This window comes from Vibrio navarrensis, assembly GCF_000764325.1.
GTDB classification, from domain to species: Bacteria; Pseudomonadota; Gammaproteobacteria; order Enterobacterales; family Vibrionaceae; genus Vibrio; species Vibrio navarrensis.
The window spans coordinates 1-115,343 of the sequence record NZ_JMCG01000001.1 but is presented as its reverse complement, the minus strand read 5'-3'; the positions used below and the strand labels follow the sequence as shown (position 1 = coordinate 115,343).

Below are 115,343 nucleotides of genomic sequence, written 5' to 3'. Positions count from 1 at the left end.
CTTGGATTGTCTGTATTGCCAGAGGGAAGGCGCTGAGCACAACGTCAACTCTCGGCCTCTGGGCATAGTGGAAAGCATTGCTATAGTTATTCTGGTTAGACCAGTGAAACTAGTTTGGATCGCAGATTGGCTAATTTCAATACATTTTTTAAACAAGTGTTTAACATTGTGCGGTGGAGCAGATCTTATGCGGCGAGCAAAATGCGTACATGCTACACTCGGCCCCTTTATCCCCAGTATTGACGACCATGAACGAGCAACCTTATTTGATCCCTGCTGCACCAGTGCGTTTTGAAGAAGAAATCAAAAAGAGCCTCTTTATTACCTATTTGACGCATGCGCCAAATGTTGAAGCGGCCAAGGCGTTTATCGAGCAGATCAAACAGCAGCATGCCGATGCGCGTCACAATTGCTGGGCGTTTGCCGCAGGTCGAGCGGAAGACTCGATGTTGTGGGGATTTAGTGATGATGGTGAGCCTTCGGGAACGGCAGGGAAACCGATATTGGCTCAGCTATCAGGCTCTGGCGTGGGGGAGATCTGCGCTGTGGTGACACGCTACTATGGCGGGATTCGTCTTGGAACCGGAGGGTTAGTCAAAGCGTATGGAGGCGGCGTGCAACAAGCACTCAAGCAGCTTCAAACTATTGAGAAAAAAATAACCACAAAACTCAGACTAGAGTTAGACTACGCCTTCATGCCAATCGCACAATCTCTCCTGCAGCAGTTTGCGGCAGTGGAAGTGCAAGCGCAGTACAGCGAACAGGTCGTGCTTGTCGTTGAGCTTGAAGTGAGACACGTGCGTGACTTTACTCAAATGGTCATTAATAAAAGCGGCGCGAGAGCCGTGGTCACGCCGTTAAACGGGAAGTAAACATAACAATCAGGAAGTCGTCGACTTTAAAGTTCAATCGTCCATGCAATTTCGTTCCATTATCCGTATCGTCGGGCTGCTGCTCGCCCTGTTTAGTGTCACCATGTTAGCGCCAGCGCTGGTCGCGTTGCTGTATCGAGATGGTGCAGGTGTCCCTTTTGTCACGACGTTCTTTGTGCTGCTATTTTGCGGCGCGCTGTGCTGGTTTCCCAACCGCAAGCATAAACATGAGCTCAAAGCGCGAGACGGCTTCCTTATTGTGGTCCTCTTCTGGACGGTTTTGGGTAGCGCCGGCTCATTGCCGTTTTTGATTGCTGACAACCCAAACGTGTCAGTGACCGATGCATTTTTTGAATCCTTTTCTGCGTTGACGACCACTGGAGCAACGGTGATTGTCGGGCTTGATGAATTACCCAAAGCGATCTTGTTCTATCGGCAGTTTCTACAGTGGTTTGGTGGTATGGGGATCATCGTATTAGCGGTTGCTATTCTTCCTGTACTCGGCATCGGCGGTATGCAGCTTTATCGGGCAGAAATTCCCGGTCCGGTAAAAGACAGCAAAATAACCCCCCGTATTGCCGAAACAGCCAAAGCGCTATGGTATATCTACCTTAGCCTGACCATTGCATGCGCTGGCGCCTTTTGGTTGGCGGGCATGACGGTGTTTGATGCGATCTGCCATAGTTTTTCAACTATCGCTATCGGTGGATTCTCAACCCATGACGCGAGCATGGGATATTTTGACAGTTATGCGATAAACCTGATTACCGTGGTTTTTCTGCTGATCTCGGCTTGCAACTTCTCCCTGCACTTTGCGGCATTCGCCTCAGGCGGGGTACATCCGAGATACTACTGGAAAGATCCTGAGTTCCGCGCCTTCATCTTTATTCAGGTGCTGCTGTTTGTGGTGTGCTTTTTATTGCTGCTTAGCCACCACTCTTACCGTTCATTTTATGATGCGTTTGACCAAGCGCTGTTTCAGACCGTCTCGATATCCACCACGGCAGGATTTACTACCACCGGATTTTCTGAATGGCCGCTGTTTCTGCCTGTCCTATTACTGTTCTCTTCTTTTATTGGTGGCTGTGCGGGTTCAACTGGCGGCGGAATGAAAGTGATCCGCATCTTGCTGTTGACCCTACAAGGTGCGCGTGAGTTGAAGCGTCTCGTTCACCCACGTGCGGTGTACACCATCAAAGTGGGTGGTAATGCGCTACCACAACGTGTGGTTGACGCGGTGTGGGGATTTTTCTCCGCCTATGCACTGGTCTTTGTCGTTTGTATGCTGGCGCTCATCGCCACGGGGATGGACGAACTCAGTGCATTTTCCGCGGTAGCCGCTACGCTCAACAACCTCGGCCCGGGGCTTGGGGAAGTCTCAGTGCACTTTGCTGATGTCAATGATAGAGCCAAGTGGGTATTGGTGGTGTCGATGCTGTTTGGCCGATTAGAAATCTTCACGTTACTAATACTGTTAACACCGACTTTTTGGCGTAGTTAGGGGAAATGATGAAAAAAGCGCTATTTCTTTACTCTTCCCGTGAAGGGCAAACTAAAAAAATCCTTCTTTATCTAGATAAACAGTTGCAAGGTTATCAGTGCGACGTGGTCAATTTACATGACGCGGATGAAATACGTTTTGCAGAGTATGACAAAGTGCTGATCGGTGCGTCGATTCGCTATGGCCATCTGAATAAGAAGCTCTATCAGTTCATTGAACGCCATATTGAATCACTACAGCAGTGCAAAGGCGCTTTCTTCTGCGTCAACTTAACGGCGAGAAAAGAAGAGCAAGGGAAAGACACGCCAGAAGGGAGTGTGTACATCAAAACCTTTCTCAGCAAGTCAGCATGGGAGCCGACGTTAATTGGTGTTTTTGCTGGGGCGCTTTACTATCCTCGTTACAACTGGTTTGACCGCAACATGATTAAACTCATTATGACGTTAACCGGAGGAGAAACCGACACCAGCAAAGAAGTTGAGTACACCAATTGGCAAAAAGTGGCAGCTTTTGCTGAGAAGTTTGCTCAGTTGTAGAAATAAAGTGCATTTTTAAGGCTTTTTGTTGTTATTTTGCTCGAATGGCAAAAAAAGCAAAATAAAGTGCAAAAATGGCTTGCCAATGTGATCGCAATCTCTATAATGCCACCTCGCTGACACGGCAAGGCTCCATAAGGAACCAAGACAAATCAGCAAGGCGTTTTAGCCAGGTGGTTCACCTGAAAAAAGTTTTGAAAAAAAGTGGTTGACACAGAAACTTAACTCGCTAAAATGGCCGCCTCTTCCACGGTGACTCAGTCACTGAAGTAGGAAGAGAGCTCTTTAACAATATAAACCTATCAATCTGTGTGGGCACTCGTTGATGATAATCGCAAAAGATTTATCAATGAACTGAGTGACCAAAACGAATCGCAAGATTCGGCACAGTCAATTTATTCAGTATTCATTGAGCCGAAGCGCAAGCTTCAAAAAACTTTTAATTGAAGAGTTTGATCATGGCTCAGATTGAACGCTGGCGGCAGGCCTAACACATGCAAGTCGAGCGGCAGCACAGAGAAACTTGTTTCTCGGGTGGCGAGCGGCGGACGGGTGAGTAATGCCTGGGAAATTGCCCTGATGTGGGGGATAACCATTGGAAACGATGGCTAATACCGCATGATGCCTACGGGCCAAAGAGGGGGACCTTCGGGCCTCTCGCGTCAGGATATGCCCAGGTGGGATTAGCTAGTTGGTGAGGTAAGGGCTCACCAAGGCGACGATCCCTAGCTGGTCTGAGAGGATGATCAGCCACACTGGAACTGAGACACGGTCCAGACTCCTACGGGAGGCAGCAGTGGGGAATATTGCACAATGGGCGCAAGCCTGATGCAGCCATGCCGCGTGTGTGAAGAAGGCCTTCGGGTTGTAAAGCACTTTCAGTTGTGAGGAAGGTGGTGTTGTGAATAGCAGCATCATTTGACGTTAGCAACAGAAGAAGCACCGGCTAACTCCGTGCCAGCAGCCGCGGTAATACGGAGGGTGCGAGCGTTAATCGGAATTACTGGGCGTAAAGCGCATGCAGGTGGTTTGTTAAGTCAGATGTGAAAGCCCCGGGCTCAACCTGGGAATTGCATTTGAAACTGGCAAACTAGAGTACTGTAGAGGGGGGTAGAATTTCAGGTGTAGCGGTGAAATGCGTAGAGATCTGAAGGAATACCGGTGGCGAAGGCGGCCCCCTGGACAGATACTGACACTCAGATGCGAAAGCGTGGGGAGCAAACAGGATTAGATACCCTGGTAGTCCACGCCGTAAACGATGTCTACTTGGAGGTTGTGGCCTTGAGCCGTGGCTTTCGGAGCTAACGCGTTAAGTAGACCGCCTGGGGAGTACGGTCGCAAGATTAAAACTCAAATGAATTGACGGGGGCCCGCACAAGCGGTGGAGCATGTGGTTTAATTCGATGCAACGCGAAGAACCTTACCTACTCTTGACATCCAGAGAATCTAGCGGAGACGCTGGAGTGCCTTCGGGAGCTCTGAGACAGGTGCTGCATGGCTGTCGTCAGCTCGTGTTGTGAAATGTTGGGTTAAGTCCCGCAACGAGCGCAACCCTTATCCTTGTTTGCCAGCACGTAATGGTGGGAACTCCAGGGAGACTGCCGGTGATAAACCGGAGGAAGGTGGGGACGACGTCAAGTCATCATGGCCCTTACGAGTAGGGCTACACACGTGCTACAATGGCGCATACAGAGGGCGGCCAACTTGCGAAAGTGAGCGAATCCCAAAAAGTGCGTCGTAGTCCGGATTGGAGTCTGCAACTCGACTCCATGAAGTCGGAATCGCTAGTAATCGTGGATCAGAATGCCACGGTGAATACGTTCCCGGGCCTTGTACACACCGCCCGTCACACCATGGGAGTGGGCTGCACCAGAAGTGGTTAGTTTAACCCCTTTTCTTTCGAGATTAGGGGAGGACGATCACCACGGTGTGGTTCATGACTGGGGTGAAGTCGTAACAAGGTAGCGCTAGGGGAACCTGGCGCTGGATCACCTCCTTATACGATGATTATTGCGATGAGTGTTCACACAGATTGATACGGTTTAGATTAGAGCATTTAGTGGGTCTGTAGCTCAGGTGGTTAGAGCGTACGCCTGATAAGCGTAAGGTCGGTGGTTCGAGTCCACTCAGACCCACCACTATTGATGGGGCTATAGCTCAGCTGGGAGAGCGCCTGCCTTGCACGCAGGAGGTCAGCAGTTCGATCCTGCTTAGCTCCACCATCTTTAAGCGCATTCAATGAGTGCTTTTAAACATGGTTTCTTTCTTTCAATAGAAAGTTAAATCTTGCTCTTTAACAATTTGGAAAGCTGACAAAGTAATTTATCTTTATGGATAGATTACTTGTAAAGTTCTCAATGTTTGTCTTTAAGACAAACACCAACAAAACACATTCAAGTGTTCTTGGGAATGTCACTTATAGTGACAATTCAAAATTGAGTCCGGCAAATCAATGCTATCTCGCTCATTCAAATAATGAGATAGCGAACTTTGGTTGTTTAAACAGAAGACCCTTTGGGGTTGTATGGTTAAGTGACTAAGCGTACACGGTGGATGCCTTGGCAGTCAGAGGCGATGAAGGACGTACTAACTTGCGATAAGCGGTGATGAGGCAGTAAGAGCCACTTGAGTCACCGATTTCCGAATGGGGAAACCCACTTACATAAGTAAGTATCGCTGCATGAATACATAGTGCAGCGAAGCGAACCGGGAGAACTGAAACATCTAAGTACCCCGAGGAAAAGAAATCAACCGAGATTCCGAAAGTAGCGGCGAGCGAAATTGGATTAGCCCTTAAGCTTTATATGCGTTAGACGAATGGTCTGGAAAGGCCAACGATACCGGGTGATAGTCCCGTAGTCATAGGCGCATGTTCAGTGAAATCGAGTAGGGCGGGACACGTGTTATCCTGTCTGAATATGGGGGGACCATCCTCCAAGGCTAAATACTCCTGACTGACCGATAGTGAACCAGTACCGTGAGGGAAAGGCGAAAAGAACCCCTGTGAGGGGAGTGAAATAGAACCTGAAACCGTGTACGTACAAGCAGTAGGAGCAGGCTTTGTCCTGTGACTGCGTACCTTTTGTATAATGGGTCAGCGACTTAATGTTAGTAGCAAGGTTAACCGCATAGGGGAGCCGTAGGGAAACCGAGTCTTAACTGGGCGTATAGTTGCTAGCATTAGACCCGAAACCGAGTGATCTAGCCATGGGCAGGTTGAAGGTTGAGTAACATCAACTGGAGGACCGAACCGACTAATGTTGAAAAATTAGCGGATGACTTGTGGCTAGGGGTGAAAGGCCAATCAAACTCGGAGATAGCTGGTTCTCCCCGAAAGCTATTTAGGTAGCGCCTCGGACGAATACTACTGGGGGTAGAGCACTGTTAAGGCTAGGGGGTCATCCCGACTTACCAACCCTTTGCAAACTCCGAATACCAGTAAGTACTATCCGGGAGACACACGGCGGGTGCTAACGTCCGTCGTGGAGAGGGAAACAACCCAGACCGCCAGCTAAGGTCCCAAATTACAGCTAAGTGGGAAACGATGTGGGAAGGCTTAGACAGCTAGGATGTTGGCTTAGAAGCAGCCATCATTTAAAGAAAGCGTAATAGCTCACTAGTCGAGTCGGCCTGCGCGGAAGATGTAACGGGGCTAAGTTGTAAACCGAAGCTGCGGCAATGTTCTTGGAACATTGGGTAGGGGAGCGTTCTGTAAGCCGTTGAAGGTGTGTTGTAAAGCATGCTGGAGGTATCAGAAGTGCGAATGCTGACATGAGTAACGACAAGGGGGGTGAAAAACCTCCCCGCCGGAAGACCAAGGGTTCCTGTCCAACGTTAATCGGGGCAGGGTGAGTCGACCCCTAAGGCGAGGCCGAAAGGCGTAGTCGATGGGAAACGGGTTAATATTCCCGTACTCGATCAAATTGCGATGGGGGGACGGAGAAGGCTAGGTGGGCCTGGCGACGGTTGTCCAGGTTCAAGTGCGTAGGCTGAGTGTTTAGGTAAATCCGGACACTCGATAGGCTGAGACACGACGTCGAGCTACTACGGTAGTGAAGTCATTGATGCCATGCTTCCAGGAAAAGCCTCTAAGCTTCAGATTTGATGGAATCGTACCCCAAACCGACACAGGTGGTCGGGTAGAGAATACCAAGGCGCTTGAGAGAACTCGGGTGAAGGAACTAGGCAAAATGGTACCGTAACTTCGGGAGAAGGTACGCTCTTGATGGTGAAGTCCCTCGCGGATGGAGCTGACGAGAGTCGCAGATACCAGGTGGCTGCAACTGTTTATTAAAAACACAGCACTGTGCAAAATCGCAAGATGACGTATACGGTGTGACGCCTGCCCGGTGCCGGAAGGTTAATTGATGGGGTTAGCGTAAGCGAAGCTCTTGATCGAAGCCCCGGTAAACGGCGGCCGTAACTATAACGGTCCTAAGGTAGCGAAATTCCTTGTCGGGTAAGTTCCGACCTGCACGAATGGCGTAATGATGGCCACGCTGTCTCCACCCGAGACTCAGTGAAATTGAAATCGCTGTGAAGATGCAGTGTACCCGCGGCTAGACGGAAAGACCCCGTGAACCTTTACTACAGCTTGGCACTGAACATTGAACCTACATGTGTAGGATAGGTGGGAGGCTTTGAAGACGTGACGCCAGTTGCGTTGGAGCCGTCCTTGAAATACCACCCTTGTATGTTTGATGTTCTAACGTTGGCCCCTCATCGGGGTCGCGGACAGTGCCTGGTGGGTAGTTTGACTGGGGCGGTCTCCTCCCAAAGAGTAACGGAGGAGCACGAAGGTGGGCTAATCACGGTTGGACATCGTGAGGTTAGTGCAATGGCATAAGCCCGCTTAACTGCGAGAATGACGGTTCGAGCAGGTGCGAAAGCAGGTCATAGTGATCCGGTGGTTCTGAATGGAAGGGCCATCGCTCAACGGATAAAAGGTACTCCGGGGATAACAGGCTGATACCGCCCAAGAGTTCATATCGACGGCGGTGTTTGGCACCTCGATGTCGGCTCATCACATCCTGGGGCTGAAGTCGGTCCCAAGGGTATGGCTGTTCGCCATTTAAAGTGGTACGCGAGCTGGGTTTAGAACGTCGTGAGACAGTTCGGTCCCTATCTGCCGTGGGCGTTGGAAGATTGAAGGGGGCTGCTCCTAGTACGAGAGGACCGGAGTGGACGAACCTCTGGTGTTCGGGTTGTGTCGCCAGACGCATTGCCCGGTAGCTAAGTTCGGAATCGATAACCGCTGAAAGCATCTAAGCGGGAAGCGAGCCCTGAGATGAGTCTTCCCTGACAGTTTAACTGTCCTAAAGGGTTGTTCGAGACTAGAACGTTGATAGGCAGGGTGTGTAAGCGCTGTGAGGCGTTGAGCTAACCTGTACTAATTGCCCGTGAGGCTTAACCATACAACACCCAAAGGGTTTTGATGGACTCAAAACAAGAACAAAAACTTGATTGTGTTAAGAAGAACGTAAACAGCTTTCCAGATTATTGAAAGATAAGGCCCTAGGTTCTAAGAACTGTCTTTCAAACAGAATTTGCTTGGCGACCATAGCGTTTTGGACCCACCTGACTCCATCCCGAACTCAGAAGTGAAACGAAACAGCGTCGATGGTAGTGTGGGGTTTCCCCATGTGAGAGTAGAACATCGCCAGGCTTTAATATCGTTTTCAGATATCCATTTAAAGTGAATAGTCTGAATACAAAGCTAAACATCCAGCATCGTAAGTATAAGACTCGATTTTTAGTGACAATTTGTGGAGAGATGGCTGAGTGGTTGAAAGCACCGGTCTTGAAAACCGGCGTACGTTAATAGCGTACCTAGGGTTCAAATCCCTATCTCTCCGCCACCATTCGAAAAGCCTGCAAAGAAATTTGCAGGCTTTTTTCATGTTAATCTGGATAATTAACTGGTCAGATTAATCCAGTCTCTTGTGCACATTTTGCTAACCCTATCTGCACTGTCCAAGAATCGATTCCAAGCCTTGCACACTTTCTCCACGATATCCTCATAATCGGTAAAACTCTTATTGGCAAGATAGTGTTGTCTGAGCCAGCTCCACACTTGTTCTAACGGGTTTAGCTCTGGTGAATAGGGCGGGAGCTTGATGATACTGACATTGCTAAACTGTTCTGCAATGTCATTGGTATGCCAACTCGTCCCATCCATAATGATGACGGCATGACGTCCTTTCTCTGTGACCAAATGCTCGATCATGATGTCTTTATTAACCCAAGGAACGACTATCACCTTCCAGTGCCTCTCGCTGGGCAGACAGAATCAAATAATAGGTGTACTCGAATTGCTGCTGATTTACGGCTCTCGGCCTTGTGCCCTGTTCAGCCTGTAGACGAGTCGTTGATTCTGCTGAGTGAATATCGTTTTGTCTTGAAGCCAGACATCAATGGCCTCAAGACTCATGCCGAGAAGCAAGGTTGATTTATACCAATCTAAGTAAAAATATGATCTAATTGATGTCATTCAACGATAAAACTTATTCGCTATGGACAGTCTCAATAATATCGACTTTAAAAAGCTCGCAAGCCAGCAGAAATCTATTCAGATGAAAATGAGACTGCTGGCCCTCGCTCATTTCAAAGATGGACACTCTCGCACCCAAATCGCCAAGTTTCTTATGGTGAGCCGAACCAGTGTTAATAAGTGGGTTCACACTTTTCTTGAAGAAGGATTAGAAGGGCTGAAGGAAAAGCCAAGAACGGGACGACCACCCTTCTTAACTTCTGAGCAAAGAGAGCAATTGAGCCAATACATAAAAGATAAAGCCAATGATACACAAGGCGGACGACTGACTGGGGCCGACATCCACGCTTATATCGTGAAAGAATTTGGCCAGCACTACCACCCTGATTCTATCTATTACCTGCTCGACCACATGGGCTTTTCATGGATAACTTCCCGCTCAAAACACCCCAAGCAATCTCAAGAAGTCCAAGACGATTTTAAAAAAATTCAAAATTGAAACGATCCTGAAGATCCCAGGACATATCGCTCTAGAGCATGTGGATGTCTGGTTTCAAGATGAAGCCAGATTTGGGCAACAAAACACGACAACACGGTTATGGGCAGAGAAAGGAACACGCCCCAGAGCCGTGAAGCAACAACAATTTGAATATGCGTATCTGTTTGGCTCTGTCTGTCCCGCGAGAGGGATTGGCGAAGCGATGGTCGTTCCTTGGGTGAATAAAGAGATCATGATCGAGCATTTAAAGCAAATATCGGCAATCACTGAAAAAGGGCGTCATGCCGTCATCATTATGGATGGGGCGAGTTGGCATACCAATGACATTGCAGAACCGTTTAGCAATGTCAGTATCATCAAGCTCCCGCCCTATTCACCAGAGCTCAACCCGATAGAACAAGTGTGGAGCTGGCTCAGACAACACTATCTTGCCAATCAGAGTTTTACCGATTATGAGGATATCGTGGAGAAAGTGTGCAAGGCTTGGAATCGATTCTTGGACAGTACAGATAGGGTTAGCAAAATGTGCATAAGAGAGTGGATTGACCTGACCAGTTAATTTTCCAGATTGGTATTAGATAGCGAAAAGTGACTCCTGTAACCTTTTCTTTTTACATCGCATCAAACAAGATATCGCTGGAAACGGAAGTTTTAAACTCGCTATTTTGACTGTGGTGGTTACAATATCGTCGTTTTAAGATTGTGAGGTCGTTATGGGACAGTTGGCTATATTGGGGTTTATCGCTTTAGGAGGGGCTTTTGGTGCCTGCTCTCGTTATCTGGTGTCTGAGCTCTGTGTTTTATTACTTGGGCGCGGTTTTCCTTATGGAACCTTGAGCGTAAACGTTGTCGGGTCATTTGTCATGGGGCTTTTGATCGCGGCATTCGAAAGTGAACTACTCGCTACTGAACCTTGGCGGCAAGTTATTGGTTTAGGCTTTCTTGGTGCCCTGACGACCTTTTCAACCTTCTCCATGGACAACGTGCTACTGATGCAGCAAGGTGCTTTTCTTAAGATGGGGCTGAATATTCTGCTCAATGTGACGCTAAGTATTGGCGCTGCATGGCTTGGATTTCAGCTCTTAAAGCAGTGATGTTCAAATCTAATTTTCCAACAAATTTTTTACAGGTCGGCTTGGTTTAACCAAGTCGATTGCTTATAATCGCTTCACTTGTCGGAGTGCCATAAGGCTGAGACCGTTTATTCGGGATCCGTTGAACCTGATCAGGTTAAGACCTGCGAAGGGAACAAGAGAAGATTTTAGTAGCTAAATTCTACTAGTGTCTTATCAAAGTTCGAATTTTGCGCGCAGAGCCATCTGCAATTTGTGTAAGTTCGATCCCTCTTGTCGCATTTTTCCGCCAAGCATTTTCATCCGTCACCTTTTTATCTTGCATAACAAGAAAGGAAAAATGCTATGTCGAATCGCAAGCAAGCGAGACTGGAAGCCAAACAGTTCATTGATACTCTTTCAGTACAAGCGTACCCCAATTCCAACAAAATTTATGTCGAAGGTTCTCGGCCTGATATTCGAGTGCCAATGCGTGAAATATCGCTGGCGGATAGCCTCATCGGTGGTTCAAAAGATGCTCCTATTTTGGCGCCCAATGAGCCGATTAGAGTCTACGATACGTCTGGCGTTTATACAGATCCACAGCACACTATTGACCTCTATAGCGGCTTGCCCAAGCTAAGAGAGGGCTGGATTGCCGAACGTGGTGACACTGAAGTTCTCGATGAAGTGAGCTCGGCCTACACCAAACAGCGTTTAGACGATGAGACGTTAGACGAGTTACGTTACGGCAATTTACCGCGTATTCGTCGCGCTAAAACGGGGCATTGTGTTACGCAATTGCATTACGCACGTAATGGCATTATCACGCCCGAGATGGAATTTATTGCGCTGCGTGAAAATATGGGCAGGGCACAGTATCGTGATGAGGTATTAACTCAGCAGCATCCTGGGCAAAGTTTTGGTGCCAATCTACCCAAGGAAATTAGCGCAGAATTTGTCCGCCGAGAAGTGGCAGAAGGACGTGCGATTATCCCTTCCAATATCAATCACCCTGAATCTGAGCCAATGATCATTGGTCGTAACTTCTTGGTCAAAGTGAACGCTAACATTGGCAACTCTTCAGTCACGTCTTCAATTGAAGAAGAAGTGGAAAAGCTGGTTTGGGCTACGCGCTGGGGTGGCGATACTGTCATGGATCTCTCAACAGGGCGTAACATTCACGAAACTCGCGAGTGGATCCTGCGTAATAGCCCAGTGCCAATTGGTACAGTTCCTATGTACCAAGCTTTAGAGAAGGTAAATGGTATTGCGGAAAACCTTAACTGGGAAGTGATGCGAGATACACTGATTGAACAGGCAGAGCAGGGCGTTGACTACTTCACTATCCATGCAGGCCTACTGCTACGTTATATTCCGATGACGGCGAAGCGTGTGACCGGCATTGTCTCTCGTGGAGGATCCATCATTGCCAAATGGTGTCTGGCACACCATCAAGAGAGTTTTTTGTATACCCATTTCCGGGAAATCTGCGAGATTTGTGCGAAATATGATGTGGCGCTTTCTTTGGGTGATGGGCTACGTCCCGGCTCCGTTGCGGATGCGAACGATGAAGCGCAGTTTGCAGAGCTAAGAACGCTGGGAGAACTAACTAAAATTGCTTGGGAATACGACGTTCAGGTGATTATCGAAGGCCCCGGGCATGTGCCGATGCACATGATAAAAGAGAACATGGACGAACAGCTTAAGCATTGCCATGAAGCGCCATTTTACACCCTTGGCCCGTTAACCACGGATATTGCCCCCGGTTATGACCACATCACTTCTGGGATTGGCGCGGCGATGATAGGTTGGTATGGCTGCGCGATGCTTTGTTATGTAACGCCAAAAGAACATCTTGGGCTGCCCAATAAGGAAGATGTGAAAACAGGGCTAATTACCTACAAACTGGCCGCGCATGCGGCAGACTTAGCCAAAGGACATCCGGGAGCTCAAGTGCGTGACAACGCATTATCAAAAGCCCGTTTTGAGTTCCGTTGGCAAGACCAATTCAATCTGTCGCTCGATCCGGATACCGCCCGAGCTTATCACGATGAAACGCTACCACAAGAATCGGGCAAGGTTGCCCATTTCTGCTCTATGTGTGGCCCCAAATTCTGCTCGATGAAAATCTCTCAAGAAGTCCGTGAGTACGCCAAGGACCTACAAACGGCGGATGGCGATGCGATTGAAATTAAGCTGATTGACGATCCGCTGGAAGGAATGCGACAAAAATCGGCAGAGTTTAAAGCTTCTGGCTCTGAGCTCTATCACCCTGCTGCTATGGCCAGTGTGGAGGAGTAAGCATGAAACTGCTGATCCCATCCGATATCATCGAAGTGACCGGAGATATTCAGCAGTGTTTGCTTTTGGCAGAACAGCAAGGCTTTGCCATTGAGCATATCGAGTTGGGTGTTAGCCCAACTCGGACATTGCAACTGATTTCTAACCAAGACCATTTCGCTGTTGCCACTGATCTGTTGGATAGAGACCAAATTCAAACCACAGAGTATGACTGCTGTTTGTGCTATTTGTCGGCAGCGTCAATAGAATCTCTGACGATGGATTCGCGTAAAGTCTTTATTCATCTCACTGACTCCAATGGCGATAAGTACGATGTTTGGACGAATCCTCTCAATCACCAACGTCAAGCCTTGAGGATCGCTGAAAGTATCCTACTTTCCCGAGCAGCTAGGTGTCGTCATTTAGCGTGGTTTATCACCTTATCCGCACTGGGTTTTCCACTAGAAGATAGCCTCACTTTAGCAAGAGCGATGTTGAATGTTTCACGTGAAACATGGGCATTTGAGTACTCCGCTTTTCCAACACCCGTCCTAGAACACAAGGATTTTGATATTCGCCTTGAATGGCAGCTGGCCAATTTGAACAAGGGTTTTCCCAAGCTGGAGCCACATAGCCTTGGATTGTATCCGGTAGTGGACAGTGTTGAATGGATAGAAAAGCTTTTACCACTGGGGATAAAAACCATACAGCTGAGAATAAAACAACCAGAACGAGTCGATTTAGAAGCGCAGATCATTCGTGCGATTGAGCTGGGACGTGAGTATAACGCACAGGTATTTATTAATGACTATTGGCAGCTTGCTATCAAACATGGCGCCTTTGGTGTGCACTTAGGCCAAGAGGATTTGCAAGCATCAAATCTTACCCAGTTGGCAGGATCCGGGATTGCTCTTGGGCTTTCAACACATGGTTATTACGAATTACTGCGTATCGTGCAACTCACGCCAAGCTATATCGCGCTCGGTCATATTTTTCCGACCACCACGAAACAGATGCCGTCTCAGCCACAAGGTCTAACTCGTTTAGCGCTCTATCAGAAACTGATAGACACCATTCCTTATGGTGAGCAAAAGGGAATACCTACCGTTGCTATTGGTGGTATTGATCTTGGCAATGCAAGCCAAGTTTGGCAAACCGGTGTTTCATCGCTCGCTGTGGTTAGGGCAATCACGCAAGCCAATGATGTCCAAACGGCGATTAGTGACTTTAAACAGGTCATGGTAAGCAATTCGGAACAGCGCAGTTGTGCTACCTCCTTACATTATGATCATCTGCATAAGGAGTGTCGTCATGTTGAGCAATGATCTATTCCTTCGCTATCAACGGCAAGTTGCATTAGAGGAAGTCGGCGAATCTGGACAGCTGCGCCTTAGCGAAGCTTCGGTTTTGCTAATTGGATGCGGTGGTCTGGGGAGTGCGGCTGCACTCTACCTCGCAGGCGCTGGGGTTGGTCGTTTGGTTCTCGTGGATGATGATACTGTTGAGGTGAGTAACTTACAGCGCCAAGTGGCTTATCGCAGTGGTGATGTTGCCAGCGGTAAATCGGATGCTTTGCGCAACCAGCTCAATCAGCTTAATCCCGAGGTTCATATTCGAGCACTGAATCAACGTATCAGCGCTACACAATTGAGTATGGAAGTGATGATGGCCGATGTTGTGTTGGACTGTACCGACAATTTCCCCAGTCGCCAAGCCATTAACCTTGCTTGTTTACAGCAGCGTAAGCCGCTGATATCGGCTGCGGCGATTGGCTGGCTTGGGCAGTTTAGCGTGTTTGACTACACAGCTGGCGATAGCGCGACCGCCTGTTATCACTGCCTCTATCCTTTTGATGACGCCGAGCAGAGTCAGCGTTGTAGTGATCTTGGTGTGATGGGGCCTGTGGTCGGTATTCTTGGCAACTACCAAGCATTGGCAGCAATTCAAAAGCTCGCAACTGGGCGTTTTCATCTAGCGCGCAATCAACTGCATTTGTTTGATGGATTAAACATGACATGGCAGACAATGAATGCCGTTCGCGACGCTCACTGTGCTCATTGTAGCAATATGGCTTAAAGGGGAAGAGTAATGGAATCGATAGCGATTGTGTTTAACGGTCTGCCGCAGAAAATCGCAACTGGTAAGACACTGCAACAGATGATAGATGAGTTCTCTTTGCCAAGTCATGGCAGTGTGTTTGCGGTCAATAACCAAGTCGTACCGCGAAGTGAATGGCAAACGCGAGTGTTGTATGAGGGAGATAGTATCTCGCTGTTTCAAGCGATTGCAGGAGGGTAACGCTATGTTGAAGATCGCAGATAAAGAATTTAGCTCAAGATTATTTACTGGAACGGGGAAATTTGCCAATAGCCAGTTAATGGCCAAAGCGCTAACCGCTAGCGGCTCTCAGCTTGCAACCATGGCACTGAAAAGGGTGGACATTACGGACCGCCATGACGACATTCTTTCTCCCTTGGTGGCCGCGGGTATTCATTTGTTGCCCAATACCTCCGGGGCGAAGAACGCACAAGATGCAATATTTGCGGCTCATCTGGCTCGGGAGGCGCTCGGTACTCACTGGTTGAAACTGGAAATTCACCCCGACCCTAAGTACTTGATGCCCGATCCGATTGAGACATTGCTGGCAGCGGAACAACTGGTAAAAGATGGCTTTATCGTGTTGCCGTATTGTCATGCCGATCCGGTTCTTTGCAAGCGACTCGAAGAGGTTGGGTGCGCCGCAGTGATGCCTTTGGGCGCGCCAATCGGTTCAAACAAAGGACTGGTTTCGGCAGATTTCTTACAAATCATCATCGACCAAGCCAAGGTTCCTGTGGTAGTGGATGCCGGGATTGGTGCTCCTTCACACGCGGCTCGCGCGATGGAGTTGGGTGCTGATGCCGTTCTTGTTAACACGGCGATTGCCACAGCGAGTGATCCTGTCGCGATGGCCCGTGCCTTTAGGTTAGCCGTGGAAGCGGGCCGCGCGGCTTACGACGCTGGCTTAGCCGGACAAGTTTCGCATGCCATAGCTTCAAGTCCACTGACTTCATTCTTGGATTGTTGAGGAAACATACATGAGTTTTGTTGAGTGTTTTAATCAGCTAAATTGGGATGATGTGGCGTTGTCTATTCGGGCAAAAACGGCAAAAGAGGTGGAGCGGGCACTGAGTAAAGAAAAGTTGGATCTCGAAGACTTCAAGGCTCTGATATCACCCGTTGCCGAAAGCTATTTGGAAGCGATGGCGCAACGTTCTTATGCTCTTACGAGAAAGCGGTTTGGTAATACGGTCTCACTCTATATCCCACTCTACCTCTCAAACCTGTGTGCCAATGCGTGCACCTACTGTGGTTTTTCGATGGAAAACCGCATTAAGCGTCGCACGCTTAATCAAGGTGAAATTGCCGCAGAAATTGCAGCAATCAAGCGGATGAATTTTGATAGTGTGCTGCTCGTGACTGGTGAGCATGAGACAAAAGTCGGTATGAATTACTTTCGTCAAGTTGTGCCGATGATTAAGCAGCAGTTCAACTATTTGGCGATGGAAGTGCAACCTTTGCAGCAAGAGCAATACGAGGAACTGATTTTGCTCGGATTGGATGCTGTGATGGTTTACCAAGAAACGTATCATCCTTCGACCTATGCTCAGCATCATCTGCGCGGTAACAAAACCAATTTTGAATTTCGTTTGGAAACACCCGATCGCCTCGCGCGCGCTGGCATCGACAAAATTGGCATTGGCGCTTTGATTGGTTTGGAGGATTGGCGTACTGATTGTTTTTTTACTGCTGCGCATCTTGAGTATTTAGAACGCACCTACTGGCAGACGCGCTACTCCATCTCATTTCCTCGTCTTCGACCATGTGCCGGGGCATTACCACCGAAATCGGAGATGACAGATAAGCAATTGGTGCAACTGATTTGTGCCTACCGACTGTTTAACCCTGAGGTAGAGCTCTCTTTGTCCACCCGCGAGTCTGCCTTTTTTAGAGACAATGTCTTACCGCTCGGCATTACTTCAATGTCTGCCGCGTCTAAAACCCAACCTGGTGGCTATGCAATGACGGATGTCGAACTGGAGCAATTTGAGATCAGTGATGAGCGCAGTGCTGAGTCAGTAGCGGCGATGATTCGCAGCAAAGGCTTTGAACCTGTTTGGCGCGATTGGCATAGCGCATATTCAGGGCTACGCAGCTGAGCTTGGGAGACTCACTCGCATGGAAAGGCGAGTGTTTCACGTGAAACAAAAGGGTTGAGACAGCTGCCTCAACCCTTTTTTACTTGTGAACTAATTAGTAAATGCCTAATTCGACACACATTGGCAGTATGTAGGTTGGTGTCAATGGCGAACTAGGTGCTAATTGCGAACTAATGGCTGCGTTGCGGCTGACAGCCAAGCTTTCACATCGCTATCCACCAATGAACTGAGCGCGTGCCAAACTTTTTGATGATAATCGTTGAGCCAATTTAGCTCCGCGTCTGTCAGCATATCGACATTAATGTTCCGCTTGTCGATCGGGCAGCGAGTCAAGGATTCAAAAGCCAGCACAGGGAAATCCCCTTGCGTTGGCTGCTCGACCACCAACTCCAGATTCTCAATACGGATACCAAATGCATCAGCACGGTAATAGCCCGGTTCATTAGAAAGCACCATGCCAGCCACCAGTGGGACATCAATCTGTCGCTTGGAGATGCTGGCTGGGCCTTCATGCACGCTGAGGAAATGGCCAACACCATGACCGGTGCCGTGATCATAGTCGAAGCCTTCTGCCCAAAGATGCTGACGGGCTAACGTATCGATTTGATAACCACGTGTGCCTTTAGGGAAGCGTGCGCTGGCCACACCGATGTGACCTTTCAGCGCCAAAGTGAACTGTTTGATCATCTCTGCGCTTGGATTACCGATAGCAATCGTACGTGTGATGTCGGTGGTGCCATCCAGATATTGGCCGCCTGAGTCAACCAGATACAGAGTATCCATTTGCAACTGTCCTGGCTTGGGCTGGTTTTCATGATTGTAGTGGCACATGGCAGCATTGCTGCCCGCCGCTGAAATCGTGTCAAAGCTGAGGTCTTTCAGGGTCGGATCTTCGCGGCGAATCGCTTCCAACTTGTCGGCCAGTGTTGCTTCATCATGCAGGTGGCCCGCAGCGACTTCTGCGTCCAGCCAACAAAGAAACATAGACATCGCCACACCATCACGAACATGACACGCTTTCATGCCTGCAATCTCAACGGCGTTTTTCGCCGCTTTTGGCATCAAGCAAGGATCGGCAGCACTGATGACCTCTGCGCCCGCATTTTGCAGCACCAACTTGAACCAAGCGTTGCTGGTTGCCGGATCGACCAGCACTTTTTTCCCGCTCAACGCTTGTAGGCGATCCGCGAGTTGCTCTGGGTGATAGACAGTGACACCTTGGCCAACATGTGCGGCAAACTCGCTGGGTAAGCGAGCCGGATCGAGAAAGTACTCGACGCTGCCGTCGTGATGCAAAATTGCGTGTGAAAGCAAAACAGGCAGACGAGAGACATCAAGCCCGCGCACATTGAGTAACCAGCAAATGGAATCGAGCGCGGTAATCACCGCACTGTCAGCACCGCTTTGGTTGACCAGTTGCGCTATCTCTTCGCGCTTACTGGCACAAGACTGGCCGACCGCTTCGGCTGGCATCAATCTGACGTCAGAAACGATAGGGGCAGGGCGATCGTGCCAAAGTTGATCGATAGGGTTTTCTTCCAATATCTTCAGCTGCAACACATCCGCCAATTTGCTTTGCGCGTTGCTAAGCCAAGTAGCATTGTGCATGCGAGGATTGATTGCTACCGATGCCCCACGCGGCAAGTTTGCTTTTAGCCAATCGAGCGCCGGCTCTTCAATCAGGTGGCGATATTCAAAGAGCTCAGCAGGGACTTGTTTGGTCACTTGCACTGTGTAGCGACCATCAACAAATATCGCTGCTTTTTCTTGTGTGATCACGGCTGCGCCGGCAGAGCCGGTGAACCCGGTCAACCAATGTAAGCGTTCGTTGTGCGCAGGGACGTATTCGCCCAGATATTCATCTTCGTGCGGAACGAGTAGGGCGTCGATGTTGTGTTGCACTAACCATTGACGAATGGCGGCAACACGCTCGTGAGTAGCATTATGCATCTGTTGTCTTTTCCTTTTATTGTGGCTCCGTTTGCTCAGGTTGGGAGCAGCGCCTTACCTTCCGTGTAAGGACCACAGACCATCGATGAGCCCGGAGGACTATCGGCTGTTAAGCTACTCATTTTATCCCAAGCACGCAAATAAATGGCGAAATTTTTACCTAAGGTGCAGCGTCTTCTGCGTGATCATATTGCGCAGCCAGCTCAGTGCAGGGTCGTTTTCTCTATCACGATGCCAAAATAAGGTATACGCCATTGGGGGGAATTCGATCGGTAGCGGCAGCACTTGCAGATTAAGCTGTTTGGCTGCGAGATGGACGAAGTGGCTCGGCGCGGTGAAGACGAAATCGGTGTAAGAGCAGAGATTGGCTGCGCTATTGAAGTCAGGAACGGTGATGGCGATGTCACGCTCTCGGCCAATATCGGCCAAGCGGTAGTCGAGCAACCAACGCTCGTTGCCATCACAGCGCACTTGTACGTGACGCAGTGAAAGGTAGCTTTCAAGGCTCCAGCCTTGCTTAAGGGCGGGGTGATTTTTTCGCACCACACACATCTGATTGTCGCGATAAATCTCTTGTTCGCGAATATCCGCTGGCGGCAGCATGGTCAGTTTGGCGTCGTTGATGTCGATATCTTTGCCTGTGATACCGAGATCGAGTTCGCCGCGCTGAAGCATTTTGAAGGTCTGATCTGACCAAGAGTGGGTACTGATGGTGACATTCGGTGCTTGGTGAAAAATCGATGGCAGAAAATGGGGCAAGATCAGCGGGTATACGCTTTCCACCGCAGCGATGCGAAAACGATATTCACTGCTGTCAGGATGAAACTGCTCTGGCAAGGTGAGCATCTCTAACTGGTTGATCAGCAGTTCGAGCTTTGGACGCAGAAACAGCGCACGTGCTGTGGGGGTTAAACCGTGTGAGTGGCGCACAAACAGCGGATCGTCAAACTGCTCGCGCAGTTTGGCCAAGGATTTACTCACCGCCGATTGGCTTAAACAGAGCCGATGCGCGGCTCGGGTTACATTTAGCTCGTCAAACAGCACTTTAAGGCACACCAGCAGATTGAGATCCAAACGCGATAATTTCTCAATGTTCATTGTTGAGTTTCCAAGTGGGAATATCAACGATGAATATACATCATTTCTATTCATATCACGATGTGGATAAACTTCAGCAAAAGTTCTTATTCAATTTGGAGTGTTTTGTGTCTGTGCAGAGTCAAACTACCAAGATGCAGATGGCATTGTTGACCTTGTTGGTGCTGTTTAGCCCCTTGGCCATTGATATCTATCTGCCTGCTTTACCGCTTATTTCCAATGCCTTTTCCGTAGAGCATGCACTGGCGCAAGACACCATTACCTGGTTTTTGTTTGCTATGGGGGTCGGTCAGTTATTCGCTGGCCCGCTGGCAGATAAACTCGGACGGCGAACTGTTGCATTGGGAGGCATCACCATCTACGCGTTGAGCGCTTTATTGGCGTGGAGCGCGCAAAATATCGAGTGGATGTTGGTATCTCGTTTGCTACAAGGCTTAGGTGCGTGTGCGACATCGGTAGCAGCCTTTGCGACAGTTCGCGATATCTTTGGCCCGCAAAAAAGCGGCAAAATGATCAGCTACCTTAATGGGGCGATCTGTTTTATTCCGGCGCTTGCGCCCATTCTCGGCAGTTGGCTCACTCAGCAATTTGGCTGGCGTGCTAATTTCAGTTTTATGGCTGGCTTCGCGCTGGTGGTGGGCACCATGATGTTTTTCAATATGCGTGAAACCAACCCAGCGACGGAAAAACAAGCGGTGTTTAAATTGAGCCGTTACTGGGCGGTGCTGCGTACACCGTCTTTTGTTTTCCATGCCACCTTATGTTTGTTAGCGATGGCGGTGATCTTGGCTTACGTGACATCGGCGCCAGTGGTGTTGATGGAAGGCATGGGCCTGAGCATGAACCAATTTACTTTCTGGTTTGGCGTAAATGCCGTGATTAACATTGCCGCGTGTTTGCTGGCACCGAAATTTATGGATAAATGGGGCACGCACAACACCTTAGTTGTTGGCGTTATGACACTCGGTCTGGCTGGCTTCGTAATGGTGCTGCTGGCGAGCAGTGGTACCCCATTCGCCTTCATGTTGCCAATCTTCCTCTCTTCGGTCGGGTTTGCTTGGATTCTAGGCGCAGCGGCTGGCAAAGCGTTGGAGCCTTTTGGCGACAAGGCGGGAACCGCAGCCGCGCTATTGGGGTTGTTCCAAATGAGTGGCTCAGGATTTTTAGTCGGTACTATGCAGCGTTTTGAGTTGGAAGCGTCTAATATGATTGCGTTGCAAATGTGGTTGTTATTGCCTGCACTGTTTATTCTCTTTTCGAAAGTGGGTAAAAGTTGGCACACACAAACAGCAGCTGCTTGAACTAACGGGCAAAATTAGAGTTTTACTGCTATTCGAACCCGTGTATATTTGTCGTTCACATTTTCCCCGACACTTAACGGAATTTACAGGTAATGTCGTTAACCACTTATGAAATGGCTCGTATTCTTGAACAGATGGAAGAGTCTCCAGAGAAAATCATGTTCGGCAAATTACTTAATGAGCTGGGCAATCAAAGCGAAGAGCGAATTCGCAGTGCGGCGAAACAAGTTCCTCTGCCTGTTCTCAGAGATATCGTCTATCAGTTTCAAAAGGTTATCGAATCTCGTAAAGGAGAGCAGGTAGAAACGATGGCGAAAGAGCTCGCCAAACAAGGCATCTCGGCCGATGAGCTGCTCGCCTACCTGAACAACAAGTAGTTTTGATAAAAAATCCCCGCCAGTTTGTCGCGGGGATTTTTTTATTCACTGGTTATGTTTGTGAGTCAGCGTGCGCCGCACCAGTTGATCGCCAGAGAAGGGGCCAGCGCCCCAAATCATCAACATTAAAATCATCAATCCCCATAGCTGGTGGTCATAAAACCCTTGTTGCCATAGCAGTGGGTAAGAGATCACTGCCACTGCATTAAGAACAAACAGCCCGCTCGCTGCGACTCGGGTCAACAAGCCAACGGCAAGTAAGATGGGCAGCAGCAACTCGCCTGCAGTGACGAGATAAGCGGCCAGTTGCCAGTGAATCAGCGGTACCTGATATTCCCACTCAAAGAGATAAAGTGTGCTCTCCCAGTTGGTGATTTTGCTTAGACCAGAGCGGAAAAATACCCAAGCAACACCAAGGCGTAGCCCGAGTAACAAAAATGGCAGCAATACGAATTGCATCGCAGCGGTGGCAGTATCGTAGCGGGCAAGCAGGCCCGTTAGCTTTGAATTCATAACGTTTCTATTCTCTTTATGGCAGCGAAAAATGGCTAATGACGCCAAGTTCAACCAAGGCGTTTAACTCGGCCAGTAACTCGGCGTCTATGTCGGCTAACGCTTTTTGCTGCTCTAATTGCGTTAGCAGCGCAAATGCGGCGGGCGTTAGCGGCATGCACTGATAGGAGCGATCCGCAAATACCTGGATGACGCCAGCTTGCGCTTGCTCGATGTGCAAATCGTCAAAGCATTGCTCGCGAATTGCTTGGTGCAGAGAAAACAGCGCGTAATCGGCAGCAAAACAAGCGACACCAACGGCCAGATGAAAACGCACCTCGCCATGGCGAGCAGGATCAATCTGCGCCAGCGCGTCTAAAGGTTGTGTCTGCGCCGTTTTTTGTGCCTCTTGCCATTGCTGCTGGCAAAGGTCGATGGTCCATTCAAAACGGGCAAACTCCCGGCAGCAAGGAACCTGCTCAACCACCTGTGGAAATTGCGCTAAGGTTGTCTCGAATCCTTCACCATAACTCGACACATCGGCTTGACTTAAGGGCACGCGCAGTACATATTGCCGCACTATTTGAGCAAAGCAGGCTTCGCCGAGCAACAGACGGGTTTTCGGGTAGCTCAGTTCCAGTAACTCGCTTAAACCGATGACGAAGTTGTTGCGATAAATTTGTATCCGCTCATCGGCCGTGAATTGATCGCTGACGATGTCACATATCTCCCCTGATGCCTGATAGTGTAGAGCGCGGGCGAAACGGTGCTGTAAGTCGGCCAGTCTCATGATGCCTCCTTAGCAAGGCATGACTGAAAGAGCAGCTTGCTTGCTTTGTGCGCCTCGCCTAGCAGCACGTCGGGCGCGGGCAAATCGAGATCCCACTCAATTAAGGTGTGGCGTCGGCCATGCTTGGCAAGCCACGCTTGATAGAGTTGCCAGACTGCGGGCGACACGGGTTGGCTGTGGGTATCTATCCAGATTTCGCCTTGTGGTAGCGACTTGACGGTAAAGCCAGCCAAATGAATTTCGTCGACACAATCGGCCGGAAGTGCGGCGAGATATTCTTGGCAGTCGAACCCGTGGTTGTACGACGAAACATACACGTTATTGAGATCGAGCAGTAAACGACAGTCGGTACGGCGCTGCACTTCGGCGAGAAATTGCCACTCGCTGATGGTTGAGTGCTGATAGCGAACATAACTGGACGGATTCTCCACCAAGATGGCGCGCCCAAGGTACTCCTGCACCCTCAGCACATTGTGGCAAAACACCTCTAGTGCTTCTTCGGTGTAAGGTAGCGGCAGTAGATCATTGAAAAAGTGCCCGCTGTGTTCGCTCCAACTGAGATGGTCAGAAACGAAGCGCGGCTGTAAATCATCCACCAAGGCTTTCAAACGTTGCAGATGTATCGGATCGATGCCATCCACCGAACCGAGAGATAAACCGACCCCATGACAGCTCAGTTGATAATCGTTGGCCAGTTGGTTGAGTTTTTTCCGCTCTAGCGTGTGCGGGTGAAAGTAATTCTCGCTGTGTATCTCCAGCCAAGAAAGCGGCGGCCGCTGCTGGCAAAAGTAGTCAAGATGCGCCAGCCGCAAACCCACCCCAACATCGTCATGGTAAGTATTCGTCATTGTCTGCTCCATTTACATGTTGGGGAAAGAGGAGCTGGGGTTGAGCGCCGAGCTCCTTTCTAGTGAGGGGGGATTAAGAGGCTTTAGTGCTGCCGCCGGCAAGTTTGTCACACAGGCCTTTTGGTAATACGACAAACGCATCTTTTTGGTTATCTTGTTTTGCAGTGCCAGCACACGAGCTGGTTTTGGTCGCGCAGTCATTTTTGCCTGCTTTGGCCACGCCGTAGCATTTCTCTTTTTCCGCAGCCATCGCTGGCGCGGCGGTCAGAAGCGACCCTCCCATTGCGAGCAAACCAGTGACAACGGCAGTAACGGCGATATTTGAATTTTTCATGATGTGTTCCTTAGACTGATTATTGTAGTTAATGACACAAGCCTGACGTTTGCCATGACTTGCATGGTTAAAAGGACAGCGACGTGGTGAAAAAACTTTCAGGGAAAAATACAAATTTTTATGGAAACAGGAAAATAGATACTAACCATCTGAAAAATAGAGATAAGCGTTGGCTTGCTCAAATGTGAATTTTGTCTGAAATGGCAAACTGGTTAGGTTATAATCGACGTTTCTGTATAAATAACCAGTAGCTCTTATCATGATGGATCCTTCACTTTTACTCGATGGCCTGAACGACAAACAGCGTGAAGCCGTTGCCGCGCCACTTGAAAATCTACTCGTCCTCGCTGGTGCTGGCAGTGGCAAAACCCGCGTTCTGGTGCATCGCATCGCTTGGTTGATGTCGGTGGAGCAAGCGTCGCCGTTTTCGATCATGTCAGTCACCTTCACCAACAAAGCAGCGGCGGAAATGCGTGGCCGTATTGAAGAGTTGATGATGGGCAGCGCCTCGGGCATGTGGAACGGTACCTTTCACGGTATTTGTCACCGCATCTTGCGCGCCCACTATCTCGATGCCAAGTTGCCGGAAGATTTCCAGATCATCGATAGTGACGACCAGCAGCGTTTGCTCAAGCGACTGATCAAAGCGCAAAACTTAGATGAGAAGCAGTGGCCAGCGCGTCAGGTGGCTTGGTGGATCAACGGCAAGAAAGATGAAGGGCTACGTGCAGCGCACATCGATGCCTACCATGATCCGGTGACCAAAACCTATTTGCAGCTTTATGCGGCCTATCAGGAAGCGTGCGACCGAGCAGGTTTGGTCGACTTTGCGGAAATTTTGCTGCGCGCCCACGAGCTACTGCGTGAGAAAAAACACATTCGCGAACACTACCAAGCGCGCTTTAAGCACATTCTGGTCGACGAGTTTCAAGATACCAACAACATTCAATACGCTTGGCTGCGCATGATGGCCGGGCCTGAGTGCCATGTGATGATCGTGGGTGACGACGATCAATCTATCTACGGTTGGCGCGGGGCAAAAGTGGAGAATATTGAGAAATTCACGCTCGAATTCCCAAGTGTTAACACCATCCGCCTTGAGCAAAACTACCGTTCGACCAAAACCATTCTCGATGCGTCGAATGCACTCATCGCCAACAACACCGAACGATTGGGCAAAGAGCTGTGGACCGATGGCGTGCAAGGTGAACCCATCTCGATCTATTCCGCATACAACGAGCTGGACGAAGCGCGTTTTGCGGTGAGCAAAATCAAAGAGTGGCAAGACAAAGGCGGCGCGCTCAACGATGCGGCGATGCTTTATCGTAATAACGCCCAGTCGCGGGTGCTGGAAGAGGCGTTGATTCAAGCGGGTCTGCCATATCGCATTTACGGCGGCATGCGCTTCTTCGAACGCCAAGAGATCAAAGACGCTCTGAGCTACTTGCGTTTAATCGCCAATCGTAATGACGACGCAGCGTTTGAGCGGGTGGTCAACACCCCGACCCGCGGCTTGGGGGATAAAACGCTGGAAACGGTGCGCTTCGCGGCGCGTGATCGCGGTTGTACCCTGTGGGAAGCGAGTATCGGCCTGATTGAAGAGCGAGTGCTCACTGGTCGCGCTGCAACCGCTTTGGGGCGTTTCATCGAACTGATTAATGCCTTGGAAGACGACAGCTTTGAGATGCCGCTGCACGTGCAAACTGACCATGTGATCAAATCGTCGGGCCTGTACAGCATGTATGAGCAGGAAAAAGGCGAAAAATCCAAAGCGCGTATTGAGAACTTGGAAGAGTTGGTGACCGCGACGCGTCAGTTTGAAAAGCCGGAAGAGGCGGAAGAGATGAGTCTGCTGACCGCCTTTCTTACCCATGCAGCGCTGGAAGCGGGTGAAGGCCAAGCGGACGATTTTGAAGACGCGGTACAACTGATGACCCTGCACAGCGCCAAAGGATTGGAGTTCCCGCTGGTGTTTATGGTCGGGGTGGAAGAGGGCATGTTCCCCAGTCAAATGTCGGCTGAAGAAGCTGGGCGTTTGGAAGAAGAACGTCGTTTGTGCTACGTCGGTATGACGCGTGCAATGCAAAAACTCTACATCACCTACGCCGAAATGCGCCGCTTATACGGCCAAGATAAGTATCACAAACCGTCACGCTTTATTCGTGAGCTACCGGAAACTTGTTTGGACGAAGTGCGCATGAAAGCGCAAGTGAGCCGTCCGGCCAGCAGTGGCCGTTTTAGCCAAACGGCGGTGAAGGACAACTTCAACGAAACCGGATTCTCACTCGGCTCGCGCGTGCGTCATCCTAAGTTTGGCGAAGGCACCATCATCAACTTTGAAGGCAGTGGCGCGCAAGGCCGAGTGCAAGTTGCCTTTAATGGTGAAGGGATCAAGTGGTTAGTGACCGCTTACGCGAAACTGGAAAAAATGTGATTGCCCATCAACTGGCTTCAATGACAGACAAACGGCGCAGAACGCGCCGTTTTTTTATGAGTGAACTGGATAAAAATGGCAAGTAAAGAAAAACCCCGGGAGCGTATGCCCACCGGGGTTATAGTCTTACTTGCAGCAATCCAGCTACGAAAGTGCTCCCTGCATCAAATCCTTGATAGTATGCCGAATCCGTCAGCTTAGTCCTTACGTCGCCATCCTAGCGGTGTCCTTGACCTTATCCTGGTCGACCAACAATCCTCGTTGGTATCCATCACTTGTTCCCTGAGCGGTGTCCCTGACATCATCCTGATGTAAAGTCCTTCCTCTTCCAGAGGTGTCCATTGCCATCCTTAGTCGTAACCATCCTAGTTACGCTTGCGTCCGTTCAATGTCCAGTTCGCTGTCCGTGCCGATTGCTCATCCTGAGTAACCGTGTCTCCTTCCTGAAGACCACCGAATCCTTGGTGATTTCCTGTTCCGTGTCAGCATCCTTCCGACAGGGTCCATATTAGCGTGATTCACTCTGGCAACAAGGCGTGTTTTGGCGTTTTTATGGTTTTATTGATTGAATAAGAATTGTACAAACAATTAATTATCAATGATTTAGTGTGATTTTTATTACCTTGTCGCACGCAGCTTTCGACGTTGGCTTACTCACTTGTGAGAGATCGCTTACAAGTGAGCGAGCAAAACGCTATGCCAAACTGTGCGTTAACCAGCTTGAGACGCTGCGGTACAAGATCCCGCTGCCGATTAAGCAGAACAGCACGCCACAAATTCCATCGATATAGACGCTGGCTTGCTGCAAATGTTTTTGTACCCGCGCCCCCGAAAGAGCCCAAGCGAGACTGGTAAACCAAGCCAAAGACAGGCTGAACAAGATACCAATCGCCATCGCTTTGCCGCTAAGCGACATACTGCTGGGGATCAAGCTAGAGAGTAAGCTGACAAAAAACACCAGCGCTTTAGGATTGAGGATATTGGTGGCGAAGCCTTTGAGAAAAGCTTGTCGTTGGCTATTGAGTTGCAATGTTGCAGCGGCGCGCGTGGGTTCGCCGCTGCAAGCCGCTTTGTGGCTGAGCACCGCGCGCAGTGCGCCGATACCGAGATAGAGCAGATAGCTGCCGCCCAAGAGCTGTAACAGGGTATAAAGCAAAGGCTGCTGGTGGACCAGATAGCTAACCCCGGTCAGGCTCAGCAGCGAATGCAGCAAGATGCCAACCGACAGACCCAAAGCAATAAACAGCCCGGTTTGACGGCCGTAGCGGGAGGCGTTTTGCACCACCAAAGCGACATCCGGCCCTGGGCTCATCAAAGCGACAAAGTGCACACTGGCTAAGGTGAGTAATACGGTTAGTTCATTCATAAAAGATCTCAATCAATACATCGTGAGACGGATTGTCTCTGACGCGGTAGCAGCGCGCTTGTAAATTATCGACAGCCTAGCGAGAAATTTGCGCTGGAGTTACGCCATAGGTGTGTTTGAAAGCTTTAGTGAAGTGCGCTTGATCGTAATAGCCAATTTGATGAGCGACATCGGTGGCCGAGTGCCCGGCGTGCAGCAGTTTCATCGCCTGCTCCAAACGCAGGCGGCTAAACCACGCATAGGGAGTCATGCCCATTTGTGCCTTAAATTGGCGCTGGAATTGCGTCGGAGAGAGCTGACAAAGCGCGGCGAGTGTGTCTAAACGCACTGCTTGGTCAAGATGCGTCATCAAATACTCTTTTAAACTGCTCATCGATTTCTGGCCAAGCGGAACCACTTTTTGCCTGCTCAGCGATCCATAACGATCAAAAAGCGAGTTAAACCCTTCAAAAGGAAGGCAATCTTTGGTCAGCACACTGAGTTTTTCTTCACGCAGCAAGCTATGTAGGTTGCGTAATTGTAAAAAAATCACAGGATCGGAGATGATCAACTGATTAAAGCTGATAATTTGACCGCTTTGCTTAAGATCGGCGAGATCACTTAACAGATGTGGCTCGATCGCAAACACATTGACTTGATAGCCACTCTCTAGTTTGGCTTCCCCATCGTGCAGCTCATCCGGTGGCATGATCACGATTTGACCGTGACCGACGTGATGGTGAGAACCTTGATGCTGGAATTTCTGCTCGCCATGGGTAATCAGCCCGATATGAAAATCCAGATGGTAATGCCGCGAAAAGGCAAACTTCTGATATTTCGCATCGATCAGGCTCAGTTGCTCATGGTGAGTCGGAATGTAGTGGATCTGTTCCATCAGGTGAAAAAAAAGCTTGGTCAGTTTGTGACCAAGCTTATCGATGAAAGAGCGGATTGTCTTGTAAAAAACGATCACTGCGCGGTGGCGGCACGCCTAACGTTACGGTTGTTGCGCAGCCCATCAAAGCTAAAGAGCACTAACGCTCCCCAGATAAAGGCGAAGGTGATGGCTTTGTCGGAGGTAAATGCCTCGCCATAAATCAGTACGGCGAGCAAAAACATCAAACTTGGGCCAATGTATTGGAAAAAACCCAAAGTAGAGAGCTTGAGTCGCGTTGCCGCACCAGTAAAGCAGAGTAGGGGTAAGGTAGTGACTACGCCTGCCGCGACCAAGAGGATGTTCAGACTGGCTGGGTTGTCCAGCAGGTTTGATGTCGGGGTGGAGGCAATAAACAGCAAATAGATGGCCGCAGCTGGCAGCATGACTAAGGTTTCGATAAACAAACCCGTTTGCGCGTCAACGCTGACTTTTTTGCGCAGTAGGCCATACACGCCGAAACTCATGGCGAGCGCTATGGCGACGATAGGTACAGAGCCAAACATCACCAACTGCACCAGTACCCCGCAGGCAGCAAGCGCGACAGCGAACCACTGCAATTTGCGCAGCCGCTCACCGAGAAAAATCATCCCAAGCAAGACGTTGAAAAGCGGGTTGATGTAGTAGCCCAAGCTTGCGTCAAGCATGTGGTTGGCATTGACCGCCCAGATAAAAATCAACCAGTTGACCCCGACCAAAATAGCGGTTGAAACCAGATAGAGCATTTTGCTTTTATTGGTGATCACGGCGCTGACGGTACGCCAGTTGCGCCCAAAATGCAGTAAAGCGGCCAATAAGAAGAAAGACCAAACCACGCGGTGACTGAGGATCTCCAGCGCCGAAACGGATGAGATCGATTTGAAATAGATGGGGGCAATGCCCCACATGGTATAAGCGCCGATGGCCAGAAGCACCCCTTGGCGTGCGCGTTGTTGTTCTTCTACTGTCATTTCGCCTTCACTGTCGTTGTTTCAAAAGGATGGGCCAGTATACGAGCGGGCTAAGCAATCACCTAGTATTTTGCGGTTTTATTCACCATCAAACCCCTTTACAATGTGCCCTCATTAACGCTCCCGGCCTTGCGCTGGACGTGCACCTCTTTGCAAAACTAACTGAGTATATCCATGACTTCCACGCTGCTTGCTGACCCTGCCGAATTGCCTACGACGCCGCAAAGTGTCTTGCAAGCGGTGTTTGGCTATCAGACCTTCCGTGTCGGCCAGCAGCAGGTGATTGACGCCGCGCTCAACGGGCAAGATAGCCTCGTGATCATGCCGACTGGTGGTGGTAAATCGCTCTGTTACCAGATCCCAGCGTTGGTGCTGCCGGGCATCACTTTAGTGATTTCCCCGTTGATCTCGTTGATGAAAGACCAAGTGGATCAACTCAAAGCCAACGGCGTGGCGGCAGAGTGCGTTAACTCAACCATGGCGCGCGAGGATTTGCTCAGCGTGTATAACCGCATGCACGCTGGCGAGTTGAAGCTGGTGTATACCTCACCGGAACGGGTGCTGATGCGCGATTTTATGGAACGGCTGGAAAATTTGCCGTTGGCGATGATTGCGGTGGATGAGGCGCACTGTATTTCTCAGTGGGGACATGACTTTCGCCCGGAATACGCGGCGCTTGGTCAGTTAAAGCAACGCTTTGCCCAAGTGCCGTTTATGGCGCTCACCGCCACTGCAGATGACGCCACGCGCAGTGACATTCTTAGCCGTTTGCACCTTAAGCAACCGCACGTTTATCTGGGTAGCTTTGACCGCCCCAACATTCGCTACGATTTGGTCGAAAAACACAAACCCGTTTCGCAAGTGATCCGCTATTTGGCAACGCAAAAAGGCAACTGCGGCATTATCTACTGCGGCAGCCGTAAAAAAGTGGAGATGCTGACCGAAAAGCTGTGCAACAACCATATCCGTGCGGCGGGTTATCACGCCGGTATGGACGCCGATGAGCGTGCCTATGTCCAAGAAGCGTTTCAGCGTGATGATATTCAGATCGTCGTAGCCACGGTCGCCTTTGGTATGGGGATCAACAAGCCCAACGTGCGTTTTGTGGTCCATTTTGACATCCCGCGCAACATCGAATCCTACTACCAGGAGACCGGGCGCGCTGGGCGTGACGGCCTGCCAGCCGAAGCGATGATGCTCTACGATCCGGCCGACATTACTTGGCTGCGGCGTATGTTGGATGAAAAAGATGACGGGCCACAAAAGCAGGTGGAGAGCCACAAGCTGAATGCCATGAGTGCGTTTGCCGAAGCGCAGACATGCCGTCGTCAGGTGCTGCTTAACTACTTTGGTGAATATCGCGACAAGCCGTGCGGCAACTGCGACATTTGCCTTGATCCACCGAAACATTTTGATGCCACCGAAGAGGCGCGCAAAGCACTTTCCTGTGTGTACCGCGTTAACCAAAGCTTCGGTATGGGTTATGTGGTGGAAGTGCTGCGTGGGATGCAAAACATCCGCATTCGAGAAAATGGCCACGACAAAATCACCACCTATGGCCTTGGCCGCGATCACAGCCATGATTATTGGGTCAGTATTTTCCGTCAGTTGATCCACAAAGGGCTGCTGATGCAAAACATCACCCGCAACTCGACGCTACAACTGACGGAAGAAGCGCGTCCATTGCTACGCGGCGATGTTGCGCTTGAGTTGGCGGTGCCGCGTTTGGATACCACTGTGCGCAGCGCCAAAGCCGATAAGCTTTCCAACAAACATTACGATAAGAAACTGTTCGCCAAACTGCGCAAACTGCGTAAATCGATTGCCGATGAAGAAGGCCTGCCTCCTTATGTGGTGTTCAGTGATGCGACCTTGATCGATATGGCCGAGATATTGCCGACCTCGTATGGCGAAATGTTGGCGGTGAGTGGTGTGGGGCAGCGCAAGTTGGAAAAATACGCCGATCCGTTTTTAGATTTGATTCAGGAGCACATCACGAATTATGGTTGAGACGCACAAGGAATTTGGGTTGGCGGACTATCTGGCCGAAGAGGGGCGTTTGCTGATCACCACGCCGAGCTTTAATCTCGATACGTTTCCTCAACTGGGCGAACGTTTAGTCAAATTGCTTTCGGCTCAAGTATTGGAAACGCAGTGGGACGGTGACATCCATAGCTGGCTGATTGACTTTGAAGGGCGTCACTTGTTTCTTAAAGCTGAGCATTACAGTGAAGCGGTGTGGTTTGAATCCTTAAGTGTTGCAGAGAGTCGTGAGGAGATGGATTTTCTGGCGCAACTGTTTCGCCAACAATTTTAGCTGTATCTCCTTCATACACAGATAAAAGAAAAGGCTTATTTTTGAATAGGATGTTTCACATGAAACATCCTTTTTTATGGATGTCGGGAAATTTATCGCGCTTAAACGATTGCCTGTTTTTCGTGGCTTGTGTGAAAAACTGATTAAGGTATAATCGCCCGCCGCTGCATTAGCGGCCAGTTTCCTATTTTCTATAACATTGTTGGTAAGAATTGTGTCGGTTTTCTGATGCATTCGATTTGGGTTCCCTCGCCCCCAAACCAAACTAAAAAGGTATCGCATGAGTCACTTTACCCCTGCGCAGCAGCGCAACGCCCTTATCTATCTGGTTTTATTCCATTTAGTCATCATTGCTTCCAGTAACTATTTGGTGCAATTACCCTTTACCGTCTTTGGTTTACACACCACTTGGGGCGCTTTTACGTTCCCATTTATCTTCCTTGCAACCGATCTTACGGTACGTGTGTTTGGCGCAGCCTTGGCAAGAAGAATCATTTTCTTAGTGATGTTGCCTGCACTGGCGGTCTCTTACGTGCTTTCGGTGCTGTTTTTTGAGGGGCAGTTTCAAGGCTTTTCCCATCTGAGTGAGTTTAATCTGTTTGTCGCACGTATCGCTATCGCCAGCTTTATGGCTTACCTGCTGGGACAGATCATGGATGTGCATGTGTTTAACCGTCTGCGTCAAATGAAGCAGTGGTGGGTTGCGCCAACCTGTTCCACTTTGTTTGGTAACGCGCTCGATACAATCGCCTTTTTTGCCATCGCTTTTTACCAAAGCCCCGATCCGTTTATGGCGGAGCACTGGACGGAAATCGCGCTGGTGGATTACGGCTTTAAATTGGTGATCAGCTTGGGACTCTTTGTGCCCATGTATGGCGTGCTACTCAACTATTTGACCAAGAAACTCACGGCGGTGAATCCGCAATTTACTTTGGCGCAAAGCTCGCGCTAAGAGAAAGAGTCAAGTGCAAAGAAAAAGCCCAAGTGATAACAACTTGGGCTTTTTGCTGTTCAATGTCGATTCAAAGCGTTAGTTCGCTTCAATCACCATTGGCCAACCAATGTCGGTCTGGCGATTGGCTTCGGTTTCCAGTTCTGCTGCCGTCAGCGGGTTTTGCGCTAGCCAGCCAGCGCTGATTTGCAGCGTGAGTTTGTCGCTTTCGGCAATGAGCGTGATTTGAGGTTCCAGTTCAGGACGACGACGATGCGACAGCAACACCGCGAGGCGCAGCAAGCGCAGCACGCGTTTGGCGCTGTTACCGGACAGCGCATGCTGTTCGGGGAGTGACGTAAGCTGATCTCGATAGCGTCTCGCTAGTTCACCGATAAAGAATTTCTGCGCGCGAGTAAAGCCCGGTAAATCAAGGTGCTGCAGCAAGTAAGCGCTGTGTTCACCGCCTTTCTTGTAATCGATGGTCAAACCGATTTCGTGCAACTTCGCGGTGGTTTCTAGCAACACTTTGCCTTGAGGCTCGGCTATCCACTCCTCGCCGCCAGCTTGTTCTAGCAAGCGCAGTGCGAGAGACGCCACTTGTTGACCATATTGACTGTCGAGTTGATAGCGAGTTTGTATGCTGGCAATGGTGCGAGAGCGGATGTCGTCTTGACGGAGCTCTTCCATCATTTCGTAGGCGAGTCCTTCACGCAGCGCGCCGCCAGCCAGTGTCATGGCATCGATCTCCAGCAGTTCAAAAACCGCAATCAGAATCGATAAACCGCTAGGAAAGACTAACGCACGTTCTAAAGTGAGCCCTTCAATTTCCAGCTCTTCGAGATGGTCGGCGAGCATGGCTTGCTTTTGTAGACGCTTGAGCTTGGCGTGAGTAATCACTTCGTCCATGCCCTGCGCCAACATGATCTCTTGTAGCGCTTGGACAGTGCCGGACGCGCCGACACACACATCCCAGCCCAGCTCTTTGTATTGCGCAAGCACTGGTTTGAGGATTTGTTTTGCACCTTCAATGGCGTTGTCGAAGTTGCGCGCATTGAGCTGGCGGTCTTTAAAGAAGTTTTCCAACCACGTCACGCAACCCATACGCAGGCTGGTTAGCGCTTTGGCTTCAAAGCCTTCGCCAATAATCAGCTCGGTACTTGCGCCGCCGATGTCTACCACTAGGCGGCGACCACTGCCGCCAGAGGTGTGCGCGACGCCTTTGTAGATCGTCGCTGCTTCTTCTTCGCCGCTGATCACTTCAATCGGATGGCCGAGGATCTGGTTGGCCTTTTGTAGGAAGAGATCCACATTGGTTGCCGTTCGCAGGGTCGCGGTGCCGACAATACGAATATTCTCTGCCGGGATATCTTGCAGCCTTTCTGCAAACAGGCTCAGGCAGTCCCATCCACGCTGCATCGCTTCCATGCTAAGCGCATGGTGTTCATCTAGGCCCGCAGCAAGGCGAACTTTGCGCTTGATTTTGGCCATAGTCTGAACGCTGCCATCGATATGACGCACAACGAGCATATGAAAACTGTTCGACCCGAGGTCGATGGCGGCATAGAGCGGTGATGTTCCTGTCTGGCTCATAAACGGTTTAGGCTTCCCTTGGTTGGCGAGGTCCACGCGGACGGCGGTTGTTTGACTTTCTGTCTCCAGAACGTGCGCCGCTGGTGTTGGTTCGGCGCTGTTGTGAACGCGCTGATGGGGTACGAACGGGGGCCGGGAGATCTTTGATCAGTGCGTCGTGGTCGTACTCAGAAACCGGGATGGCGTGTTCGATGTACTCTTCAATCGCTGGCAGGTTAATCGCGTACTCTTCGCAAGCAAAGCTAATCGAATGACCACTTGCGCCAGCACGGCCTGTACGACCGATACGGTGAACATAGTCTTCGCAATCGTCAGGTAAGTCGTAGTTAAACACGTGCGTGACTTGTGGGATATGTAAGCCACGTGCCGCGACATCGGTGGCGACCAGAATGTCTACCGCGCCTTGAGTAAATTGCTCAAGAATTTTTTCGCGTTTCTTCTGAGGGACATCACCCGTCAGTAAGCCAACACGGTGGTTGTCGCCCGCCAGATGAGCCCAAATCGATTCACAGCGATGTTTGGTGTTGGCAAAGACGATCGCACGATCTGGCCATTCTTCTTCAATCAGCGTTTGTAGCAGGGCCATTTTGTCTTCATTGGAAGGATAGAACAGCTCTTCTTGAATGCGATGGCCGGTTTTTTGTGCAGGTTCCACCACCACATGTTCAGGATTGTGCATGTGCTCAAACGCCAGTTCCTGCACGCGGTAAGAGAGTGTTGCAGAAAACAGCATGTTCAAACGTTCTTGGGGTGCCGGCATACGGCGGAACAAGAAACGGATGTCTTTAATAAAGCCAAGATCGAACATGCGATCCGCTTCATCCAACACCACGGCTTGAATGTTGTTTAAGCCAAATACGCGCTGTTTGTAGAAGTCAATAATACGGCCTGTCGTGCCGATCAACACATCCACGCCGTCTTGCAGTTTGGCTAGTTGCTTATCGTAGCTTTCACCGCCGTAAGCTAAGGCTGCTTTGATGCCGGTGCTGGCGATCAAAGGTTCGGCATCGTTGTAAATCTGGATAGCCAGTTCACGCGTTGGCGCCATGATAATCGCACGCGGCTGGGTTGGCTGACGGCCTTCATGTGCTGGCGTAGTCAGTAGATGGTTAAAGGTAGCAGTAAGAAACGCGAGCGTTTTACCAGTCCCGGTTTGGGCCTGGCCTGCGATGTCTTGGCCGGAGAGCAGTACCGGCAGCGCCAAGGCTTGGATCGGGGTGCAAAACTCAAACCCTTTTTTGTCCAATCCTTCAATAACTTGCGGATGCAACCCGAAGTCGGCGAACTTTTGCTCTGTGATATGCGTCTTTTTCATCGCTATAGAATATCAGCTAAAGCTTGCATTAAGAAAGCAAATACATTCCAATAGACCATCAAATTACTGGTTATCACCCAACCAGTTTCAAAAAAACACATTGGAGTGGAAGATGAGTGATAAGATTTTGCAGCTGACTGATGAAGGTTTTGAAAACGACGTTCTTAAGGCTGCAGGCCCGGTACTGGTAGACTTTTGGGCAGAATGGTGTGGTCCTTGTAAGATGATTGCGCCGATTCTGGATGAAGTTGCTGAAGAGTATCAAGGCAAACTCACTATCGGTAAACTAAATATCGACCATAATGCAGGCACACCACCTAAATTTGGCATTCGCGGTATTCCAACCTTGCTGTTGTTCAAAGACGGCAGCGTGGCAGCGACAAAAGTGGGTGCGCTATCAAAAACTCAATTGAAAGAGTTTTTGGATGCAAACCTATAATCCATAAGTGGTTAGAAACGAAACCGTGCAGAATCTCAAATGCACGGTTTTGTTTTTTCAAACTCTGGACTAGGATTATTTTTAGTGCTAATTTATCGCACGTTAATTAAACAACTTTCTCTTCTTGGTCGATCCTGAGACCAAATCCATCTTAACTAGAAAATAGATCTTATTTTGACTAAACAAGAATCCACCACCATGAACCTTACCGAATTGAAAAACATCCCGGTATCCGACCTTGTTAAGCTTGGTGAAAGCTTAGGTCTGGAAAACCTGGCACGTTTACGTAAACAAGACATTATCTTCGCCATCCTAAAAGCTCACGCAAAAAGCGGCGAAGATATTTTTGGCGATGGGGTTCTGGAAATTCTGCAAGACGGCTTTGGTTTCCTACGTAGTGCAGACAGTTCGTACTTGGCGGGTCCGGATGATATTTATGTATCACCAAGCCAGATTCGTCGTTTTAACTTGCGCACGGGCGATTCGATCGCAGGCAAAATTCGTCCACCAAAAGATGGCGAACGTTACTTTGCACTGCTGAAAGTCAACACGGTTAACGATGATCGACCAGACAACGCACGTAATAAAATCCTGTTTGAAAACTTAACTCCTCTGCACGCCAATGAGCGTATGGTGATGGAGCGCGGTAATGGCTCGACAGAAGATATCACTGCGCGTGTATTAGATTTGGCATCGCCGATTGGTAAAGGCCAGCGTGGTTTGATCGTGGCTCCGCCAAAAGCGGGTAAAACCATGCTGCTGCAAAACATCGCACAGAGCATCACTTACAACCACCCAGAATGTGTGTTGATGGTGTTGCTGATTGATGAACGCCCAGAAGAAGTGACCGAAATGCAGCGCCTAGTAAAAGGCGAAGTGGTGGCTTCGACGTTTGATGAGCCAGCTTCTCGTCACGTACAAGTGGCTGAGATGGTCATCGAAAAAGCGAAACGCTTGGTTGAACACAAGAAAGATGTGGTGATTCTGCTGGATTCGATTACTCGTCTTGCGCGTGCATACAACACGGTTGTGCCTTCTTCGGGTAAAGTACTGACCGGTGGTGTGGATGCGAACGCGCTGCATCGTCCTAAGCGTTTCTTCGGTGCGGCACGTAATGTGGAAGAGGGCGGTAGCCTGACCATTATCGCGACTGCGCTCGTGGATACGGGTTCTAAGATGGACGAAGTGATCTACGAAGAGTTTAAAGGTACAGGTAACATGGAACTGCACCTAAACCGTAAGATTGCTGAGAAGCGTGTCTTCCCTGCGATTGATTTCAATCGCTCAGGTACTCGTCGTGAAGAGCTCCTAACCAAGACCGATGAACTGCAGAAAATGTGGATTCTGCGCAAGATTGTACATCCGATGGGCGAGACGGACGCGATGGAATTCTTGATCGACAAGTTGGCGATGACTAAAACCAACGACGAATTCTTTGACGCCATGCGTCGCCAGTAATGGATTGACCATAAAAACGCCACTGTCTTCAGTGGCGTTTTTGTTTGCAATTCCACCGAGAACTCTTCAGAATGGATGAAAATGTTATCGGGAGGTTAACATGCAACAAGGAATGTTGTCTTCGCTACTCCTGACCACGTCACTTCTTTTCGGTCCGGTACTTGTGTCTGCTCAGGAAATGCAGACAGCGACCGCACAGCAGTGGCTTCAGGACCAACAAGTTCACAGTAAAGTCGCTGAACTGCTTGAGTATGTCGCTCGAGATCAAGCCAATGAACTCAAGTTCGCATTGGAGCGTCTAGCTCTGCCCCAACAAGAAGTCGTGCGTTTTCTTTTACTCGATAAACTAGAGAAACAAGACGTTATTTTAACGCCCAGAATGGCGATTTTTGTTGAATCGCAAATCAAAATGATCCCGAGCTACCAAGTGGTTGAAAAAGGCGATGGTTATGAGTTTACCGTCCCGGCCTTCAATTATCCTGCGGTCGCTAATCGCTTATTGAAACGCTGGAAACAGGATCAAACCACGTTGGATTTCATTCTCGCCGCCGAACGCGGTGAATTGCAGTTGCAAACTTGGTTGGCGGGGTCGCAATCCTTAGTGCAAATGCGAGAAGCGTTGCTGATCCGAGAGCTAGATAGTTTATCCCCAGAGGCTTTAGACAGTTTGGTCAAGCAGTTGACCGCCACGCCGTTGACCACTTGGCTACCTCCTTCCTCAGTCGTGGTGCGCCTTGCTCAAGTCAGTGAAGAAGCTGAGATGTACAATCTTTTATGGCGCATGAAGGCGGACCATGTCAGTCAGAATGAGTTAGAGCGCCTCGCCTCAGTGGGCGACGACTTTTCTTGGCGGCAAATCATGTCTTCAACGCAGAATCCCAGCTTGAAAGCGCAGGCGATCACCTTACTCACCAAAGCCAACCCTTTAACTGCCGAAGTGAAACAGTTTCTGATTACCAGAATGGCTCTGCCGGACGACGCGCCTTTAGTGGCGAGAGAGCTAGCGAAACAAGGACACTCAAGTTGGCTGGAAGAGGTGATAGCAGGCAATAATCGCGTAAAGCGCGGGTTGATTTTACAGGCTTTGCAATAGCCAAGGCGAAAAGCGCAATAAAATCACCTCGCAGCGGAAAACGATTTGTTATACTGCGTCAAGTTTAATCACTTTACGCAAAAGGCCTATGAGTTTTAAGGATTTACGTGAATTTCTTGACCATCTTGAACGGCATGGTCAACTGAAACGCATTACTCACCCTGTCGACCCTGCCTATGAAATGACAGAAATCAGCGATCGCACGCTGCGTGCGGCGGGGCCTGCTTTGCTGTTTGAAAACCCGATTGGCTCAAACGTTCCCGTGCTCACTAATCTATTTGGTACGCCTGAGCGTGTCGCCATGGGCATGGGGCGAAGTGAGGTCAAAGAGCTACGTGAAGTTGGGAAATTGCTGGCTTACCTCAAAGAGCCTGAACCGCCACGCGGCTTTAAAGATGCACTGGATAAGATCCCACTGTTCAGGCAAGTACTCAATATGCCCGCCAAAAAGCTGCGTAAAGCGCCGTGCCAAGAGATAGTGTGGCAGGGCGATGAGGTTGACCTAGACAAGATCCCTGTCATGAGTTGCTGGGCTGAGGATGTTGCGCCCTTACTTACTTGGGGGCTCACTGTCACTCGAGGTCCATACAAAAAGCGGCAAAATCTGGGCATTTATCGACAGCAGAAAATCGCTAAGAACAAAATCATCATGCGCTGGCTTGCTCATCGTGGCGGTGCCTTGGATCTGCGTGATTGGATGGAGGCAAACCCAGGCCAACCATTTCCTGTGTCGGTAGCGTTTGGTGCTGATCCGGCGACCATTCTTGGCGCGGTGACGCCAGTGCCAGACACTCTATCAGAGTACGCTTTCGCGGGCCTATTGCGTGGCAGCAAAACCGAAGTAGTCCAATCGATCAGTAATGACTTGGAAGTGCCTGCCAGTGCTGAGATTGTGCTGGAAGGCTACATCGATCCGAATGAGTTTGCCGATGAAGGTCCGTACGGCGATCATACGGGCTACTACAACGAAAAAGAGCAGCATCACGTCTTTACTATTACGCACATCACCATGCGTCGCGATCCTATCTACCACAGCACTTACACTGGGCGTCCACCTGATGAGCCTGCCGTGCTCGGTGTGGCACTCAATGAAGTATTTGTGCCTATCCTACAAAAGCAGTTTCCAGAGATTGAAGATTTCTATCTACCGCCAGAAGGCTGCTCGTATCGTATGGCCGTGGTGACGATGAAAAAGCAGTACCCAGGGCATGCTAAGCGGGTGATGATGGGTGTGTGGTCTTTCCTGCGTCAGTTTATGTATACCAAGTTCGTGATAGTTTGCGACGAATCGGTTAACGCGCGCGATTGGAATGAGGTCGTCAAAGCGATGACTGAACATATGGAGCCTGTGCAAGATACCTTGATGATCGATAACACACCGATTGATTCACTCGACTTTGCATCGCCAGTGGTAGGGCTGGGTTCAAAGATGGGGCTGGATGCGACGATAAAGTGGCCGGCTGAGCTGGCAACGCGAACGCCAGTGCCGGAGCGAGAAAGCCACGCGATAGCTGAATGCGACTTATTGGCGCTGAAACAACAACACCCAGAAATCGTTGATCTCTATCTCCCTCCTAGTGCCAACCATCAATTTGTTATTGCGTCGATGAAAAAAGAGCGAGCTGGTCAGTCTCAAACGTTGCTGAAACATCTGTGGGATTTCTTTGCCCCCTATGCAGATATCAAGTTTATTATCTTGTGTGATGATGACGTTAATGTTCAAGATTGGCACGATATCATTTGGGCGGTAACCACACGTATGGATCCGTTGAGAGACACCGTGCAAGTTAAGTGCTCTGGCTCCTCGAAGTTGGGGCTGGATGCGACCAACAAATTTGCCCCAGAGGTTGTACGAGAGTGGGGCAGCCCGATTAAAAAAGATCCGCAACTTGTGGCTAAAATCGATGCGATTTGGCACGAGTTAGGTATTCTATGAGCCATCAAGTGCACCTTCTGCCAATGAATGTCACATTCATCGTGTTGCAAGGTGAAACGGTGTTGGAAGCGGCGCTCAACAATAATATTCGCTTCCCGCATCGTTGCCAAATCGGCGCTTGCGCAATGTGCATGTGCCGAAAACTCTCGGGTGAGGTGAGTTATCACCTCGAACCCATGCTAACCAATAAAGAGCAGCAGCAAGGTTGGATTTTTCCTTGCCAAGCCTACGCAGAAAGTAATTTAGTGCTTACTTTTGAAGAGTAAGCAAGAGGAACATCATGACCATTCAATGCAAAGTTAAGTCAATTAAGCCGTTGGCGAGTAATACCTATCAAATCCTGCTTCATCCTGAAACACCAGTGGCATTTAAGGCGGGGCAATATTTAATGGTGGTCATGGGCGAGAAAGATAAGCGTCCGTTCTCGATCGCAAGTAGTCCATGCCGTCATGAAGGTGAACTTGAACTTCATATTGGCGCGGCGGAACATAATGCTTATGCACTTGAAGTGGTCGAAGCGATGCAAAACGCGTTAGTAACAGGCTCGCAAATTGAAATTGACGCGCCACACGGAGACGCTTGGCTAAAAGAAGATAGCGAGCGTCCGCTTCTTCTGATTGCTGGTGGGACCGGCTTTAGTTATGTGCGTTCGATTTTAGACCATTGCATTGCACAAAAACGCCAAAGCGCTATCTACCTTTATTGGGGCGCGCGCGATGAGTCGCAATTGTACGCAAAAAGTGAGCTAAGCGATATTGCTGCAAAGTACCAGAACGTCCATTTTGTCCCTGTCATAGAAGATGTTGATGCTGACTGGCAAGGGAAAGTGGGTAATGTCCTCCAAGCGGTCAATAGCGATTTTGAATCCTTACAGGAATTTGATATTTACATTGCGGGTCGATTTGAAATGGCTGGAGCCGCAAGAGAGCAGTTTACTCAGCAGAAAAAAGCGGTCAGAGAGCGCATGTTTGCTGATGCTTATGCATTTATCTGATCGAATCTCGCCACAATTATAGAGTAATAGAGGGTTTTTTAGCCCTCTTTAGCGGGATTTGCTCAATAAAGCAGCTAACGGGCGTGTTTTGGAATTTATTTGCAAAAAAGAGTTGCACGCAGAAACGTTCCGCCTATAATGCGCATCCACTGACACGGTAGACGCCACAAGGCTTCAGCAGTGCAGTAAGAGGGTAAGGCTTCTAAAAAAAGAAATTTGAAAAAGTGTTTGACTCTTCAAATTAACTCGCTAGAATGCACCTCCGCTTTGAGAGAAAAGCTTCTCGAAAAGCAAGCTCTTTAACAATATAAACCTATCAATCTGTGTGGGCACTCGTTGATGATAATCGCAAAAGATTTATCAATGAACTGAGTGACCAAAACGAATCGCAAGATTCGGCACAGTCAATTTATTCAGTATTCATTGAGCCGAAGCGCAAGCTTCAAAAAACTTTTAATTGAAGAGTTTGATCATGGCTCAGATTGAACGCTGGCGGCAGGCCTAACACATGCAAGTCGAGCGGCAGCACAGAGAAACTTGTTTCTCGGGTGGCGAGCGGCGGACGGGTGAGTAATGCCTGGGAAATTGCCCTGATGTGGGGGATAACCATTGGAAACGATGGCTAATACCGCATGATGCCTACGGGCCAAAGAGGGGGACCTTCGGGCCTCTCGCGTCAGGATATGCCCAGGTGGGATTAGCTAGTTGGTGAGGTAAGGGCTCACCAAGGCGACGATCCCTAGCTGGTCTGAGAGGATGATCAGCCACACTGGAACTGAGACACGGTCCAGACTCCTACGGGAGGCAGCAGTGGGGAATATTGCACAATGGGCGCAAGCCTGATGCAGCCATGCCGCGTGTGTGAAGAAGGCCTTCGGGTTGTAAAGCACTTTCAGTTGTGAGGAAGGTGGTGTTGTGAATAGCAGCATCATTTGACGTTAGCAACAGAAGAAGCACCGGCTAACTCCGTGCCAGCAGCCGCGGTAATACGGAGGGTGCGAGCGTTAATCGGAATTACTGGGCGTAAAGCGCATGCAGGTGGTTTGTTAAGTCAGATGTGAAAGCCCCGGGCTCAACCTGGGAATTGCATTTGAAACTGGCAAACTAGAGTACTGTAGAGGGGGGTAGAATTTCAGGTGTAGCGGTGAAATGCGTAGAGATCTGAAGGAATACCGGTGGCGAAGGCGGCCCCCTGGACAGATACTGACACTCAGATGCGAAAGCGTGGGGAGCAAACAGGATTAGATACCCTGGTAGTCCACGCCGTAAACGATGTCTACTTGGAGGTTGTGGCCTTGAGCCGTGGCTTTCGGAGCTAACGCGTTAAGTAGACCGCCTGGGGAGTACGGTCGCAAGATTAAAACTCAAATGAATTGACGGGGGCCCGCACAAGCGGTGGAGCATGTGGTTTAATTCGATGCAACGCGAAGAACCTTACCTACTCTTGACATCCAGAGAAGCCAGCGGAGACGCAGGTGTGCCTTCGGGAGCTCTGAGACAGGTGCTGCATGGCTGTCGTCAGCTCGTGTTGTGAAATGTTGGGTTAAGTCCCGCAACGAGCGCAACCCTTATCCTTGTTTGCCAGCGAGTCATGTCGGGAACTCCAGGGAGACTGCCGGTGATAAACCGGAGGAAGGTGGGGACGACGTCAAGTCATCATGGCCCTTACGAGTAGGGCTACACACGTGCTACAATGGCGTATACAGAGGGCGGCCAACTTGCGAAAGTGAGCGAATCCCAAAAAGTGCGTCGTAGTCCGGATTGGAGTCTGCAACTCGACTCCATGAAGTCGGAATCGCTAGTAATCGTGGATCAGAATGCCACGGTGAATACGTTCCCGGGCCTTGTACACACCGCCCGTCACACCATGGGAGTGGGCTGCACCAGAAGTGGTTAGTTTAACCCCTTTTCTTTCGAGATTAGGGGAGGACGATCACCACGGTGTGGTTCATGACTGGGGTGAAGTCGTAACAAGGTAGCGCTAGGGGAACCTGGCGCTGGATCACCTCCTTATACGATGATTATTGCGATGAGTGTTCACACAGATTGATACGGTTTAGATTAGAGCATTTAGTGGGTCTGTAGCTCAGGTGGTTAGAGCGTACGCCTGATAAGCGTAAGGTCGGTGGTTCGAGTCCACTCAGACCCACCACTATTGATGGGGCTATAGCTCAGCTGGGAGAGCGCCTGCCTTGCACGCAGGAGGTCAGCAGTTCGATCCTGCTTAGCTCCACCATCTTTAAGCGCATTCAATGAGTGCTTTTAAACATGGTTTCTTTCTTTCAATAGAAAGTTAAATCTTGCTCTTTAACAATTTGGAAAGCTGACAAAGTAATTTATCTTTATGGATAGATTACTTGTAAAGTTCTCAATGTTTGTCTTGATGACAAACACCAACAAAACACATTCAAGTGTTCTTGGGAATGTCACTTATAGTGACAATTCAAAATTGAGTCCGGCAAATCAATGCTATCTCGCTCATTCAAATAATGAGATAGCGAACTTTGGTTGTTTAAACAGAAGACCCTTTGGGGTTGTATGGTTAAGTGACTAAGCGTACACGGTGGATGCCTTGGCAGTCAGAGGCGATGAAGGACGTACTAACTTGCGATAAGCGGTGATGAGGCAGTAAGAGCCACTTGAGTCACCGATTTCCGAATGGGGAAACCCACTTACATAAGTAAGTATCGCTGCATGAATACATAGTGCAGCGAAGCGAACCGGGAGAACTGAAACATCTAAGTACCCCGAGGAAAAGAAATCAACCGAGATTCCGAAAGTAGCGGCGAGCGAAATTGGATTAGCCCTTAAGCTTTACATGCGTTAGACGAATGGTCTGGAAAGGCCAACGATACCGGGTGATAGTCCCGTAGTCATAGGCGCATGTTCAGTGAAATCGAGTAGGGCGGGACACGTGTTATCCTGTCTGAATATGGGGGGACCATCCTCCAAGGCTAAATACTCCTGACTGACCGATAGTGAACCAGTACCGTGAGGGAAAGGCGAAAAGAACCCCTGTGAGGGGAGTGAAATAGAACCTGAAACCGTGTACGTACAAGCAGTAGGAGCAGGCTTTGTCCTGTGACTGCGTACCTTTTGTATAATGGGTCAGCGACTTAATGTTAGTAGCAAGGTTAACCGTATAGGGGAGCCGTAGGGAAACCGAGTCTTAACTGGGCGTATAGTTGCTAGCATTAGACCCGAAACCGAGTGATCTAGCCATGGGCAGGTTGAAGGTTGAGTAACATCAACTGGAGGACCGAACCGACTAATGTTGAAAAATTAGCGGATGACTTGTGGCTAGGGGTGAAAGGCCAATCAAACTCGGAGATAGCTGGTTCTCCCCGAAAGCTATTTAGGTAGCGCCTCGGACGAATACTACTGGGGGTAGAGCACTGTTAAGGCTAGGGGGTCATCCCGACTTACCAACCCTTTGCAAACTCCGAATACCAGTAAGTACTATCCGGGAGACACACGGCGGGTGCTAACGTCCGTCGTGGAGAGGGAAACAACCCAGACCGCCAGCTAAGGTCCCAAATTACAGCTAAGTGGGAAACGATGTGGGAAGGCTTAGACAGCTAGGATGTTGGCTTAGAAGCAGCCATCATTTAAAGAAAGCGTAATAGCTCACTAGTCGAGTCGGCCTGCGCGGAAGATGTAACGGGGCTAAGTTGTAAACCGAAGCTGCGGCAATGTTCTTGGAACATTGGGTAGGGGAGCGTTCTGTAAGCCGTTGAAGGTGTGTTGTAAAGCATGCTGGAGGTATCAGAAGTGCGAATGCTGACATGAGTAACGACAAGGGGGGTGAAAAACCTCCCCGCCGGAAGACCAAGGGTTCCTGTCCAACGTTAATCGGGGCAGGGTGAGTCGACCCCTAAGGCGAGGCCGAAAGGCGTAGTCGATGGGAAACGGGTTAATATTCCTGTACTCGATCAAATTGCGATGGGGGGACGGAGAAGGCTAGGTGGGCCTGGCGACGGTTGTCCAGGTTCAAGTGCGTAGGCTGAGTGTTTAGGTAAATCCGGACACTCGATAGGCTGAGACACGACGTCGAGCTACTACGGTAGTGAAGTCATTGATGCCATGCTTCCAGGAAAAGCCTCTAAGCTTCAGATTTGATGGAATCGTACCCCAAACCGACACAGGTGGTCGGGTAGAGAATACCAAGGCGCTTGAGAGAACTCGGGTGAAGGAACTAGGCAAAATGGTACCGTAACTTCGGGAGAAGGTACGCTCTTGATGGTGAAGTCCCTCGCGGATGGAGCTGACGAGAGTCGCAGATACCAGGTGGCTGCAACTGTTTATTAAAAACACAGCACTGTGCAAAATCGCAAGATGACGTATACGGTGTGACGCCTGCCCGGTGCCGGAAGGTTAATTGATGGGGTTAGCGTAAGCGAAGCTCTTGATCGAAGCCCCGGTAAACGGCGGCCGTAACTATAACGGTCCTAAGGTAGCGAAATTCCTTGTCGGGTAAGTTCCGACCTGCACGAATGGCGTAATGATGGCCACGCTGTCTCCACCCGAGACTCAGTGAAATTGAAATCGCTGTGAAGATGCAGTGTACCCGCGGCTAGACGGAAAGACCCCGTGAACCTTTACTACAGCTTGGCACTGAACATTGAACCTACATGTGTAGGATAGGTGGGAGGCTTTGAAGACGTGACGCCAGTTGCGTTGGAGCCGTCCTTGAAATACCACCCTTGTATGTTTGATGTTCTAACGTTGGCCCCTCATCGGGGTCGCGGACAGTGCCTGGTGGGTAGTTTGACTGGGGCGGTCTCCTCCCAAAGAGTAACGGAGGAGCACGAAGGTGGGCTAATCACGGTTGGACATCGTGAGGTTAGTGCAATGGCATAAGCCCGCTTAACTGCGAGAATGACGGTTCGAGCAGGTGCGAAAGCAGGTCATAGTGATCCGGTGGTTCTGAATGGAAGGGCCATCGCTCAACGGATAAAAGGTACTCCGGGGATAACAGGCTGATACCGCCCAAGAGTTCATATCGACGGCGGTGTTTGGCACCTCGATGTCGGCTCATCACATCCTGGGGCTGAAGTCGGTCCCAAGGGTATGGCTGTTCGCCATTTAAAGTGGTACGCGAGCTGGGTTTAGAACGTCGTGAGACAGTTCGGTCCCTATCTGCCGTGGGCGTTGGAAGATTGAAGGGGGCTGCTCCTAGTACGAGAGGACCGGAGTGGACGAACCTCTGGTGTTCGGGTTGTGTCGCCAGACGCATTGCCCGGTAGCTAAGTTCGGAATCGATAACCGCTGAAAGCATCTAAGCGGGAAGCGAGCCCTGAGATGAGTCTTCCCTGACAGTTTAACTGTCCTAAAGGGTTGTTCGAGACTAGAACGTTGATAGGCAGGGTGTGTAAGCGCTGTGAGGTGTTGAGCTAACCTGTACTAATTGCCCGTGAGGCTTAACCATACAACACCCAAAGGGTTTTGATGGACTCAAAACAAGAACAAAAACTTGAATGTGTTAAAAAGAACGTAAACAGCTTTCCAGATTATTCTCTAGAAATAGAGAGAAAGAATTTGCTTGGCGACCATAGCGTTTTGGACCCACCTGACTCCATCCCGAACTCAGAAGTGAAACGAAACAGCGCCGATGGTAGTGTGGGGTTTCCCCATGTGAGAGTAGGACATCGCCAGGCTTTAAATATCGTGTTAGGCATTGCCTGATACCAGACTTACAGTCTAACTGATGCGGAGCGGTAGTTCAGTCGGTTAGAATACCGGCCTGTCACGCCGGGGGTCGCGGGTTCGAGTCCCGTCCGCTCCGCCACTTATTAATAAGCCTCGCTGGAAACAGCGGGGCTTTTTCGTCTTTACCGTTTTTGTTCGTCTATCGGCGAATGAATCCAATCTGGAAAATTAACGGGTCAGCTCAATCCAATCTCATTTGTACATGGTTTTCACCCTACCAGCGCATTCCAAAAATCGATTCCATGCGTGACATATCTTCTCGACAATATCGTGGTGGTTAGTAAAAGGTTGCTTCGCTAAATAGCGTGGTCGCAGCCAACTCGATACTTGTTTAATTGGATTGAGCTATGGTGAATAGAGCAGCCGTTTTATGACACTGACGTTATTAAATGCATTGTCAATTCCTACCGTACTTTTCCGTATACCACCCAGTGCGATCCATAATAACGACTGTATAATACCAATCTGGAAAATTAACTGGTCAGGTCAATCCACTCTCTTATGCACATTTTGCTAACCCTATCTGTACTGTCCAAGAATCGATTCCAAGCCTTGCACACTTTCTCCACGATATCCTCATAATCGGTAAAACTCTGATTGGCAAGATAGTGTTGTCTGAGCCAGCTCCACACTTGTTCTATCGGGTTGAGCTCTGGTGAATAGGGCGGGAGCTTGATGATACTGACATTGCTAAACGGTTCTGCAATGTCATTGGTATGCCAACTCGCCCCATCCATAATGATGACGGCATGACGCCCTTTTTCAGTGATTGCCGATATTTGCTTTAAATGCTCGATCATGATCTCTTTATTCACCCAAGGAACGACCATCGCTTCGCCAATCCCTCTCGCGGGACAGACAGAGCCAAACAGATACGCATATTCAAATTGTTGTTGCTTCACGGCTCTGGGGCGTGTTCCTTTCTCTGCCCATAACCGTGTTGTCGTGTTTTGTTGCCCAAATCTGGCTTCATCTTGAAACCAGACATCCACATGCTCTAGAGCGATATATCCTGGGATCTTCAGGATCGTTTCAATTTTGAATTTTTTTAAAATCGTCTTGGACTTCTTGAGATTGCTTGGGGTGTTTTGAGCGGGAAGTTATCCATGAAAAGCCCATGTGGTCGAGCAGGTAATAGATAGAATCAGGGTGGTAGTGCTGGCCAAATTCTTTCACGATATAAGCGTGGATGTCGGCCCCAGTCAGTCGTCCGCCTTGTGTATCATTGGCTTTATCTTTTATGTATTGGCTCAATTGCTCTCTTTGCTCAGAAGTTAAGAAGGGTGGTCGTCCCGTTCTTGGCTTTTCCTTCAGCCCTTCTAATCCTTCTTCAAGAAAAGTGTGAACCCACTTATTAACACTGGTTCGGCTCACCATAAGAAACTTGGCGATTTGGGTGCGAGAGTGTCCATCTTTGAAATGAGCGAGGGCCAGCAGTCTCATTTTCATCTGAATAGATTTCTGCTGGCTTGCGAGCTTTTTAAAGTCGATATTATTGAGACTGTCCATAGCGAATAAGTTTTATCGTTGAATGACATCAATTAGATCATATTTTTACTTAGATTGGTATAATTTCTGATCCTTGGTTTTTCTTGAAGGCCTTCTAGTCTTTCCTCTAAAAAGATTCAAACCCATTTATTTACGCTAGTGCGACTCACTTTTAGAAATTAACCTGAACTCTGGATAAGAAACTGAGCTAACAGAGGAACTAATTGCTCGTTCCCCGATCTGATCATTCGACCAAAAGGAACAGATACCTCCAAGGAACGAGCATGGACAAATTAATTGAAACCTTCTGTGATGTCGATGATTTCTGTCAGTTGTTTATTGAGCAGTGGCAACAGCAACTCATCGAAATCGGTGAACTCAAGCGCCGTAGGGCATGTAAGCTATCTCCAGCTGAGATAATGACCATCCTTATTCACTTTCACCAATCCCACTATCGAGATTTCAAGAGCTACTATTTGCTCTATGTGTGCCGTAATCTGACCAAATACTTTCCAAACCTTTTAAGTTACACGAGATTCCTTGGTATGACGGCTAGCGTGGTCGTGCCAATGTGCAGTTATCTGACATCAAAGCTAGGTAAACCTACAGGTATCCAGTTTGTAGACTCGACCAAGATTGAGGTTTGCCACATCATTCGAGCCAAAAGAAATAAAGTGTTTGAAGGGGTTGCCTGCCATGGAAAGGGGACGATGGGCTGGTCTTTTGGCTTTAAACTTCATCTGATCATCAATCACCTAGGCGAGCTTGTCGCCCTCAAGTTGACTAAAGGCAATGAAGATGACAGAAAGCCAGTACCAGAGATGGCTGATGCAATCTGGGGGAAACTTTACGGTGATAAAGGCTATATCAGCAAAGCTTTAACAGGTGAGCTTCTGGATAAGGGCGTTGAACTCATTACCACTGTTCGTAAGAACATGAAGAAGAAATTTCTCTCTTTATGGGACCGAGCGTTACTGAAAAAACGCTTTATTATCGGGACAGTGAATGACCAGTTGAAGAACATTTCGTATATCGAGCATTCTCGCCATCGCAGTATGCATGGTTTTATCCTGAATCTGTTGGGAGGATTAATTGCTTACTGCTTGAGGGATAGAAAGCCCAGTCTAGATCTAACAGCTCAAGAGTTTGAGCTGTTAGAGAGTAATACCAATCTGGAAAATTAACTGGTCAGGTCAATCCACTCTCTTATGCACATTTTGCTAACCCTATCTGTACTGTCCAAGAATCGATTCCAAGCCTTGCACACTTTCTCCACGATATCCTCATAATCGGTAAAACTCTGATTGGCAAGATAGTGTTGTCTGAGCCAGCTCCACACTTGTTCTATCGGGTTGAGCTCTGGTGAATAGGGCGGGAGCTTGATGATACTGACATTGCTAAACGGTTCTGCAATGTCATTGGTATGCCAACTCGCCCCATCCATAATGATGACGGCATGACGCCCTTTTTCAGTGATTGCCGATATTTGCTTTAAATGCTCGATCATGATCTCTTTATTCACCCAAGGAACGACCATCGCTTCGCCAATCCCTCTCGCGGGACAGACAGAGCCAAACAGATACGCATATTCAAATTGTTGTTGCTTCACGGCTCTGGGGCGTGTTCCTTTCTCTGCCCATAACCGTGTTGTCGTGTTTTGTTGCCCAAATCTGGCTTCATCTTGAAACCAGACATCCACATGCTCTAGAGCGATATATCCTGGGATCTTCAGGATCGTTTCAATTTTGAATTTTTTTAAAATCGTCTTGGACTTCTTGAGATTGCTTGGGGTGTTTTGAGCGGGAAGTTATCCATGAAAAGCCCATGTGGTCGAGCAGGTAATAGATAGAATCAGGGTGGTAGTGCTGGCCAAATTCTTTCACGATATAAGCGTGGATGTCGGCCCCAGTCAGTCGTCCGCCTTGTGTATCATTGGCTTTATCTTTTATGTATTGGCTCAATTGCTCTCTTTGCTCAGAAGTTAAGAAGGGTGGTCGTCCCGTTCTTGGCTTTTCCTTCAGCCCTTCTAATCCTTCTTCAAGAAAAGTGTGAACCCACTTATTAACACTGGTTCGGCTCACCATAAGAAACTTGGCGATTTGGGTGCGAGAGTGTCCATCTTTGAAATGAGCGAGGGCCAGCAGTCTCATTTTCATCTGAATAGATTTCTGCTGGCTTGCGAGCTTTTTAAAGTCGATATTATTGAGACTGTCCATAGCGAATAAGTTTTATCGTTGAATGACATCAATTAGATCATATTTTTACTTAGATTGGTATAATTGCTTAGTTCTGGCTTAACCAGATCTCAGGTAAATTAGACAATTTGGCTAGGAGAGTCGTCCTCTTAAAATGAGCTAAGATTGCAGACCTTATTTTTATCTGAATGGATTGGTATAAGAGTTGTGGTTGCAAAATGACATAAAAAAACCGGCGATAACGCCGGTTTTTTCGTTTCAGTCGTTCACCCATTCTGCACAAGGGTAAGTGCTTTGCGTGAAACCTCATGAGCTGCTTTATTGAGATCTTGCTTTTCTAGGGCTTCTGCTAGGTAAGCGTAGTCAGAGACACTGGAGCGCACGTTAAGTGCTTGTTCAAAGTGTGTCTGTGCCAATGCCCATTTCTTTTCGCGTAAGTAGAGTTGGGCCAAAGCGCTGTGCGCTTCTGCGTTGCTATTGTCGCGCTTTGTCGCTTCCTCAAGCAGTACTATCACTGGGTGGCTATCGGAGAGGTTAAGTTCTGGCAATAGCGCATACAGTTTGCTAGAGGCCGTTTTTTTCAGTGCTTCTTTGATGACAGTCAGGGCCTCATGATCGGCTTTACGTGCGATCAACTGTTGTACAAAACAGGTGATGAGCGTTTCTTCTAGCTTAAGCTTTTTGCTCAGTCCATTCCAATAAGCGATGAGCCCTTCACTGCCTTTCTGCGTCGCAATATCAATGAGCTGGCCGCAATGAGCTTGCAAACTGACCCGTTCCATCTCTGGCTGGCTAATATGACCGGATTTCTGCAAGCTTGGCAGCAAATCGAGTAGAGGTTGCCACAGTTTCAGTTCTAGATAGGTGGTTTTCAGCAGATCCATGACAATCGGATTGTTAGGGTGGCTGCTTTTGAGCGATTGCAGTGTGTCAAACGCCTGGGTAAACTCGCCCTCACGAACCCACTGTTTTGCTCTGGTCAGTTCGACCGCCAAATGGGCGTTTTCTTGTTGGGCAGCAAGAGCAAGGTATTGATCACGCTTGGCTTTGTCTCCTTGGCCGTCAGCCGCTTCAGATGCAACTAAGTAGCACAATAGCGGCATATCGTGATGATTAGCCCAGCGTGTCACTTTTTTCTCAGCGCCTTTCCAATCCCCTTCCAGCAGCTTAATGATGCCTTCATTGGTGTAACGACGTGAGCGGCGCATTTTGCGCACACTAAACCAGTTCCAAGTGGTGAAGCTGGTATAAATCACTTTCTTGGCGAGGTATTCCAACGCGAACAATCCTGCCAGAGCTGCGACGATAAAGATAACCAAGGTCGTCACACTCATCTCTATGGTGCTGTTGGCTACCGAGATCAGCACATAACCTTGCTGGCCGGAAAATTGTGTACCAGCAAACAATCCTGCGCCAAGCACGACGAAAAGAAAAATCATGCGAATCATTGTTTATCCTCCGTGCTGGTTAGCGTGGTGACATCCCGGCGAAGGCGTTCACGAATCACATCCGCGAGTTGGTTTTGTGTTTCCAGTTTCATGGGATACGCCACTTGAACATTCTGCTGACTGAGTTGTTTTAGACTACGGTTAAACTCTTTTACGGCATTGTCGTCAAGGTTAAAGAAGGATTCAGACCAGCTTTCTGCGGTTGTTAGTGCGATGGTGTAAAGTTCATTTTGCTCGAGATAGACGGCTTTGATCGCCGTTTCCAGCTTGGCTTTGATGTTCTCTTTGAGATAAAAATGTTGCTCTGGTGAGAGCAGAGGAATCACATTGCCGTCGCGGGTACGGAAAGTAATGAAGTTTTCTGAGAAGTCTTTTAGCGAGGTGAGCAAGTTGTCTTGCCAGTTACTGATGTCCTCGGAGACCTCGGTTTTTTCTACCGCTTTGGCTTCTGGGAGAATAGCATTAGCCAGTGGCAACTGATCGACTTGTTGCTGCAAAGCGGTTAGACGCATTACTAAGCCATCACGATCAATGATTGGGATGGTTTTTAGTTTGGTAATGTCGCTTGCCATTGCTTTACGCAGTGGGACAAAGCTCGGGTCGTTGAGCGTGGCGATACGTTGATCAGCGCTTTCCATCAGATGAGTGGCGCTCGTTGCGTCGTGCTCAAGAAACAGCTTGCGTCCGGCCAGTTTGACCAAGTAATCCGCTTCCGCCAGCAGCCAGTCGTTTGGACGGCGTCCTTTCACATCCGCCATGGCCAGCTGTAGGCTCTCAATGCTCTTTTGCTGCTGCGCAAGTTCCACTTCCGCTTTGTGGAGTGTGCTGCTGGCTTGCTGCGCCGTGTCCGCTTTGACTTGGTTCATCTGCTGAGTCAAGGATGACTGAGTTTGTTGCAGCTGATTTTGCAGTGCGGCGATCTGCGCTTGGTAGTGGCTACTCTGCTGTTGCATTTGATAAGCGAGCCCGCCAGTACCAAGTAGGGCTATCACAATCGCGATGATGCTCAGTTTGCTGCCGCGCTTTTGCTCTGGCTGAGTGTTGCTGTGTGGCGCTTTCTCGGTGTCAGAGGAGGCAGGGCGGACATCGTTGGCGATCTCGGCAGAAGCAGACGTATCGTTATTAGGCGAAATGTCGTTGGAGGTTGGGGTAGACGTCATTTCTTCAGGCGTGGTTTGCTCGTTATTTTTTTTACTTGTCATGAGGTTATCCTGTTTTTACTTAGGCTGGAGAGCAGCCAGTAATTCCATGTTTGCAGCACTTCCAACGTTGGTCACTCTGGCGAAGCCTAAAGAGTGTGCAATGGCAGCAATGCGTTCGCTGGGTACCAATAAATGTTGTTGATGCAGCCATTGCTGTGCTTGGCTGTGCATCATGCGGTTGAGGTATTCCAACTGTTCAGAACTGGTGACGATGAGAGTATCGACTTTTTGCGCTTGCCAAGATGCCACACAGCTTAGCGGATCAAAGGGGATAAATTCTCTCTGGTACGTCTCACAATAATCAACATCGGCGTCAAGCGAGGCAAGAGACTCTCGGATGAGCTCTCTACCCCCGTTGCCGCGCAAAATCAACACACGCTTCCCTGCGATCCGGTTGAGCTCCGGAAGTTGGATTAAGTGCTCACTATCACTGACCGTCGGGTAGTTTACGTCTTGCCCCGTGACTTTGCTTAAATAGTGTGCGGTTTTTTGACCAACGGCAAGATATCGCGTGTTCTGCGGCCAGTTTGCTTGATGTTTTGCAAGCCATTGCTGGGCGAACTGCACCGCGTGTTGGCTGACGGCGATAACAATGTCGCTGTCGCGCAGTTGAGAAAGGAGTGTTTCGACGCTTGGATTGGCGACGATACGAATGAGAGGATGATGGAGTGTGGAGACTCCACCATCATTGAGCAAGGAGCAGAGCGCCAGCCCTTGTTCGGCTGGCCGCGTGACCAGAACCGTCATGTTACTCGTGATCTTGATAAAGACGAGCAAGAATGTCGTCGGCGCCTTGGCTGAGAAGTTGCTGCGCAAGTTGCACGCCCAGGGATTCGGCGTCGGTGCGCGGGCCGCGAATTTCGCCGCGCACAATGTGGGAGCCATCGGGTTCACCGACAAGAGCACGCAGCCAAATCTGATCGCCCTCAAGCAGCGCGTAGCTGCCAATCGGCACTTGGCAGCCGCCTTGTAGGGTCAGATTCATTGCTCGCTCACACTTGACGCGATCCGCTGTTTCGACGTGATTCAGCGGCGCTAGCAGTTCGAGCATTCTCTCGTCATCGGTGCGGCACTCAATGCCAACAGCGCCTTGACCTACCGCAGGGAGAGACTGTTCTGGCTCGATAAAGCTACGAATGCGCTCTTGCAGTTCGAGGCGTTTAAGACCTGCCGCGGCGAGGATAATTGCGTCATACTCGCCCGCGTCAAGTTTACTCAAGCGTGTGCCGACGTTGCCGCGTAGCTCTTTGATGACTAAATCTGGACGATACGCTTTGAGTTGGCACTGACGGCGTAGGCTGCAGGTGCCGACAACCGCGCCTTGTGGCAGTTGTTCAATGTTTTCATAATGGTTGGAGACAAACGCATCGCGTGGATCTTCGCGCTCACAGATGGTGACCAGCCCGAGCCCTGGTGGAAAATCGACAGGCACGTCCTTCATCGAATGCACCGCCAGATCCGCGCGCCCTTCCAGCATCGCCACTTCCAACTCTTTGACGAACAACCCCTTACCGCCGACTTTTGCCAAAGGCGTATCGAGAATCACATCACCTTTGGTGACCATGGTCACCAGTTCCACTTCAAGGCCGGGATGAGTCTGTTGCAGCGCTTCTTTGACATAGTAGGCCTGCCAAAGTGCAAGAGGACTTTTTCGGGTTGCGATGCGAATCGGTGTTGAGTGTGTCATGATCTTCCCAGTGTCATTGTCAATTTTGCCCCAATCCTACCATCCTCACTGCTAAAGTATTACTGTTAGTTCGTGTAACTGTTGGTATGGTTAACTAATTACACAAGCGTACTGAAATAGTGTGACTCAATTCTCATTTGACTGCGCCGCCAGTATTCGTAGTCAGCGTTACAAGCGACACTGAGGCGCCTTGAAAAGGGCGTGCGACAAAGGTTCGTGTTGGTTTGGGATTGACGGGTTACATCTTTACCAATACGCTTAGAAGTGTTAAATTGATCACGTTTTTCTGCCAGGATGGCATAAAAGTTATACAGACGTGTCTTGATACTGAAACCAAGGAACTCCCTTGCAGGCTTATACCGAAAAATTAATCCAGCGATTAGATACACTTAACCAGCAACGTATTGAACGTGCGCTGGCGCTTATGGATTTGCAAAGCCAGCGAGTCTTCCATCTCATTCCTGCTTTACTTCATTTCAATCATCCAGCGATTCCGGGCTATTTTGACGCCGATGTACCTTATGGGATCGACGGTCAGGAGTTCAACGACGTACAACAGCAGTTTATTGACGATACCGAACTCACCTTAGGTTGCCCTTTGCCAGTGGCGAAAAAAGCCAAAATTCTTGGCTTGTATACTATGGGAAGTACCTCGTCGATTGGGCAAAGCACCTCCAGCGATCTCGACATCTGGGTGTGTGTCTCAAGCCTCATGAGCCATGAAGAAAGGGAAAGTCTCACCAACAAGTGCCTACTCATCACCGATTGGGCGCAGATGCACGGGGTTGAGGCGAACTTTTTCTTGATGGATGAGCAGCGTTTTCGCTCCAACCGCTCAGAGCAGATGACAGGCGACAACTGCGGCTCTTCTCAGCACATGTTATTGCTCGACGAGTTCTATCGCTCGGCAGTGCGTATCGCCGGACGACGCTTGTTGTGGCAGATAGTGCCACCAGAAATGGAAGAGTGTTATGACGAGTACGTCGATCAGCTTTGCCGTGGTGGCTACATCAACTGCAACGAGTGGATCGACTTTGGTCAGTTAAGCTGCATTCCGGCAGAAGAGTATTTCGGCTCCAACTTATGGCAGTTGTACAAGAGTATCGACTCGCCATACAAATCGGTGCTGAAAGCGATCTTGCTGGAAGCCTACTCGTGGGAATACCCGCACACCCAGCTACTCAGCATTGATACCAAACGACGCTTTTTTGCCCATGAGCCGGATCTTTACGGCATGGATGCGTATTATTTGATGCTGGAGAAGGTGACGCGCTATCTGGAGCGCATCAAAGATACCACCCGTTTGGATCTGGTTCGGCGCTGTTTCTATCTGAAAACTCATGAAAAGCTTTCTCGTGATCCCGGCGTTGGCTCGGTCGCTTGGCGACGCGAAGCGCTGCGTCAACTGACGACCCAGTGGCAGTGGTCACCTGAGGTGATCGCCGAGCTCGATAATCGCCGAAACTGGAAAGTGGAACAGGTGAAAGTGGTGCACCACGCGCTGCTGGATGCCCTGATGCAAAGTTACCGTAATTTGATCCAGTTCGCGCGGCGTAACGACATTACCTCGGCCATTAGCCCACAAGATATCAGCATTTTAGCGCGTAAGCTGTACGCCGCCTTTGAAGTGTTGCCGGGCAAAGTGACCCTGCTCAATCCACAGATTTCGCCGGACTTACATGAAGCGGACCTCAGTTTTATTGAAGTGCGCGAAGGGCGGACCAATAAAGCCGGTTGGTATTTGTACAAGCAGCCTCTGGTGGCGCACCGCATTCTCGGTCAGCCGTATTTGGAGCACCACGAGTACTTGAGTAAATTGGTTGCGTGGGCGTTTTTTAATGGCCTGATCACCGAGTCGACGCGTTTGCATGCGGTGGTGCGAGATGCGCAGATCGACATCGATAAGTTCTATCAGATGGTCAGCGACTTGCGCAATACCTTCTCACTGCGCAAACGTCGACCTACCATGCAAGCGTTGGCCAGCCCATGTGAAATCAGCCAACTGGCGATGTTCATCAACTTTGAAAGTGACCCCACTGCCGAACTGTCGGGGCGCTCTTTAAAAGTGGACCTGAAAAACGCAGATATTTTCAGTTTTGGTACGCAGCAGCGCAGTTTGGTTGGCAGTGTTGATCTGGTTTACCGCAACTCTTGGCACGAAGTACGCACTCTGCATTTCAAAGGCGAAACCGCTATGCTGGATGCGCTGAAAACTGTGTTAGGGAAAATGCACCAAGATGCGATTCCGCCCGAGTCGGTGGATGTTTTCTGTTACAGCAAAAACATGCGTGGCGTGATGCGTAACATGGTGTACCAGCTGCTGGCTGAGTGTATTGATTTACGCTTAAAGCCAGTTGAGCAGGAAAAACGCCGCCGCTTCAAAGCGATTCGTTTAAGCGCGCAAACCTACGGGTTGTTCTTTGAGCGTCGTGGCGTGTCGGTACAAAAGTTGGAAAACTCGGTTGATTTTTACCGCAGCATCTCGACCAACAAGCTGAAAGGCTCACCTCTGCTGATGCTGGATCGCGAAGCGGACTACCAGCTGCCAGAAATCGTCGATGGATTTGCCAGCGAAGGCTTGATCCAGTTCTTCTTTGAAGATACCGATAAAGGCTTCAATATTTATGTGTTGGATGAGTCGAATCAGGTGGAAGTGTATCACCAGTTTAGCGGCTCAAAAGATGAGATGATCGCCAGCGTTAACAGCTTCTACACCTCGGTCAAAGACGACCAACAGGTCGCGTCCAAGTTCATTAACTTTAACTTGCCCCAGTACTATCAAATTGTGCACCCACAAGAAGAGGGGGCGCAATCTTACATCGTGCCTTATCGCAACGACGCCTGTACTCCGTCCAAAATGTCGAAAGTCGTCAATGTTTAAGCCGAGGCGATTTAATTGCTAATAGAGTTAGCGGCCAATAGAGAAAGAGCACCCACGTGGTGCTCTTTGACTTTTATTGTACCCAGTCGATCGTGTCGCCTGCGTGCTTCTCGCATTCTTGTTTGACCATCTGCGAGAACTCCATGCCAGTTTTAGAGCAAATCCACCTATCTTGCTGATATTTAAAGTGGAAACCGCCGGATTTTGATGCCAGCCAAATTTCCTGCATCGGCTCTTGGCGGTTAATGATGATCTGGCTGCGGTCGTCAAACTCCAACGTCATCACATTGCCGGTGGTTTCGAAATCGATGTCCGCGCCTGAATCATCAATCGCTTCTTCAATAAGTTGCAACTCGGCATCCACCAGTTGATGAAATTCAGTATTGTTCATCTTATCTATCCTATTGCTTTTCCTGAGTGTGGTGCGATTATAGGGGGCATTGAATCAATAATCACGATATGCAAAATGAAAAAATTACTTACTGTGTTGCTTACCCTCAGTGTGGCCTTGTTGGCTGGGTGTGGGCAGTCGGGCTCCCTCTATATTCCTGACGACACTCCGCCGAGTGAACAGTCGCAGTAGGCATGAAAACAGATAAAGCAGTCGACCATTAATAAGGGAAGCGAATTTTGGACTATTTCAATTATCAGGATGATGGCCAACTGTGGGCCGAAGGCGTTGCGCTGTCTCAACTGGCGCAGCAATATGGTACGCCGCTGTACGTCTATTCACGTGCTACATTAGAGCGCCACTGGAAAGCCTTTGATCAGTCTGTTGAAAACCATCCTCATCTGGTTTGCTACGCGGTAAAAGCCAACTCCAATCTTGGTGTGCTCAATGTGTTGGCGCGTCTTGGTTCCGGCTTTGATATCGTCTCTGGCGGTGAGCTGGAGCGTGTGATTGCCGCGGGTGGCGATCCACGTAAAGTGGTGTTTTCTGGTGTGGGTAAAACCGAAGCTGAGATGCGTCGCGCGCTGGAACTGAACATCAAATGTTTCAATGTGGAGTCCGAGCCTGAGCTGGAGCGCCTCAACAAGGTAGCCGGTGAGCTGGGCGTGAAAGCACCAATTTCACTGCGCATTAATCCTGATGTTGATGCTCAAACCCATCCTTATATTTCGACTGGCCTACGTGACAACAAATTTGGTATTGCGTTTGACCGCGCACCGGCGGTTTATCAGTTTGCGCAAAGCCTAGAGAACCTCAATGTGCAGGGGATTGATTGCCACATTGGCTCTCAGTTGACGGCACTCGCGCCGTTCATTGATGCCACGGATCGTCTTTTGGCGCTGATCGATTCCCTTAAAGAGCAAGGCATCACCATCCGTCATCTGGATGTCGGTGGTGGTTTAGGGGTCGTTTATCGTAATGAGCTGCCACCGCAGCCGTCAGAGTATGCGAAAGCGCTGCTGGGCCGTCTGGAAAACCATCAAGATCTCGAGCTGATTTTCGAGCCTGGTCGAGCCATTGCGGCGAATGCGGGTGTACTGCTGACCAAAGTGGAATTTCTCAAACATACCGAGCACAAAAACTTCGCCATCATTGATGCTGCGATGAACGACTTGATGCGCCCGGCGCTTTACCAAGCGTGGCAGGATATCGTGCCGGTGAAGCCACGCAGCGGCGAAGCGGTGACGTATGATCTGGTCGGGCCGATTTGTGAAACCGGTGATTTCCTCGGTAAAGACCGCTCACTGGTGCTGGCCGAAAATGACCTGCTTGCGGTGCGCAGCGCCGGTGCTTACGGCTTTGTGATGTCCTCGAACTACAATACTCGTGCTCGCGCCGCAGAAATCATGGTCGATGGCACGCAAAGTTTCCTCGTTCGTCAGCGTGAAGAGCTGCGTAGCCTGTGGGAACTTGAACACATTCTTCCGGAGTAACCAGCTTTTATGCATTTCCACTTTTCCAAAATGCACGGTTTGGGTAACGACTTTATGGTGGTCGATTGCATTACCCAAAACGTTTACTTCTCGCAAGAACTGATCCGCCGCTTGGCGGATCGTCACACAGGCGTTGGCTTCGACCAACTGCTGGTGGTCGAGGCGCCCTATGATCCCGAAACGGATTTCCACTACCGTATTTTTAATGCCGATGGTAGCGAAGTCGAGCAGTGTGGCAACGGTGCGCGTTGTTTCGCCCGTTTTGTGCGCATGAAAGGGCTGACCAACAAATACAGCATCAGTGTCAGCACCAAGAAAGGCAAAATGATTCTCGACGTGGAAGACGACGACCAGATCACCGTCAATATGGGTGTGCCGGAATTTGAACCGAGCAAAATTCCATTTCGCGCCAAGCAGAAAGAGAAAACCTACATCATGCGTGTTGGCGAGAAAACGCTGTTTTGCGGTGCTGTGAGCATGGGCAATCCGCATGTCGTGACTGTGGTGGATGATGTCGATACGGCGGAAGTGGAAACCTTAGGTCCGCTTTTGGAGTCGCACGAACGTTTTCCAGAGCGTGTTAACGCTGGCTTTATGCAGGTGGTCAATCGCAACCAGATCCGCCTACGCGTGTATGAGCGCGGCGCAGGGGAAACTCAAGCTTGCGGCAGCGGCGCGTGCGGTGCGGTTGCAGTGGGCATTGTGCAGGGTTTACTTGATGAGAGTGTGACGGTCAAATTGCCCGGCGGCGAGCTACACATTCAATGGCAAGGCCCTGGCAAGCCGTTGTACATGACCGGGCCTGCAACACACGTCTTTGACGGACAGCTCTTTTGCTGATGGAACGAGGGGAAATTTTTTGTCGTATATAGAAGCAGATACGCTGAGCGCAGAAGTGGTGGCCGAGTATCTGAAAGATCACCCAGATTTTTTTATGCAACGTCCTGAGCTGGTGGATCGCTTGTCGCTGCCGCATCCGGATTTGGGTGCCGTACCGCTAGTGCATCTACAACTGAATCGCCAACGTCAGCGCATTGAAGAGCTGGAAGAAGAGATCACTGGCCTGATGTCATTGGCGGCCAGCAACGATCGAACGTTTTACCAGTTTATGGATCTGCAAGGCACAATCTTAAAATGCACCGACTTCACACAAGTGATCAGTGCCATTGAGCAGAAAGCGCAACAACTTGGCTTGTGCGCTTATGTGCGCCTGTTTAGTCAATGTGATGCCAGCGCGCAGCTGAGCAAAGAGCACTATCAACGTTTTGCTACCACGCACCTTAACGGCAAAGAGGCCTACTTGGGCCGTTTGCGTAAAGTGGACCGCGAGGCGTTGTTTGGGGAGATGCACGTGCCAGAAATGGGTTCCTACGTGATTTTGCCTTTGGTGAAAAAGCAGACACTCGGCGTGCTGGCTTTCTCCAGTGAAGATGGTGGCCATTTCCAACCCGATATGGATACCTTGTTTTTACGCCATCTCTCTTTGGTGGTCGCCCACCTTGCGCAAACCCTGCTATGGCAAAGCTACGATGACGACAACGCCCAGCACTCCTCTGCCAAGTAGCCTGCAAAAGCCACTGGATCGCTTCTACGAATTTCTGCGCAGCGAGAAAGGGCTGAGTTTGCACACGCAGCGCAACTACAAACAGCAGTTGCAAACCATGGCGCAGCATCTGGCGGACATGAACGTTAAGGCGTGGAATGACGTCGATGCCAGTTGGGTGCGCCAGTTAGCGGGCAAAGGGATGCGTGAAGGCATGAAAGCCAGCAGTTTGGCCACGCGTCTCTCATCACTACGCAGTTTTTTTGATTTTCTCATTTTGCGCGGAGAAATCGTCGCCAATCCGGCTAAAGGGGTTTCCGCACCGAGGAAAAAGCGCCCGCTACCAAAAAATCTCGATGTCGATGAAGTCAATCAACTGCTCGAAGTGGATGAAAATGATCCGCTGTCGATTCGTGATCGCGCTATGATGGAACTGATGTATGGCGCGGGATTGCGTTTGGCAGAGCTGGTGAGCATCGACGTGCGAGATGTGCATCTGCGTAGCGGCGAAATTCGCGTGATCGGTAAAGGCGACAAAGAGCGCAAAGTGCCGTTTGCGGGCATGGCGGTGCAATGGGTCGGTAAGTGGCTGAAAATTCGCAGTGGCTTAGCCGCACCGGGTGAAAATGCGCTGTTTGTCTCTAAGTTGGGCGCGCGCATTTCCCATCGCAGTGTGCAAAAGCGCATGGCACAATGGGGACAAAAGCAGGCGGTGGCAAGCCACATTACTCCGCATAAACTGCGCCACTCTTTTGCCACGCACATGTTGGAATCGAGCAATAATTTGCGCGCGGTACAAGAGCTGCTGGGACACGAAAATATCTCCACCACGCAGATCTATACCCACTTGGACTTTCAGCACTTAGCGGATGTGTATGACCAAGCTCACCCCAGAGCGCGGAAAAAATCGTCGCAACGCAAAGAGGAAGAAGAATGAAATTCTATCGCTCACTGGCACCGATCAAAGCACTGACGTTCGATTTGGACGACACCTTGTACGATAACCGTCCAGTGGTGCTGCGCATGGAGGCGGAACTGTTGAGCTGGTTGCACCGCGAACACCCGCAAACGCAGCGTTTTCGTACCGAGCAATGGCAGGAGATCAAAGCGGCGGTCAGCCGCAAGCACCCAGCCGTGTGCCACGATGTGACATTATGGCGAGAAAAACAGTTGCAAACGGCGTTCTTGCAACTGGGTTACGCACCAGAAGAAGCGCAACAGGCTGCTAAAGATGGGGTGGCGGTCGCGCTTAGTTGGCGCAGCCGTTTAACCGTGCCGCCGCAAACGCATCAGGTACTGAGTGCCTTGGCTGGTGAGTTTCCGCTGGTGGCGATCACCAATGGCAACGTCGATACCAAAGTGCTTGGCCTTGATGTTTATTTTAAGGCGGTATTGCAAGCGGGGCCTGATGGCGCAGCGAAGCCCGCAGCGGATCTGTTTCTGCTCGCGCAGTCGATGTTGCCATGTTCCCCAGCTAACATTCTGCATGTGGGCGATCATCTGCTCAAAGACGTCGCGGCCGCCAATCAGCACGGATTTATGTCGTGTTGGATCAACACCACCCATCGAAGTTTGTACCGCAATGCGAAAGCGCGAAGCTTGCCCCATCTTGAGATTAGGGAATTGCGTCAATTGCTGCCGCTTTTGCAAGCACACTCTCAATCTTAACAAGCTGATAACGCGCAAAGCTGGCAAAGCTTAATAAAGATACGTAGATTAGATTTCTCATAAATAGAACATAATCTTAGTTTCTTTACTAAGCCACAACGTCAGGACTCACTCGCGTATGCAGACTTTCTCTCTCTGGGCGGATGATCTCGAGCAGTTACAAGAACAGATACAAGGCTATGATTGGCAAGTCGATAGCCCCTATTTGATTCAGCTTTTTTCCGCTCAGTCAGCGTCGGTGACCGAAGCTTATGCCCGCGCTCTTCGCATGAAGTTGCCGCGTGCTGAAATAATCGGACACAGCACTCGCCACATGATCCACGCCGGCGAAATTCTTCATCACGGCTGCTTGATCGTCATTAGCCAGTTTATGTATACGCAGCTTACCTCCGCCGTGCAGCCCTATAGCGGTGCGCCCGATCTCGATAGCTACGATTTTCGTCATGCGCTCAATCTCAGCCCGGCCAGTTGCGCGGTGGTCAGTTTTGCCGTGCAAGTGCAGCGGGTCGACTATCCAATCTATAGCGCATTTCGCTGTGAAGAAGCTTGCCCGCCGGTGGCTGGCGGTTTGGCTCAGACAACCGAAGATGGCTGCTGGGTGCTGCACCAAGAGAAGGTGTACCACAATGCGGCAGTGGCGGTCGCGCTTCATGGCGACGCGTTGAAAGTATGGACGCACGCTTATTCGGAGTGGAACCCGGTCGGGATGTATCACAAGGTGACGGCCGCGCAAGGGCGACGATTAATCGCGCTGGGCAACAGGTCGGCCTATGATGTGTACAAGCACTATTTGGCAGACAATCGCGACATCTCTTTGAATCAGCTAATCAATTTTCCGCTTTATCGCGAAGTGAACAACAAGAAAGAAGTGTGTTCGGTGTGCGATATCCATGCCGATGGCAGCATGACCTTTGACCGTGATTGGCAAGTGGGCGATGAGGTACGCTTTTGCTATAACCACCCCTCTTTGACGCTGGAGCAGTTAAAGCATGGCGTGATGGAACTGGCGATGCATCAGCCCGAATCGGTGTTTATCTACAACTGCGCTTCGCGGCTTGATTTCATTGACGGTGCTGAAGAGGTGAGTGCCTTCAATGAACTGGCCACCACCAATGGCAGTTATTGCATGGGAGAGATATACAGTGAAGGCGCTTCGCTGGAGATTTTGCATCATAGCCTGACCTATTTGGCGCTGCGCGAAAGCGACGAAGTGACGCGTTTTAACTTGCCCTCCAATGAGATCAGCAGCATTTCACCACTGTTCTGTTTGATCCGCAGTGCCATTGCTGATCTGGACAACATGAATGCGCATATGGAGTACCAGCTTGAGCGTCAGGCGATGCGTCTGCAAGAGAGCTATCGCCGCGACAGCCGTACTGGCCTGCCCAATCGTATTGCGCTTAAAGAGTATCTCAATGATATTCAAGCGGACGAGCATCTCCTGACACTTAAGTTGCTTAATTTTAACCACATAAATGAGAAATACGGTTATCAAGTCGGTGATGAGTTATTGCAGATGCTGTCGGTCCACTTTACCACACGGCTACGCAAACGCCTTGGCAAAGGGGCGAATCTGCGTATCTACAGCATTGGGGTGGGAGAGTGGGCGTTTATCTTTCGCGCTGGGCTGTGCGGTGAAACCATCAAACAGCTCTTCACCCGATTCGCCGATCTGATCGAACAAACCAACTTTGAGCCATCCGGGCTTGAACATGTCGACTATCTCTCCATTTCACTCTGTGGCGGTTTGGCGAGCCGACGTGATTTCCCCAATGCCAGCGGTGATGAACTCTTGCTCAAAGCGATTGAAGCACGTCGGGTTGGGGTGCGTAACAACACCCACATTTGTGATGCTAAAGAAGTGCAAGTCAGCGAAGAGGTACGCCGCGAACAGCTCGGCTGGCTGGGTTGTGTCAGCCGTGCCATCTTGCAGCAGAACATCGTTACCTATGCGCAGCCGATTTTTCACGCCGATGGCAAAACGCCTTCAGCCAAAGAGTGTTTGGTGCGCATTGTGGAAAACGACGGGCGTATTGTGTTGCCGGGGCAGTTTCTGCCGATTATCACGGGCACCCATCTCTACACTCGTTTAAGCCGACACATGATCCAAAGCACTCTCGACTACATGCAAGATAAGCAGGAGGCGTTTTCGATCAACTTGTCACCGCAAGATTTGCTCAGCGACAGAACTCTCTTGCTGCTTGAAGCTTCGATCAACCAACTCAACGATCCCAGCCGCATTGGTCTGGAAGTGTTGGAGTCGGAGCAAATTAAAGATTACGGGCGGATGATCGAAGTGTGTAGCCACTTTCGCCGCTTGGGGGCGCGCATCATCGTCGATGATTTTGGCTCTGGTTACTCCAATATTGATGAAATCATCAAGTTGGAACCGGAAATCATTAAGCTCGATGGCAGCTTGATCCGCAATATTGATCAAGATGAGAAGCAGCGCAAAATTGCTAACCAATTGGTGCGATTGTGCCAAGTGTTGAATGCAAAAACCGTGGCGGAATTTGTTCACAACCAGCAGGTTTGCCAGATAGTGCAGGACATGGGGGTGGATTACTTGCAGGGCTATTTCTTAGGTAAGCCGCAACGGCTGTTTTAAGTGCTTAAAGCCAACAGCAAGGCTGGCGGGCCTGGCTGTTGTGCTTTCCTCACTTGAGTGAGTGACCACTTCGGTCTGCGTGGAAAACCTGCAAATAGTGTTGCAAAAACTGCTGCATCTGCTGCGCCTGTGCCAGCTCGCCACTTTGCGCTAAAAGTTCGGCGGCGATCTCCATGGTGCACAAATTGCCCGGCTGCTGGTTGCGGCGCAATTGGTAAGCCGATTCCGCCCGGCTGCTGATGCTCAAACAGGGCAGTTGTGCCAACCACTCGCTTTTATTGAGCATTTTTCTCGCCTCCTGCCAAGTGCCATCCAAAATCACAAACACGCTTTGACGCTGCTGAGCCGCGCTGCTTTGTTGCACCTGAGGCAAGGTTTGCGCTTGTGGATGCGGGTAGAGCAGCACAGGGAAGAGGGCCGGATCTTCCACCAGCGCCTGCCACTGTGGCGGTGGCGTTTGGCGCTGCCAAATCATGCGCTCGACCTTAAGGCCAAACCAGTGCAACAGTTTGCCGCTGTTGCTCAAACGGGCGGGTTCATTTGGGTGCTGGAGCAAAACGAAACGCAGCGAGCTTTCTATCTGCGGAATGTCCCCACACACGCACTGGTGGAGAAAGCCGCAATGCGGGCAAGGTTGCGCCTTCACAAACGCACCCCATCTCGCACCGGGCTGATGCCATCGGCAAACAGTTTAACGCCGCTTATCTGCGCCGCACTCGCCTCTGGTGCCAAGCTTGGGTTGAGCGGGTAGCTAAGGCCGTTGTATTGCATCCGGTGTTTGCCAGATGCTGCGCCGCCGCCGCTTACCTCAAAGATCAGATCTTGCCAGCCTGAGCTGCGCTGCGTGCCAAGGTAGATAGGGCTGCGCACCAGCGTGATACGGCTGTTAAAGCGCCACTGGTCGGCGTGATTTTCAAAAATCAGTAAAGTACAGCCGCCAGAGCCGCACCAGTCGAGCTGAGTAAGCAGCTCAGGCTGACCATCGCCGTTCAGATCGTAGGTGAGCCAGCGATATTGGTTATTTTTCGGCTCGGTTTTGTGCAAGCGAAAGTACTCACGCACGGCACTGTCCACTTTAGCGTTGTAGTCTGCGCTGGCGTTGATGTCGCCGCTGCTTGGTAGCGCCACTGGTTGCTCAGTGTCAGGTTCGACAGCGATGTTTGAGGACACTTTCGCGGGGTAAAGTACTAGCCCACCTTGAGCAATAGGGTAAACCACGCTGCCGACCTTTTCTTGTTCCGCTTTGAGCTGTGATCCCGTACGAGTAAAAATGCGTTCGGTGACCAGCTTTTGCCCTTGGTGACGGGTCATCACCACTTGAATTTGATTGGGATTCAACTGCTGCCAGTAGCCATGCTCTAGGAGCGGGCGCTCTTGATCAGCGTAGAGATAGCGGGTTTGCGCGCTATGGTCGGCCTTCAACTCCAGATGGACAGAAAACCCGGCCGATTGGGTTGAGGTCGCCGTGTATAGGCCGCTCCAGCTGGCCGTGGCATCGACGTTGGAAGTGGTCGCGCAGCCATTGAAGATGGTTTTGTCCTGTGTGAGGGTGGCTTTCCAGCCATACAAGGCGTTGTTTTTTGCATCGCGACACAGGTTTTCGGTCAGCAACAGGCGGCCTGAACTCAGTTGATAGTCGCGTTTACGTGGGCTCAACTGGCTGCGTTCAATGTCGAGTACCCGAGTCGGCGTGCCTGCTTGCGTGAACGTCAGGTTGTCGCGGTTAAAACTCAGCGACCAATCGGGCTGGTTGCCAAACGCTCGGGTAGGACGTTTGGCTTGGTCACACTGCTGCTGGCGAGTGGCATCGACGTAGTTGATTTGTTCCACCACAAAACGAGCATCGTATTCGGCGGCAAAGCCTTCAGCGGTAGTGCTTTCCAGATGGCCGATGAACTCACCATACAGAGTTTGATAAGGCGTCTGATTGAGAGACATCACTTGCTGGCGCTGCTGCGCTGAGAGCTGTAGCCAATATTGCTGGTTGCTGCCACACGGCGTGAGGTATTGGGTCTCGTGGCCCACCACCGCAGTGCCAGATAAGAGAAAAGGCTGCGCCACCACGCTGTCGGGCTTGTTTAAACTGGCCTCAGGGGACGGGGCAGATTCTATAGCGACGTTATCAGAGCTGGAACAGGCTTGCAGTAGTATCAGCAGCGAGAGTGTGGCTGGGTTTTTCAGCGCCTTCATGGTATACCTTTTTGCGTATCAAAATCTGCTTGGACCCCATTATGGCATATTGGTTGTTTAAAACTGAACCGGACACCTTTTCCATCGACACCTTGCGCGTACAAAACATCTCATGTTGGGAAGGAGTACGCAATTATCAAGCAAGGAACTGGTTACGAGATGAAGTAAAACTGGGCGACTTGGTGCTGATCTACCACTCTTCCTGCAAGCAAGTCGGTGTGGCGGGCATTGCCAAAGTGGTGCGAGAAGCGTATCCCGACCATTTCCAGTTTGATCCCAGCAGCGATTATTACGATGGCAAAGCCAGTGAAGCCAACCCGCGCTGGGTGATGGTGGATGTGGAATTCGTGCGCAAAACCGAGCGCTTGATCCCGCTCAGCGTATTAAAAGCGATGCCGGAGCTGGACTCTATGCCGCTGGTGAAAAAGGGCAATCGCCTTTCCGTCATGCCCGTGAGCGAGGCGCAGTGGCAAGCGATTTTACGTCAAGAGACTCGGCCATCACGGCGCTGAAAGAAACGGGCAGGATAGACCTGCCCCAATGTGCGCTTTAGAGCAAGTGTTGTTGTAAGTAGTGGGCAACGGCATCGTCTGCATTGCTGCCGATCACTTCATTGTCAGGCAGTGCCCGTTTTACTTTCTCGTGTGAGGTGGCCATCACCAAGCCTTTGCCCGCCATCGACAGCATTTCAACATCATTCATCCCGTCGCCAAACGCAACGCAGTTTTGCAAACCAAGACCCAGCGATTGCGCCACCACTTGTAATGCATCCCCTTTCGAGACCTCTTTGGCCATCACTTCCAAACACCAAGGGGTGGAAAAGGCGATGTTAAGCTTCTCACCAAAGGCGGCGCGAAGTTCGTTTTCAAACATCACCAAATGCTCGTGGTCTTGCGCTGGGTGAGTGAAAAAAATCTTGGCAATGCCATCGGTAGGCGCTTGGTCAATGTCGAACAACTGGTAGGTAAAGCCCGAATCTTCGTGGAAGTGACGCAGTGTCTCATCGTCTCGGTCCATCAGCCAGTGGTCATCTTGGTAGATGTGCACAAACAGCGTCGGGTCGTTTTTGACGATATCGATGATCGGTTGCACCAGTTCGGCAGGCACGTTGTTGCTGTACATTAATTGGTCTTGTTGATCGTGAACGCGCGCGCCGTTTGAGGTGATCATGTACGCAGGAATGCCCGTCTGGGCACGAATGCCCGCCACATCCACGTGGTGGCGACCAGTGGCAAAAACGAAAGTGTAGCCTTGGTCGTGCAGGGCTTTCAGCGTCTGTTTGGAAAACTCGCTCAACTGGTGGTTGGGGGCCAGTAAGGTGCCGTCTAAATCAGAAGCGACAATTTTGGTGATCTCTCTACAAGGTAAGCGCTTGGTCATGAAACTCTCTTATATCAGCAAAGGCGAAGGAAATAGGGCCAATCCACCAGCGCAGAGCGTGCGATACAGGATTGGGTGTTGCACAGGGCGTGGTCAACCAAGCGGTCAACGGGCCCGTGCAACAAGGGGGAATGGCCATAGTGTAGGGGAAAATACGGAAGAAAAAGAGGGTAAATCCTGTTTTGTTCCTTTCCTCTTTATGCTTTGCGCCGTATACATCGGCTGGTTTTATTGCAGAAAGCGAAACAGCGCATCTAACGCCTGATTACGATACTGATCTTGTTCAAACAGCAGTTCATGTTGCGCGCCGTCAATGGTGATCATTTGGCTGTTCTTATTGGTTTTGCAGAGCTTTTTATAGAACTGATTTTGCGCCTGATTACTGACGATACGGTCGTTACCCGCTTGCAGCAGTAACACCGGGATCTTGAGCTGGCGAGTCATTTGTAGACACTGTTTGGTTGCCATTAATCCCTGCCAAACCCAGCGCGTGCTTGGTCCGCCGACTTGCAGCTCAGGTTTGTCAGTATAGAGTTGGCGAAACCAGTGGTAACGCGCTTTACTCTGGCTGAGCGGGTTGTCTTCAAATGGCTTGGCGTAATAAGGCTGGTGGCCGGGTGCGTAAGTGGGCGTGGGATATACCGCGGTGAGGATCTGGCTGACGGCGATGGCAACAGGGCTGAGATACCACGGCAGGTTGATACCAAACATCGGCGCACTGAGCACCAATTTATCAAACGGATGGTGTGGGTACGTTTGTAGGTAGCGAGTGGCGATGGCGCCACCCATCGAGTGCGAGACCAAATGGCGTTGCTGATAGCCTTCCAGCGCAAAATGTTGCACAACGCTGGCGAGATCGCGCACATAATCATCGAACTCATACACATGGCCGATATCCGAATCTTGCACTAGGCGATCCGACAGCCCTTGGCCGCGATGATCGTAACTGTAGACGTCATAGCCTTGGCGATAGAAATCGAACAGCAACTCCTGATATTTCCACGATGACTCAATTCGACCATTCACCAGCAGCACCGCTTTGCTGTGCTTTGGGTCGGTCAGTTTGCACCAGTACAATTTGGTTTTGTCGCTGCTCTTGAAATACCCCTCTTGGCGCTGCTGCCACAGGGCAGCAATCGGACCAGCTATTGCTTGCTCAAACAAGTTCTCTTGAGTATAAGAGGAAAGAGAAGGGTTATTAACCATTAACAAACTACCTGAATGCTACGTTTCTAGGCGAGTATGATCAGAGAATTAGCGGAGAATTGCAATGGATACACATGTCTGGCTCGCGTATGTCCTTACGGCGATCGTGTTCAGCCTCGCCCCGGGTTCTGGCACGGTGAATTCGATCAGCAACGGAATTAGCTACGGTACGCGCAAATCTCTCGCTTCTATTGCTGGTCTGCAAATTGGCTTGTCGATCCACATTATTCTTGTTGGAGCGGGTATTGGTGCGCTGGTTGCGCAGTCGGCCACCGCGTTTACCGTGATTAAATGGGTGGGCGCCGTTTATCTGGTCTGGCTTGGCATTCAAAAGTGGCGCGATACTTCTGGGCTCGCAACCGTGCAGCAGCAAGGGGCGATCTCGGCTTGGTCATTGCTGCATAAAGCGGTGCTGGTTAACTTAACCAATCCGAAATCGATAGTCTTTTTGGTCGCGCTGTTTCCCCAGTTCATCGATCCGAGTCGCGATCAAGTGACGCAGCTCGCCGTGCTAGGTTTGACAACGGTGGTGATCGACTCACTGGTGATGCTCGGTTATACCTCGCTGGCGGCACAAATGGGGCGTTTTATTCGCTCTGAGCGGGTGATGGGCAAAATAAACAAACTATTTGGTTCAATGTTTATGGGTTGTGGTGCATTATTAGCGGCAGCAAAAACATAATTAAAATCAATCAGCGCTAGCATAAGAATTTATAAGCAGATGAAATCCACTTACGTCGCGCGGCAACCTATTTTTAATCGCAAAAAGCATACTTTGGGGTATGAACTGCTGTTTCGTGATGGCGAAAACAACGCCTATCCCACCCATATTGCTTCGAACCGCGCGACCTATCGTTTGATTGTGGAGAACTTTCTCTCCATCGGTATCAATCCGGTGATTCAATCCTCACGCTGTTTTATCAATTTCCCTTACCAAAGTTTGATCCGTCGTCTGCCACTAAGTTTGCCCAAAAATAAAGTGGTGGTGGAAGTGTTGGAAACCTGCGAGCCGACCGACGAACTGCTTGAAGCGATTCGCGAACTGCACCGTGAAGGCTATGTGATCGCGCTTGATGATTTTACCTTGATGCCTGAATGGCGCCGTTTTCTGCCTTTTGTACACATTGTTAAACTGGATGTGATTGCGCTGGGGCTCGACAATGCCTGCGAGCTGGTGCGTGAGCATCAAGCGCGTCGGGTGAAGTACCATTTCTTAGCGGAAAAAGTCGAAAGCGCGCAGGAGTTTGAGCAAGCCAAAGAGGCGGGTTTTAAGTTCTTTCAGGGCTATTTTTTCAGTAAACCTGAGATGATCGAAACCAAGTACGTCAGCCCAGAGCACGCGGTGGCGTTGGAGCTGTTTCGCGAAGTGTGCCAACTGGAGCCGGATTTCGATCGGATTGAAAAGATCATCAGCCAAGATGTCACGCTCTCCTACAAGCTGCTGAAGCTCGTCAACACCCAGTCGACCCGCTTGGAAGTGAAGATTGCCTCATTTCGCCAAGCGCTGATTTATCTTGGCCAAGACAAGCTGAAAATATTTGTCTCTTTAGTGGTCGCTTCGTACATTTCGGTCCGCAAGCCACGTGAGCTGTATAACCTTTCGCTGCAGCGTGCTCAGTTTTGCGAGTTGATGTCGCGTCGCCACCCGTTTAGTCGCCATCACGAACAAGGTTTTATGATCGGTTTGCTGTCGATTTTGGATGCAATGATGGATCTCTCGGTCGACACGCTGGTGGGGAGCCTGCCGCTCAGTGATGTGGTGAAACAAGCGCTACTGCACCGTGAGGGCGCTTATGGAGACCTCATCGCATTAGAAGAGTGTTTCGAGCAAGCCGACTGGAGTGGCATTGAACAGATCTCCGATAAACTGGGGTTGTCGATGGACGAGGTCAAATACGAGTTGATTGAAGCGCAGCGCTGGTCGCAGGAGCTATCGCAGATATAGCCGCCAACCTTAGCTGAGTTCTGACCAAAAGCTGACTCGTTCGCTGAACTTGTCAGCTTTTTTCTTGCTATATTTTCGCTGCGAAAACAATCAAGGAAAAAGTGATGCGCGAAAGAGTGCTGTTTTTTGATCTACTCCGCTGTGTTGCGGCCGTGGCGGTGATTGCCATCCATGTATTGGCGCCTTACCGCGAGCTATTGGGTACCATCCCGTTTTCACACTGGGCGACGGCGGTCAGTATCAACAGTGTAACCCGCTGGGCGGTGCCGGTGTTTATTTTGATTACCGGCGCCTTGATGCTCAGTGATACTCGCCCTTTTGCTGCGTCTTACTACATCAAACGCCGTTTGGGGAAAGTGCTGTTGCCCTTCGTGGTTTGGTCTCTGTTTTATGCCTATCTCAGCGGTTGGAGTGCCAGCGGTTTTGACGTGCAGCAGGTTCAGGACGTATTGGCGCATAGTCCCCAGCATGCGACCTATTACCACCTTGGCTTTTTCTACTACTTTATTCCCCTTTACGTTCTTATCCCTATTTTCCACTGGTTGGTCATGCAGGGACAAGATCGCGTATTGTATGCTTATACCAGTGTGTGGCTGATCACGACTGCACTCTATTTGCTTGGCATCGATGGCATTTGGAGCCATGAACTTTGGCTCTATTCCGGCTACTTACCACTGGGTTATCTGCTGTTTCATCGTTTGCCGGACACGGGGAAAACGGTGCTGTGGGTCAGCTTACTTGGCTTGGCCGCCCTCGCGCTGACTGCGACGATGTTGATTTCCAATAGCCTTGAAGCGGGTCAGTACAGCGTCGGGCGTTGGCTGTCGTATAAGACGCTCAATGTGGTGTTGGCAGCGACGATGGTGTTCGCCTTGTGTCGTTATGTCGCGGCCAAGTTACCCAGCGGTTGGTGGCGCACGATTGGTTTGGTGAGCCGTCACAGCTTGGGGATCTACCTGCTACATCCGATTTTCCTCTGGCCAATGAAAGCATTTGGCTGGCATCAGGGAAATCCTGCGTGGGTGATCCCGTTGTGGATTGTATTGAGCGGGGCTGGCGCTTTGGCGCTCAGTTATCTCTTTTCTCTTTCCGCGAAAACGCGCTGGCTGTTACCTTAGTTTTTGTCGCGTTGCAGGGCAAAGTGAAGAAATTTGTCGCCTTGATAAGTTAGCGTCCCTTTGTCTCCGGGATTGAGGGCGTGGTAGTAGTGAATGCCTACTTGAAATTCTCGTTTTGGACCAAACGCGCCCCGTTGCACGTAGATCCAGTACTCTTGGTCCTCTTCTCCGGGCTTGGCGTCAGTGATGGGAATCACCTGTTTATCCAGCACAATGACTTGCACATTCTGCTCAGGCGCATCTCTGCCTTGAATGTGCTTGTGGAAAAAGTGGATAAACAGCCAAGCGCCAAGAGCAATAAGTGCGATGAGCGCCAGAAACAGAGAAACAGGCATGATAACCTCCAGAGTAATGGGAGCCTTATTCTACCGAACTCCCTGAATTATCAGCGTTTGAGTGTGGCCGATTCGTGATCTGATGAAAAAGGCATAACAAAAACTCGGCGTACTTCACGTTTTATGCTCGATGGAGTCGACCAAGCGAGGACAAATGGTCAAAGCTGGCTCGAAAAGTGGATGGTTTTCTAGCAGAATCTTTTTAAAGCAAACACCTCGATAAGGAGGGCACGATGTCAGACATTGAAAACGTAGTTACTCGTACCCGAAGGTTGGAAACATTGCTGCGTAACCAATACCATGCGCAAGGGAAGGGGTTACATCAGTTGATCACCAGCTGTGAAGAGCGATTGCCGCATGATGTGATCGCCAAACTGCGCTTTATTGCCACAATCAGGAATAAAGTGGTGCATGAAGAACAGTATCAATTGGATGATAAGCAAGGCTTTTTCTCCGCCTGTGATGAGTGTGAGCGAGAGCTGACACCGCGTAGCAGTCGGTTTATTTGGCGCGTTGCTATCCTCTTGATGTTGCTGATAACGGCTGGCGCGATGGCTTTTTACTACGCCAATTGGGATGTGCTCAGTCAGCACCTGAAATAAGAAGTAAATAGAATAAAAAAACGGGATGCTGAGGCATCCCGTTTTTTTTGGAAATCAATCTTAGTACATCATGGGTAGCGTCATTAGCCCAACGATAACTGCGATCATTACCAGTCCTTGTTTTTGAGAAGAAGACATCACAATACTACCTCCAGACTTTTGTTGATGAACTTTATGTAATCAATATAGCATCCTTTTCTTTCGTTGATCAAGTATCTGACGTTACTCTTGCAAAAAAATAACTTTAGTCGCTTCAATTTGGCATTTTTTCTTAATAAAACAGTGTTTTTTGATTGGTTTATTGTTGCTCTTAGTTGCCGTTTACGGACTTTTTATTGGTTAAGTATTTGTAATTTAATGAATAATAATTGTATTAATGTTGGTCAATTTTAATTTCGCCTTATTTATTGGCTTTGGCTTGGTATCTGGCTTTTTGTGGGGTTGTTACTATGTTTTTTTCTTTCGGTTGCGATGCTTTTAAAAGTCAATCACTTTTGTTGGTGGGTTTTATCACCATTTGAGAATTTTCTTGCTAAGAATGGAGTCTAAGATAATTCACGATAGATTCGCTCTGTATTTGATTGGATTTTTATTACTAACTTAATGAAATTAATTGTTATTTTTTTAATAAATTACTATTTTATTAAGTGAAAAATGTGATTTTTATTCCTTTTTTCTTTCTCTATTGGCGCAGCTGGTCTGGCCATGCTGCGGTAACGTTTGCTTTTCTGGTTTTTCCTACGGATCGCTTGGCGTTCTGGTTGGGGATGGCAACTTAAAACGTTTTTCTTCGCCAAGCGGAATAAACGGATTCACTTGCCCTACTGTTTTGCCAGTAGGTCGTTATTCGCTATCAAGATCCAACTTTCGTGGTTTACTGCTTTACATACAGTTTCTGCTACCTAGACTAGCCGCGTTAAAAGAGAAAGGGTAATGCAGATGTGGAGTTGGCTGGCAATAGGCTTATCGGGAGTGGCATCCGTATTGGGTGCGCGTCAATCGAGCCGGACTCAGACCTTGGTATTTAAAGTGCTAACGTTGGCACTGCTCTGCGTTTTAGTTGTCACTCAAGGGCCGAAGCAGGGATACACCTACTGGGTTGCCGCTGGCCTTATGATCTCTGTCGTTGCCGATGTGTTGCATACCCTGCGCGCAAGAAAAACCTTTTATTTTACTGGCTTTCTATTGGCGCAACTTTGCTACAGCAAATCGTTTTGGGTGCAACTCAATGGCGATATTGTGTGGTGGTTGCTTGCCCTGTTGCTGGCGGCCAGTATCGTCGCCTTCTTTCTGCTGCTACCTCAACTCGATTCTCTGGTCTTTCCCGTGGTCATCATGGGAATAATGTTGGTGCAAATGGCTTGGGCGGCTGGGGAAGTGTGGCTGCAAAGTGCTTCGCTGGCCAATGCGGTGGGTTTTGGTGGCGCGTTGGTAATGATCTACTCGGCGCTGGCTTATGCCATTCACGGCTATCGCAAGCCGATGAAACGCGCCTATGTTTGGGTGTCGGGCAGCTACTTTCTTGCCCATGCACTGATCGTCGCTTCTATTATCTACTAGTTCCTCTCTGCTCGTTGAGTACGTCGTCAAGCCAGTATTGTACTGCTATACTGGCGCCATTGTTGTACTTCGAGATCTCTGATGGACATTCTTGCCGCAGCCACCATGCTGTTTCTGATCATGGACCCTTTGGGCAATTTGCCGATTGTCTTGTCCATTTTAAAACATATCGATCCTAAAAGACGCCGTAAGGTACTGATTCGAGAGTTACTCTTCGCTCTGATGATCCTGATGCTCTTTCTTTTTGCCGGGCAGAGTATTCTCAATTTTCTCCATGTCGAACCGGAAACGCTGAGCATTTCGGGCGGAATCATCTTATTTATCATCGCGATTAAAATGATTTTCCCCAGCGCAGGCAGTATCACCGGACTTGCGGCAGGTGAAGAGCCCTTCATTGTGCCGATGGCCATCCCGATGATCGCTGGGCCGTCGGTGATTGCTGCGCTCTTGCTGTTGTCTACTCAGCATCCGAATAATTTGGCGGAGCTGTCGGCGGCGGTCGCCTTGGCGTGGTTTGCCACCTTTATCATTTTGATGTTCTACGGCTTCTTCCACCGCATCCTCGGTGAACGCGGCCTCAAAGCGGTGGAGCGTTTGATGGGGCTGCTGCTGGTGATGATTTCCACCCAGATGTTTCTCAACGGGGTCAAGAGTTACATGGGAATGTAAATGGAATAAAAAATGCCGCTGATATTCAGCGGCATTTTTTTACATCATGTATTTACGGCGAATATCGAGCAGGGCGAAGATGCCAAACAGTAAAATCGAATATTTGTCCCAGCGAGTCATGGCGATTTTGTCACCAAATGCGCCGATGAAAATCGCCATTTGCAAGCCGTGCATAATGAACAGAAAGGCGGCCATGATGTACAGAACAATCGCCGCATTGCCCGGAAAGGGGGCGAAGATGTTGAAAATCAAAATAAACCAGACGAAGGCAATCGCGGCTTTGGCCAGCAGGAGCAACGCTTTCATGACAGAATCCTTTTACGATGGTTGTCGTTGGTAGAGACGGTAACTGACCTGACCAGCGGTCTTTTCACGGTGCAAGTGCCAGGTCGCGGGCAAGTTTTCTACCTGCCACTCTTTTTCCGCCTCAATATAGATCATCGCATCCTCGGCCAGCCAGCCATTTTGCTCCAAAAGTGTCACTGTCTCTTGCAGTAATCCTTGGCGAAACGGTGGGTCAATAAACACCACATGTTGCGGTGTGCCTTGCTGCTTAAGGAATTGCAACGCATCACCGCTGACCAACTGGATATTATTGGCTTTGACCGCCGTGACATTTTGTTGCAATTGGGCAAACGCTTTGGGGTTGAGTTCCACCATGGTCACAAGCTTTGCTTGGCGTGAGGCCGCTTCAAACCCGAGCCCACCGGAGCCAGCAAACAGATCTAAACAATGCGCGTGTGGGATCTCTTGCGCTAGCCAGTTGAATAGCGTCTCTTTGACCCGATCGGTGGTTGGCCGCAGGCCCTCTGCGTCATGTACTGGCAGTTTCCGGCCTCGCCATAAGCCACTGATGATGCGCACACAGCCAACGGATGGCTTATTTTGTGATGTGTTTTGCTGGTGACGTCTTACCATAGATTTTTTGACCGCTAATTAAGTGTTACTATAGCCAATCCTCCAGGCGCAGCGCCTGGATAGAGCCCAGAGTTTCATTGTGACAGAGTGTACCACTATTCCACTGAGAAAAACGGAATAGCCCAGAGTGCACTGGTTGAAGAGTTCACTTTTCTTTGTGCCTTGTGCTGGAGAAAAGCAGAGAGTCAGTAAAAATCAGGATATCTCCCGATGACGGAAAAGAAAAAGCGCGGATTATTATCATGGCTTGGTTTTGGTGAAGAAGAGCAAACCAAAGCAACGCAACACCAAGCCACTCCATCTCAATCCGGTGAAGAACAAGAACCGCAGTTAGTTGAAGAAAGTCTAAGCGATTCGCAGCCAGCCGAGTGTGTCGCGGAGAGCGCAGAAAGCCCAGAAAGTACACTTGAGACGCCGCAAGAAGAGAGCGAAGCGCTTTCTAGCGCTGACCCTGAACCCGTTGTGGAGCGCGTGCAAGAGCAGGAAAAACCCAGTGAAAGCTTTTTTGCCCGTTTAAAGCGCAGCCTGAGCCGCACCAAAGCCAATATCGGCGCTGGCTTCTTTGGCCTGTTCAAAGGCAAAAAAATCGATGATGAGCTGTTTGAAGAGCTCGAAGAGCAACTCTTGATTGCTGATGTGGGTATGGATACCACGCTCAAAATCATTGAAAACCTGACAGAGAAAGCATCGCGCAGTGACTTGCGTGACGGTGAAGCGCTGTATGGTTTACTTAAAGAAGAGATGGCCGAGATCCTTGCCAAGGTGGAACAGCCATTGCACATCGACAGCAGCAAAACCCCTTACGTGATCCTGATGGTCGGCGTCAACGGAGTAGGTAAAACCACCACGATTGGTAAGCTTGCGAAGCAGTTCCAAAGCCAAGGTAAAAAGGTGATGTTGGCCGCTGGCGACACTTTCCGCGCCGCGGCGGTAGAACAGTTGCAAGTGTGGGGCGAGCGAAACAATGTGCCTGTGATTGCCCAGCACACCGGAGCCGACAGCGCCTCAGTGATTTACGATGCGATCGAAGCGGCGAAAGCGCGTGGGGTCGATGTGGTGATCGCCGATACCGCAGGCCGTTTACAGAACAAGAGCAATTTGATGGAAGAGCTACGTAAAATTGTTCGCGTGATGAAGAAAATTGATGAGTCCGCGCCGCATGAGATCATGCTGACACTGGACGCAGGCACAGGTCAAAATGCGATCAGTCAGGCCAAATTGTTCAGCGATGTGGCGCCCATTACGGGCATTACATTAACCAAACTCGACGGCACGGCCAAAGGTGGGGTAATTTTTGCCATTGCCGACCAGTTTAGCATCCCTATTCGCTATATCGGGGTGGGTGAAGGCATTGAAGACTTGCGACCATTCCAGACGCAAGAATTCATCGACGCCCTGTTTAGCCGCGAAGAGTAAAATCAACAGAGGGATAAGTGGTGATCCGATTTCAGCAGGTGAGCAAAGCGTACCGTGGTGGCCGCCAGGCACTGCAAAAGGTCGATTTTCATTTACGTCGTGGAGAAATGGCTTTTCTGGGCGGACATTCCGGAGCGGGTAAAAGTACCTTGCTTAAGCTGATTTGTGCCATTGAAAGGCCAACCGACGGGCGCATTAGTTTCAATGGCCACGACATCACACGTATCCCGAATCGCGATATTCCGTTTTTGCGCCGTAACATCGGCATTGTCTTTCAAGATCACCGTTTGTTGATGGATCGCAGTGTCTACGACAACGTGGCGTTGCCGATGCGCATTGAGTCCATTTCTGAACTGGAGATCAAACGGCGTGTCTCGGCGGCGTTAGACAAAACCGGTTTATTGGATAAAGCGCGTTGTTTGCCGAGCCAGCTTTCCGGTGGTGAGCAGCAGCGTGTCGGTATCGCCCGTGCGGTGGTGAATCGGCCAACCTTGCTGCTGGCCGATGAGCCGACCGGTAACTTAGATCCGGAGTTGTCCAACCGCGTCGTGCGCTTGTTTGAAGAGTTTAACCGCGCTGGCGTCACCATTTTGCTCGCCACCCACGACATCAGCTTGGTTAACTCGCGTCCTCAATATCGTCACTTTGAGCTCAATCAAGGCTTTCTTAGCGAGGTAGAAGATTATGGCCGCGAATAAACGCATACAAAAGTCTGCCTCCAAAGCCAAAAGCCATCGACCGAAAACCGACAGCTTTTTCGCCATCCATCTAAAACAGGCGAAAGTGTCGCTAAGCGCAATTTGGCAGCGCCCTTTGGGTAATCTGTTGACGCTAGCGGTGATCTCCGTAGCGCTTTCCATGCCCGCGTGTCTTTATCTGCTCGGTAAGAACATTGCAGGGGCGACATCGCATGTGACTTCTCCTGCTCAAGTTAGTGCTTACTTGCGCCAAGGTGTGCCAGAAGCCAGGGTGATGATCCTCAAAGATGAGTTGGAAGGACAAGAGTATGTCGGCAAAGTGGAATACATTTCGCCGCAGCAAGGATTGGCCGACTTGAGCCAGTACTCCGGTTTCGAGCAGGCACTGAGTTTGCTCGATAACTATGCTTTGCCCGGGGTGTTAGTGATCACGCCCAGTAGCGAGGAGAAGGCGGCGGTCAAACGCTTAGCACAAGTGGTCGCTGCCAGCGACGATGTGACCGACGTGCGTTTAGATGAAGATTGGCTCACCCGTCTTGATGCGATCAAAACACTGGCGAGCATCATTGTCATTACCCTGACACTTCTGATGCTCGGTGCGGTATTTTTGATCGTCGGCAATACGCTGCGTTTTAATGTGCTTGCCAACAAAGAAGAGATCCAAACCATGAAACTGATTGGTGCGACCGATGGATTTATCCTCCGTCCGTATCTGTATTCCGGTATGTGGTTTGGTCTACTAGGCAGTGTGATTGCCTGGATTTTAACCGCGTTGATTACTATTCTGCTTAACGGCGCGGTGGAAGATTTGGCCGCCTTGTACGACAGCCAGTTTCGTTTGATCGGCCTCAGTTGGGATGAATCCCTGCTGCTGATGATGACCGGAACCTTTCTTGGTTGTATCGCCGCAAGAATTTCAGCACAGCGACACTTAAAAGAAATTGAACCAGTTTAAGTGATGTAGGTCTTATACTCGGTACTCATTGATACAAGAGAAATCGATTGACTTGTATAGATGAATTGTTTATGGATAATTGCTAACCCTGCTTGAAACTGAGCTAAGATCAGTTCAAGATAGCAGCGCCGAATGGCAATGTTTTACTCCAGATCAGAGATTGATGAGGAATTGAATGACAAATCAAGCGTATCCGATGGCTCTAGTAACGCAAGATAGCCTTGATGGCTATATTCGTTCGGTAAACAGCTATCCCATGCTGAGTGCGGACGAAGAGCGTGAACTCGCAGAGCGTTTGCATTACAAAGGCGAGATTGAAGCAGCGAAAGGGCTGATTCTGTCTCATCTGAGATTCGTTGTTCACGTGGCCCGTGGCTATTCCGGTTACGGTTTACCGATGGCTGACTTAGTTCAAGAAGGTAATATCGGCTTGATGAAAGCGGTTAAACGCTTCAACCCAGAAGTCGGTGTGAGACTGGTGTCGTTTGCGGTGCACTGGATCAAAGCGGAGATCCACGAGTACGTACTGCGTAACTGGCGCATCGTCAAGATTGCCACCACCAAAGCACAACGTAAGCTGTTTTTTAATCTGCGCAAATCCAAAAAACGCTTAGGCTGGTTCAACAACGGTGAAGTGGAAACCGTTGCCCGCGAATTGGGTGTGGAGCCTTCTGAAGTGCGTGAAATGGAATCTCGTCTTGCTGCGGTCGATTCGACATTCGATCTCACGGTTGATGATGAAGATTCCGGCAGTGTATCGACAGCGCCAGTGCTTTATTTAGAAGATAAATCCTCTGATATTGCGGATAACCTTGAAGCGCAAAACTGGGAAGAGCACACCAACAATCGCCTCTCTTTGGCGCTAGCGAGTTTGGATGAACGCAGTCAGCATATTGTGCGTTCTCGTTGGTTGGACGACGACAAAGCGACGTTGCAAGATCTGGCTGAACGTTATGGTGTTTCTGCCGAGCGTATTCGTCAGCTAGAGAAAAATGCCATGAAGAAACTGAAAATGGCGGTTGGTGAAATCTAAAACCAACGGAAAATTTATTCTGAGAAAGCCGGGATCGTGAGATCTCGGCTTTTTTATTTTGATCAAAAAAAAACACAAAAAGCAGCGCACTAAGGTCACGAGGCCTGTGAATAACTCTGTGAGGTAATTATTCATCTTCTGTTCGCAAGCCGGGCAAAATAAGGGGTCAGACGGGCTTAGAGCTTGGGGATAGTTATAATCCTACGCACAAGAAGATCAGGATCATTACTACATCTTGTGGATCTTTGGATCAAAAAATACCTTATCAACGCAATCCACAGCTTTATCCACAATTGATTGATTTTTGCACTTCAAAAAATGCCCTGAAGAACTATGTGTCTAAGTTTGCCTCTGGATAGGTTACAATCCCGTCAGCTAACAACAAGAACAGAGAGAAAGTAAATGGAGCAGTTCAAACACATTGATGTACAAAGCGCGCAAGCTCTGCTGGAGAGCGGAGAAGCTCGTTTAGTGGATATTCGCGATCCGCAATCCTTTGCTGTGGCGCATGCTAATTCCTCTTTCCATCTCACCAATGACAGCATGGTTTCCTTTATGAATGAGGTCGAGCTGGATCAGCCTATTTTGGTGATGTGCTATCACGGTATCAGCAGCCAAGGGGTCGCTCAGTATCTTGTGAATCAGGGCTTCGAAGAGGTTTACAGCGTTGATGGTGGTTTTGAAGCCTGGCACCGCGCGAACTTACCAGTAGTGCGCAGCTAGTGGCGGAAAAGTAAAAGCAGAGAGGTTTGGCAATGAGGCGATTAGTTGCACTAAACAACCCAAGGATGATCCAAGCGTTTATCGATTACATGGCATCGCAGCAAATTGAATTGCAGATGATGCCAGAAGGTGAGGGAATGTTTGCCCTCTGGTTGATGGATGAGCAGCATCTGCTTGAGGTTGAAGCGGAACTCGATCGCTTCTTAGCCAATCCAATGGACAGCAAATACAGTGCTGCGTCGTGGCAGGTAGCGGAAACGCGCAAAGCACGTTTTCGCTACCGTTCGCCTAGTCTCGGTGCGATGGTCAAAGCCAAAGCGGGGCCACTTACGCTGGTGATCATGCTGCTGTGCAGTGTGATTTATCTTTTGCAAACCTTTGGCCTAGCGGATGCGGTGTTTGCTCTGTTGCATTTTCCTGCGGCAGCCGAACAGCAATGGCAGCTATGGCGCTGGGTCAGTCACGCGGTGCTGCATTTTTCTGTACTGCATATTGCCTTCAACCTTTTGTGGTGGTGGCAGTTGGGCGGCGATCTTGAGCAGCGACTTGGCACGGGCAAACTGTTGCAGCTGTTTGTTATCTCTGCTGCGCTGTCCGGTGTTGGTCAGTTTATGGTCCATGGTGCCAATTTTGGTGGCTTGTCTGGCGTGGTATACGCGCTTGTCGGCTATGTGTGGATTTTCGGCTATCGCTGCCCACACAAGGGCCTTTCCTTACCCAAACCGATTGTGGCATTTATGTTGGTGTGGCTGGTGCTCGGTTACGTGCAGCCTTTTATGGCGATTGGCAATACCGCGCATTTGGTTGGGTTACTCGCGGGAATGGCGCTGGCGTATCTCGATTCCACTAAAGCAAAAAATCAAAAAGCGGCCTGAGCCGCTTTTTTAACGTGGTCATCCGTTTTGCTGATTACTGATAGAGATACTTGGTAAACAGTAAGTCGGCAATCACGGTTTTGCCAGTTTCTGGCAGTAAAATCTCGTTTAAGTACGCCACTAAGTTTTTGCGTAGATCTTCTCGTCCTGCCAGTGACTTGACCGTCTCTTCGGTTTGCTGGCCGAGCATTTCCACCACAGCATCGCGGATCAGCGGTTGATGGCGCTCGACCAAAGCGAGATCTTCGCTGCTCATCACCATCACATCAATGCGCACTTGCACGTAACCGAGCTTTTTCCCTTTGGTATAGAAGTTGGTGGTGAGATCCGGCTCCAAAGTGAAATAAGCCAGTTTCGGCCCTGCTTTTTCTTCCTCCGCGAGCGTAGGAAGCGAAACCAGCACACTGAGGGCGAGAATTATTTGGACTATATAACGTTTGTACATATTTCTATCTTTTCTTTCTTCTGATCACGATACTCGAAACGCTTTTGTCTTGTTACAATAGGCGGTCCAAATGTCACATAAGTTATAACAATCGTTACGGTAAGTCGTTGCCGTAATGTGTTGCTTTATTGTACGCATAAAGCGATCAATTGAATACTAGTATGAATCAGCCGATATCGCCCTATCTTGCTTTATTATCACAAGCGAGATGGCAAACTACCGAACATTTTGCTTACCCCAATGAGCAAGCCAAACATTGGCTGCATGAGCAGGGCTCGTTATCGCGCCGCTTGAACCAGCATTGCCAGAACTTGACGGTTGAACTGCTGCGCAATCAGGCGATGGATGAGCCGCTCTTGCTGGGAGAAGAAAAAACGTTGCTCAGCCAAGGGCCTTGTTTACTGCGAGAAGTGATCCTCTCTGGTGACGGTGCTCGCTGGGTACTTGGGCGTACTTTGATCCCGCAGTCGACGCTTTGTGATCAGCCATATGATTTGGCTACGTTGGGCGAGCTGCCACTTGGGCTGACCGTATTCAGCGCGGATACTGTTGAGCGCGATGCGCTACAAGTGGCTTGGGTCGAGACCCCATCTGGACGCTTACTCGCGCGCCGCTCACGGTTATGGATGAACCACAAGCCGATGCTGGTGGCCGAACTGTTTTTACCCCATGCACCAATTTACTCTAAGGAGAGCGTGTAAATGTCGGCAGAAAAAGCCAAAGCGTATTGGCAATTGATGAGGATGGATCGACCGATTGGCTCTTTTTTACTGTTCTGGCCGATGTTGTGGTCGCTGCTTCTGGCTGCGCAAGGGATGCCAGATTGGGATGTTTTGCTGGTATTTACCGCGGGCGTTTTCTTGATGCGCAGCGCCGGATGTGTCATCAATGATTTTGCCGATCGCCATGTCGATGGCCATGTCAAGCGCACCCAACAGCGCCCATTGCCAGCGGGCAAAGTGACCTCAAAAGAGGCGGTGCTGCTGTTTTTGGTATTGGGGATAACGTCATTTCTCTTGGTCCTTACCATGAACTCGCTGACCATTCAGCTCTCCTTTGTTGGCATTGCTTTGGCGTTTGTTTATCCCTTTATGAAGCGCTACACCCATCTCCCGCAGTTGGTGTTAGGGCTGGCGTTTAGCTGGGCCATTCCAATGGCTTGGGCGGCGCAAACCAACGAATTACCTTGGATGGTGTGGTTTCTCTTTACCATTAATGCGCTGTGGACCATCGCTTACGATACCCAATATGCGATGGTGGATCGCGATGATGACCTGCTGATTGGGGTGAAATCGACCGCGATTTTATTTGGTCGTTTTGACAAACTGATCATCGGATTGTTGCAACTGGCGACCTTAGCGATGTTGCTGTGGCTGGGTCAATATTATCAGTTAGGGCAAAGTTTCTATTGGAGCATACTGGCCGCGGGAGCTTTGTTTGTTTATCAGCAACATTTGATTCGCCATCGCGAGCGGGAGCTGTGCTTTAAAGCGTTCCTGAATAACAACTACGTCGGCATGGTATTGGCGCTTGGGCTGCTTGTCGCCTTCTGGTAAATGAACAATCAGAGAAAAAGAAAGGCATCCGAGTGGGATGCCTTTTTATTACGCGATTATTGATTGGTGAGCTGGAAGATACTCTCTTCAATGGTCAGCTTCACTTCCGGGTAGAGCAGGGCATAGAGCAGTGAGGCGAATTGCTCTGTCTGGGTTTGTTCACAGTTGCCGTCGGCGTCAAGATAGTTCTGCTGTTTTAAGGTGCAAAACAGAGAAGCAAACACCCCTTTGTCGAAAAACTCGGGCGCGTTGATGCCATGAAGGCGACCTAAACGCTGCGCGATGTCTTGGCTCTTCTGCTCCAAGTCAGCTTTACCCAGTTCAGGATAAGCAACCAGCAAATTGAGGGCGATCGAGTAGCGTTGCAGCGTTTCCGTAATGGTTCGACCAAGGAGTACCAAGGTTTGAGTATTGGCTTGGTTTTTGGTCACTCGATCTTCTGACAGCGATATCATCTGCTGATTTGTCAGCTCATCGAGAATGTTGATTACCAACTCATCAAGCTGCTGTTCATCGTGACTTAAGAACAGCTCCGCTTTTAAGAATGGATAGATCTGCGCGACTTGATGCTGGATCTGCGCCACGCTGAGCTGCTCTTGACGGATGATCATCTGCGCAATCAGCGAAGGCAAAGCCAGCAGGTGAATGATGTTGTTGCGATAGTAGGTCATCAAAATCGACTGATTGCGATCCAGTGAAATGATATCGCCCATACTGTCCGTTTCAATCACAAACTTATCCAAGGTGAGGGCGTGTTCAACCAGCACTTCCGCGCTATCACTTGGAATGGTGCAGTTGCTGGAATAGGGTACGTTTTTCAGCAGTTGCAGGTAGCTTTCAATTTGGTTGATAAGCGAGTCTTTCGATAAAGCGCGCTGGCGAGACGCCAGCAGTGCCGTGGCGCACAGGGTCAACGCGTTCGCGGCAGCGGCATTGTTGATGTGCGTCATCATCTTATTGGCTAGCTTGTTTACCACCGGATTGATCCATTGTGGTTTGCTGCCGCCCATCGGGTCAATGTCTTTGGTCCACTCTGGCGCGTGTTCATTGAGATACTGGTTCAGTGGGATCGGCTCACCGAAGTTGACGTAGCCTTGGCCGAAGTTGCGCAGCTTTCTGAGCGTGCGCAGCACCAAGCTGGCGTTTTCTTTCTCTTTCTGTTTACCGCGCAACTCCTTGGCATAGGTTGCCACTTCCATCACATGCTCATAGCCAATGTAAACGGGCACCAGAGTCACCGGACGGTTAAGGCCACGCAGCATGGCTTGAATGGTCATCGCCAGCATACCAGTCTTGGCTGGCAGCAGACGACCAGTGCGCGAGCGGCCACCTTCTGAGAAGTATTCCACCGAGTAGCCCTTTGCAAAGAGCTCGGCTAAATATTCGCGGAAAATCGTCGAATAGAGCCTGTTGCCTTTAAAGCTGCGGCGAATAAAGAAAGCGCCACCACGGCGAAACAGTGGGCCTGCCGGGAAAAAGTTGAGGTTGATGCCAGCGGCGATATGAGGCGGCACCATGCCTTCGTGGTACAGCACGTAAGAGAGTAGCAGGTAATCCATGTGGCTGCGGTGACACGGTACGTAGACGATTTCGTGCCCGTCTTGCGCGAGGCGGCGCACCGTGGCGGCGTTATTGATGTTCAACCCTTGGTAGAGTTTATTCCACAGCCAGCCAAGTAAGCGGTCGCCCTTTTTCACCAGCGAGTAGGAGAAATCGGCGGCGATCTCATCCATGATGTCTTGCGCTTCTTTGCGTGCTTTTTCAATCGAGATATTTTTGCTCTTCGCCTCATCTTCGATCACTTGCTTGATGGCCTGTGATTTCATCAAACGGGCAAACAGCACCTGACGTTGCGGAAGATCCGGGCCAGATGCAGCGAGTTTTTGGCGAGAGAAGTGGATGCGTGCCACGCGCGCCAGCTTGTGGGCGATCGCGTTATCGGTGCCGTGTGATTGCGCCATATAACGCAGAGAAACCACGGGGCTAAAACGCACCAAGCAATCGCGCCCAGCGGTTGCAACGGCGATGGCTTTTTGCGGTCCATTCATCGCTTGCAAGTAGGGTTTGCTCGTGCCTTCTTTACCCGGTTTACGCCCCCACAACACTGTGGTTGGGATCACTTGCACGTCCAGTTCGTCATCGTCACTGTGCAGCGACAGCAAGTCGGAAAAGAGCTGGATAGAATCGCTCGGCACTTGGTTATCATCGCCCATCAGCGTGGGACGAGAAGAGATAAATACATAGCGCTGAAACGACTTGCCGTGAATCTCTAATGGTGTGAGCGGATCGGGCAAGCCGAGCTCCAAGGCGTGTTTTTGTAACGTGAGCAGATCAACGCTGGAGCGAAAAGGCAGGGCGTAAACAATCGGCTTGTTGATATCAATCTGATGATCTTCGATTGGGTTGGACGGAATCGCCGTCCCTTTAACCAGTACCGATAACGGCAACTTTAGTAACGAATGTGAAAATGATTGCCCAGAAGACATATAGGTTCACAGCCTCAATAGATTTCAAACGTACCCAAATTTATTTCTATTACCTAATGGGTCTGGTAGGAGAAATAAGCCTGAGCGATAATTTTAAGCGCAGCAAGAATACCAGAAACTGGTCAAACCTTTTAACTTAATTGACCAGCCTAACCACGAAAGCGCAAAAACGCGATGATCGCTGTACTGAAGTCATTTATCCGCCATTTTGTTTTCAACCGCCGATAACCTAGCGGTACGGTGCGTGAGCTCGGCTTGCCTTTAAATTAAAAAACAACCAATTGGGTTTTATTTTGTCTCGTTACTGGATATACTCACAGTGAACTGTATAAAAAGACAGGTGACCTATGAAGCCGTTGACGCCACGCCAACAACAAGTGTTCGACTTGATTAAGAGTAAAATTGATGACACCGGAATGCCACCCACTCGTGCTGAAATTGCCCGAGAGTTGGGCTTTCGCTCTGCGAATGCGGCAGAGGAGCATCTTAAAGCGCTTGCGCGTAAGCAAGTGATAGAAATTGTCCCGGGTGCCTCCCGAGGCATTCGTATTTTGCTCGAAGAGCAGGCGGCGAATGAAGATCAAGGCTTGCCATTGATTGGCCGAGTGGCAGCGGGTGAGCCGATTTTAGCGCAGGAGCATGTTGAAGCGCACTATCAGGTCGATCCGGCGATGTTTAAACCTCAGGCCGATTTTCTGCTGCGGGTGCACGGTGAAAGTATGAAAGACATCGGCATTATGGATGGCGATCTACTGGCGGTGCATAAAACTCAGGACGTGCGTAACGGACAAGTGGTGGTGGCGCGAGTCGACGATGACGTAACGGTGAAACGCTTGGAACGCAAAGGCGCGACGGTGCTGCTGCATGCGGAAAATGAGTCGTTTTCCCCGATTGAAGTCGATTTGAGTTGTCAGCAATTGACCATCGAAGGGATCGCCGTCGGCATTATCCGTAACACCGATTGGATGTAATTCCAGACTGTATTGACGCAAAAGCCCGGCACGCGCCGGGCTTTTGCGTTTTTATGATTTGCGGCAAACAGAAACGTATAGTGTCAGATTAGATGAGATTTATTCTCATTACTTGAAAGGGGTATTGAGATTGATTATCATCAACGCGAATGTGCATCGAATAGAAGGTTTCTGGCATGTCTTCCTCTCAAGTACCCGTAGAAAAAGGATATCAGGTACCAGCAAGATTGTTGCAACCCCTGTGGTTGCGTAGCCGGGAAAGCTTGATTGACAATGGTCTCGTTTACGACCCGATTGCGGCCAAAGCCTGCTTAAGCTGTAAGCTGGCTCCGGAATGCCTTTCAGGCGATGTGGCACAAAAGCAATTACTGCACGTCACCTTAACGCAATTGTGTGATCAACAAGTCGCCCAGTTTCTTCAGCAGCACCCTGACGGTTGGGTGATCAATGTTGGGGCAGGGCTCGATACCCGTTTCTATCGTTTGGATAACGGTCGCTGTCACTGGGTTGAACTCGATATTACCGAGCATTTGCTTTGGCGCCAGAGGCTGTTCCATAAGAATGAACGCTACCAGCAGCAGTGCGGTAGCGTTGACGATCTCTCCTGTCTGGATGGGTTGCCTATCTCGGACAAAACCCCGGTGTTGGTGGTGTGTGAAATGGCGTTGTTGGAAGCATCATTGACGCAAGTGGCGACTTTTATTCAAGCGCTTGGACGCCACTTTGTTTCGGCGCAGGCGTGTGTCGTGTTGGCTGGAGATTTGAGCGAGAGCCGTCTAGGACAAATGTTGGGCGCTGAGCGCTACGCGCATGGCTTGGCGGCTCCTGCAGAGCAAGTTTTACAGTGGCTTCCTTGGGCGCAATGGGTCCGAGTCTTCTCTCCGTTTGATCGTTTTTGCTCGCGCTGGAAAATGTGGCAGCGTTGGCTGAGTAAGATTCCGCAGCTCAAACATCGTTTGACGCCCGTGTTAGTGCACTTGCAGTGGTAGAGAGCGCAACATGCGCCGCCAATAAAAAACAGCAGGGGCTCCTGCTGTTTTTTATAAAAAGTTAATTTAAAACAATCGGTTGAGACCATTCAATGCCGCCACCCGGTAGGCTTCGGCCATGGTGGGGTAGTTAAAGGTGGTGTTGACGAAATATTCGATCGTGTTCGCGGCACCTTTCTGTTCCATGATTGCTTGGCCGATGTGGATAATTTCCGCCGCTCGCTCGCCAAAACAGTGAATGCCGAGAATTTCTTTGGTCTCACGGTGGAAAAGAATCTTCAAACTGCCGATATCTTTGCCCGCAATTTGCGCGCGCGCCAGATGTTTAAACGAGGAGCGCCCGACTTCATAGGGCACTTTCGCTGCCGTCGGCTCTTGTTCGGTGCGTCCGACGGAGCTGATTTCCGGAATGGTGTAAATGCCGGTTGGAATATCTTCAATCAAAATGCTGTCGGCTTTGCCTTTGGTAATCGCTTGAGCAACAAAGCGCCCTTGATCGTAAGCGGCACTGGCGAGGCTCGGGTAACCGATCACATCGCCGACGGCATAAACATGCGGCACTTCCGTTTGATAGTTACTGTCCACTTTGAGCTGGCCGCGTGAGTCACCTTGCAGCCCAACCGCATTGAGGTTGAGTTTGTCGGTGTTGCCTGTGCGTCCATTGGCGTAAAGCAGGCAATCGGCTTTCATCTTCTTGCCCGATTGCAGATGCACGATCACGCCATCTTGCGTGCCTTCAATGCGCTCGTAGGTTTCGTCATTGCGTATCACCACGCCACTGTTCCAAAAGTGGTAAGAGAGCGCGTCGGATACTTCATTGTCCAAGAAAGCCAGTAAGCGATCGCGAGTATTGATGAGGTCGGTTTTTACCCCAAGCCCACGAAAGATAGACGCGTATTCGCAGCCAATTACCCCTGCGCCATAAATGATGATGTGGCGCGGGTCATGTTTTAAGCTCAGGATCGAATCGCTGTCATAAATACGCTCGTGATTGAAATCGACATCTGCCGGTTGATAAGGGCGTGAACCGGTAGCGATGACAAATTTGTCGGCGCTGTAAATCTCTTGGGTGCCATCGGCTTGGGTCACTGTAATCGAGTGGCTGTCGGTAAACGCCGCGCTGCCGAAGATCAATTGGCACTGGTTGCGGTCGTAAAAGCCTTGGCGCAGGCGCGTTTGCTTATCGATCACCGATTTGGCATGACCAAGAATGGTCGAGAAAGTCGCGTGTAAGCTGGTGTTGTTATGGCAAAACAGCGGGTTGCTATTGAACTCAATGATCCGGCTTACCGCATGGCGCAGCGCTTTCGAAGGAATGGTGCCCCAGTGAGTGCAGCCGCCACCGACGCTGCTCTCTTTTTCTACCACCGCGACATTCAGCCCTGCTTTGGTGAGCCCCATCGCTGCCCCTTCACCTCCCGGGCCGCTGCCGATAACTATCACATCAAAGTGATTCGCGTGCGCCATGATCTGTTCCTTGTTATATTTACGTAACATTGCTTTAGCGAGATTTTAACTGATTATACCAGCAGGTAAACAGCGCGCTCGGTAGAGAGTGGAAGTGATCACGCACATTATGGCAAAAGGGGCGAATGCCATGTCGTAGGTCTCCAAAATGAAGACAAGGGATTGCATAACCCGCACCGCCAGTAGTAACGTGCATGCCGTGCAGAGTCTATGACTTATCGGCACGTGCGATTCGCGTTATATTAGCGGCCAGAGACCAACACAGAACAAGAGCAAACGTCATCATGAAGTCAATGGGTATCCGCGCGCAGCAAAAAGAGAAAACTCGTCGTTCCCTTATCGACGCCGCCTTCAGCCAACTGAGCGCTGATCGCAGTTTCTCCAACCTCAGCTTGCGTGAAGTGGCCAGAGAAGCGGGTATCGCCCCCACCTCGTTTTACCGCCACTTTAAAGACATGGACGAGCTTGGCCTGACCATGGTGGATGAAGGCGGATTGCTATTACGTCAACTGATGCGCCAAGCACGCCAGCGAATCGCCAAAGAGGGCAGTGTGATCAGAACGTCGGTCGAGACGTTTATGGAATTTATTGAGAGCAGCCCGAACGTGTTTCGCTTGTTACTGCGAGAGCGCTCAGGCACTTCCGCGGAGTTTCGCGCTGCGGTTGCCCGCGAAATACAACATTTTGCCGCTGAATTGACCGAATACCTTACCAGCACCGGGATGAGCCGTGATGAAGCGCTAGCTCAGGCAGAAGCGTCGGTCATCTTAGTGTTTAGCTCAGGTGCTGAAGCTTTGGATTTAGATCGACGTGAACGCGACGAACTCGCCGAGCGTCTGATCATGCAACTGCGAATGGTCGCCAAAGGGGCGTACTGGTATCGCAAAGAACGTGAACGTAACCGATTAAAAGGTGAAATAGAATAATGTCGAATGAAAACAAAGCGCTTTCGCGCAGCTCTGAAAAGAAAACCCTCGTATTGGCACTGATTACCGGAATGTGCGGCAACGCCATTCTTTCTTGGTTGACCATGAGTGAAGTCACTTTCTCGATTTTCCCGCTGATCGCCTTGGTGCTGGCCGTTCAAGCGCTTTACCAAGAGTATCTCAACCATCCAGTATCGGAAGACATTCCGCTGGTGGGCCTAGCGTGCTTCTTTGTCGGTGCCTTCGGTCACTCGGCGTTTGTTAAAGCGCAATACCCAGAGGCGGGCTCAAACTTCTTTGCCATCATGGTAGCGCTAGTGCTACTAGCTTGGATTGGCAAAAAACTCGGCTACCTGCGCCGCGCCGCATAAGATTAAGCTGAAAGCAGCCAATAAAAAACGAGCCAAGCGGCTCGTTTTTTATTGTTCCTAAAGATTATTATTCGCTTTGTTATTTAGTGTCGAAATTATCACGAATACATCTGATTGATTATGCTACGTTATGCCCATTGTTAGACGATAGGCAGATTGAACTTGACCATACACACTCTTCAAGAACGGCATCGGTTTTTAGAAATGCTTGCCTTGTGGCAAGGCTATGTTCGCAACAAAGATCTGGTCGATCAGTTTTCGATTACCCGCCAACAAGCCTATCAGGATATCCGAGCCTACCAAGAGCAACATCCTGAACGGTTAAAGAAGATGACTTCTGGCCCTTATCAATTTAGCGCGCAATATCTCTCTGAAGCCCCCAAACACTCGCTAGAGCACTATTTGCAATGGCTCAGCACGGGTCAGTTTTACGCGCCTCAGTCATCATTCAATGCCGCACTGGGTGAGCAATGCTCCGTTCCACAGCGTTATGTTGCACCACAGGTGATTGCCGCGCTAACGGCAGCGATTCGTCAGCAAAAACGGCTTGAGCTTGGCTATGTGTCACTGTCCAATCCCGAATGGGAAGGGCGAATTTTCCACCCCCATACCTTGGTCAAAACCGGCTTGCGTTGGCATGTCCGTGGTTACTGTGAAAAATCGCAGGGCTATCGCGATTTGGTCTTAAGCCGCTGCCGTGGCGATGCTGAGTTACTCGATGCTTCAGAGCACACCAAAGAGGATGATCGGGTTTGGAATACGCAGGTGGGTTTAATTTTCGCCCCTGATCCACGTTTAAATGACGAGCAAAAAGAAGTCATCGCCCACGATTACCAAATGGAAAACGGACAACTGCGCATAACCACACGTGCCGCGTTGGTCGATTACCTACTCAAAGAGATGCAAGTCAAAACCCACTATCTCGAAGGCACGCCAGAAGCCCAACAACTGATTTTAGTTAATCCACGCGACGTCAAACCTTGGTTATTTGAACGTTAAAACTCAGCCAAACCACGATTAGGTAAAGTCACTTTACCTGAATAAATGCGCAGGATTGAGCTTAGGAAACAGATGCATAAAGTGGATGCATAACCGTCAAGCATGGAGCAAAAAATGGACGATCTCTCACCCTCTGATCTTAAAGTCATCCTGCACTCAAAGCGCGCCAATATGTATTACTTGGAATATTGCCGTGTGATGCAAAAAGATGGCCGCGTGCTCTACTTGACCGAAGCCGACAAAGAAAACCTCTACTTCAATATTCCGATTGCCAACACCACCGTACTCATGCTCGGCAATGGCACCTCCATTACTCAAGCCGCCATGCGCATGCTCTCACAGGCTGGCGTATTGGTCGGATTTTGTGGCGGCGGTGGCACGCCGCTGCACATGGCTTGCGAGGTCGAATGGTTCACGCCGCAGAGCGAATATCGTCCAACAGAATACTTACAAGGCTGGCTCTCATTCTGGTTTGATGATGAAAAGCGCTTGGCCGCCGCCAAACAATTTCAAAACGCACGGATTGATTACTTGCAGCGTGTTTGGCGATCAGACCGAGAATTAACCCACGAGAAATTTAATCTACAAGATGAAGTAATAAAGCAATCTCTTGATACCTTTCACCAACGTACTGAAGCCGCGAGTAAACCAGCCGATCTGCTCCTCACGGAAGCGCAGCTCACCAAAGCCCTGTACAAGTACGCCGCCAATAACACAGGCAAAGAAGGCTTTACGCGCCAGCATCAGCCAGACAAAAAATCCACCGACAAAGCCAACGATTTTCTCAATCACGGCAACTACTTAGCCTATGGGCTTGCGGCAAGCTGCCTGTGGGTGCTTGGTATTCCGCACGGCTTTGCTGTCATGCATGGCAAAACCCGCCGTGGCGCCTTGGTATTTGATGTCGCGGACTTAATCAAAGATGCCATTGTGCTGCCGTGGGCTTTTGTTTGCGCCAAAGAGAACGCCAGCGAACAAGAGTTTCGCCAACAAATTCTGCAAGCCTTCATCGAACACAAAGCGCTCGATTATATGTTCGACACAGTGAAAAACATCGCACTGCAAGGCAAAGAGGAAGGAGAGCGCGAGGCACACCAATTATGATGGTCACCTTTGTCAGTCAATGCGAGAAAAACGCCCTCAAGAAAACCCGCCGTGTACTGGATGCTTTCGCCAACCGCATTGGTGATAACACTTGGCAAACCCTCATCACCGAAGAAGGGCTACTCACGGTGAAAAAAATGCTTCGCCAAACCGCCAGCCGTAGTACCGCAGTCAGTTGCCACTGGATCCGCTCCCGTTCGCGCAGCCAGTTTTTGTGGGTGGTGGGGAATAGACGGAAATTTAATTTGCAAGGCGTAGTACCCGTCAATAGAACGGCGCTAAATCTTGAACACAAAGAATGGGAACAAGGGTGGCAGTTTAATGAAGTCATATTGCTGGCAGCAAGCTTAGCAGGTTTGTTTCATGACTTCGGTAAAGCCAACAACTTATTTCAAGCTAAACTAGCCGGAAAAACCAAGCAAAAAGGTGAACCCTATCGTCATGAATGGGTATCACTGAGGTTATTTGAAGCCCTTGTAAAATATAAAACAGACGAAGTTTGGCTCACAGAACTGGCAACGCTTTCTGCTACACAAGCGGCAGAGTTAGAGCAATCTATGCTCAGAAATTTGTGCAAAGATCACGAAAAACAGCAACGTGTGTTTGAGCATTTATCGCCTTTGGCAAAGCTTGTCGCTTGGTTAGTGGTGTCACACCACAGACTGCCCTTAGATCACCGCTGCGAATCACGAATAGAACAAATGGATCAATGGTTAAACACATGCGCTTCCAGCCATTGGAATTCAGCCAATGCCCTTGATTTAAATATTTACACTGCAGAAGCGGTTACGCAAAACTGGCTGTTTGAATTTGGCACACCTTTATTAAGCCGTACTTGGCAAAATAAGGCACAAAAACTGGCGATAAGAGCATTAAAAAATCCGATTTTTAGCGCTAAGAACTCAGATTGGTTAGGCCAAAGCTTTGTTGCCCATATTGCGCGAATGAGTTTGATGCTGGCAGACCACTATTATTCATCATTGCCTATTGAAAAATGTAAAACGGCATGGCGTGACATAAATTACCAACCTATTGCAAATACAGATAAAACAGCAAGCGCGGGAAAAAGTTCGGCGAAGCAACAGCTTGATGAACACAACATTGGCGTAGCGTCTAATGCGCAGCGTTTTATTCAAAATTTACCAGCGCTTAAAATGACTTTGCCCGCTATTACGCAACACAGGTTGTTTACTAAAAGTGCCGATCAAGCAAAGTATCGTTGGCAAGATAAAGCGTTTGGCGAAATTAAAACGGTTGCAAAAGAATCCGAAAAAAGAGGTTTTTTTGGAGTCAATATGGCGTCAACTGGCTGCGGTAAAACCATTGCAAATGCTCGTATCATGTACGCTATGGCTGACGAAAGGGAGGGCTGCCGATTTTCAGTAGCATTGGGATTGAGAACGCTCACCTTACAAACGGGAGATGCCTACAGAGATCTTTTAAAATTAGGCGATGATGAGCTGGCGGTACTTGTTGGCTCTCAAGCGGTAAAAACCCTTCATCAGTTAAGCAAAGAACAAGAAATCGTTGGGTCTGGGAGTGAATCGGCGGATGACTTATTCGCTGACCTTTATGTTAGCTACCAAGGTCAAATTTACGATGGTCGGCTCAAGCATTGGCTAAGCAGTAGCCCCAAGCTAGAGCAGCTAGTTAGTGCTCCTGTTGTTGTCAGCACGATAGATCATTTAATGCCAGCGACTGAAAGTAAGCGCGGCGGTAAGCAGATCGCACCTATGCTACGTTTGTTAACCTCCGATTTAGTGCTCGACGAGCCAGATGACTTTGGTTTAGAAGATTTACCAGCATTGTGCCGTTTGGTGAACTGGGCGGGGATGCTTGGCTCTCGAGTGCTACTGTCATCGGCTACCTTGCCACCAGCATTGATTAAAAATCTATTTGATGCCTATCAAAGTGGAAGGCAACAGTTTAATCAAGCGCAGTTTGGCGACAATCAAAATGGCTCTGTGGTGTGCGCATGGATTGACGAGTTTTCGAGTATAACAAAAGAAATCAGTGACAAAGACAGTTACCTTGAGCAACACAAAATCTATGTAGATAAGCGCATTGCAAAACTGCAAAAACAGCAGAAAGTGTTGAGGAAAGGCCAGATTATTAAACTAGAGCCAGCGAAAGCGAGTTCCGTGTATCAACAAGTCGCTCAGACGATTTACACCAACATGCATCGACTACACGCTGCGCACCATACACAAAGCCCATGTGGTAAAAAGGTGTCGCTAGGGGTAGTGCGACTGGCAAACATTAATCCCATGGTCGCCACGGCAAAAGCACTGCTTGCGATGCCAGCCATGCCAGATCATGAAATATATTATTGTGTGTACCATTCTCAATATCCTTTGGCACTTCGCTCTTATAAAGAAACACGCCTCGATACTATATTGTCACGTCATAATGAGAGTGATCTTTGGCAGCAGCCAGAAATTAACAAGGCATTAAAAGCCAGCAAAGCAAATAACTTAGTTTTTGTGGTCATGGGTACGTCGGTAGTAGAAGTTGGACGTGACCACGATTATGACTGGGCAATAGCTGAGCCAAGCTCAATGCGATCATTGATCCAACTGGCAGGCCGTATTCAACGCCACCGCCAACAAGTGCCAAGCGATAATAATTTGTATGTGCTGAATCAGAATATTCGCGCTCTGAATGGTGAATCAACGGCCTATTGTAAACCCGGCTTTGAAAGTAAAGCCTTGCCGCTTGCTGAGCACGATCTTAATCATTTGCTGGATACGGAGCTTGAAAATATATCGGCGATATCGCGCATCACTGAGCCAAATTTCAAGGGTGGAGATTTTATGTTTAACGCTCATTGCGCTGGTAAACAAGCCAATAAAGTGACGAACTTTTTGGTGCAAGAGCATAGAGCGCTGAGATTTACGTTAGAAAAGATAGGCGGAGATAATTATCAAAAGCAGTTTTACCGTAACGACAAAGAAGCCAACCTTTGGTGGCGCTCAACTCACCCACATGATGCCCACTGGAATGCCGAATTTATTCGCCAAACGGAATTTAGACAATCGCAGCCACAAGAAGCGTTTGTTTTGCGCGTCGAAGATGAGGCGCTATGTTGGAGCCAACTCGATACCAGCAAAAAACCGTATTGTTACGTCAGCAAAGAAACGCGTTTTACACAAGATAACCCCCCTTTAGCACAGGGGTGTCATTGGTGGTTTTCACACAGTGTGCTCGATACTTACCAGCATTACGCTAATGCACTTAATTTAACCTTACAACGGGCCAGTGAACAACTCGGCGAAGTGAGTTTGCGGGCAGAACAAAATGAACAATCTATTACTTGGAGTTGGCACCCACAACTGGGTATTTATCAGGATATAACAACGAAGGAAGACGAATGGACAACACCTTGAGCGATGCCATTGCCGATTATATCGAGCAACGCAAGCAAACTAAGCTCGAGCCACTTTTAAAAGCCTTAAACAAAGTGCTCGATAAAAGCGACGATCCGGTTGAGATAGCAAAAGCTAAAGCCGATTATGCAGCGCAAGCAACGCCAATCGAAGAGGCGTTTAAACCTGCAATTTGGTTAACTGATGCCGCAAAACGCGCCAAGCAAATTAGTTTGGCGACTCATGCTGCAAAATTTACTCACAGTGATGCTAAAGCTAGCAGCATGTTAGTGACACAGCATGAGGTAAATAGCGGTTATGTAACAACAACCTGCCTCAAAACAAAAGCCATCGATGCGGTAGGTAATGCGGCTGCGCTTGATGTGGCAAAATTATTAAAAATAGAAGTAGCAGGCGAGAGTTTAGTAACGCAATTACAAGCGAATCACCTTAGTGCTTTAAAACCCTTTACCCAAGATGAGGCGCTGTTAAACGAATGGCAATCGGGCTTTAATGAAGCGCTGGGCGATGCAAAGCTCGCCGGACATACTTTAACCAAGCAGCTGTATTACCCGGTGAAGCAAGGTAACCAAGCTGTACAGGCATATCACTTATTAGTGCCATTAACCTCTTCAGCACTAGCCCATAAACTGCATAATGCAATTACTCAAACCCGTTTTGGCGATGAAGCTAAAGCAATAAAAGAAGCGCGTAAAAAAGGGCATTATCATCCACAAGACTCTGTCAGTTTTGTCGCTACTGCTATTCAGAATTTTGGAGGCTCAAAGCCACAAAATATCTCGCAGTTAAATAGTGAGCGTTATGGGCAAAGTTTTTTACTCAATTGTGCGCCGCCTACGTACCAAGCCCAGATCACATCGCCAGCTCAACAGACAAGCTTTTTTAATCGAGAGTTCAGCTATCAAACAGCGCAACACATTAGAGAATTTAAAGCATTTTTAGCCAACTTAAAGGACAGTGACCGCAACTTTAAAACCCGTTATAAGCGTGACTTCTGGTACACACAGCCCATATTAGACACCCTGTTTGAACGTGCAGCTTTACTGCAGAACCAAACCGAAATAACAGGCTGGGCGACAGAGCCTTCAGCCAAAATGAAAAAAGCACATCGATTGTGGCTTGATGTATTTAATCGTCACTCTGCATTTCAAGCAGAGCGTGAAAAAGGGGAATGGTTAGAGGAAGTTGCCCACGACTTTGCCACTTGGCTGCTGAGAAAGTTAGAAAACAAAGATGTCTATATCCTAGGAGATAATGAACATCACTACTTCAAAAAATTGTGTTTTCAGCAGTTACAAGCGTTTGAACGGCATACGCCAAAATGGGGAGGTCAATAAAATGAGCCAATATGTATTAATTAAAAAGCTCAATGTGCAAAACGCTAACGCCATTGCAGGGCTTACCTATGGTTTTCCTGCAATCACCCACTTTTTAGGCTTCACACATGCCCTTTCTAGGAAGTTACCGTCAACCTTGAATGTTTATTTAGGTGGTGTCGTGGTAGTGAGTCACAAAAATCAAGTCCATGCTCGTCAACCCAAAGGGTGGGGAGATTTTGTTTTTGCACTAACACGTAACCCGCTTACTCACCAAGGTAAAACGGCCCCGATTAATGAAGAAGGCCGTATGAATATGCAAATATCTTTATTAATTGAAGTAAAAGGGTTAGTGGCAGGTGACACACTCACAGAAGTCGAGCTTAAAGCTCAGCTTAATCAGTTGATCCCAACCTTAAGGTTGGCAGGTGGGCAAATACTCGGGTTTGAATCTTGCGAACTGTTAAATACTGAAGAAAAGCAAGCCTATGCAGTGCGTCGTTTAATGCCGGGGTTTGTGCTTATCGATCGCCATGAATATCTCGCTGAGCATTATGAGCAATTAAAAGTGGAGCAAGATGATGCTTGTTTATTCGATGCATGGTGCGATTTTGTTAAGTTAACCTATCGTGCCAGTCAAACTGAATCCGAACAAGCTGAAGAGAATAGCGATACAGAGACGAGAGCCATCAAAGCGCAGTGGAGCTATGTAGCCAAACCAAAGCCGGGCTATCTAGTGCCTATTGCCACTGGCTATTGTGCCATTTCTCCCTTATATACATCCGGCGAAGTGGCCAACGTCCGAGACAATACTGTGCCTGTGACTTTTGCTGAAACAGCATACAGTGTGGGGGAGTGGCTAAGTGTACACCGACTCTCAAACATTGAAACTGCACTATGGCATTACACCGACAATCACCCTTGGTACATTGCGACCACAAATAACGTTATACAACCCATCATTGATCCTGGCTTCATCGATAGCGAAGCGGCATTTAACCCAGATGATTTTTAAGAATATGGAGATTTAACTATGGCAGACGTAAAACTAACAACCCCTTCGGTATTAGCTTTTGAAGCGAAATTACTCCCTTCTGATGCACTAATGTTTGCAGGCAACATGAATGAAGCCACTTGGCTGCCTATTCTTGTGGGTGAAAAAGCCGTTCGAGGCACGATTTCTAACCGTCTAAAGGCAGCAACGGCCAATGATCCTGCAAAATTAGATGCCGAAGTATCAAAAGCGAATTTACAAACCGTTGATGTTGCCGCGTTACCTCATAATTGCGACACGCTTAAACTAGTTTTCACCCTACGTATATTAAGTGGTTTACATGTGCCGTCTACCTGTAATGATCCCGCTTACCAAGCGGCACTCGGTGAGATCGTAAAGCAGTACCAAATAGAAACGGAATTTAAAGAGCTGGCAAAGCGCTATGCTCACAATATCGCAAATGGGCGCTTTTTATGGCGTAATCGCGTTGGCGCTGAGCAAGTTAAAGTTGTCGTGAGCGTGGGTGAAAAGCAATTTAGCTTTGATAGCTACGAGTTTAGTTTAAGAGACTTTGACAGCGGTGAAAAACTGAACGAGTTAGCTCAAATTATTCAGCAAGGTTTGATTGAACGTCATGCATTGATCAAAGTCGAGGCTTATAGCCAATTAGGGCAAGGTCAAGCAGTTTTCCCTTCACAAGAGTTAGTGATGGGGGGAGGTAAAGGCGATAAGAGCAAGTTTTTATATCAACTTGATGGTCAGGCAGCAATGCACTCGCAAAAAATTGGCAATGCCCTGAGAACCATTGATACATGGCACCCGCAAGCCGATGAAATAGGTGCGATTGCCGTAGAACCTTACGGCTCAGTCACGAATCGTGGCGCAGCATATCGCCAGCCAAAGGAAAAAACTGACTTTTATAACTTGTTAGATGCTTGGCTACTAAAAGGAAAAACACCATCGTTGGAGCAGCAACATTATGTCATGGCGATGCTGATCCGCGGTGGTGTGTTTGGTGAATAAGGAGTTGTCATGAACTACTACCAAGAAATCACCTTGTTACCAGAGGCAGAAATACCTCTTGCCTTTCTTTGGCAAAATGTCTTTCAACAAGTGCACATTGCTTTGGTGGAGCACAAAGTGGCGAGCAACCAATCTCTGGTTGCGGTCGGTTTTCCTGATTATCGTCAAGCAAAGTTTCCGCTCGGCGCTAAGCTGCGTCTATTTGCAAAAGAGCAAGCGACACTGGAAAAGTTGGCTATCCACCGCTGGCTAACTCGGCTTGAAGACTATGTGCACATCAAAGGGATCAAACCCGTACCAAACGGTGTAACTTACGTAAGTTTTGTACGCAAGCAGGTGAAATCGCCCGAGCGAATAGAACGGGATATGCAGCAAAAAGCAGCCCTATGGGCAGCAAAATCCGGCAAACCGCTGGTGGAATGTTTAGCGGATTTGCAACAAAGCAAGCCGACAGCATTGTGCTCTTTGCCGTTTATTTACTTGCATAGCCAGCAAACCAAGCAGCGCTCACCAGACAAAAACAGCAAGTTCCCGCTGTTTATTGAGATGCAGCAGCAAAGCACATCACAAGATGGGAGCTTCGATTGCTATGGTTTGAGTAGCAAAGCGAATGGGCAGTCAATGTTGGCTACCGTACCGCATTTTTAAAATGAACGAAAAAGGGTAGTTTTTACCCTTTATTTTTGCTCTTTAAAAATGTGCTTTAAATACAAATGGTTGCAACAGGCGGTTTTTAACAAGGTAAAAAGATGATTTTTATCCTAACATTCTGTTGCAGCTTATTTTTATCGCTTTATTCTATTGTTCACTGCCGCACAGGCAGCTTAGAAATTTTGGCTTGAATGGGCCCTTGTAAATCTCGGGTTCACTGCCGCACAGGCAGCTTAGAAAATGCCAAGCACAAAAACAGGTTTAGCCATTTGGTTCACTGCCGCACAGGCAGCTTAGAAACTAGCGGGGGCGTTTTTCTTCGGGAAGTTACGAGTTCACTGCCGCACAGGCAGCTTAGAAAAGAAAAGGCGATATCGAAAATAGGCTGGGCTAGTTCACTGCCGCACAGGCAGCTTAGAAATATCCTGATGAAAATGGCGCTTTCAGCTAAGTGTTCACTGCCGCACAGGCAGCTTAGAAACTGCGGGCATTATATGGGCACGTTTAGCACTAGTTCACTGCCGCACAGGCAGCTTAGAAAACCGACTGAGCTCGGGCGCGACAATCTGAGGGGTTCACTGCCGCACAGGCAGCTTAGAAAATGAGTGTCTAGGGTGGATGCGACCAAATCATGTTCACTGCCGCACAGGCAGCTTAGAAACTGCTCATCGAAACTTTCACAAGCATCATAGCGTTCACTGCCGCACAGGCAGCTTAGAAAAATCGTGAAGCGACCAAGGCGGACGACGAGAAGTTCACTGCCGCACAGGCAGCTTAGAAAAACAGAAAGCAACACAAGAACGCCACTATGAAGTTCACTGCCGCACAGGCAGCTTAGAAACTACGGCTCCGCCTACCCGCTGGACAACTCACGTTCACTGCCGCACAGGCAGCTTAGAAAACATTGGCACATACCGTTAGTGACAGCCGTTTGTTCACTGCCGCACAGGCAGCTTAGAAAAGAGTTACCAATCCATTAAAGGGGGGAATTTTGTTCACTGCCGCACAGGCAGCTTAGAAAAATAGCACTCCCACTCTTAAGAGTAAAATACCGTTCACTGCCGCACAGGCAGCTTAGAAATGCTCAAAGGCACGTTCTTGCTCTGCCACCGAGTTCACTGCCGCACAGGCAGCTTAGAAAAATCTGGTACTTGCTCACAACAGGATTACTTAGTTCACTGCCGCACAGGCAGCTTAGAAAAAGCCAGCCTAACCGCTGGCTGTTTATCGCTTGTTCACTGCCGCACAGGCAGCTTAGAAATTGGTCGGCTTGGTGACGATCCAACTGTAAGAGTTCACTGCCGCACAGGCAGCTTAGAAAATTATACCGGCGGGTAAGCAAGTTACCCAGGAGTTCACTGCCGCACAGGCAGCTTAGAAATCTCTGAATCCAGCCAATATCGTCACTTGCTCGTTCACTGCCGCACAGGCAGCTTAGAAAAATATGGATGATAGCGAGTTTGAGCAAGTCTATGTTCACTGCCGCACAGGCAGCTTAGAAATGTTAGCCACTCCAGACCGCTTTCAAAATACGGTTCACTGCCGCACAGGCAGCTTAGAAACAGATAATGAGGCTATGATATTTGCGTGTTTAGTTCACTGCCGCACAGGCAGCTTAGAAATAGCAGGTCCTCATTGCGATTCGGCCACCAAAGTTCACTGCCGCACAGGCAGCTTAGAAAAGTAAAATTGACCGCCTAGCACGCCAGTGCAAGTTCACTGCCGCACAGGCAGCTTAGAAAGACAATTCCGCCGTGAACAAAACCTCCGGCGTGTTCACTGCCGCACAGGCAGCTTAGAAAGTCAAGTTACTCAGCAATTACGACGACACAGAGTTCACTGCCGCACAGGCAGCTTAGAAACCGCTGCGCTGAGCTGCGGCAGTCCGCGTTCTGTTCACTGCCGCACAGGCAGCTTAGAAACAACGAAAAATTTACATCGGTTGCGTTTTTTGGTTCACTGCCGCACAGGCAGCTTAGAAAACCATAGGCGCGGAGGTATCGCGGTTTATCAAGTTCACTGCCGCACAGGCAGCTTAGAAATAGCGCAGCGGATTGATCTCTGAACTCATCAAGTTCACTGCCGCACAGGCAGCTTAGAAATCGCCTGAGGGGATTTCTTTATCTCCGCAAATGTTCACTGCCGCACAGGCAGCTTAGAAACCGATCAATTTAAAGCCATGAGTTTTGCTTACGTTCACTGCCGCACAGGCAGCTTAGAAATTGATGCAATGAGTGCAGAAGAATTCACTCGCGTTCACTGCCGCACAGGCAGCTTAGAAAGCTACAATCTTTGCGCATGTCTTTTGCAGCTCGTTCACTGCCGCACAGGCAGCTTAGAAATGCTCAGTGTCGAACACTCGCACCCATGGCCAGTTCACTGCCGCACAGGCAGCTTAGAAAATGCGAGCTAGGCGTAAACCCATTTGTTAACCGTTCACTGCCGCACAGGCAGCTTAGAAATTGCCGGAGTCGGCGGAAAAACCGTCGAAGAAGTTCACTGCCGCACAGGCAGCTTAGAAAACGCTGAAAGCTTCCACAAAGTCCGTCAACTTGTTCACTGCCGCACAGGCAGCTTAGAAAGTTTAGCACTTTAGTGCAGTCGATCGGCTCTAGTTCACTGCCGCACAGGCAGCTTAGAAATCGACATGCCAGCGACCGATGCCAACGCCAGTGTTCACTGCCGCACAGGCAGCTTAGAAAATGCAGAGAGTGCAAAAAGGAAGTGGCTACTGGTTCACTGCCGCACAGGCAGCTTGGAAAACAAAAACGCCACGAGCAAAGCTGGTGGCGTTAGCATCAATTCTAATCTAATCATAGCAATCGAGCATTTTAGATGCGCCCGTACCCCAAGCCGTACCCAGAGCGATTTTTGCTACAATTAAAAACCGTTTTAACCTTTATTTAATGCGCTCTAACATCACACCCGCTTCCATGTGATGGGTGTAAGGGAACTGGTCAAACAGAGCGAAACGGGTAATGGTGTGGGTTTCGCTCAGGATTTCGAGGTTCTCGAGCAGGGTATCTGGGTTGCAGGAGATGTACAAAATGCGCTCATAGCCTTGCACCATTTTACAGGTGTCTACATCCATACCTGCGCGTGGAGGGTCGACAAAAATCGTATTGCAGTTGTAGCTCTTCAAATCTACGCCCGCATCTTTAAGGCGGCGAAACTCGCGTTTGCCTTCCATCGCTTCGGTAAACTCTTCCGCTGACATACGGATGATCTGTACGTTCTCAATTTTGTTGGCGGCAATGTTGTATTGCGCCGATTCCACCGATGGTTTTGCCAGCTCTGTAGCCAGCACGCGTTCAAAGTTTTGCGCCAGCGCTAGGGAGAAATTGCCGTTGCCGCAGTAAAGTTCCAGCAAATCGCCTTGGCTCTCTTGGGTGCAGTCAACCGCCCATGCCAGCATTTTTTCCGCGACTTTGCCGTTTGGCTGCGTGAAACTGTTTTCCACTTGTTGGTAGATATAAGGCTTGCCGTTTACATCCAGCTTCTCGATCACGTAGTCGCGGTCGAGGACAATTTTCATTTTACGCGCACGGCCAATCAGATTGAGGTTAAACCCTTCGTCGTTTAGGCGTTGTTTCAGCGTTTTGGCGTTTTCGATCCAAGCGTCGTCCAATTGACGATGGTAAAGCAGCGAAACGAGAATCTCGCCGCTCAATGTGGAGAGGAAGTCGACTTGGAACAGTTTACGGCGCAGTGATTCATTGCCTTGCATGGCTTCGATAAGCAGTGGCATTAAATCGTTGATCAGGCGACTGGCGGCGGGGAACTGGTCCACACGGTATTTTTCGCGTGTCTCTTGATTGAACATGATGTAATACATCTCGTCCCCTTCGTGCCACACACGAAACTCTGCGCGCATGCGGTAATGCTGCTCAGGGGACTCAAACACTTCCAGCTCTGGAGCTTGGTAAGGTGCGAACATATCGGTTAAACGTTGCACTTTTTCTGCCAACTGAGCTTGGTAGCGCTGTGGGTTTACATCAAGAGTCGCCATGAATAGTTACCTTTTGGGTGCGTAAAAATAAAGAGCGCAGATTTTATTCAATCCCTCGTCATTGTCCAGCCTCAAGGAAAAATTGATTGGGGCTGCTGTGTAAAAATATCACTTAATCCAATTGTCGCTGGACAAATAATCAATCACTTAATAGTATGCGCTTCAAGCTGGTGCTATCTGGAAGTATAGATGGCTGAAAAGGGAATCCGGTGTGAATCCGGAACTGACGCGCAGCGGTAATAGAGAACGAAAGCTTAATAGGACACTGCACTAGGAATCGTGTGGGAAGTCGAGTGAGTAGGTTAACAGCTCTTGAGTCCGAATACCTGCCAGCAGCTAGGCCTTGTATGTAGAGGCTTGGTGGGATTTACGCGATTTAGGATTACAACATGAAAAAGTCTCTTCTGGCGATCTCAGTAGCATCGCTGCTTACCCCTATCTCTTATTTACAGGCCAAAGAAGTTCGAGCGAATGATACCGTTGTCGTGACGGCGAATCGCTTTGAGCAGGATCAGGCCTCAGTTCTATCTGCAACGACGGTTATTGCGCGCGAGGAGATTGCAGAGTATCAAGCCAACTCTTTGGTCGAAGTGTTGCGTCGTGTTCCTGGAGTGGAAATCGGCCAAAATGGTGGCCGAGGCCATAAAGCTTCTGTCTTTATGCGTGGTACCAACAGCGGCCATGTTCTGGTTTTGGTGGATGGCGTGTGGGTGAACTCTGCCGCGGGTGGCGTGGAGATCAATCATTTTCCACTTGGCTTGGTTGAACGCTTGGAAGTGATTCGTGGCCCTGGTGCCGCTGTGTATGGCTCCGATGCCGTCGGTGGCGTGATCAACATTATTACTCGTTCTCATCGTGGAAATAGTCTCAAGCAAGTAACTGTTGGGGTTGGCAGCAACCAATCTCGTAAAGGAGAGGTCGTCGCAAAGGCGGATGTGAACGAGCAGGGGCATCTACAACTGGCGGCTGGTTTTGAGAAAACCGATGGTTACGATATAAAAAGCATCCAGACAGGCGTGGACTATGGTTACGAAAACCAGAATCTGATGGGTGGCTATGAACATCGCTTCAATGAGAACTGGCTGGGGTATCTATCAGCTAGCTGGTTTGCCAGCGATGTGGAATACAACTCTTTCGGTACGCTTAACCACGGTTTCTCCGACAATCAGAGTTTTACTGGCCAGTTGAACTATGAAGGCAGCAAGCTGAGGAGTTTGCTTTCTCTTAATTATCAACAAACCGATACGCGCGATTACAGCCAAAGTGAAGGTAAGGACAACGCCAGCACGCGAGCGAATATTGATCTCACTCAGATTCAATGGGCCAACCTTTATCAGTTGAATGACTACATTCAGTTGGGCGGCGGGATTGATGCACGTCGTGAATCGCTTGACGATGATGCACTAAATTACGGTTTTGCGCATGCATTGGCGGGAGAGAGCCGTGATACCAAAGGAGCGTTTGCATCGGGCCGATTCACGGTGAACAACTGGGTTGTTGAAGCCAACGTGCGTTATGACAAGCATGATAAGTATGACGACTACACAACGTGGTCGCTCGCAACGGGGTATCAAATCAACTCGAACTACCGAGTGAGAGCGAGCTACGGAACGGCATTCAAGGCACCGACATACACCCAATTATCAACGTCGCCAGATCTTCAGCCGGAAAAGTCGAAAAATGCCGAAGTTGGGTTTGATGCAACATATTCTCTGGCTCGAGTGAGTTTGTCGGCGTACGACAACAAAGTTGATAACCTGATCATTTGGTATTCAGATCCAAACGGCGCTATTTGTGATGTGGTGAATTTTGGTGGCTGTTCATTGAATACAGACGCGCGTATCAAAGGTGTGGAATTGGATGTTAACTTTGACACGGGTCCAGTTAACCATACGCTAGTGGCCGAATTTAAAGATCATGAAGATGATAACGGTGTTCAGTTGGCTCGCCGTGCGAAACAGAACTACAAGTGGATCACGTCGGCGCAATTCGGTGACTTTGACTTGAGCACGACCTATACCTTTACAGGTAAACGTCTGGATTTGCCAAAAGCAGAGGCAACCGCCGATGATTACCTCCCATCCACGAACTTGTGGGATGTCTCAGTGGGGTACTGGGTAAGTGACACGTTTATTGTTCGCACTCGTGTTGAAAACCTATTTAACGAACAGTACGAAACGGCAGGCGGTTATCGTTCTCCAGAAAGAGCGTATTACTTGAATGCGAGTTACCAGTTTTAACCTTAAGCCGCCTTCGGGCGGTTTTGTTTTAGGTCATCAAATGCAAAAAAAGAACGTTGTGGTTAGCTGGTCTTCCGGTAAGGATTCGACCTTAACCTTATTAAGGCTGCTTGAGGACCCTGCTTATCAAGTGGTCGCACTTTATACGACGTACGTTGGCAGCGAAGTCCCTTTTCAGGCAACGCCGCTAGCGGTAGTTGAAAAGCAAGCGGAGTTGATGGGGCTTCCTTTGATCAAAATCGCCCTGCCCGGCGTGTTTCCTCCCAATCCAATCTATCAAAGCACTATTGTCTCTGGGCTTAAAGCATCGGGGGTGGCAATTGATGCGGTGGCGTTTGGTGACATGTTTTGCAACGGTATCGCTGAGTATCGGCGCAGCTATATTGAACCGGCTGGCTGGCAATGTCTTTTTCCTTTGATGGGAGAATCGAGCCGAATGCTGGCTAACGAAATTCTCAACAGGGGCATTAAAACAATCCTTGTCACGACGGATGGAGAATCCCTTTCATCGCAGTGGTGTGGGCGCTTGTATAACCAGTCACTACTGAATGATCTTCCTGCACACATCGATCCGTGCGGCGAGAATGGAGAGTTTCATACCTTAGTGGTTAATGCGCCTTGTTTTCGAGAAGAAATCTTACTCACTCTGCTGGATAAAGAGAGCGATGGCCGCTTCACCTATCAAAGATATCGGATGCGCTAATTGCCAAATCATGGCGAGAGAGTATGATCTGAGCGTTTTTCATCAGCGGAATGGTCGAGTGAAGCGTTTTAGTCAGCCCAATGTACTCATCTTTGACTCGGGAGTCGGAGGTCTATCGGTATTTCAGGAAATCAAAAAACTGCTACCGACGCTGAACTACTACTACGTTTTTGACAACGAAGCTTATCCCTATGGCGAACTGTTGCAAGAGACGCTGATTGCTAGGGTCAATGCGCTTGTGATCAAAATGACGCAGCAGTTTGCAATTGATCTCGTGGTCATTGCTTGTAATACCGCGAGTACCATTGTTCTGCCGAGTTTAAGATCCGCGCTAGCCGTACCTGTGGTTGGCGTCGTGCCTGCCATTAAGCCTGCGTCGTTGCTCGCAAGCCGTGCGGTCGGACTTATCGCAACGCCCGCGACAGTGACTCGGCAATACACTCATGATTTGATCCGTGATTTTGTCAAAGAGAAAGAGGTGGAACTGCTTGGGTCGACGCGGTTAGTTGATATCGCCGAAGAGAAACTGCGAGGTCGAGCGATCGATCTGCAAGAACTGTCCGACATCTTGCAACCAATGCGCAATAAAGTCGACGTCGCCGTCTTAGGCTGTACACATTTCCCACTGATAAAAGAAGAGATCCAGCAGGTGCTCGGAGAAGAAATCGCGCTGGTGGATTCAGGTCAGGCGATTGCAAGAAGAGTACAAGCTTTGCTACCCGCTCTGGAAGCATGGCAAAACGGCCAAACGTGGCGCATTTTCAGTACAGCGCAGCCCTGGGAAGAGCAAGCGCTGAACCGTTCGGTAATGGATATGGGATTTAATCCGATAGAGGTGTATCCGCTTCCTGAGATTTCGGATCGTTAGCGATACGCACTTTCAGAGTTCTTTGGATGTATTCCTTCTCATTTAAAGCATCTACAGCTTGTTGTGCGTCGGTGCTTGCCATAACAACGAAACCAAATCCTCGTCGTTTACCCGTCCGTTTATCTTTCATCAGACGCACAGCATACACTTCTCCGTGCTGAGCGAAGAGTTGACGAATATCGGTTTCGTTCGACTTATAAGGTAGATTTCCTACATAAAGGGTTTTGGTCGCAATTGCGGGATCATCATTACTTGGTGTTGGTGTTGGTGTTGGTGTTGGTGTGTCGTTAAGAAAAGTGAAAATAAAAAACGTGCAGACGACACCAAGAACAAAACTAATCGCAGGAGAAGCGTCGACCTGCGTAAGAATGAGCCCACCCACTATGGCTAAAACTGCGCTCAGAATGGCTTTTTTATACGTCATATCTATTTACTACATAATGGAGAGAGAAAAGAGTTGTGACTATTAACAAAATAGACACAGAGATCTTACGTTTATGCTTGGCGTTTTTCCAACCAATTGCTGTGATGGGTTTCAAATGTGCTGAAAAAAACGACAAAAAACACCATTTTGCTGAATGTTTGAGCGTTCAAATAGAAAAATAGAAAAAAGTATTGCGCCCGAGAAACTTCTCCCTATAATGCCGCTTCACCGACACGGAGTGCGACGCAAGTCACAGCCGAGTTGGTGAAGAGAGAAAAAAGAAAGAAAAAACTTCTTGACTCTCAAGTATTACGGTGTAAGATACGCACCCCTGACGATGAAGCGGACTGTTCCGAAAGTCGTTGGAAAAGCTCTTTAACAATATAAACCTATCAATCTGTGTGGGCACTCGTTGATGATAATCGCAAAAGATTTATCAATGAACTGAGTGACCAATTTGATACTTCGGTATCGAGCACAGTCAATTCAACATTACATAGTAATGTTATCAGTATTCATTGAGCCAAAACTTTAATTGAAGAGTTTGATCATGGCTCAGATTGAACGCTGGCGGCAGGCCTAACACATGCAAGTCGAGCGGCAGCACAGAGAAACTTGTTTCTCGGGTGGCGAGCGGCGGACGGGTGAGTAATGCCTGGGAAATTGCCCTGATGTGGGGGATAACCATTGGAAACGATGGCTAATACCGCATGATGCCTACGGGCCAAAGAGAGGGACCTTCGGGCCTCTCGCGTCAGGATATGCCCAGGTGGGATTAGCTAGTTGGTGAGGTAAGGGCTCACCAAGGCGACGATCCCTAGCTGGTCTGAGAGGATGATCAGCCACACTGGAACTGAGACACGGTCCAGACTCCTACGGGAGGCAGCAGTGGGGAATATTGCACAATGGGCGCAAGCCTGATGCAGCCATGCCGCGTGTGTGAAGAAGGCCTTCGGGTTGTAAAGCACTTTCAGTTGTGAGGAAGGTGGTGTTGTGAATAGCAGCATCATTTGACGTTAGCAACAGAAGAAGCACCGGCTAACTCCGTGCCAGCAGCCGCGGTAATACGGAGGGTGCGAGCGTTAATCGGAATTACTGGGCGTAAAGCGCATGCAGGTGGTTTGCTAAGTCAGATGTGAAAGCCCCGGGCTCAACCTGGGAATTGCATTTGAAACTGGCAAACTAGAGTACTGTAGAGGGGGGTAGAATTTCAGGTGTAGCGGTGAAATGCGTAGAGATCTGAAGGAATACCGGTGGCGAAGGCGGCCCCCTGGACAGATACTGACACTCAGATGCGAAAGCGTGGGGAGCAAACAGGATTAGATACCCTGGTAGTCCACGCCGTAAACGATGTCTACTTGGAGGTTGTGGCCTTGAGCCGTGGCTTTCGGAGCTAACGCGTTAAGTAGACCGCCTGGGGAGTACGGTCGCAAGATTAAAACTCAAATGAATTGACGGGGGCCCGCACAAGCGGTGGAGCATGTGGTTTAATTCGATGCAACGCGAAGAACCTTACCTACTCTTGACATCCAGAGAATCTAGCGGAGACGCTGGAGTGCCTTCGGGAGCTCTGAGACAGGTGCTGCATGGCTGTCGTCAGCTCGTGTTGTGAAATGTTGGGTTAAGTCCCGCAACGAGCGCAACCCTTATCCTTGTTTGCCAGCGAGTCATGTCGGGAACTCCAGGGAGACTGCCGGTGATAAACCGGAGGAAGGTGGGGACGACGTCAAGTCATCATGGCCCTTACGAGTAGGGCTACACACGTGCTACAATGGCGCATACAGAGGGCGGCCAACTTGCGAAAGTGAGCGAATCCCAAAAAGTGCGTCGTAGTCCGGATTGGAGTCTGCAACTCGACTCCATGAAGTCGGAATCGCTAGTAATCGTGGATCAGAATGCCACGGTGAATACGTTCCCGGGCCTTGTACACACCGCCCGTCACACCATGGGAGTGGGCTGCAAAAGAAGTGGGTAGTTTAACCTTTCGGGGAGGACGCTCACCACTTTGTGGTTCATGACTGGGGTGAAGTCGTAACAAGGTAGCGCTAGGGGAACCTGGCGCTGGATCACCTCCTTATACGATGATTATTGCGATGAGTGTTCACACAGATTGATGGTTTTGAAGCAAATGCTTCGAGCTATTATTGCTCTTTAACAATTTGGAAAGCTGACAAAGTAATTTATCTTTATTGATAAATTACTTGTAAAGTTCTCAATGTTTGTCTTGATGACAAACACCAACAAAACACATTCAAGTGTTCTTGGGAATGTCACTTATAGTGACAATTCAAAATTGAGTCCGGCAAATCAATGCTATCTCGCTCATTCAAATAATGAGATAGCGAACTTTGGTTGTTTAAACAGAAGACCCTTTGGGGTTGTATGGTTAAGTGACTAAGCGTACACGGTGGATGCCTTGGCAGTCAGAGGCGATGAAGGACGTACTAACTTGCGATAAGCGGTGATGAGGCAGTAAGAGCCACTTGAGTCACCGATTTCCGAATGGGGAAACCCACTTACATAAGTAAGTATCGCTGCATGAATACATAGTGCAGCGAAGCGAACCGGGAGAACTGAAACATCTAAGTACCCCGAGGAAAAGAAATCAACCGAGATTCCGAAAGTAGCGGCGAGCGAAATTGGATTAGCCCTTAAGCTTTATATGCGTTAGACGAATGGTCTGGAAAGGCCAACGATACCGGGTGATAGTCCCGTAGTCATAGGCGCATGTTCAGTGAAATCGAGTAGGGCGGGACACGTGTTATCCTGTCTGAATATGGGGGGACCATCCTCCAAGGCTAAATACTCCTGACTGACCGATAGTGAACCAGTACCGTGAGGGAAAGGCGAAAAGAACCCCTGTGAGGGGAGTGAAATAGAACCTGAAACCGTGTACGTACAAGCAGTAGGAGCAGGCTTTGTCCTGTGACTGCGTACCTTTTGTATAATGGGTCAGCGACTTAATGTTAGTAGCAAGGTTAACCGCATAGGGGAGCCGTAGGGAAACCGAGTCTTAACTGGGCGTATAGTTGCTAGCATTAGACCCGAAACCGAGTGATCTAGCCATGGGCAGGTTGAAGGTTGAGTAACATCAACTGGAGGACCGAACCGACTAATGTTGAAAAATTAGCGGATGACTTGTGGCTAGGGGTGAAAGGCCAATCAAACTCGGAGATAGCTGGTTCTCCCCGAAAGCTATTTAGGTAGCGCCTCGGACGAATACTACTGGGGGTAGAGCACTGTTAAGGCTAGGGGGTCATCCCGACTTACCAACCCTTTGCAAACTCCGAATACCAGTAAGTACTATCCGGGAGACACACGGCGGGTGCTAACGTCCGTCGTGGAGAGGGAAACAACCCAGACCGCCAGCTAAGGTCCCAAATTACAGCTAAGTGGGAAACGATGTGGGAAGGCTTAGACAGCTAGGATGTTGGCTTAGAAGCAGCCATCATTTAAAGAAAGCGTAATAGCTCACTAGTCGAGTCGGCCTGCGCGGAAGATGTAACGGGGCTAAGTTGTAAACCGAAGCTGCGGCAATGTTCTTGGAACATTGGGTAGGGGAGCGTTCTGTAAGCCGTTGAAGGTGTGTTGTAAAGCATGCTGGAGGTATCAGAAGTGCGAATGCTGACATGAGTAACGACAAGGGGGGTGAAAAACCTCCCCGCCGGAAGACCAAGGGTTCCTGTCCAACGTTAATCGGGGCAGGGTGAGTCGACCCCTAAGGCGAGGCCGAAAGGCGTAGTCGATGGGAAACGGGTTAATATTCCCGTACTCGATCAAATTGCGATGGGGGGACGGAGAAGGCTAGGTGGGCCTGGCGACGGTTGTCCAGGTTCAAGTGCGTAGGCTGAGTGTTTAGGTAAATCCGGACACTCGATAGGCTGAGACACGACGTCGAGCTACTACGGTAGTGAAGTCATTGATGCCATGCTTCCAGGAAAAGCCTCTAAGCTTCAGATTTGATGGAATCGTACCCCAAACCGACACAGGTGGTCGGGTAGAGAATACCAAGGCGCTTGAGAGAACTCGGGTGAAGGAACTAGGCAAAATGGTACCGTAACTTCGGGAGAAGGTACGCTCTTGATGGTGAAGTCCCTCGCGGATGGAGCTGACGAGAG

92 protein-coding genes, 6 tRNA genes, 8 rRNA genes, 1 CRISPR repeat array and 2 riboswitches are annotated in these 115,343 nt (G+C 49.4%); of the genes, 75 read left to right on the top strand and 31 right to left on the bottom strand.

Annotated features, from left to right (window positions below; all coding sequences use genetic code 11):
* The first annotated feature begins 248 nt into the window (after positions 1-248).
* The 9 genes from EA26_RS00545 (at position 249) to EA26_RS00505 (ending at position 8,767) form a co-directional block, all read left to right on the top strand.
* Complete coding sequence (locus tag EA26_RS00545) at positions 249-872, top strand: YigZ family protein (protein WP_039422277.1); 624 nt, start codon at positions 249-251, stop codon at positions 870-872.
* 43 nt (positions 873-915) lie between these two features.
* A complete protein-coding gene (locus EA26_RS00540) occupies positions 916-2,373 on the top strand; it encodes a TrkH family potassium uptake protein (RefSeq protein ID WP_039422275.1) in 1,458 nt (485 codons plus the stop codon).
* Between the two features lie 8 nt (positions 2,374-2,381).
* Positions 2,382-2,909, top strand: a complete 528-nt coding sequence (gene hemG, locus EA26_RS00535; RefSeq protein ID WP_039422272.1) for a menaquinone-dependent protoporphyrinogen IX dehydrogenase — start codon at positions 2,382-2,384, stop codon at positions 2,907-2,909.
* 440 nt (positions 2,910-3,349) lie between these two features.
* A 16S ribosomal RNA gene (locus tag EA26_RS00530) occupies positions 3,350-4,908 on the top strand.
* Positions 4,909-4,970: 62 nt separating this feature from the next.
* A tRNA-Ile gene (locus EA26_RS00525) sits at positions 4,971-5,047 on the top strand.
* An 8-nt stretch (positions 5,048-5,055) separates the two neighbouring features.
* A tRNA-Ala gene (locus EA26_RS00520) sits at positions 5,056-5,131 on the top strand.
* Positions 5,132-5,435: 304 nt separating this feature from the next.
* Positions 5,436-8,323 (top strand): 23S ribosomal RNA (locus tag EA26_RS00515).
* A 135-nt stretch (positions 8,324-8,458) separates the two neighbouring features.
* Positions 8,459-8,574 (top strand): 5S ribosomal RNA (rrf, locus tag EA26_RS00510).
* A gap of 102 nt (positions 8,575-8,676) precedes the next feature.
* A tRNA-Ser gene (locus EA26_RS00505) sits at positions 8,677-8,767 on the top strand.
* 56 nt (positions 8,768-8,823) lie between these two features.
* Here EA26_RS00505 and EA26_RS00500 read toward each other — a convergent pair.
* Positions 8,824-9,168: a transposase gene (locus tag EA26_RS00500; protein WP_152593639.1), complete on the bottom strand. Its 345-nt coding sequence runs from the start codon at positions 9,166-9,168 to the stop codon at positions 8,824-8,826.
* Positions 9,169-9,421: 253 nt separating this feature from the next.
* Here EA26_RS00500 and EA26_RS22115 point away from each other — a divergent pair.
* The 8 genes from EA26_RS22115 to thiH all read left to right on the top strand — a co-directional run bounded on the left by EA26_RS22115 (position 9,422) and on the right by thiH (position 17,432).
* A protein-coding gene (locus EA26_RS22115) for an IS630 family transposase (RefSeq protein ID WP_404976201.1) occupies positions 9,422-10,457 on the top strand; the annotation gives its coding sequence in 2 pieces (ribosomal slippage) (positions 9,422-9,888 and positions 9,887-10,457; 1,038 coding nt in all).
* A gap of 154 nt (positions 10,458-10,611) precedes the next feature.
* Positions 10,612-10,992, top strand: coding sequence for a fluoride efflux transporter CrcB (crcB, locus tag EA26_RS00480; RefSeq protein WP_039422262.1), 381 nt, complete (start codon positions 10,612-10,614; stop codon positions 10,990-10,992).
* A 72-nt stretch (positions 10,993-11,064) separates the two neighbouring features.
* A riboswitch (TPP riboswitch) is annotated at positions 11,065-11,163 on the top strand.
* Positions 11,164-11,316: 153 nt separating this feature from the next.
* Entirely contained in the window at positions 11,317-13,254 is a 1,938-nt protein-coding gene (gene thiC / locus EA26_RS00475; protein WP_039422258.1) for a phosphomethylpyrimidine synthase ThiC, read from the top strand.
* A gap of 2 nt (positions 13,255-13,256) precedes the next feature.
* Complete coding sequence (locus tag EA26_RS00470) at positions 13,257-14,558, top strand: thiamine phosphate synthase (RefSeq protein ID WP_039422256.1); 1,302 nt, start codon at positions 13,257-13,259, stop codon at positions 14,556-14,558.
* Positions 14,545-15,309, top strand: a complete 765-nt coding sequence (locus EA26_RS00465) for a HesA/MoeB/ThiF family protein (protein ID WP_039422255.1) — start codon at positions 14,545-14,547, stop codon at positions 15,307-15,309. The genes EA26_RS00470 and EA26_RS00465 overlap by 14 nt, the downstream gene beginning before the upstream one ends.
* Before the next feature lie 12 nt (positions 15,310-15,321).
* Positions 15,322-15,531 (top strand): sulfur carrier protein ThiS, encoded by a 210-nt coding sequence (gene thiS / locus EA26_RS21255; RefSeq protein ID WP_039422252.1) that lies wholly within the window; start codon positions 15,322-15,324, stop codon positions 15,529-15,531.
* Positions 15,532-15,535: 4 nt separating this feature from the next.
* A complete protein-coding gene (locus tag EA26_RS00455) occupies positions 15,536-16,300 on the top strand; it encodes a thiazole synthase (protein ID WP_039422250.1) in 765 nt (254 codons plus the stop codon).
* Positions 16,301-16,310: 10 nt separating this feature from the next.
* A complete protein-coding gene (gene thiH, locus EA26_RS00450) occupies positions 16,311-17,432 on the top strand; it encodes a 2-iminoacetate synthase ThiH (protein WP_039422246.1) in 1,122 nt (373 codons plus the stop codon).
* A gap of 159 nt (positions 17,433-17,591) precedes the next feature.
* On the opposite strand, the gene EA26_RS00445 is transcribed toward thiH, so the two are convergent.
* A complete protein-coding gene (locus EA26_RS00445; protein ID WP_039422243.1) occupies positions 17,592-19,382 on the bottom strand; it encodes an aminopeptidase P family protein in 1,791 nt (596 codons plus the stop codon).
* Between the two features lie 156 nt (positions 19,383-19,538).
* Positions 19,539-20,480 (bottom strand): LysR family transcriptional regulator, encoded by a 942-nt coding sequence (locus EA26_RS00440; RefSeq protein WP_039422241.1) that lies wholly within the window; start codon positions 20,478-20,480, stop codon positions 19,539-19,541.
* 134 nt (positions 20,481-20,614) lie between these two features.
* On the opposite strand from EA26_RS00440, the gene EA26_RS00435 reads away from it, so the two are divergent.
* Both EA26_RS00435 and tsrA read left to right on the top strand, forming a co-directional pair.
* On the top strand, positions 20,615-21,781 hold the full coding sequence (locus tag EA26_RS00435) for a multidrug effflux MFS transporter (RefSeq protein ID WP_226970327.1): 1,167 nt from the start codon (positions 20,615-20,617) through the stop codon (positions 21,779-21,781).
* Between the two features lie 92 nt (positions 21,782-21,873).
* Complete coding sequence (gene tsrA / locus EA26_RS00430; protein ID WP_039422240.1) at positions 21,874-22,158, top strand: H-NS-like global regulator TsrA; 285 nt, start codon at positions 21,874-21,876, stop codon at positions 22,156-22,158.
* A 45-nt stretch (positions 22,159-22,203) separates the two neighbouring features.
* Here the strand turns inward: tsrA and EA26_RS00425 are convergent, their stop codons facing one another.
* The 4 genes from EA26_RS00425 to EA26_RS00410 all read right to left on the bottom strand — a co-directional run bounded on the left by EA26_RS00425 (position 22,204) and on the right by EA26_RS00410 (position 24,622).
* A complete protein-coding gene (locus tag EA26_RS00425; protein ID WP_039422238.1) occupies positions 22,204-22,671 on the bottom strand; it encodes a DoxX family protein in 468 nt (155 codons plus the stop codon).
* Positions 22,672-22,687: 16 nt separating this feature from the next.
* Positions 22,688-23,440 (bottom strand): HvfC/BufC N-terminal domain-containing protein, encoded by a 753-nt coding sequence (locus EA26_RS00420; protein WP_039422236.1) that lies wholly within the window; start codon positions 23,438-23,440, stop codon positions 22,688-22,690.
* Entirely contained in the window at positions 23,437-24,288 is an 852-nt protein-coding gene (bufB, locus tag EA26_RS00415; protein WP_039422233.1) for an MNIO family bufferin maturase, read from the bottom strand. Before bufB ends, EA26_RS00420 begins: the two co-directional genes overlap by 4 nt.
* A gap of 73 nt (positions 24,289-24,361) precedes the next feature.
* Positions 24,362-24,622, bottom strand: a complete 261-nt coding sequence (locus EA26_RS00410; RefSeq protein WP_039422230.1) for a BufA1 family periplasmic bufferin-type metallophore — start codon at positions 24,620-24,622, stop codon at positions 24,362-24,364.
* Between the two features lie 259 nt (positions 24,623-24,881).
* On the opposite strand from EA26_RS00410, the gene uvrD reads away from it, so the two are divergent.
* Positions 24,882-27,056, top strand: coding sequence for a DNA helicase II (uvrD, locus tag EA26_RS00405; RefSeq protein ID WP_039422227.1), 2,175 nt, complete (start codon positions 24,882-24,884; stop codon positions 27,054-27,056).
* Positions 27,057-27,750: 694 nt separating this feature from the next.
* Here the strand turns inward: uvrD and EA26_RS00400 are convergent.
* The 3 genes from EA26_RS00400 to rarD all read right to left on the bottom strand — a co-directional run bounded on the left by EA26_RS00400 (position 27,751) and on the right by rarD (position 30,285).
* Entirely contained in the window at positions 27,751-28,422 is a 672-nt protein-coding gene (locus tag EA26_RS00400; protein ID WP_039422225.1) for a LysE family translocator, read from the bottom strand.
* A gap of 76 nt (positions 28,423-28,498) precedes the next feature.
* Positions 28,499-29,296, bottom strand: a complete 798-nt coding sequence (locus EA26_RS00395; protein ID WP_039428654.1) for an AraC family transcriptional regulator — start codon at positions 29,294-29,296, stop codon at positions 28,499-28,501.
* Positions 29,297-29,370: 74 nt separating this feature from the next.
* Complete coding sequence (rarD, locus tag EA26_RS00390) at positions 29,371-30,285, bottom strand: EamA family transporter RarD (RefSeq protein ID WP_039422223.1); 915 nt, start codon at positions 30,283-30,285, stop codon at positions 29,371-29,373.
* Between the two features lie 174 nt (positions 30,286-30,459).
* Here rarD and recQ point away from each other — a divergent pair, with 174 nt between their 5' ends.
* The 3 genes from recQ (at position 30,460) to EA26_RS00375 (ending at position 33,554) form a co-directional block, all read left to right on the top strand.
* Positions 30,460-32,295: an ATP-dependent DNA helicase RecQ gene (recQ, locus tag EA26_RS00385; protein ID WP_039422219.1), complete on the top strand. Its 1,836-nt coding sequence runs from the start codon at positions 30,460-30,462 to the stop codon at positions 32,293-32,295.
* Positions 32,288-32,602 carry a DUF3630 family protein gene (locus EA26_RS00380; RefSeq protein WP_039422217.1) on the top strand — a complete coding sequence of 105 codons (315 nt, stop codon included), beginning with the start codon at positions 32,288-32,290 and terminating at the stop codon, positions 32,600-32,602. The genes recQ and EA26_RS00380 overlap by 8 nt, the downstream gene beginning before the upstream one ends.
* A 280-nt stretch (positions 32,603-32,882) precedes the next feature.
* Complete coding sequence (locus tag EA26_RS00375; RefSeq protein WP_039422214.1) at positions 32,883-33,554, top strand: 7-cyano-7-deazaguanine/7-aminomethyl-7-deazaguanine transporter; 672 nt, start codon at positions 32,883-32,885, stop codon at positions 33,552-33,554.
* A gap of 78 nt (positions 33,555-33,632) precedes the next feature.
* Here EA26_RS00375 and gppA read toward each other — a convergent pair whose 3' ends face one another.
* Complete coding sequence (gppA, locus tag EA26_RS00370) at positions 33,633-35,126, bottom strand: guanosine-5'-triphosphate,3'-diphosphate diphosphatase (protein ID WP_039422212.1); 1,494 nt, start codon at positions 35,124-35,126, stop codon at positions 33,633-33,635.
* A gap of 7 nt (positions 35,127-35,133) precedes the next feature.
* Complete coding sequence (gene rhlB, locus EA26_RS00365; RefSeq protein ID WP_039422210.1) at positions 35,134-36,441, bottom strand: ATP-dependent RNA helicase RhlB; 1,308 nt, start codon at positions 36,439-36,441, stop codon at positions 35,134-35,136.
* A 112-nt stretch (positions 36,442-36,553) separates the two neighbouring features.
* On the opposite strand from rhlB, the gene trxA reads away from it, so the two are divergent.
* The 12 genes from trxA to EA26_RS00305 all read left to right on the top strand — a co-directional run bounded on the left by trxA (position 36,554) and on the right by EA26_RS00305 (position 48,149).
* Complete coding sequence (gene trxA / locus EA26_RS00360) at positions 36,554-36,880, top strand: thioredoxin TrxA (protein WP_039422208.1); 327 nt, start codon at positions 36,554-36,556, stop codon at positions 36,878-36,880.
* Positions 36,881-37,078: 198 nt separating this feature from the next.
* Entirely contained in the window at positions 37,079-38,338 is a 1,260-nt protein-coding gene (rho, locus tag EA26_RS00355; protein WP_039422204.1) for a transcription termination factor Rho, read from the top strand.
* Positions 38,339-38,438: 100 nt separating this feature from the next.
* Complete coding sequence (locus tag EA26_RS00350) at positions 38,439-39,431, top strand: hypothetical protein (RefSeq protein ID WP_039422201.1); 993 nt, start codon at positions 38,439-38,441, stop codon at positions 39,429-39,431.
* An 88-nt stretch (positions 39,432-39,519) separates the two neighbouring features.
* Positions 39,520-41,367: a 4-hydroxy-3-polyprenylbenzoate decarboxylase gene (gene ubiD / locus EA26_RS00345; protein WP_039422199.1), complete on the top strand. Its 1,848-nt coding sequence runs from the start codon at positions 39,520-39,522 to the stop codon at positions 41,365-41,367.
* On the top strand, positions 41,364-41,633 hold the full coding sequence (locus EA26_RS00340; protein ID WP_039422196.1) for a 2Fe-2S iron-sulfur cluster-binding protein: 270 nt from the start codon (positions 41,364-41,366) through the stop codon (positions 41,631-41,633). The genes ubiD and EA26_RS00340 overlap by 4 nt, the downstream gene beginning before the upstream one ends.
* A gap of 14 nt (positions 41,634-41,647) precedes the next feature.
* Complete coding sequence (gene fre, locus EA26_RS00335; protein WP_039422193.1) at positions 41,648-42,361, top strand: NAD(P)H-flavin reductase; 714 nt, start codon at positions 41,648-41,650, stop codon at positions 42,359-42,361.
* A 454-nt stretch (positions 42,362-42,815) separates the two neighbouring features.
* A 16S ribosomal RNA gene (locus EA26_RS00330) occupies positions 42,816-44,374 on the top strand.
* 62 nt (positions 44,375-44,436) lie between these two features.
* Positions 44,437-44,513: transfer RNA gene (locus tag EA26_RS00325), tRNA-Ile, on the top strand.
* An 8-nt stretch (positions 44,514-44,521) separates the two neighbouring features.
* Positions 44,522-44,597: transfer RNA gene (locus EA26_RS00320), tRNA-Ala, on the top strand.
* Between the two features lie 304 nt (positions 44,598-44,901).
* A 23S ribosomal RNA gene (locus tag EA26_RS00315) occupies positions 44,902-47,789 on the top strand.
* A gap of 113 nt (positions 47,790-47,902) precedes the next feature.
* Positions 47,903-48,018 (top strand): 5S ribosomal RNA (gene rrf, locus EA26_RS00310).
* Between the two features lie 54 nt (positions 48,019-48,072).
* Positions 48,073-48,149: transfer RNA gene (locus tag EA26_RS00305), tRNA-Asp, on the top strand.
* 394 nt (positions 48,150-48,543) lie between these two features.
* Here EA26_RS00305 and EA26_RS22110 read toward each other — a convergent pair.
* Positions 48,544-49,579, bottom strand: a protein-coding gene (locus EA26_RS22110; RefSeq protein WP_407701082.1) for an IS630 family transposase whose coding sequence is annotated in 2 segments (ribosomal slippage) — positions 48,544-49,114 and positions 49,113-49,579 — 1,038 coding nt in all. Because the reading frame shifts where the segments join, the coding sequence is not laid out codon by codon here.
* A 263-nt stretch (positions 49,580-49,842) separates the two neighbouring features.
* Between EA26_RS22110 and EA26_RS00290 the strand changes: the two genes are divergently transcribed.
* Entirely contained in the window at positions 49,843-50,742 is a 900-nt protein-coding gene (locus EA26_RS00290) for an IS982 family transposase (RefSeq protein WP_039422189.1), read from the top strand.
* On the opposite strand, the gene EA26_RS22105 is transcribed toward EA26_RS00290, so the two are convergent.
* The 5 genes from EA26_RS22105 to hemC form a co-directional block, all read right to left on the bottom strand.
* Positions 50,739-51,774 (bottom strand): IS630 family transposase gene (locus tag EA26_RS22105; RefSeq protein ID WP_407701082.1). Its coding sequence is split into 2 segments (ribosomal slippage): positions 50,739-51,309 and positions 51,308-51,774, totalling 1,038 coding nucleotides; the frame shifts between segments, so codons are not numbered across the junction. The genes EA26_RS00290 and EA26_RS22105 overlap by 4 nt on opposite strands.
* Before the next feature lie 245 nt (positions 51,775-52,019).
* Entirely contained in the window at positions 52,020-53,201 is a 1,182-nt protein-coding gene (locus EA26_RS00275; RefSeq protein WP_039422179.1) for a heme biosynthesis protein HemY, read from the bottom strand.
* A complete protein-coding gene (locus EA26_RS00270; protein ID WP_039422176.1) occupies positions 53,198-54,403 on the bottom strand; it encodes a uroporphyrinogen-III C-methyltransferase in 1,206 nt (401 codons plus the stop codon). Before EA26_RS00270 ends, EA26_RS00275 begins: the two co-directional genes overlap by 4 nt.
* Positions 54,404-54,418: 15 nt before the next feature.
* Complete coding sequence (locus tag EA26_RS00265; RefSeq protein ID WP_039422172.1) at positions 54,419-55,150, bottom strand: uroporphyrinogen-III synthase; 732 nt, start codon at positions 55,148-55,150, stop codon at positions 54,419-54,421.
* Position 55,151: 1 nt separating this feature from the next.
* The gene (gene hemC, locus EA26_RS00260) at positions 55,152-56,090 is read right to left on the bottom strand and encodes a hydroxymethylbilane synthase (RefSeq protein WP_039422169.1); all 939 of its coding nucleotides are present in this window, start codon (positions 56,088-56,090) and stop codon (positions 55,152-55,154) included.
* A gap of 346 nt (positions 56,091-56,436) precedes the next feature.
* On the opposite strand from hemC, the gene EA26_RS00255 reads away from it, so the two are divergent.
* Positions 56,437-58,971 (top strand): class I adenylate cyclase, encoded by a 2,535-nt coding sequence (locus tag EA26_RS00255; protein WP_039422166.1) that lies wholly within the window; start codon positions 56,437-56,439, stop codon positions 58,969-58,971.
* Positions 58,972-59,044: 73 nt separating this feature from the next.
* On the opposite strand, the gene cyaY is transcribed toward EA26_RS00255, so the two are convergent.
* Positions 59,045-59,362 (bottom strand): iron donor protein CyaY, encoded by a 318-nt coding sequence (cyaY, locus tag EA26_RS00250; protein ID WP_039422165.1) that lies wholly within the window; start codon positions 59,360-59,362, stop codon positions 59,045-59,047.
* Between the two features lie 75 nt (positions 59,363-59,437).
* Between cyaY and lptM the strand changes: the two genes are divergently transcribed.
* From lptM to EA26_RS00220, 7 genes are all read left to right on the top strand, one after another.
* The gene (gene lptM / locus EA26_RS22550) at positions 59,438-59,554 is read left to right on the top strand and encodes an LPS translocon maturation chaperone LptM (protein WP_407701081.1); all 117 of its coding nucleotides are present in this window, start codon (positions 59,438-59,440) and stop codon (positions 59,552-59,554) included.
* 47 nt (positions 59,555-59,601) lie between these two features.
* A complete protein-coding gene (gene lysA, locus EA26_RS00245) occupies positions 59,602-60,855 on the top strand; it encodes a diaminopimelate decarboxylase (RefSeq protein ID WP_039422162.1) in 1,254 nt (417 codons plus the stop codon).
* 9 nt (positions 60,856-60,864) lie between these two features.
* Positions 60,865-61,695: a diaminopimelate epimerase gene (gene dapF, locus EA26_RS00240; RefSeq protein WP_039422160.1), complete on the top strand. Its 831-nt coding sequence runs from the start codon at positions 60,865-60,867 to the stop codon at positions 61,693-61,695.
* A gap of 19 nt (positions 61,696-61,714) precedes the next feature.
* The gene (locus EA26_RS00235; protein WP_039422157.1) at positions 61,715-62,419 is read left to right on the top strand and encodes a DUF484 family protein; all 705 of its coding nucleotides are present in this window, start codon (positions 61,715-61,717) and stop codon (positions 62,417-62,419) included.
* Complete coding sequence (gene xerC, locus EA26_RS00230) at positions 62,385-63,335, top strand: tyrosine recombinase XerC (protein ID WP_039422154.1); 951 nt, start codon at positions 62,385-62,387, stop codon at positions 63,333-63,335. The genes EA26_RS00235 and xerC overlap by 35 nt, the downstream gene beginning before the upstream one ends.
* Positions 63,332-64,066, top strand: coding sequence for a 5-amino-6-(5-phospho-D-ribitylamino)uracil phosphatase YigB (yigB, locus tag EA26_RS00225; RefSeq protein WP_039422151.1), 735 nt, complete (start codon positions 63,332-63,334; stop codon positions 64,064-64,066). Before xerC ends, yigB begins: the two co-directional genes overlap by 4 nt.
* Before the next feature lie 118 nt (positions 64,067-64,184).
* A complete protein-coding gene (locus tag EA26_RS00220) occupies positions 64,185-66,674 on the top strand; it encodes a bifunctional diguanylate cyclase/phosphodiesterase (RefSeq protein ID WP_039422149.1) in 2,490 nt (829 codons plus the stop codon).
* Positions 66,675-66,723: 49 nt separating this feature from the next.
* Here the strand turns inward: EA26_RS00220 and EA26_RS00215 are convergent, their stop codons facing one another.
* Together EA26_RS00215 and EA26_RS00210 are read right to left on the bottom strand one after the other, a co-directional pair.
* The gene (locus tag EA26_RS00215; protein ID WP_039422147.1) at positions 66,724-67,320 is read right to left on the bottom strand and encodes a tRNA-uridine aminocarboxypropyltransferase; all 597 of its coding nucleotides are present in this window, start codon (positions 67,318-67,320) and stop codon (positions 66,724-66,726) included.
* The gene (locus EA26_RS00210) at positions 67,317-68,864 is read right to left on the bottom strand and encodes a COG3650 family protein (RefSeq protein WP_039422144.1); all 1,548 of its coding nucleotides are present in this window, start codon (positions 68,862-68,864) and stop codon (positions 67,317-67,319) included. Before EA26_RS00210 ends, EA26_RS00215 begins: the two co-directional genes overlap by 4 nt.
* Before the next feature lie 41 nt (positions 68,865-68,905).
* On the opposite strand from EA26_RS00210, the gene EA26_RS00205 reads away from it, so the two are divergent.
* Positions 68,906-69,376, top strand: coding sequence for an EVE domain-containing protein (locus EA26_RS00205; protein WP_039422141.1), 471 nt, complete (start codon positions 68,906-68,908; stop codon positions 69,374-69,376).
* A gap of 37 nt (positions 69,377-69,413) precedes the next feature.
* On the opposite strand, the gene EA26_RS00200 is transcribed toward EA26_RS00205, so the two are convergent.
* Together EA26_RS00200 and EA26_RS00195 are read right to left on the bottom strand one after the other, a co-directional pair.
* On the bottom strand, positions 69,414-70,244 hold the full coding sequence (locus EA26_RS00200) for a Cof-type HAD-IIB family hydrolase (protein ID WP_039422138.1): 831 nt from the start codon (positions 70,242-70,244) through the stop codon (positions 69,414-69,416).
* Positions 70,245-70,472: 228 nt separating this feature from the next.
* Positions 70,473-71,450 (bottom strand): alpha/beta fold hydrolase, encoded by a 978-nt coding sequence (locus EA26_RS00195; RefSeq protein ID WP_039422136.1) that lies wholly within the window; start codon positions 71,448-71,450, stop codon positions 70,473-70,475.
* Positions 71,451-71,514: 64 nt separating this feature from the next.
* On the opposite strand from EA26_RS00195, the gene rhtB reads away from it, so the two are divergent.
* From rhtB to EA26_RS00180, 3 genes are all read left to right on the top strand, one after another.
* Positions 71,515-72,132 (top strand): homoserine/homoserine lactone efflux protein, encoded by a 618-nt coding sequence (gene rhtB, locus EA26_RS00190; protein WP_039422134.1) that lies wholly within the window; start codon positions 71,515-71,517, stop codon positions 72,130-72,132.
* 39 nt (positions 72,133-72,171) lie between these two features.
* On the top strand, positions 72,172-73,395 hold the full coding sequence (locus EA26_RS00185) for an EAL and HDOD domain-containing protein (protein WP_039422131.1): 1,224 nt from the start codon (positions 72,172-72,174) through the stop codon (positions 73,393-73,395).
* A 104-nt stretch (positions 73,396-73,499) separates the two neighbouring features.
* Positions 73,500-74,513, top strand: a complete 1,014-nt coding sequence (locus tag EA26_RS00180; RefSeq protein WP_039422128.1) for an acyltransferase — start codon at positions 73,500-73,502, stop codon at positions 74,511-74,513.
* Here the strand turns inward: EA26_RS00180 and EA26_RS00175 are convergent.
* Positions 74,510-74,848: a DUF2500 domain-containing protein gene (locus tag EA26_RS00175; protein WP_039422125.1), complete on the bottom strand. Its 339-nt coding sequence runs from the start codon at positions 74,846-74,848 to the stop codon at positions 74,510-74,512. The genes EA26_RS00180 and EA26_RS00175 overlap by 4 nt on opposite strands.
* 233 nt (positions 74,849-75,081) lie before the next feature.
* On the opposite strand from EA26_RS00175, the gene EA26_RS00170 reads away from it, so the two are divergent.
* The 3 genes from EA26_RS00170 to EA26_RS00160 all read left to right on the top strand — a co-directional run bounded on the left by EA26_RS00170 (position 75,082) and on the right by EA26_RS00160 (position 77,679).
* Complete coding sequence (locus tag EA26_RS00170; RefSeq protein ID WP_039422121.1) at positions 75,082-75,450, top strand: hypothetical protein; 369 nt, start codon at positions 75,082-75,084, stop codon at positions 75,448-75,450.
* 939 nt (positions 75,451-76,389) lie between these two features.
* Complete coding sequence (locus EA26_RS00165) at positions 76,390-77,010, top strand: lysoplasmalogenase (RefSeq protein WP_039428652.1); 621 nt, start codon at positions 76,390-76,392, stop codon at positions 77,008-77,010.
* An 81-nt stretch (positions 77,011-77,091) separates the two neighbouring features.
* Entirely contained in the window at positions 77,092-77,679 is a 588-nt protein-coding gene (locus EA26_RS00160) for a YhgN family NAAT transporter (RefSeq protein WP_039422117.1), read from the top strand.
* Between the two features lie 39 nt (positions 77,680-77,718).
* Here EA26_RS00160 and EA26_RS00155 read toward each other — a convergent pair whose 3' ends face one another.
* Both EA26_RS00155 and rsmD read right to left on the bottom strand, forming a co-directional pair.
* Complete coding sequence (locus EA26_RS00155) at positions 77,719-77,985, bottom strand: DUF1145 domain-containing protein (protein WP_039422115.1); 267 nt, start codon at positions 77,983-77,985, stop codon at positions 77,719-77,721.
* 12 nt (positions 77,986-77,997) lie between these two features.
* Positions 77,998-78,597 carry a 16S rRNA (guanine(966)-N(2))-methyltransferase RsmD gene (rsmD, locus tag EA26_RS00150; RefSeq protein WP_039422112.1) on the bottom strand — a complete coding sequence of 200 codons (600 nt, stop codon included), beginning with the start codon at positions 78,595-78,597 and terminating at the stop codon, positions 77,998-78,000.
* Between the two features lie 210 nt (positions 78,598-78,807).
* Here rsmD and ftsY point away from each other — a divergent pair, with 210 nt between their 5' ends.
* From ftsY to glpG, 6 genes are all read left to right on the top strand, one after another.
* Positions 78,808-80,013 carry a signal recognition particle-docking protein FtsY gene (ftsY, locus tag EA26_RS00145; protein WP_039422109.1) on the top strand — a complete coding sequence of 402 codons (1,206 nt, stop codon included), beginning with the start codon at positions 78,808-78,810 and terminating at the stop codon, positions 80,011-80,013.
* Positions 80,014-80,033: 20 nt separating this feature from the next.
* On the top strand, positions 80,034-80,711 hold the full coding sequence (ftsE, locus tag EA26_RS00140) for a cell division ATP-binding protein FtsE (RefSeq protein ID WP_039428650.1): 678 nt from the start codon (positions 80,034-80,036) through the stop codon (positions 80,709-80,711).
* Complete coding sequence (gene ftsX, locus EA26_RS00135) at positions 80,698-81,666, top strand: permease-like cell division protein FtsX (protein ID WP_039422107.1); 969 nt, start codon at positions 80,698-80,700, stop codon at positions 81,664-81,666. Before ftsE ends, ftsX begins: the two co-directional genes overlap by 14 nt.
* Positions 81,667-81,841: 175 nt before the next feature.
* Entirely contained in the window at positions 81,842-82,699 is an 858-nt protein-coding gene (gene rpoH / locus EA26_RS00130; RefSeq protein ID WP_039422105.1) for an RNA polymerase sigma factor RpoH, read from the top strand.
* A 402-nt stretch (positions 82,700-83,101) separates the two neighbouring features.
* Positions 83,102-83,422 (top strand): thiosulfate sulfurtransferase GlpE, encoded by a 321-nt coding sequence (glpE, locus tag EA26_RS00125; protein WP_039422103.1) that lies wholly within the window; start codon positions 83,102-83,104, stop codon positions 83,420-83,422.
* A 32-nt stretch (positions 83,423-83,454) separates the two neighbouring features.
* Entirely contained in the window at positions 83,455-84,297 is an 843-nt protein-coding gene (gene glpG / locus EA26_RS00120; protein ID WP_039422102.1) for a rhomboid family intramembrane serine protease GlpG, read from the top strand.
* A 34-nt stretch (positions 84,298-84,331) separates the two neighbouring features.
* Here the strand turns inward: glpG and EA26_RS00115 are convergent, their stop codons facing one another.
* Complete coding sequence (locus EA26_RS00115; protein ID WP_039422099.1) at positions 84,332-84,742, bottom strand: flagellar basal body-associated protein FliL; 411 nt, start codon at positions 84,740-84,742, stop codon at positions 84,332-84,334.
* A 161-nt stretch (positions 84,743-84,903) separates the two neighbouring features.
* On the opposite strand from EA26_RS00115, the gene EA26_RS00110 reads away from it, so the two are divergent.
* Positions 84,904-85,443 carry a chorismate lyase gene (locus EA26_RS00110; protein WP_152593333.1) on the top strand — a complete coding sequence of 180 codons (540 nt, stop codon included), beginning with the start codon at positions 84,904-84,906 and terminating at the stop codon, positions 85,441-85,443.
* On the top strand, positions 85,444-86,298 hold the full coding sequence (gene ubiA / locus EA26_RS00105; RefSeq protein ID WP_039422094.1) for a 4-hydroxybenzoate octaprenyltransferase: 855 nt from the start codon (positions 85,444-85,446) through the stop codon (positions 86,296-86,298).
* A 56-nt stretch (positions 86,299-86,354) separates the two neighbouring features.
* Here the strand turns inward: ubiA and plsB are convergent, their stop codons facing one another.
* Positions 86,355-88,784: a glycerol-3-phosphate 1-O-acyltransferase PlsB gene (plsB, locus tag EA26_RS00100; protein WP_039422092.1), complete on the bottom strand. Its 2,430-nt coding sequence runs from the start codon at positions 88,782-88,784 to the stop codon at positions 86,355-86,357.
* Between the two features lie 347 nt (positions 88,785-89,131).
* On the opposite strand from plsB, the gene lexA reads away from it, so the two are divergent.
* On the top strand, positions 89,132-89,755 hold the full coding sequence (gene lexA, locus EA26_RS00095) for a transcriptional repressor LexA (RefSeq protein WP_039422089.1): 624 nt from the start codon (positions 89,132-89,134) through the stop codon (positions 89,753-89,755).
* 176 nt (positions 89,756-89,931) lie between these two features.
* The gene (locus tag EA26_RS00090) at positions 89,932-90,744 is read left to right on the top strand and encodes a class I SAM-dependent methyltransferase (RefSeq protein WP_039422086.1); all 813 of its coding nucleotides are present in this window, start codon (positions 89,932-89,934) and stop codon (positions 90,742-90,744) included.
* 66 nt (positions 90,745-90,810) lie between these two features.
* On the opposite strand, the gene sthA is transcribed toward EA26_RS00090, so the two are convergent.
* Positions 90,811-92,241: a Si-specific NAD(P)(+) transhydrogenase gene (gene sthA, locus EA26_RS00085; protein WP_081947002.1), complete on the bottom strand. Its 1,431-nt coding sequence runs from the start codon at positions 92,239-92,241 to the stop codon at positions 90,811-90,813.
* Between the two features lie 254 nt (positions 92,242-92,495).
* Here sthA and fabR point away from each other — a divergent pair, with 254 nt between their 5' ends.
* The 9 genes from fabR to cas6f all read left to right on the top strand — a co-directional run bounded on the left by fabR (position 92,496) and on the right by cas6f (position 102,978).
* A complete protein-coding gene (fabR, locus tag EA26_RS00080; protein WP_039422081.1) occupies positions 92,496-93,137 on the top strand; it encodes an HTH-type transcriptional repressor FabR in 642 nt (213 codons plus the stop codon).
* A complete protein-coding gene (locus EA26_RS00075; protein WP_039422076.1) occupies positions 93,137-93,508 on the top strand; it encodes a YijD family membrane protein in 372 nt (123 codons plus the stop codon). Before fabR ends, EA26_RS00075 begins: the two co-directional genes overlap by 1 nt.
* A 156-nt stretch (positions 93,509-93,664) precedes the next feature.
* Complete coding sequence (locus tag EA26_RS00070; RefSeq protein WP_502620617.1) at positions 93,665-94,507, top strand: BrxR family transcriptional regulator; 843 nt, start codon at positions 93,665-93,667, stop codon at positions 94,505-94,507.
* Between the two features lie 114 nt (positions 94,508-94,621).
* Positions 94,622-95,611 (top strand): type I-F CRISPR-associated endonuclease Cas1f, encoded by a 990-nt coding sequence (gene cas1f / locus EA26_RS00065; protein WP_039422068.1) that lies wholly within the window; start codon positions 94,622-94,624, stop codon positions 95,609-95,611.
* Positions 95,608-98,997 carry a type I-F CRISPR-associated helicase Cas3f gene (gene cas3f, locus EA26_RS00060; RefSeq protein WP_039422065.1) on the top strand — a complete coding sequence of 1,130 codons (3,390 nt, stop codon included), beginning with the start codon at positions 95,608-95,610 and terminating at the stop codon, positions 98,995-98,997. Before cas1f ends, cas3f begins: the two co-directional genes overlap by 4 nt.
* Positions 98,982-100,334, top strand: a complete 1,353-nt coding sequence (gene csy1, locus EA26_RS00055) for a type I-F CRISPR-associated protein Csy1 (RefSeq protein ID WP_039422062.1) — start codon at positions 98,982-98,984, stop codon at positions 100,332-100,334. Before cas3f ends, csy1 begins: the two co-directional genes overlap by 16 nt.
* A 1-nt stretch (position 100,335) precedes the next feature.
* Positions 100,336-101,328 (top strand): type I-F CRISPR-associated protein Csy2, encoded by a 993-nt coding sequence (gene csy2, locus EA26_RS00050; protein ID WP_039422060.1) that lies wholly within the window; start codon positions 100,336-100,338, stop codon positions 101,326-101,328.
* Positions 101,329-101,346: 18 nt separating this feature from the next.
* Entirely contained in the window at positions 101,347-102,330 is a 984-nt protein-coding gene (csy3, locus tag EA26_RS00045) for a type I-F CRISPR-associated protein Csy3 (protein WP_039422057.1), read from the top strand.
* A 9-nt stretch (positions 102,331-102,339) separates the two neighbouring features.
* Positions 102,340-102,978 (top strand): type I-F CRISPR-associated endoribonuclease Cas6/Csy4, encoded by a 639-nt coding sequence (gene cas6f, locus EA26_RS00040; protein WP_039422054.1) that lies wholly within the window; start codon positions 102,340-102,342, stop codon positions 102,976-102,978.
* Between the two features lie 155 nt (positions 102,979-103,133).
* Positions 103,134-105,743: direct repeats of the CRISPR family, unit length 28 nt; unit sequence GTTCACTGCCGCACAGGCAGCTTAGAAA.
* A gap of 137 nt (positions 105,744-105,880) precedes the next feature.
* Here cas6f and trmA read toward each other — a convergent pair.
* Positions 105,881-106,990, bottom strand: a complete 1,110-nt coding sequence (trmA, locus tag EA26_RS00035) for a tRNA (uridine(54)-C5)-methyltransferase TrmA (RefSeq protein ID WP_039422051.1) — start codon at positions 106,988-106,990, stop codon at positions 105,881-105,883.
* A gap of 151 nt (positions 106,991-107,141) precedes the next feature.
* A riboswitch (cobalamin riboswitch) is annotated at positions 107,142-107,338 on the top strand.
* Positions 107,339-107,379: 41 nt separating this feature from the next.
* On the opposite strand from trmA, the gene EA26_RS00030 reads away from it, so the two are divergent.
* Genes EA26_RS00030 through murI form a run of 3 tightly spaced genes read left to right on the top strand, consistent with a single transcriptional unit; the run spans position 107,380 to position 110,801 of the window.
* Positions 107,380-109,230, top strand: coding sequence for a TonB-dependent receptor domain-containing protein (locus EA26_RS00030; RefSeq protein WP_039422047.1), 1,851 nt, complete (start codon positions 107,380-107,382; stop codon positions 109,228-109,230).
* Between the two features lie 40 nt (positions 109,231-109,270).
* On the top strand, positions 109,271-109,933 hold the full coding sequence (locus EA26_RS00025) for a Dph6-related ATP pyrophosphatase (protein ID WP_039428647.1): 663 nt from the start codon (positions 109,271-109,273) through the stop codon (positions 109,931-109,933).
* Between the two features lie 10 nt (positions 109,934-109,943).
* On the top strand, positions 109,944-110,801 hold the full coding sequence (gene murI / locus EA26_RS00020; RefSeq protein WP_052079780.1) for a glutamate racemase: 858 nt from the start codon (positions 109,944-109,946) through the stop codon (positions 110,799-110,801).
* Here murI and EA26_RS00015 read toward each other — a convergent pair.
* Complete coding sequence (locus EA26_RS00015) at positions 110,755-111,225, bottom strand: RNA recognition motif domain-containing protein (RefSeq protein WP_039422044.1); 471 nt, start codon at positions 111,223-111,225, stop codon at positions 110,755-110,757. The two genes, murI and EA26_RS00015, sit on opposite strands and share 47 nt — an antisense overlap.
* Positions 111,226-111,757: 532 nt before the next feature.
* Here EA26_RS00015 and EA26_RS00010 point away from each other — a divergent pair.
* Positions 111,758-113,302: ribosomal RNA gene (locus EA26_RS00010) — 16S ribosomal RNA — on the top strand.
* 307 nt (positions 113,303-113,609) lie between these two features.
* Positions 113,610-115,343, top strand: a 23S ribosomal RNA gene (locus EA26_RS00005); the annotation flags it as partial.

Bases quoted from the DNA above. Each gene is read 5' to 3' on its own strand.
- gppA (WP_039422212.1), bottom strand. From the start codon at position 35,126: ATGAGCCAGACAGGAACATCACCGCTCTATGCCGCCATCGACCTCGGG.
- rho (WP_039422204.1), top strand. From the start codon at position 37,079: ATGAACCTTACCGAATTGAAAAACATCCCGGTATCCGACCTTGTTAAG.
- EA26_RS00545 (WP_039422277.1), top strand. From the start codon at position 249: ATGAACGAGCAACCTTATTTGATCCCTGCTGCACCAGTGCGTTTTGAA.
- EA26_RS00200 (WP_039422138.1), bottom strand. From the start codon at position 70,244: ATGACCAAGCGCTTACCTTGTAGAGAGATCACCAAAATTGTCGCTTCT.
- rarD (WP_039422223.1), bottom strand. From the start codon at position 30,285: ATGACAGTAGAAGAACAACAACGCGCACGCCAAGGGGTGCTTCTGGCC.
- EA26_RS00025 (WP_039428647.1), top strand. From the start codon at position 109,271: ATGCAAAAAAAGAACGTTGTGGTTAGCTGGTCTTCCGGTAAGGATTCG.
- glpE (WP_039422103.1), top strand. From the start codon at position 83,102: ATGGAGCAGTTCAAACACATTGATGTACAAAGCGCGCAAGCTCTGCTG.
- EA26_RS00160 (WP_039422117.1), top strand. From the start codon at position 77,092: ATGGACATTCTTGCCGCAGCCACCATGCTGTTTCTGATCATGGACCCT.
- plsB (WP_039422092.1), bottom strand. From the start codon at position 88,784: ATGTCTTCTGGGCAATCATTTTCACATTCGTTACTAAAGTTGCCGTTA.
- EA26_RS00270 (WP_039422176.1), bottom strand. From the start codon at position 54,403: ATGACAAGTAAAAAAAATAACGAGCAAACCACGCCTGAAGAAATGACG.
- EA26_RS00185 (WP_039422131.1), top strand. From the start codon at position 72,172: ATGAAATCCACTTACGTCGCGCGGCAACCTATTTTTAATCGCAAAAAG.
- EA26_RS00340 (WP_039422196.1), top strand. From the start codon at position 41,364: ATGAGCCATCAAGTGCACCTTCTGCCAATGAATGTCACATTCATCGTG.
- thiS (WP_039422252.1), top strand. From the start codon at position 15,322: ATGGAATCGATAGCGATTGTGTTTAACGGTCTGCCGCAGAAAATCGCA.
- EA26_RS00115 (WP_039422099.1), bottom strand. From the start codon at position 84,742: ATGTACAAACGTTATATAGTCCAAATAATTCTCGCCCTCAGTGTGCTG.
- csy1 (WP_039422062.1), top strand. From the start codon at position 98,982: ATGGACAACACCTTGAGCGATGCCATTGCCGATTATATCGAGCAACGC.
- ubiA (WP_039422094.1), top strand. From the start codon at position 85,444: ATGTCGGCAGAAAAAGCCAAAGCGTATTGGCAATTGATGAGGATGGAT.
- rsmD (WP_039422112.1), bottom strand. From the start codon at position 78,597: ATGGTAAGACGTCACCAGCAAAACACATCACAAAATAAGCCATCCGTT.
- EA26_RS00425 (WP_039422238.1), bottom strand. From the start codon at position 22,671: ATGAATTCAAAGCTAACGGGCCTGCTTGCCCGCTACGATACTGCCACC.
- EA26_RS00350 (WP_039422201.1), top strand. From the start codon at position 38,439: ATGCAACAAGGAATGTTGTCTTCGCTACTCCTGACCACGTCACTTCTT.
- csy2 (WP_039422060.1), top strand. From the start codon at position 100,336: ATGAGCCAATATGTATTAATTAAAAAGCTCAATGTGCAAAACGCTAAC.
- recQ (WP_039422219.1), top strand. From the start codon at position 30,460: ATGACTTCCACGCTGCTTGCTGACCCTGCCGAATTGCCTACGACGCCG.
- EA26_RS00375 (WP_039422214.1), top strand. From the start codon at position 32,883: ATGAGTCACTTTACCCCTGCGCAGCAGCGCAACGCCCTTATCTATCTG.
- cyaY (WP_039422165.1), bottom strand. From the start codon at position 59,362: ATGAACAATACTGAATTTCATCAACTGGTGGATGCCGAGTTGCAACTT.
- fabR (WP_039422081.1), top strand. From the start codon at position 92,496: ATGAAGTCAATGGGTATCCGCGCGCAGCAAAAAGAGAAAACTCGTCGT.
- EA26_RS00075 (WP_039422076.1), top strand. From the start codon at position 93,137: ATGTCGAATGAAAACAAAGCGCTTTCGCGCAGCTCTGAAAAGAAAACC.
- hemG (WP_039422272.1), top strand. From the start codon at position 2,382: ATGAAAAAAGCGCTATTTCTTTACTCTTCCCGTGAAGGGCAAACTAAA.
- EA26_RS00205 (WP_039422141.1), top strand. From the start codon at position 68,906: ATGGCATATTGGTTGTTTAAAACTGAACCGGACACCTTTTCCATCGAC.
- cas3f (WP_039422065.1), top strand. From the start codon at position 95,608: ATGATGGTCACCTTTGTCAGTCAATGCGAGAAAAACGCCCTCAAGAAA.
- EA26_RS00455 (WP_039422250.1), top strand. From the start codon at position 15,536: ATGTTGAAGATCGCAGATAAAGAATTTAGCTCAAGATTATTTACTGGA.
- EA26_RS00155 (WP_039422115.1), bottom strand. From the start codon at position 77,985: ATGAAAGCGTTGCTCCTGCTGGCCAAAGCCGCGATTGCCTTCGTCTGG.
- EA26_RS00540 (WP_039422275.1), top strand. From the start codon at position 916: ATGCAATTTCGTTCCATTATCCGTATCGTCGGGCTGCTGCTCGCCCTG.
- EA26_RS00445 (WP_039422243.1), bottom strand. From the start codon at position 19,382: ATGCATAATGCTACTCACGAGCGTGTTGCCGCCATTCGTCAATGGTTA.
- bufB (WP_039422233.1), bottom strand. From the start codon at position 24,288: ATGACGAATACTTACCATGACGATGTTGGGGTGGGTTTGCGGCTGGCG.
- EA26_RS00265 (WP_039422172.1), bottom strand. From the start codon at position 55,150: ATGACGGTTCTGGTCACGCGGCCAGCCGAACAAGGGCTGGCGCTCTGC.
- trxA (WP_039422208.1), top strand. From the start codon at position 36,554: ATGAGTGATAAGATTTTGCAGCTGACTGATGAAGGTTTTGAAAACGAC.
- EA26_RS00165 (WP_039428652.1), top strand. From the start codon at position 76,390: ATGTGGAGTTGGCTGGCAATAGGCTTATCGGGAGTGGCATCCGTATTG.
- EA26_RS00195 (WP_039422136.1), bottom strand. From the start codon at position 71,450: ATGGTTAATAACCCTTCTCTTTCCTCTTATACTCAAGAGAACTTGTTT.
- EA26_RS00170 (WP_039422121.1), top strand. From the start codon at position 75,082: ATGTCAGACATTGAAAACGTAGTTACTCGTACCCGAAGGTTGGAAACA.
- yigB (WP_039422151.1), top strand. From the start codon at position 63,332: ATGAAATTCTATCGCTCACTGGCACCGATCAAAGCACTGACGTTCGAT.
- EA26_RS00030 (WP_039422047.1), top strand. From the start codon at position 107,380: ATGAAAAAGTCTCTTCTGGCGATCTCAGTAGCATCGCTGCTTACCCCT.
- EA26_RS00470 (WP_039422256.1), top strand. From the start codon at position 13,257: ATGAAACTGCTGATCCCATCCGATATCATCGAAGTGACCGGAGATATT.
- cas1f (WP_039422068.1), top strand. From the start codon at position 94,622: ATGGACGATCTCTCACCCTCTGATCTTAAAGTCATCCTGCACTCAAAG.
- cas6f (WP_039422054.1), top strand. From the start codon at position 102,340: ATGAACTACTACCAAGAAATCACCTTGTTACCAGAGGCAGAAATACCT.
- sthA (WP_081947002.1), bottom strand. From the start codon at position 92,241: ATGTTACGTAAATATAACAAGGAACAGATCATGGCGCACGCGAATCAC.
- EA26_RS00220 (WP_039422149.1), top strand. From the start codon at position 64,185: ATGCAGACTTTCTCTCTCTGGGCGGATGATCTCGAGCAGTTACAAGAA.
- EA26_RS00395 (WP_039428654.1), bottom strand. From the start codon at position 29,296: ATGGAACAGATCCACTACATTCCGACTCACCATGAGCAACTGAGCCTG.
- EA26_RS00110 (WP_152593333.1), top strand. From the start codon at position 84,904: ATGAATCAGCCGATATCGCCCTATCTTGCTTTATTATCACAAGCGAGA.
- rpoH (WP_039422105.1), top strand. From the start codon at position 81,842: ATGACAAATCAAGCGTATCCGATGGCTCTAGTAACGCAAGATAGCCTT.
- EA26_RS00175 (WP_039422125.1), bottom strand. From the start codon at position 74,848: ATGCCTGTTTCTCTGTTTCTGGCGCTCATCGCACTTATTGCTCTTGGC.
- csy3 (WP_039422057.1), top strand. From the start codon at position 101,347: ATGGCAGACGTAAAACTAACAACCCCTTCGGTATTAGCTTTTGAAGCG.
- trmA (WP_039422051.1), bottom strand. From the start codon at position 106,990: ATGGCGACTCTTGATGTAAACCCACAGCGCTACCAAGCTCAGTTGGCA.
- lexA (WP_039422089.1), top strand. From the start codon at position 89,132: ATGAAGCCGTTGACGCCACGCCAACAACAAGTGTTCGACTTGATTAAG.
- thiH (WP_039422246.1), top strand. From the start codon at position 16,311: ATGAGTTTTGTTGAGTGTTTTAATCAGCTAAATTGGGATGATGTGGCG.
- ftsY (WP_039422109.1), top strand. From the start codon at position 78,808: ATGACGGAAAAGAAAAAGCGCGGATTATTATCATGGCTTGGTTTTGGT.
- xerC (WP_039422154.1), top strand. From the start codon at position 62,385: ATGACGACAACGCCCAGCACTCCTCTGCCAAGTAGCCTGCAAAAGCCA.
- EA26_RS00465 (WP_039422255.1), top strand. From the start codon at position 14,545: ATGTTGAGCAATGATCTATTCCTTCGCTATCAACGGCAAGTTGCATTA.
- glpG (WP_039422102.1), top strand. From the start codon at position 83,455: ATGAGGCGATTAGTTGCACTAAACAACCCAAGGATGATCCAAGCGTTT.
- EA26_RS00380 (WP_039422217.1), top strand. From the start codon at position 32,288: ATGGTTGAGACGCACAAGGAATTTGGGTTGGCGGACTATCTGGCCGAA.
- dapF (WP_039422160.1), top strand. From the start codon at position 60,865: ATGCATTTCCACTTTTCCAAAATGCACGGTTTGGGTAACGACTTTATG.
- EA26_RS00410 (WP_039422230.1), bottom strand. From the start codon at position 24,622: ATGAAAAATTCAAATATCGCCGTTACTGCCGTTGTCACTGGTTTGCTC.
- ubiD (WP_039422199.1), top strand. From the start codon at position 39,520: ATGAGTTTTAAGGATTTACGTGAATTTCTTGACCATCTTGAACGGCAT.
- rhlB (WP_039422210.1), bottom strand. From the start codon at position 36,441: ATGAAAAAGACGCATATCACAGAGCAAAAGTTCGCCGACTTCGGGTTG.
- tsrA (WP_039422240.1), top strand. From the start codon at position 21,874: ATGTCGTTAACCACTTATGAAATGGCTCGTATTCTTGAACAGATGGAA.
- EA26_RS00090 (WP_039422086.1), top strand. From the start codon at position 89,932: ATGTCTTCCTCTCAAGTACCCGTAGAAAAAGGATATCAGGTACCAGCA.
- fre (WP_039422193.1), top strand. From the start codon at position 41,648: ATGACCATTCAATGCAAAGTTAAGTCAATTAAGCCGTTGGCGAGTAAT.
- uvrD (WP_039422227.1), top strand. From the start codon at position 24,882: ATGATGGATCCTTCACTTTTACTCGATGGCCTGAACGACAAACAGCGT.
- EA26_RS00435 (WP_226970327.1), top strand. From the start codon at position 20,615: ATGCAGATGGCATTGTTGACCTTGTTGGTGCTGTTTAGCCCCTTGGCC.
- lptM (WP_407701081.1), top strand. From the start codon at position 59,438: ATGAAAAAATTACTTACTGTGTTGCTTACCCTCAGTGTGGCCTTGTTG.
- EA26_RS00275 (WP_039422179.1), bottom strand. From the start codon at position 53,201: ATGATTCGCATGATTTTTCTTTTCGTCGTGCTTGGCGCAGGATTGTTT.
- EA26_RS00015 (WP_039422044.1), bottom strand. From the start codon at position 111,225: ATGACGTATAAAAAAGCCATTCTGAGCGCAGTTTTAGCCATAGTGGGT.
- ftsX (WP_039422107.1), top strand. From the start codon at position 80,698: ATGGCCGCGAATAAACGCATACAAAAGTCTGCCTCCAAAGCCAAAAGC.
- crcB (WP_039422262.1), top strand. From the start codon at position 10,612: ATGGGACAGTTGGCTATATTGGGGTTTATCGCTTTAGGAGGGGCTTTT.
- rhtB (WP_039422134.1), top strand. From the start codon at position 71,515: ATGGATACACATGTCTGGCTCGCGTATGTCCTTACGGCGATCGTGTTC.
- hemC (WP_039422169.1), bottom strand. From the start codon at position 56,090: ATGACACACTCAACACCGATTCGCATCGCAACCCGAAAAAGTCCTCTT.
- murI (WP_052079780.1), top strand. From the start codon at position 109,944: ATGGCGAGAGAGTATGATCTGAGCGTTTTTCATCAGCGGAATGGTCGA.
- EA26_RS00180 (WP_039422128.1), top strand. From the start codon at position 73,500: ATGCGCGAAAGAGTGCTGTTTTTTGATCTACTCCGCTGTGTTGCGGCC.
- EA26_RS00210 (WP_039422144.1), bottom strand. From the start codon at position 68,864: ATGAAGGCGCTGAAAAACCCAGCCACACTCTCGCTGCTGATACTACTG.
- EA26_RS00290 (WP_039422189.1), top strand. From the start codon at position 49,843: ATGGACAAATTAATTGAAACCTTCTGTGATGTCGATGATTTCTGTCAG.
- EA26_RS00420 (WP_039422236.1), bottom strand. From the start codon at position 23,440: ATGAGACTGGCCGACTTACAGCACCGTTTCGCCCGCGCTCTACACTAT.
- EA26_RS00440 (WP_039422241.1), bottom strand. From the start codon at position 20,480: ATGAACATTGAGAAATTATCGCGTTTGGATCTCAATCTGCTGGTGTGC.
- thiC (WP_039422258.1), top strand. From the start codon at position 11,317: ATGTCGAATCGCAAGCAAGCGAGACTGGAAGCCAAACAGTTCATTGAT.
- EA26_RS00400 (WP_039422225.1), bottom strand. From the start codon at position 28,422: ATGAATGAACTAACCGTATTACTCACCTTAGCCAGTGTGCACTTTGTC.